This is a genomic window from Mycolicibacter sp. MU0083 (genome assembly GCF_963378075.1).
GTDB lineage: Bacteria > Actinomycetota > Actinomycetes > Mycobacteriales > Mycobacteriaceae > Mycobacterium > Mycobacterium kokjensenii.
This window is the reverse complement of sequence record NZ_OY726394.1, coordinates 2,234,351-2,349,693: the sequence shown is the minus strand read 5'-3', so window position 1 is coordinate 2,349,693 and position 115,343 is coordinate 2,234,351. Positions and strand designations below refer to the sequence as shown.

99 protein-coding genes (2 of these 99 running past the window's edge) are annotated in these 115,343 nt (G+C 69.3%); 67 read left to right on the top strand and 32 right to left on the bottom strand.

All coding sequences use genetic code 11. The annotated features are described in order from the left end of the window. The 8 genes from carB to RCP38_RS10760 all read left to right on the top strand — a co-directional run. Nucleotides 1–2,335: the 3' portion of a carbamoyl-phosphate synthase large subunit gene (carB, locus tag RCP38_RS10795; RefSeq protein WP_308472969.1), read on the top strand. The gene continues 1,007 nt to the left of window position 1, outside the view; only the last 2,335 of its 3,342 coding nucleotides appear in the window; the start codon falls outside the window, past its left edge; its stop codon occupies nt 2,333–2,335. Then, nucleotides 2,335–3,165 carry an orotidine-5'-phosphate decarboxylase gene (gene pyrF, locus RCP38_RS10790; RefSeq protein ID WP_308472968.1) on the top strand — a complete coding sequence of 277 codons (831 nt, stop codon included), beginning with the start codon at nt 2,335–2,337 and terminating at the stop codon, nt 3,163–3,165. Before carB ends, pyrF begins: the two co-directional genes overlap by 1 nt. A 414-nt stretch (nt 3,166–3,579) precedes the next feature. Continuing rightward, entirely contained in the window at nt 3,580–3,897 is a 318-nt protein-coding gene (mihF, locus tag RCP38_RS10785) for an integration host factor, actinobacterial type (protein WP_003932123.1), read from the top strand. Nucleotides 3,898–3,904: 7 nt separating this feature from the next. Continuing rightward, on the top strand, nt 3,905–4,507 hold the full coding sequence (gmk, locus tag RCP38_RS10780; protein WP_308472967.1) for a guanylate kinase: 603 nt from the start codon (nt 3,905–3,907) through the stop codon (nt 4,505–4,507). Nucleotides 4,508–4,594: 87 nt separating this feature from the next. Then, entirely contained in the window at nt 4,595–4,915 is a 321-nt protein-coding gene (gene rpoZ, locus RCP38_RS10775; protein ID WP_308472966.1) for a DNA-directed RNA polymerase subunit omega, read from the top strand. Between the two features lie 29 nt (nt 4,916–4,944). Next, on the top strand, nt 4,945–6,192 hold the full coding sequence (gene coaBC / locus RCP38_RS10770; RefSeq protein WP_308472965.1) for a bifunctional phosphopantothenoylcysteine decarboxylase/phosphopantothenate--cysteine ligase CoaBC: 1,248 nt from the start codon (nt 4,945–4,947) through the stop codon (nt 6,190–6,192). Nucleotides 6,193–6,313: 121 nt separating this feature from the next. Beyond that, on the top strand, nt 6,314–7,525 hold the full coding sequence (metK, locus tag RCP38_RS10765) for a methionine adenosyltransferase (protein ID WP_308472964.1): 1,212 nt from the start codon (nt 6,314–6,316) through the stop codon (nt 7,523–7,525). A 103-nt stretch (nt 7,526–7,628) separates the two neighbouring features. Beyond that, nucleotides 7,629–8,624 carry an LLM class flavin-dependent oxidoreductase gene (locus tag RCP38_RS10760; RefSeq protein WP_308472963.1) on the top strand — a complete coding sequence of 332 codons (996 nt, stop codon included), beginning with the start codon at nt 7,629–7,631 and terminating at the stop codon, nt 8,622–8,624. Here RCP38_RS10760 and RCP38_RS10755 read toward each other — a convergent pair. The 3 genes from RCP38_RS10755 to RCP38_RS10745 all read right to left on the bottom strand — a co-directional run bounded on the left by RCP38_RS10755 (nt 8,621) and on the right by RCP38_RS10745 (nt 11,492). Continuing rightward, nucleotides 8,621–10,105, bottom strand: coding sequence for a flavin-containing monooxygenase (locus RCP38_RS10755; RefSeq protein ID WP_308472962.1), 1,485 nt, complete (start codon nt 10,103–10,105; stop codon nt 8,621–8,623). The two genes, RCP38_RS10760 and RCP38_RS10755, sit on opposite strands and share 4 nt — an antisense overlap. A 69-nt stretch (nt 10,106–10,174) precedes the next feature. After that, the gene (locus RCP38_RS10750; RefSeq protein WP_308472961.1) at nt 10,175–10,561 is read right to left on the bottom strand and encodes a VOC family protein; all 387 of its coding nucleotides are present in this window, start codon (nt 10,559–10,561) and stop codon (nt 10,175–10,177) included. Nucleotides 10,562–10,565: 4 nt separating this feature from the next. Further along, nucleotides 10,566–11,492: an alpha/beta hydrolase gene (locus tag RCP38_RS10745; RefSeq protein ID WP_308472960.1), complete on the bottom strand. Its 927-nt coding sequence runs from the start codon at nt 11,490–11,492 to the stop codon at nt 10,566–10,568. Here RCP38_RS10745 and RCP38_RS10740 point away from each other — a divergent pair. After that, nucleotides 11,491–12,210 (top strand): lysoplasmalogenase, encoded by a 720-nt coding sequence (locus tag RCP38_RS10740; protein ID WP_308477205.1) that lies wholly within the window; start codon nt 11,491–11,493, stop codon nt 12,208–12,210. The genes RCP38_RS10745 and RCP38_RS10740 overlap by 2 nt on opposite strands. An 18-nt stretch (nt 12,211–12,228) precedes the next feature. On the opposite strand, the gene RCP38_RS10735 is transcribed toward RCP38_RS10740, so the two are convergent. Next, nucleotides 12,229–13,581 carry an alpha/beta hydrolase gene (locus tag RCP38_RS10735; protein ID WP_308472959.1) on the bottom strand — a complete coding sequence of 451 codons (1,353 nt, stop codon included), beginning with the start codon at nt 13,579–13,581 and terminating at the stop codon, nt 12,229–12,231. A 158-nt stretch (nt 13,582–13,739) separates the two neighbouring features. On the opposite strand from RCP38_RS10735, the gene RCP38_RS10730 reads away from it, so the two are divergent. After that, nucleotides 13,740–15,683: a primosomal protein N' gene (locus RCP38_RS10730; RefSeq protein WP_308477204.1), complete on the top strand. Its 1,944-nt coding sequence runs from the start codon at nt 13,740–13,742 to the stop codon at nt 15,681–15,683. Nucleotides 15,684–15,699: 16 nt separating this feature from the next. Here the strand turns inward: RCP38_RS10730 and RCP38_RS10725 are convergent, their stop codons facing one another. Beyond that, nucleotides 15,700–16,626 (bottom strand): DUF732 domain-containing protein, encoded by a 927-nt coding sequence (locus RCP38_RS10725; RefSeq protein ID WP_308472958.1) that lies wholly within the window; start codon nt 16,624–16,626, stop codon nt 15,700–15,702. Between the two features lie 308 nt (nt 16,627–16,934). On the opposite strand from RCP38_RS10725, the gene RCP38_RS10720 reads away from it, so the two are divergent. From RCP38_RS10720 to ribD, 6 genes are all read left to right on the top strand, one after another. Beyond that, nucleotides 16,935–17,813 carry a universal stress protein gene (locus RCP38_RS10720; protein ID WP_308472957.1) on the top strand — a complete coding sequence of 293 codons (879 nt, stop codon included), beginning with the start codon at nt 16,935–16,937 and terminating at the stop codon, nt 17,811–17,813. A 6-nt stretch (nt 17,814–17,819) separates the two neighbouring features. Further along, nucleotides 17,820–19,310, top strand: a complete 1,491-nt coding sequence (locus RCP38_RS10715; protein WP_308472956.1) for a bifunctional aminoglycoside phosphotransferase/ATP-binding protein — start codon at nt 17,820–17,822, stop codon at nt 19,308–19,310. Between the two features lie 62 nt (nt 19,311–19,372). Further along, nucleotides 19,373–20,308, top strand: a complete 936-nt coding sequence (gene fmt / locus RCP38_RS10710) for a methionyl-tRNA formyltransferase (RefSeq protein ID WP_308472955.1) — start codon at nt 19,373–19,375, stop codon at nt 20,306–20,308. Further along, complete coding sequence (locus tag RCP38_RS10705) at nt 20,305–21,702, top strand: RsmB/NOP family class I SAM-dependent RNA methyltransferase (RefSeq protein ID WP_308472954.1); 1,398 nt, start codon at nt 20,305–20,307, stop codon at nt 21,700–21,702. The genes fmt and RCP38_RS10705 overlap by 4 nt, the downstream gene beginning before the upstream one ends. A gap of 5 nt (nt 21,703–21,707) precedes the next feature. Next, nucleotides 21,708–22,385, top strand: coding sequence for a ribulose-phosphate 3-epimerase (gene rpe, locus RCP38_RS10700; protein WP_308472953.1), 678 nt, complete (start codon nt 21,708–21,710; stop codon nt 22,383–22,385). Then, complete coding sequence (ribD, locus tag RCP38_RS10695; protein WP_308472952.1) at nt 22,382–23,413, top strand: bifunctional diaminohydroxyphosphoribosylaminopyrimidine deaminase/5-amino-6-(5-phosphoribosylamino)uracil reductase RibD; 1,032 nt, start codon at nt 22,382–22,384, stop codon at nt 23,411–23,413. The genes rpe and ribD overlap by 4 nt, the downstream gene beginning before the upstream one ends. Before the next feature lie 45 nt (nt 23,414–23,458). Here the strand turns inward: ribD and RCP38_RS10690 are convergent, their stop codons facing one another. Both RCP38_RS10690 and RCP38_RS10685 read right to left on the bottom strand, forming a co-directional pair. Next, nucleotides 23,459–25,018 carry an MFS transporter gene (locus tag RCP38_RS10690; protein ID WP_308472951.1) on the bottom strand — a complete coding sequence of 520 codons (1,560 nt, stop codon included), beginning with the start codon at nt 25,016–25,018 and terminating at the stop codon, nt 23,459–23,461. Further along, on the bottom strand, nt 25,018–25,716 hold the full coding sequence (locus RCP38_RS10685) for an LppX_LprAFG lipoprotein (RefSeq protein WP_308472950.1): 699 nt from the start codon (nt 25,714–25,716) through the stop codon (nt 25,018–25,020). The genes RCP38_RS10690 and RCP38_RS10685 overlap by 1 nt, the downstream gene beginning before the upstream one ends. 73 nt (nt 25,717–25,789) lie before the next feature. Here RCP38_RS10685 and RCP38_RS10680 point away from each other — a divergent pair, with 73 nt between their 5' ends. The 8 genes from RCP38_RS10680 (at nt 25,790) to whiA (ending at nt 33,985) form a co-directional block, all read left to right on the top strand. Next, on the top strand, nt 25,790–26,401 hold the full coding sequence (locus tag RCP38_RS10680; RefSeq protein ID WP_308472949.1) for a riboflavin synthase: 612 nt from the start codon (nt 25,790–25,792) through the stop codon (nt 26,399–26,401). Nucleotides 26,402–26,692: 291 nt separating this feature from the next. Next, complete coding sequence (locus RCP38_RS10675; protein WP_308472948.1) at nt 26,693–27,970, top strand: bifunctional 3,4-dihydroxy-2-butanone-4-phosphate synthase/GTP cyclohydrolase II; 1,278 nt, start codon at nt 26,693–26,695, stop codon at nt 27,968–27,970. 20 nt (nt 27,971–27,990) lie between these two features. Further along, entirely contained in the window at nt 27,991–28,446 is a 456-nt protein-coding gene (ribH, locus tag RCP38_RS10670) for a 6,7-dimethyl-8-ribityllumazine synthase (RefSeq protein ID WP_308477202.1), read from the top strand. A 47-nt stretch (nt 28,447–28,493) separates the two neighbouring features. Beyond that, on the top strand, nt 28,494–28,931 hold the full coding sequence (locus tag RCP38_RS10665) for a PH domain-containing protein (protein ID WP_308477200.1): 438 nt from the start codon (nt 28,494–28,496) through the stop codon (nt 28,929–28,931). Nucleotides 28,932–28,994: 63 nt separating this feature from the next. After that, complete coding sequence (gene uvrC, locus RCP38_RS10660) at nt 28,995–30,953, top strand: excinuclease ABC subunit UvrC (RefSeq protein ID WP_308472947.1); 1,959 nt, start codon at nt 28,995–28,997, stop codon at nt 30,951–30,953. Then, nucleotides 30,950–31,882 (top strand): RNase adapter RapZ, encoded by a 933-nt coding sequence (gene rapZ / locus RCP38_RS10655; RefSeq protein WP_308472946.1) that lies wholly within the window; start codon nt 30,950–30,952, stop codon nt 31,880–31,882. The genes uvrC and rapZ overlap by 4 nt, the downstream gene beginning before the upstream one ends. Before the next feature lie 55 nt (nt 31,883–31,937). Beyond that, nucleotides 31,938–33,011, top strand: a complete 1,074-nt coding sequence (locus RCP38_RS10650; RefSeq protein ID WP_308477199.1) for a gluconeogenesis factor YvcK family protein — start codon at nt 31,938–31,940, stop codon at nt 33,009–33,011. Continuing rightward, the gene (gene whiA, locus RCP38_RS10645; RefSeq protein ID WP_308477197.1) at nt 33,008–33,985 is read left to right on the top strand and encodes a DNA-binding protein WhiA; all 978 of its coding nucleotides are present in this window, start codon (nt 33,008–33,010) and stop codon (nt 33,983–33,985) included. The genes RCP38_RS10650 and whiA overlap by 4 nt, the downstream gene beginning before the upstream one ends. Nucleotides 33,986–34,022: 37 nt before the next feature. Here whiA and RCP38_RS10640 read toward each other — a convergent pair whose 3' ends face one another. After that, nucleotides 34,023–35,498, bottom strand: coding sequence for a glycosyltransferase family 39 protein (locus RCP38_RS10640; RefSeq protein ID WP_308472945.1), 1,476 nt, complete (start codon nt 35,496–35,498; stop codon nt 34,023–34,025). Between the two features lie 219 nt (nt 35,499–35,717). On the opposite strand from RCP38_RS10640, the gene RCP38_RS10635 reads away from it, so the two are divergent. The 5 genes from RCP38_RS10635 (at nt 35,718) to secG (ending at nt 40,885) form a co-directional block, all read left to right on the top strand. Then, nucleotides 35,718–37,469 carry a DUF3556 domain-containing protein gene (locus tag RCP38_RS10635; protein WP_308472944.1) on the top strand — a complete coding sequence of 584 codons (1,752 nt, stop codon included), beginning with the start codon at nt 35,718–35,720 and terminating at the stop codon, nt 37,467–37,469. A 105-nt stretch (nt 37,470–37,574) separates the two neighbouring features. Next, nucleotides 37,575–38,597, top strand: a complete 1,023-nt coding sequence (gene gap / locus RCP38_RS10630) for a type I glyceraldehyde-3-phosphate dehydrogenase (RefSeq protein ID WP_308472943.1) — start codon at nt 37,575–37,577, stop codon at nt 38,595–38,597. Nucleotides 38,598–38,605: 8 nt separating this feature from the next. Then, a complete protein-coding gene (locus RCP38_RS10625) occupies nt 38,606–39,841 on the top strand; it encodes a phosphoglycerate kinase (RefSeq protein ID WP_308472942.1) in 1,236 nt (411 codons plus the stop codon). Next, nucleotides 39,838–40,623, top strand: a complete 786-nt coding sequence (gene tpiA, locus RCP38_RS10620; protein WP_308472941.1) for a triose-phosphate isomerase — start codon at nt 39,838–39,840, stop codon at nt 40,621–40,623. The genes RCP38_RS10625 and tpiA overlap by 4 nt, the downstream gene beginning before the upstream one ends. A 28-nt stretch (nt 40,624–40,651) precedes the next feature. Then, a complete protein-coding gene (gene secG / locus RCP38_RS10615; protein ID WP_064997117.1) occupies nt 40,652–40,885 on the top strand; it encodes a preprotein translocase subunit SecG in 234 nt (77 codons plus the stop codon). Nucleotides 40,886–40,975: 90 nt separating this feature from the next. On the opposite strand, the gene RCP38_RS10610 is transcribed toward secG, so the two are convergent. The 6 genes from RCP38_RS10610 to tkt are packed head-to-tail and all read right to left on the bottom strand — an operon-like array spanning nt 40,976 to nt 47,833. Then, nucleotides 40,976–41,371: an ATPase gene (locus RCP38_RS10610; protein WP_308472940.1), complete on the bottom strand. Its 396-nt coding sequence runs from the start codon at nt 41,369–41,371 to the stop codon at nt 40,976–40,978. Nucleotides 41,372–41,400: 29 nt separating this feature from the next. Then, nucleotides 41,401–42,138: a 6-phosphogluconolactonase gene (gene pgl / locus RCP38_RS10605; protein ID WP_308472939.1), complete on the bottom strand. Its 738-nt coding sequence runs from the start codon at nt 42,136–42,138 to the stop codon at nt 41,401–41,403. Then, nucleotides 42,135–43,043 (bottom strand): glucose-6-phosphate dehydrogenase assembly protein OpcA, encoded by a 909-nt coding sequence (gene opcA, locus RCP38_RS10600; protein ID WP_308477196.1) that lies wholly within the window; start codon nt 43,041–43,043, stop codon nt 42,135–42,137. Before opcA ends, pgl begins: the two co-directional genes overlap by 4 nt. Continuing rightward, entirely contained in the window at nt 43,040–44,596 is a 1,557-nt protein-coding gene (gene zwf, locus RCP38_RS10595) for a glucose-6-phosphate dehydrogenase (protein ID WP_308472938.1), read from the bottom strand. The genes opcA and zwf overlap by 4 nt, the downstream gene beginning before the upstream one ends. 4 nt (nt 44,597–44,600) lie before the next feature. After that, complete coding sequence (gene tal / locus RCP38_RS10590; RefSeq protein ID WP_308472937.1) at nt 44,601–45,713, bottom strand: transaldolase; 1,113 nt, start codon at nt 45,711–45,713, stop codon at nt 44,601–44,603. 29 nt (nt 45,714–45,742) lie between these two features. Then, the gene (gene tkt / locus RCP38_RS10585; RefSeq protein WP_308472936.1) at nt 45,743–47,833 is read right to left on the bottom strand and encodes a transketolase; all 2,091 of its coding nucleotides are present in this window, start codon (nt 47,831–47,833) and stop codon (nt 45,743–45,745) included. Between the two features lie 208 nt (nt 47,834–48,041). On the opposite strand from tkt, the gene RCP38_RS10580 reads away from it, so the two are divergent. Continuing rightward, complete coding sequence (locus RCP38_RS10580) at nt 48,042–48,971, top strand: heme o synthase (RefSeq protein ID WP_308472935.1); 930 nt, start codon at nt 48,042–48,044, stop codon at nt 48,969–48,971. Nucleotides 48,972–48,989: 18 nt separating this feature from the next. Here the strand turns inward: RCP38_RS10580 and RCP38_RS10575 are convergent, their stop codons facing one another. After that, nucleotides 48,990–49,469, bottom strand: coding sequence for an NUDIX hydrolase (locus RCP38_RS10575; RefSeq protein WP_308472934.1), 480 nt, complete (start codon nt 49,467–49,469; stop codon nt 48,990–48,992). Between the two features lie 168 nt (nt 49,470–49,637). Here RCP38_RS10575 and RCP38_RS10570 point away from each other — a divergent pair, with 168 nt between their 5' ends. Together RCP38_RS10570 and RCP38_RS10565 are read left to right on the top strand one after the other, a co-directional pair. Beyond that, on the top strand, nt 49,638–51,221 hold the full coding sequence (locus RCP38_RS10570) for a PPE family protein (protein ID WP_373692509.1): 1,584 nt from the start codon (nt 49,638–49,640) through the stop codon (nt 51,219–51,221). 24 nt (nt 51,222–51,245) lie between these two features. Further along, entirely contained in the window at nt 51,246–52,826 is a 1,581-nt protein-coding gene (locus RCP38_RS10565; RefSeq protein ID WP_308472932.1) for a PPE family protein, read from the top strand. Here RCP38_RS10565 and RCP38_RS10560 read toward each other — a convergent pair. Next, nucleotides 52,823–53,797: a quinone oxidoreductase family protein gene (locus RCP38_RS10560; RefSeq protein ID WP_308472931.1), complete on the bottom strand. Its 975-nt coding sequence runs from the start codon at nt 53,795–53,797 to the stop codon at nt 52,823–52,825. The genes RCP38_RS10565 and RCP38_RS10560 overlap by 4 nt on opposite strands. Before the next feature lie 31 nt (nt 53,798–53,828). On the opposite strand from RCP38_RS10560, the gene RCP38_RS10555 reads away from it, so the two are divergent. Continuing rightward, on the top strand, nt 53,829–54,551 hold the full coding sequence (locus RCP38_RS10555) for an ATP-grasp domain-containing protein (RefSeq protein ID WP_308477194.1): 723 nt from the start codon (nt 53,829–53,831) through the stop codon (nt 54,549–54,551). Here the strand turns inward: RCP38_RS10555 and RCP38_RS10550 are convergent. The 4 genes from RCP38_RS10550 to mptB are packed head-to-tail and all read right to left on the bottom strand — an operon-like array spanning nt 54,507 to nt 58,968. Continuing rightward, complete coding sequence (locus tag RCP38_RS10550) at nt 54,507–55,442, bottom strand: COX15/CtaA family protein (protein ID WP_308477192.1); 936 nt, start codon at nt 55,440–55,442, stop codon at nt 54,507–54,509. The genes RCP38_RS10555 and RCP38_RS10550 overlap by 45 nt on opposite strands. A 57-nt stretch (nt 55,443–55,499) precedes the next feature. Then, a complete protein-coding gene (locus tag RCP38_RS10545) occupies nt 55,500–56,285 on the bottom strand; it encodes an ABC transporter permease (RefSeq protein WP_308472930.1) in 786 nt (261 codons plus the stop codon). Then, complete coding sequence (locus RCP38_RS10540) at nt 56,282–57,223, bottom strand: ABC transporter ATP-binding protein (protein ID WP_308472929.1); 942 nt, start codon at nt 57,221–57,223, stop codon at nt 56,282–56,284. Before RCP38_RS10540 ends, RCP38_RS10545 begins: the two co-directional genes overlap by 4 nt. Beyond that, nucleotides 57,220–58,968 carry a polyprenol phosphomannose-dependent alpha 1,6 mannosyltransferase MptB gene (mptB, locus tag RCP38_RS10535; RefSeq protein WP_308472928.1) on the bottom strand — a complete coding sequence of 583 codons (1,749 nt, stop codon included), beginning with the start codon at nt 58,966–58,968 and terminating at the stop codon, nt 57,220–57,222. The genes RCP38_RS10540 and mptB overlap by 4 nt, the downstream gene beginning before the upstream one ends. A 195-nt stretch (nt 58,969–59,163) precedes the next feature. On the opposite strand from mptB, the gene RCP38_RS10530 reads away from it, so the two are divergent. The 9 genes from RCP38_RS10530 (at nt 59,164) to RCP38_RS10490 (ending at nt 68,177) form a co-directional block, all read left to right on the top strand. Next, nucleotides 59,164–59,910 carry a helix-turn-helix transcriptional regulator gene (locus tag RCP38_RS10530; RefSeq protein ID WP_308477191.1) on the top strand — a complete coding sequence of 249 codons (747 nt, stop codon included), beginning with the start codon at nt 59,164–59,166 and terminating at the stop codon, nt 59,908–59,910. A gap of 66 nt (nt 59,911–59,976) precedes the next feature. Continuing rightward, nucleotides 59,977–61,434: a Fe-S cluster assembly protein SufB gene (gene sufB, locus RCP38_RS10525; RefSeq protein ID WP_308472927.1), complete on the top strand. Its 1,458-nt coding sequence runs from the start codon at nt 59,977–59,979 to the stop codon at nt 61,432–61,434. Further along, nucleotides 61,434–62,600 carry a Fe-S cluster assembly protein SufD gene (gene sufD, locus RCP38_RS10520; protein ID WP_308472926.1) on the top strand — a complete coding sequence of 389 codons (1,167 nt, stop codon included), beginning with the start codon at nt 61,434–61,436 and terminating at the stop codon, nt 62,598–62,600. The genes sufB and sufD overlap by 1 nt, the downstream gene beginning before the upstream one ends. Nucleotides 62,601–62,634: 34 nt before the next feature. Beyond that, the gene (gene sufC, locus RCP38_RS10515; RefSeq protein WP_308472925.1) at nt 62,635–63,417 is read left to right on the top strand and encodes a Fe-S cluster assembly ATPase SufC; all 783 of its coding nucleotides are present in this window, start codon (nt 62,635–62,637) and stop codon (nt 63,415–63,417) included. 1 nt (nt 63,418) lies between these two features. Next, nucleotides 63,419–64,690, top strand: a complete 1,272-nt coding sequence (locus RCP38_RS10510; protein ID WP_308472924.1) for a cysteine desulfurase — start codon at nt 63,419–63,421, stop codon at nt 64,688–64,690. Next, nucleotides 64,690–65,154 (top strand): Fe-S cluster assembly sulfur transfer protein SufU, encoded by a 465-nt coding sequence (sufU, locus tag RCP38_RS10505; protein WP_308472923.1) that lies wholly within the window; start codon nt 64,690–64,692, stop codon nt 65,152–65,154. The genes RCP38_RS10510 and sufU overlap by 1 nt, the downstream gene beginning before the upstream one ends. Nucleotides 65,155–65,183: 29 nt before the next feature. Then, the gene (locus RCP38_RS10500) at nt 65,184–65,525 is read left to right on the top strand and encodes a metal-sulfur cluster assembly factor (protein WP_308472922.1); all 342 of its coding nucleotides are present in this window, start codon (nt 65,184–65,186) and stop codon (nt 65,523–65,525) included. A 2-nt stretch (nt 65,526–65,527) separates the two neighbouring features. Then, nucleotides 65,528–66,352, top strand: a complete 825-nt coding sequence (locus RCP38_RS10495; RefSeq protein ID WP_308472921.1) for an MBL fold metallo-hydrolase — start codon at nt 65,528–65,530, stop codon at nt 66,350–66,352. 91 nt (nt 66,353–66,443) lie between these two features. Beyond that, nucleotides 66,444–68,177, top strand: a complete 1,734-nt coding sequence (locus RCP38_RS10490; protein WP_308472920.1) for an amidohydrolase — start codon at nt 66,444–66,446, stop codon at nt 68,175–68,177. Between the two features lie 9 nt (nt 68,178–68,186). On the opposite strand, the gene RCP38_RS10485 is transcribed toward RCP38_RS10490, so the two are convergent. The 4 genes from RCP38_RS10485 to RCP38_RS10470 form a co-directional block, all read right to left on the bottom strand. Next, nucleotides 68,187–69,236 (bottom strand): hypothetical protein, encoded by a 1,050-nt coding sequence (locus RCP38_RS10485; protein WP_308472919.1) that lies wholly within the window; start codon nt 69,234–69,236, stop codon nt 68,187–68,189. Between the two features lie 180 nt (nt 69,237–69,416). Further along, nucleotides 69,417–69,608 (bottom strand): hypothetical protein, encoded by a 192-nt coding sequence (locus RCP38_RS10480; protein ID WP_308472918.1) that lies wholly within the window; start codon nt 69,606–69,608, stop codon nt 69,417–69,419. Beyond that, nucleotides 69,601–70,002, bottom strand: a complete 402-nt coding sequence (locus tag RCP38_RS10475) for an SAM-dependent methyltransferase (protein ID WP_308472917.1) — start codon at nt 70,000–70,002, stop codon at nt 69,601–69,603. The genes RCP38_RS10480 and RCP38_RS10475 overlap by 8 nt, the downstream gene beginning before the upstream one ends. Nucleotides 70,003–70,079: 77 nt before the next feature. Further along, on the bottom strand, nt 70,080–70,727 hold the full coding sequence (locus RCP38_RS10470) for a DUF5666 domain-containing protein (RefSeq protein WP_308472916.1): 648 nt from the start codon (nt 70,725–70,727) through the stop codon (nt 70,080–70,082). Nucleotides 70,728–70,906: 179 nt separating this feature from the next. Between RCP38_RS10470 and trxA the strand changes: the two genes are divergently transcribed. The 4 genes from trxA to RCP38_RS10450 all read left to right on the top strand — a co-directional run bounded on the left by trxA (nt 70,907) and on the right by RCP38_RS10450 (nt 74,130). Then, on the top strand, nt 70,907–71,281 hold the full coding sequence (trxA, locus tag RCP38_RS10465; protein WP_308472915.1) for a thioredoxin: 375 nt from the start codon (nt 70,907–70,909) through the stop codon (nt 71,279–71,281). Between the two features lie 26 nt (nt 71,282–71,307). Then, the gene (locus RCP38_RS10460; protein ID WP_308472914.1) at nt 71,308–72,141 is read left to right on the top strand and encodes an enoyl-CoA hydratase; all 834 of its coding nucleotides are present in this window, start codon (nt 71,308–71,310) and stop codon (nt 72,139–72,141) included. Between the two features lie 42 nt (nt 72,142–72,183). After that, a complete protein-coding gene (locus RCP38_RS10455; protein ID WP_308472913.1) occupies nt 72,184–73,821 on the top strand; it encodes an ABC-F family ATP-binding cassette domain-containing protein in 1,638 nt (545 codons plus the stop codon). 108 nt (nt 73,822–73,929) lie between these two features. After that, a complete protein-coding gene (locus tag RCP38_RS10450; protein ID WP_308472912.1) occupies nt 73,930–74,130 on the top strand; it encodes a helix-turn-helix domain-containing protein in 201 nt (66 codons plus the stop codon). A 98-nt stretch (nt 74,131–74,228) separates the two neighbouring features. Here the strand turns inward: RCP38_RS10450 and RCP38_RS10445 are convergent, their stop codons facing one another. After that, nucleotides 74,229–74,792, bottom strand: coding sequence for a TetR/AcrR family transcriptional regulator (locus tag RCP38_RS10445; RefSeq protein ID WP_308472911.1), 564 nt, complete (start codon nt 74,790–74,792; stop codon nt 74,229–74,231). A 22-nt stretch (nt 74,793–74,814) separates the two neighbouring features. After that, the gene (locus tag RCP38_RS10440; RefSeq protein WP_308472910.1) at nt 74,815–77,640 is read right to left on the bottom strand and encodes an aconitate hydratase; all 2,826 of its coding nucleotides are present in this window, start codon (nt 77,638–77,640) and stop codon (nt 74,815–74,817) included. Nucleotides 77,641–77,817: 177 nt separating this feature from the next. On the opposite strand from RCP38_RS10440, the gene RCP38_RS10435 reads away from it, so the two are divergent. The 9 genes from RCP38_RS10435 to RCP38_RS10395 all read left to right on the top strand — a co-directional run bounded on the left by RCP38_RS10435 (nt 77,818) and on the right by RCP38_RS10395 (nt 86,687). Then, nucleotides 77,818–78,324 (top strand): Rv1476 family membrane protein, encoded by a 507-nt coding sequence (locus RCP38_RS10435; RefSeq protein ID WP_308477189.1) that lies wholly within the window; start codon nt 77,818–77,820, stop codon nt 78,322–78,324. A 262-nt stretch (nt 78,325–78,586) separates the two neighbouring features. Next, on the top strand, nt 78,587–80,017 hold the full coding sequence (ripA, locus tag RCP38_RS10430) for an NlpC/P60 family peptidoglycan endopeptidase RipA (protein ID WP_308477187.1): 1,431 nt from the start codon (nt 78,587–78,589) through the stop codon (nt 80,015–80,017). Between the two features lie 10 nt (nt 80,018–80,027). After that, complete coding sequence (ripB, locus tag RCP38_RS10425) at nt 80,028–80,729, top strand: NlpC/P60 family peptidoglycan endopeptidase RipB (RefSeq protein WP_308472909.1); 702 nt, start codon at nt 80,028–80,030, stop codon at nt 80,727–80,729. 122 nt (nt 80,730–80,851) lie between these two features. Further along, nucleotides 80,852–81,970 carry a chaperone MoxR1 gene (moxR1, locus tag RCP38_RS10420; RefSeq protein ID WP_308472908.1) on the top strand — a complete coding sequence of 373 codons (1,119 nt, stop codon included), beginning with the start codon at nt 80,852–80,854 and terminating at the stop codon, nt 81,968–81,970. Between the two features lie 62 nt (nt 81,971–82,032). Beyond that, nucleotides 82,033–82,944: a DUF58 domain-containing protein gene (locus tag RCP38_RS10415; RefSeq protein WP_308477186.1), complete on the top strand. Its 912-nt coding sequence runs from the start codon at nt 82,033–82,035 to the stop codon at nt 82,942–82,944. Nucleotides 82,945–82,972: 28 nt separating this feature from the next. Continuing rightward, a complete protein-coding gene (locus RCP38_RS10410) occupies nt 82,973–83,980 on the top strand; it encodes a VWA domain-containing protein (RefSeq protein WP_308472907.1) in 1,008 nt (335 codons plus the stop codon). 92 nt (nt 83,981–84,072) lie between these two features. Further along, nucleotides 84,073–84,822, top strand: coding sequence for a 3-oxoacyl-ACP reductase FabG1 (gene fabG1, locus RCP38_RS10405; protein ID WP_373692337.1), 750 nt, complete (start codon nt 84,073–84,075; stop codon nt 84,820–84,822). A 35-nt stretch (nt 84,823–84,857) separates the two neighbouring features. Further along, nucleotides 84,858–85,667 (top strand): NADH-dependent enoyl-ACP reductase InhA, encoded by an 810-nt coding sequence (inhA, locus tag RCP38_RS10400; RefSeq protein ID WP_308472905.1) that lies wholly within the window; start codon nt 84,858–84,860, stop codon nt 85,665–85,667. Then, nucleotides 85,668–86,687, top strand: a complete 1,020-nt coding sequence (locus RCP38_RS10395) for a ferrochelatase (RefSeq protein WP_308472904.1) — start codon at nt 85,668–85,670, stop codon at nt 86,685–86,687. On the opposite strand, the gene RCP38_RS10390 is transcribed toward RCP38_RS10395, so the two are convergent. Continuing rightward, nucleotides 86,684–87,523: a hypothetical protein gene (locus RCP38_RS10390; RefSeq protein ID WP_308472903.1), complete on the bottom strand. Its 840-nt coding sequence runs from the start codon at nt 87,521–87,523 to the stop codon at nt 86,684–86,686. The genes RCP38_RS10395 and RCP38_RS10390 overlap by 4 nt on opposite strands. Nucleotides 87,524–87,602: 79 nt before the next feature. Here RCP38_RS10390 and RCP38_RS10385 point away from each other — a divergent pair, with 79 nt between their 5' ends. From RCP38_RS10385 to RCP38_RS10375, 3 genes are read left to right on the top strand one after another with little or no spacing between them, the layout of a single operon-like run. Then, nucleotides 87,603–88,037 carry an NfeD family protein gene (locus tag RCP38_RS10385; RefSeq protein ID WP_308472902.1) on the top strand — a complete coding sequence of 145 codons (435 nt, stop codon included), beginning with the start codon at nt 87,603–87,605 and terminating at the stop codon, nt 88,035–88,037. Nucleotides 88,038–88,052: 15 nt separating this feature from the next. Next, the gene (locus RCP38_RS10380; protein WP_308472901.1) at nt 88,053–89,204 is read left to right on the top strand and encodes an SPFH domain-containing protein; all 1,152 of its coding nucleotides are present in this window, start codon (nt 88,053–88,055) and stop codon (nt 89,202–89,204) included. Further along, nucleotides 89,201–89,584 (top strand): DoxX family protein, encoded by a 384-nt coding sequence (locus tag RCP38_RS10375; RefSeq protein ID WP_308472900.1) that lies wholly within the window; start codon nt 89,201–89,203, stop codon nt 89,582–89,584. The genes RCP38_RS10380 and RCP38_RS10375 overlap by 4 nt, the downstream gene beginning before the upstream one ends. Before the next feature lie 14 nt (nt 89,585–89,598). Here RCP38_RS10375 and RCP38_RS10370 read toward each other — a convergent pair whose 3' ends face one another. The 5 genes from RCP38_RS10370 to RCP38_RS10350 all read right to left on the bottom strand — a co-directional run bounded on the left by RCP38_RS10370 (nt 89,599) and on the right by RCP38_RS10350 (nt 94,050). Further along, nucleotides 89,599–90,285 (bottom strand): MIP/aquaporin family protein, encoded by a 687-nt coding sequence (locus tag RCP38_RS10370; RefSeq protein ID WP_308472899.1) that lies wholly within the window; start codon nt 90,283–90,285, stop codon nt 89,599–89,601. Between the two features lie 194 nt (nt 90,286–90,479). Then, on the bottom strand, nt 90,480–91,046 hold the full coding sequence (locus RCP38_RS10365; protein ID WP_308472898.1) for a NifU family protein: 567 nt from the start codon (nt 91,044–91,046) through the stop codon (nt 90,480–90,482). Next, the gene (gene feoB, locus RCP38_RS10360) at nt 91,043–92,956 is read right to left on the bottom strand and encodes a ferrous iron transporter B (protein WP_308472897.1); all 1,914 of its coding nucleotides are present in this window, start codon (nt 92,954–92,956) and stop codon (nt 91,043–91,045) included. Before feoB ends, RCP38_RS10365 begins: the two co-directional genes overlap by 4 nt. Further along, nucleotides 92,953–93,252, bottom strand: a complete 300-nt coding sequence (locus RCP38_RS10355; RefSeq protein ID WP_308472896.1) for a FeoA family protein — start codon at nt 93,250–93,252, stop codon at nt 92,953–92,955. Before RCP38_RS10355 ends, feoB begins: the two co-directional genes overlap by 4 nt. Before the next feature lie 24 nt (nt 93,253–93,276). Beyond that, nucleotides 93,277–94,050 (bottom strand): TVP38/TMEM64 family protein, encoded by a 774-nt coding sequence (locus RCP38_RS10350; RefSeq protein ID WP_308477184.1) that lies wholly within the window; start codon nt 94,048–94,050, stop codon nt 93,277–93,279. Between the two features lie 163 nt (nt 94,051–94,213). Here RCP38_RS10350 and mutA point away from each other — a divergent pair, with 163 nt between their 5' ends. The 9 genes from mutA to RCP38_RS10305 form a co-directional block, all read left to right on the top strand. Then, nucleotides 94,214–96,118, top strand: a complete 1,905-nt coding sequence (gene mutA / locus RCP38_RS10345) for a methylmalonyl-CoA mutase small subunit (RefSeq protein WP_373692336.1) — start codon at nt 94,214–94,216, stop codon at nt 96,116–96,118. Nucleotides 96,119–96,123: 5 nt separating this feature from the next. Continuing rightward, on the top strand, nt 96,124–98,412 hold the full coding sequence (gene scpA, locus RCP38_RS10340; protein ID WP_308472894.1) for a methylmalonyl-CoA mutase: 2,289 nt from the start codon (nt 96,124–96,126) through the stop codon (nt 98,410–98,412). Further along, nucleotides 98,413–99,402 (top strand): methylmalonyl Co-A mutase-associated GTPase MeaB, encoded by a 990-nt coding sequence (gene meaB / locus RCP38_RS10335; protein WP_308472893.1) that lies wholly within the window; start codon nt 98,413–98,415, stop codon nt 99,400–99,402. Between the two features lie 71 nt (nt 99,403–99,473). After that, the gene (gene lipL, locus RCP38_RS10330; protein WP_308472892.1) at nt 99,474–100,739 is read left to right on the top strand and encodes an esterase/beta-lactamase LipL; all 1,266 of its coding nucleotides are present in this window, start codon (nt 99,474–99,476) and stop codon (nt 100,737–100,739) included. 81 nt (nt 100,740–100,820) lie between these two features. Further along, the gene (locus RCP38_RS10325; RefSeq protein ID WP_308472891.1) at nt 100,821–101,537 is read left to right on the top strand and encodes a thioesterase II family protein; all 717 of its coding nucleotides are present in this window, start codon (nt 100,821–100,823) and stop codon (nt 101,535–101,537) included. Nucleotides 101,538–102,096: 559 nt separating this feature from the next. Then, nucleotides 102,097–103,854, top strand: coding sequence for an AMP-binding protein (locus RCP38_RS10320; protein ID WP_308472890.1), 1,758 nt, complete (start codon nt 102,097–102,099; stop codon nt 103,852–103,854). A gap of 40 nt (nt 103,855–103,894) precedes the next feature. Next, nucleotides 103,895–109,240 (top strand): type I polyketide synthase, encoded by a 5,346-nt coding sequence (locus RCP38_RS10315; protein ID WP_308472889.1) that lies wholly within the window; start codon nt 103,895–103,897, stop codon nt 109,238–109,240. A 19-nt stretch (nt 109,241–109,259) separates the two neighbouring features. Continuing rightward, nucleotides 109,260–114,035, top strand: a complete 4,776-nt coding sequence (locus RCP38_RS10310) for a type I polyketide synthase (RefSeq protein WP_308472888.1) — start codon at nt 109,260–109,262, stop codon at nt 114,033–114,035. Beyond that, on the top strand, nt 114,032–115,343 hold the 5' portion of the coding sequence (locus tag RCP38_RS10305) for a type I polyketide synthase (protein ID WP_308472887.1). The gene runs 4,139 nt beyond the window's last position; 1,312 of the gene's 5,451 nt are visible here — the first part of the coding sequence; it begins with the start codon at nt 114,032–114,034; its stop codon lies off the right edge, out of view. The genes RCP38_RS10310 and RCP38_RS10305 overlap by 4 nt, the downstream gene beginning before the upstream one ends.

The following is a 115,343-nucleotide window of genomic DNA, read 5'->3' as shown; positions in this document are numbered from 1 at the left end:
CCTCGACGAGATCGTCAACGACATCACCAAGGAGACCCCGGCCTGCTTCGAGCCGGCGCTGGACTACGTCGTGGTCAAGGCGCCGCGCTTCGCGTTCGAGAAGTTCCCCGGCGCCGACCCGCGGTTGACCACCACCATGAAGTCGGTGGGCGAGGCGATGTCGTTGGGCCGCAACTTCATCGAATCCCTCGGCAAGGTGATGCGATCACTGGAGACCGACCGCGCCGGGTTCTGGACGAAACCGGATTCCGAGGGCACCGTCGCCGATGTGCTGCAGCGGCTGCGGGTTCCCACCGAGGGCCGGCTCTACGACATCGAGCTGGCGCTGCGGTTGGGCGCGAGCGTCGAAGAAGTCGCCGAAGCCTCCGGGGTGGACCCGTGGTTCGTCGAACAGATCAACGGCCTGGTGGCGCTGCGCGCCGAGGTCGTCGACACCCCGGTGCTCGACGCCGACCTGCTGCGCCGCTGTAAGTACAGCGGTCTGTCGGATCACCAGATCGCGGTGCTACGCCCGGAACTGGCCGGCGAGGATGGGGTACGGCTGCTGCGGAACCGGCTGGGTATCCACCCGGTGTTCAAGACCGTCGACACCTGTGCGGCGGAGTTCGACTCCAAGACGCCCTATCACTACAGCACGTTCGAGCTCGATCCCGCCGCCGAGACCGAGGTGGCACCCCAGCAGGACAAACCCAAGGTGCTCATCCTGGGCTCCGGGCCCAACCGGATCGGCCAGGGCATCGAATTCGACTACAGCTGCGTGCACGCCGCGATCACGTTGAGCCAGGCCGGGTTCGAGACCGTCATGGTCAACTGCAACCCCGAGACGGTCTCCACCGACTACGACACCGCCGACCGGCTCTACTTCGAACCGCTGACGTTCGAGGACGTGCTGGAGGTGTACTACGCCGAACAGCAGTCCGGGCAGGGCGGTCCCGGCGTCGTCGGCGTCATCGTTCAGCTGGGCGGGCAGACCCCGCTGCGGCTGGCCCAGCGCCTCGCCGACGCCGGAGTCCCCATCGTCGGCACCAGCCCGGAGGCCATCGACCTGGCCGAGGACCGCGGTGCGTTCGGCGACGTGCTGACCGGCGCCGGGTTGCCGGCGCCGCGCTACGGCACCGCGACCACGTTCGAGCAGGCCCGCAAGATCGCCGCCGACATCGGCTACCCGGTCCTGGTGCGGCCCTCCTACGTGCTCGGTGGCCGCGGCATGGAGATCGTCTACGACGAGGAGACGCTGCACGGCTACATCACCCGGGCCACCGAGCTCTCACCCGAGCACCCGGTGCTGGTCGACCGGTTCCTGGAAGACGCCATCGAGATCGACGTCGACGCCCTGTGCGACGGGTCCGAGGTCTACATCGGTGGGATCATGGAGCACATCGAGGAGGCCGGCATCCACTCCGGCGACTCGGCGTGCGCCCTGCCGCCGGTGACCCTCGGCCGCAGCGACATCGAGAAGGTCCGCCGGGCCACCGAGGCCATCGCGCACGGCGTCGGCGTGGTCGGACTGCTCAACGTGCAGTTCGCCCTCAAAGACGATGTGCTCTACGTCCTGGAGGCCAACCCGCGGGCCAGCCGCACGGTCCCGTTCGTGTCCAAGGCGACCGCGGTACCGCTGGCCAAGGCGTGTGCCCGGGTCATGCTGGGCGCCAGCATCGCCGAACTGCGCGGCGAGGGCCTACTGGCGAGCACCGGGGACGGTGCGACGGTGGGCCCGCACGCGCCGATCGCCGTCAAGGAGGCGGTGCTGCCGTTCCACCGGTTCCGCCGCGCCGACGGTTCGGGCATCGATTCGCTGCTGGGTCCGGAGATGAAGTCCACCGGTGAGGTGATGGGTATCGACCGCGACTTCGGCACCGCGTTCGCCAAGAGCCAGACTGCCGCCTACGGGTCGCTGCCGACCCAGGGCACGGTTTTCGTGTCGGTGGCCAACCACGACAAGCGTTCCCTGGTGTTCCCGGTCAAACGGCTCGCCGACCTGGGTTTCCGGGTTCTGGCGACCGAGGGGACGGCGGAGATGTTGCGCCGCAACGGTATTCCGTGCGAATTGGTGCGCAAGCACTTCGAGGAACCCAGCGGAGATCAGCCGCTGCAGTCCGCGGTCGACGCGATCCGGGCCGGTGACGTCGACCTGGTGATCAACACCCCCTACGGCAACTCGGGTCCGCGGGTGGACGGCTACGAGATCCGTTCGGCGGCGGTCGGCATGAACATCCCGTGCATCACCACGGTGCAGGGTGCGGCCGCCGCGGTACAGGGCATCGAGGCCGGTATCCGCGGCGACATCGGGGTGCGGTCCCTGCAGGAGCTGCACAGCACCCTCGGCGGGCAGTAGTGACCGCCGGGTTCGGCGCTCGACTGGCCGCTGCGACGGCGGCCCGCGGGCCGCTGTGCCTGGGCATCGATCCACACCCGGAGTTGCTGGCCGCCTGGGGGCTGCCGGCAACGCCGGACGGGCTGGCCGCGTTCAGCGAGACCTGCGTGGCGGCGTTCACCGGATTCGCCGTCGTCAAACCGCAGGTGGCGTTCTTCGAGGCGTACGGATCGGCCGGTTTCGCCGTGCTGGAGCGCACCACCGCGGCGCTGCGTGACGCCGGGGTGCTGGTGCTGGCCGACGCCAAGCGCGGCGACATCGGCACCACGATGGCCGCCTACGCCGCGGCCTGGGCGGGGGAGTCCCCGCTGGTGGCCGACGCGGTCACCGCCTCGCCCTACCTGGGCTTCGGATCGTTGCAGCCACTGCTGCAGACGGCGGAGACGCACGGCCGGGGGGTGTTCGTGCTGGCCGCCACCTCCAACCCGGAAGGCGCGAGTGTGCAACGTGCCCGGGACGCCGACGGTCGCACGGTGGCACAGGCGATCGTCGACGCGGCGGCGGCGGCGAATCGGGCGGCGGGAGCCGCGCACGGCTCGGTCGGTGTGGTGGTCGGGGCCACCCTGCGCGAGGTGCCCGATCTGAGCGCTCTGGGCGGCCCGGTGCTGATTCCGGGCATCGGGGCCCAGGGCGGGCGTCCCGAGGACCTGGCGGGCCTGGGAGGGGCCGCTTCGGCCACGTTGCTGCCGGCTGTCTCCCGTGAGGTACTGCGGGCCGGCCCGGACGTCGCGGCGTTGCGGGCCGCGGCCGAACGGCTGCGTGACGCGGTGGCCTACCTGGCCGCCGGATAGCCGACCCCCGGCGCCGGTACTACGCGGCGTAGTTGTAGCCGGCGCGACACGCGCGACACGCCGTGAGGTGCGAATTCGATCGCAATGCGGACCGTCGGCGTCCGCGGTGGTGCCGATATCACCGGCCGAGACCGCCGGAATCGACCAGTTGATGAGGCAAAACCTCAGGTGAAGGGCGTTTTTTGCGGTGCGTGCGGAATGCGGCGCGGACTCGGCGACGAACCGGTGCGACGCGGCTTCGGGTGGGCCGGGCCACCGCGCGGAGACGTCACACGCTGGGCATATGTAGCCGGAAACGGGGGGTGGGGTTAGATTTCGTCAGACGGCGTGGGTACGGTCGTCGTCTCTGGTCGGAGTGCCCGACCGAGACAAGGAAAACATCGACGCTGTCGATGATGACGAGACGGAGGAATCGTGGCCCTTCCCCAGTTGACCGACGAGCAGCGCGCCGCCGCGTTGGAGAAGGCGGCGGCCGCGCGTCGGGCCCGAGCGGAGCTCAAGGACCGGCTGAAGCGTGGCGGCACCAATCTCAAGCAGGTGCTCAAGGACGCCGAGACCGACGAAGTCCTGGGCAAGATGAAGGTTTCCGCGTTGCTGGAGGCGTTGCCGAAGGTCGGCAAGGTCAAGGCGCAGGAGATCATGACCGAGCTGGAGATCGCGCCCACCCGCCGCCTGCGCGGCCTGGGCGACCGGCAGCGCAAGGCGCTGCTGGAGAAGTTCGACTTCTCCTGATCCGGCAGTGAATACCGGTGGAGGGCCGGGCAGCACGGGCGCGGGACGCGTCGTGGTGCTGTCCGGCCCGTCCGCGGTCGGTAAGTCGACGGTCGTCCGATGCCTGCGCGAGCAGGTACCGGACCTCTACTTCAGCGTCTCGGCCACCACCCGGGCCCCGCGGCCCGGGGAGGTGGACGGGGTCGACTACCGATTTGTTACGCCGGCCGAGTTCGACCGGCTGATCGAAGAAGACGCCCTGCTGGAGTGGGCCGACATCCACGGCGGCCTGCAGCGCTCGGGTACCCCGGCGGCCCCCGTGGCCGACGCCACCCGGACCGGGCGCCCCGTGCTGATCGAGGTCGACCTGGCCGGCGCCCGGGCCATCAAGAAGGCGCTGCCGGAAGCCCTCACGGTGTTTCTGGCCCCGCCGGACTGGGAGACGCTGGAGGCCCGACTGTCCGGTCGCGGCACCGAATCGGCGGAGGTCATGCAGCGCCGACTGGCCACCGCCCGCACCGAGTTGGCGGCCCAAGGCGACTTCGACGTGATCGTGGTCAACAGCCGATTGGAAAAAGCCTGCTCAGAATTGGTATCCTTGCTGGTGGATACCGTACCGGGCGCGGTCTGATCTACCCGGACGACAACCAGCAGGCGTGATCCGTCCCAACCACACGCGATCCGCTCCAGCCACATGAGCCCCAGGAGACTGTCTTAAATGAGTACCTCGCAGGCCGCTTCGGCGGTGGCGACCGACGCTGACGAGTTCGACCCGGCCTTGATCGGCGGCTACGACACGCCGCTGGGCATCACCAACCCGCCCATCGACGAACTGCTGCAGCGCGCGTCGAGCAAGTACGCCCTGGTGATCTACGCGGCCAAGCGTGCGCGGCAGATCAACGACTACTACAACCAGCTCGGCGAGGGCATCCTGGAGTACGTCGGCCCGCTCGTCGAGCCGGGCCTGCAGGAGAAGCCGCTGTCGATCGCGATGCGCGAGATCCACGGCGACCTGCTCGAATACACCGAAGGCGAGTAGCCGGAGCCGGGCAGGAGCGGGTCATACCGATGGGCCAGAAACGGGTCGTCGTCGGTGTCGCCGGAGGCATCGCCGCATACAAGGCGTGCACCCTGGTCCGGCAGCTGACCGAGGCCGGGCATTCGGTCCGAGTGGTGCCGACCGAGTCCGCACTGCGGTTCGTCGGTGCAGCCACCTTCGAGGCGCTCTCCGGCCACCCGGTGCACACCGGTGTTTTCGAGGACGTGCCCGGTGTTCCCCACGTCGCGCTCGGCCAACAGGCGGACCTGGTGGTGGTGGCACCGGCGACCGCGGACCTGTTGGCCCGCGCGGTCGCCGGCCGCGCCGATGACCTGCTGACCGCGACCCTGCTCACCGCGCGCTGCCCGGTGCTGTTCGCGCCGGCGATGCACACCGAGATGTGGCTGCACCCGGCCACCAGAGAAAATGTGTCGACGTTGCGATCCCGCGGTGCGGTGGTGCTGGAGCCCGCGTCGGGCCGGTTGACCGGCGCCGACACCGGCCCCGGTCGGCTGCCCGAGGCCGAAGAGATCAGTGCCGTCGCGTCGCTACTGCTGGAGCGCTCCGACGCCCTGCCCTACGACCTGGCGGGCCAGAAGGTGCTGGTCACCGCCGGCGGTACCCGGGAACCGATCGACCCGGTCCGTTTCATCGGTAACCGCAGTTCCGGCAAGCAGGGTTACGCCGTGGCCCGGGTGGCCGCGCAACGCGGCGCCGACGTCACCCTGATCGCGGCGCACACCGCGGGCCTGGTCGATCCGGCCGGTGTCCACATGGTCCACGTCAGCTCTGCCCAGCAACTGCACGACGCGGTGTCCAAGCACGCGCCCGAGGCGCACGTGCTGGTGATGGCCGCCGCCGTCGCGGATTTTCGTCCGACCCAGATGGCGCAGGCCAAGATCAAGAAGGGGCCCGACGAAGCGGGGGACCCGACGATCGAACTGGTCCGCAACGACGACGTGCTGGCCGGCGCGGTCCGCGCCCGCAGCGAGGGACAGCTGCCCCGGATGCGGGCCATCGTGGGCTTCGCGGCCGAGACCGGCGACGAGAACGGCGACGTACTGTTCCACGCCCGGGCGAAACTGCGCCGCAAGGGCTGTGATCTGTTGGTGGTCAACGCCGTCGGCGACGGCAAGGCGTTCGAGGTGGACCACAACGACGGGTGGCTGCTGGCCGCCGACGGCAGTGAGTCCGCCCTGGAGTCCGGGTCCAAGACATTGATGGCCAGCCGCATCGTGGATGCGATCGGGGCCTTCCTGCGCGGGCAGCGTGGATGAGGGCACTGATACGGTAGCCAACCGGGGGGTGTGCTGCAGGCTGGGCGGCGCTCAGGAGACAGACGATATATTTCCCGGTCTAACTGTTTTATGTGCCTAGGAAGCACGGAAGGGTGACATTGTGAGCGAAAAGGGTCGGCTGTTCACCAGTGAGTCGGTGACCGAGGGACACCCCGACAAGATCTGTGACGCCATCAGCGACTCGGTGCTCGACGCACTGCTCGCCGACGACCCCCGCTCGCGGGTAGCGGTCGAGACGCTGGTCACCACCGGTCAGGTGCACGTCGTCGGCGAGGTCACCACCAGCGCCCGCGAAGCGTTCGCCAACATCACCAACACCGTGCGCGAGCGCATCCTCGACATCGGCTACGACTCCTCGGTCAAGGGCTTCGACGGCGCGACCTGCGGTGTCAACATCGGCATCGGCGCGCAGTCGCCCGACATCGCCCAGGGCGTCGACACCGCCCACGAGGCGCGCGTCGAGGGTGCCGCGGACCCGCTGGACTCCCAGGGCGCCGGCGACCAGGGCCTGATGTTCGGCTACGCGATCGCCGACACCCCCGAGTTGATGCCGCTGCCGATCGCGCTGGCCCACCGGCTGTCGCGGCGGCTGACCGAGGTCCGCAAGAACGGCACGCTGGACTACCTGCGCCCGGACGGCAAGACCCAGGTCACCATCGAGTACGAAGACGACGTCCCGACCCGGCTGGACACCGTGGTGATCTCCACCCAGCACGCCGAGGGCGTCGACCTGGTGAAGACCCTCGACCCCGATCTGCGCGAACACGTGATCTCCACCGTGCTCGCCGAACTCGCCCACGAGACCCTGGACTCCTCGTCGACCCGGGTGCTGATCAACCCGACCGGCAACTTCGTCGTCGGCGGGCCGATGGGTGACGCCGGCCTGACCGGCCGCAAGATCATCGTCGACACCTACGGCGGCTGGGCCCGCCACGGCGGCGGCGCCTTCTCCGGCAAGGACCCGTCGAAGGTCGACCGCTCCGCCGCCTACGCGATGCGCTGGGTGGCCAAGAACATCGTCGCCGCGGGCCTGGCCCAGCGCGTCGAGGTCCAGGTCGCCTACGCCATCGGCAAGGCCGCCCCGGTCGGTCTGTTCATCGAGACCTTCGGCACCGCCACCGTCGACCCGGTCAAGATCGAGAAGATCGTGCCCGAGGTCTTCGACCTGCGCCCGGGTGCGATCGTGCGCGACCTGGACCTGCTGCGCCCGATCTACGCGCCGACCGCCGCCTACGGCCACTTCGGTCGTACCGACATCGACCTGCCGTGGGAGCGCCTCGACAAGGTCGAGGACCTGCAGCGCGCCATCTAGTCGCCCTCGCAAGCAGACACCAAGGCCCCCTTTTCCTCCGGGAATCGGGGGCCTTGGTGTCTGCTCAGCGGTGAGATCCGCCCGGTCCGGTAACCTGCGGGCAATGGAGATCTCCTGCGCGTTCGCGACCTCATCGGACACTCCCGCGCACACGGAATTGGCGGAAGCCCTCGGCTATCGGCGAGCCTGGCTGTACGACTCGCCGGCGCTCTACCCGGACGTGTGGATGGTGCTGGCCCGCTGCGCCGAACGGACCTCCCGGATCGGTTTGGGCCCGGGCGTGCTGGTGCCCAGTCTGCGCCATCCGATGGTCAACGCCGCCGCTATCGCCGAGCTGGCCGGCTTGGCGCCCGGGCGCGTCGCGGTGGCCATCGGATCGGGCTTCACCGGCCGGTTCACCCTCGGCAAGCGACCGATGCCCTGGCGCCAGGTCGCCGACTACGTGCGCTGCCTGCGGGCGTTGCTCGCCGGCGAAACCGCGCAGTGGGACGGCGCGACGATCCAGATGCTGCACCTGCCCGGTTTCGGGGCGCAGCGCCCGATCGAGGTGCCGATCCTGATCGGAGCCGACGGGCCCAAGGGACTGGCGGTGGCGGCCGAGCTCGGCGACGGGGTGTTCTCCGCGGCGCTGCCGCAGCCCGATGCGGTGCAGGTGGCCGATTGGCGTGCCCTGCTGTCCTCCGGCACCGTGCTCGAGGACGGCGAAGATCTGAGTGCGGAGCGGGTGATCGCGGCGGCCGGGCCGAGCGCGGTGATGCTCTATCACGCCACCTACGAACGTGCCGGCGCCGAGGTTGTCGATGCGCTGCCCGGCGGGCGGGCCTGGAGGGAGGCCATCGAGGCGTGCCCGGAGTCCGATCGGCACTTGGCCATCCACGCCGGACACGCGGTGGCGGCCAACCCGCGCGACGAGCCGCATGTGGCCGACCTGATTCCGCTGGCCAGTGCGGCGTCGCTGATCGGTACGGCCGAGCAGATCGCGGAGAAGATCGCGGGCTTCGCCGCCGCCGGGGTCACCGAGATCGCCTACCAGCCCGCGGGACCGGACATCCCGCGTGAACTGCGCGCCTTCGCCGCGGCCGCCGGCCTGTCGGCTTAGGCGCTGAACCGGTAGTCGTCGAGGTCGAAGCGCCGGCTGCGCCAGTAGGCCTCGACCGTGGTTGCGGGCCGCAGCGGGACGTCGCCGTTGCGGTCGAAGTAGTAGCTGTTGGCGTGCCGGCAGCTGTCCTGCCAGAACACCTGCCGGTGCCGTTTGCGCATCATCTCCGCGAAGTACCGGTCGTTGGCGGCTTCGGAGACCTCGATACGGGTGGCGCCGGCGCTGCGGGCGCGCTTGAGGCACCGCACGATGTGATGGGTCTGGGCTTCGACCAGCGCGAAATACGACGACCCGACGTAACCGTACGGGCCGAAAACACTGAACATGTTGGGGAACCCGGGAACACTGACGCCCTCGTAGGCCTGCAGTCGGTGTTCGTCCCAGAACCGGCTCAGCCTCTGCCCGCCGGTACCGGTGACGGCGAAGGTGGGGATGTTGTCGCTGTCCATCACCTTGAACCCGGTGGCCAGGATCAACACGTCGACGTCGTGGGCGGTTCCGTCGACGGTGACCACTCCGTCCGGGGTGATCCGGTCGATGGGATCGACCACCAGCGTCACGTAGTCGCGGTTGAACGTCGACAGGTAGGTGTTGTGAAAGCCCGGGCGTTTGCACCCGACCGCATAGCGCGGGGTGAGCCGGTCCCGCAGCACCGGATCGTGGACCTGCCGGCGCAGATACGCTCGCCCGGCCGCCTCCATCCGCTTGGCCAGCGGAAACACCGTGAAGTACTGCGCGGCGATGGGGAAGGTCGCCTCCACATAGGCCTGACTGGCCAGCCGCTGCAGGGCTTTACCGCCCGGAATCTTCATCGCCCAGCGAATCGGCGCCGGCAGCGGCACATCGAATTTCGGGAAACACCAGATCGGGGTGCGCTGAAAAACAATCAGCGAGGAGACCTTCGGCGCGATCTGTGGAATCACCTGCACCGCCGAGGCGCCGGTGCCGATCACCGCGACGCGTCTGCCGGTCAGATCCTGCGAGTGGTCCCAGCGCGCGGTGTGGATCGTCACCCCGGCGAAGGTGTCGACACCGGGGATGTCGGGCAGGTTCGGGGTGGTCAGTACGCCGCTGGCGTTGATCAGGTACCGGGCGGTGATGGCGCCCGCGGGGTCGGTCTGCACCCGCCACCAACCCCGGTCCTCGTCGAACTCCGCGGCGAGCACTTTGGTGTCGAACCGTATTCGCGGGCGCAGGCCGTACTTGTCGACGCAGTGTTCGGCGTAGTTCTTCAGCTCTCGGCCGGGCGCGTAGGTACGTGACCAGTCGGGGCTCTGCTCGAACGAGAACTGGTACGAGAACGATGGAATGTCCACGGCGATACCGGGATAGGTGTTCCAGTGCCAGGTGCCGCCGACACCGTCGCCGGCCTCGACGATCAGATAGTCGCCCATCCCGGCACGATCGAGGGCGATCGCGGCACCGATACCGGAGAAACCCGCGCCGACGATCAAGACCTCGTGGTCGGGCTGTTCGGTCACGGTCTACTCCTCGTCGCGGGTGTCGATCGAATTCGACGGTAGCGCGCTGTGCAGCCCAGCGGGGTGGCGTTACGGCGATTCCGGGGGATGCAGACGCCACGGCGGATTCTTCCGTGCGTTGCCGGCGTGAAACAGGCACAGTCGGTGGCCGTCGGGATCGAGCAACCGGGCCTCGCGCCACAACCACGGCATGTCGGTCGGCGGCCGGCTGAACTCGACAGAGCCCCGCAGCCGCCGATACTGCTCGTCGAGGTCGTCGGTCTCGAAGTAGATCGTCACCTGTTCACCGGCCGAGACACGTTCGACGCGTTCCACGGAGAAGGTGCTGTCCCCAGCGGGGCATTCGAACCGGAGGTAGTCGTCGGTCTTGACGATCAGCCGCAACCCCAGCAGCACATAGAACCGCTCGGCGCGGTCCAGGTCGGTGCTGCCGACGGTGATCTGGTTCAGCCGCATCGGCTTAGGACAGCGCCGCCTTCAGTGCGGCCAGCCCGCGGTCGGTGGCTTCGGTGGCGGCCGGGATCACCCCGGCATAGCCGAGGTAGCCGTGGACCATGGTCTCGGCGTTGTGCACCTGCACCGGAACTCCCGCCGCGGCCAGCAGTTCTCCGTAACGGATACCGTCGTCGCGCAGAGGGTCGTGGCCGGCCACCGCGATGTAGGACGGCGGCAGACCGGTCAGGTTCTCCGCGCGGGCCGGGGCCAGCATCGCCGGTGGATCGCTCAGGTCGAGGTGCCCGGCGTAGGCGACGCTCAACGCTGTGATCGCGTCGCGGTCGATGATCGGGGCGTCGGCGTTCTCGGTGAACGACGGCAGTGTGGTGTCGTAGGTGGTCGCCGGATACCACAGCAACTGGAATGCGATCGCCGGCCCGCCGCCGTCGCGTGCCAGCTGTGCCACCACCGCGGCCAGGTTGCCACCGGCCGAATCCCCGGCCACCGCCAGCCGATTCGGGTCCACACCGAGCTCGGCGGCGTGCGCGGCCACCCATTCGGTGGCCGCCAGGGCGTCCTCGACCGCCGCGGGGAACGGGTGCTCGGGGGCCAGGCGGTAATCCACCGACACCACCACGGCACCGGCGTCGACGGCGTGCATGCGCGCCGTGCCGTCGTGCGTGTCGAGGTCGCCGGCGACGAAGCCGCCGCCGTGGAAGAACACCACGACCGGGGCCGCTGTGGTGCTGACATCCGCGGGTCGGTAGATACGCACCGGCAGGGCGCCACCCGGACCGTCGATGACCCGGTCGTGACTGGGCATCTCGGGGTACACCGGTCGGCGCGGCAGGTCGCGCAGAACACGCCGGGCGGCCTCGGCGCCGTCCTCGAGTGTCAGTCGGAACGGAACGGCTTCCAGTACCTTCAGCATTATGGGGTCGATCGCGGGCATGGGAACACGGTACGCAACCAGACTGGCACCCACTGCGTGGGCTGCTGCGGGCTGGGCCGGAGTGGGTTACGGCGTCTTTCTGACGGTGGTGGCCCTGCGGTCGACGCCGGGGGAGGCGTTGACCGGGCAATGGGTCGGCCAGCCGGCGTTCAAGGCCGCGATGGCGGTGCTGCTGGCGGTCGCCGCGACCGCACACCCGGTGGTGCGTGAAGCCCGCTGGCTGGTCCCGGCGTTGGTCTTCTCGGCGATCGGTGACTGGCTGCTGGCGATCCCTTGGTGGGAACCGTCGTTCGTGGCCGGACTGGCCGCATTCCTGGTGGCGCACTTGTGCTTTCTCGGCGCACTGCTGCCGCTGGCGGTGGTGACCCGCGGCCGGTTGATCGCCGCCGGTCTGGTCGGGGTGAGCTGCCTGGTGCTGCTGGCCTGGTTCTGGCCGGGGATGGCCGCCGAGGGCATGACGGTGCCGGTGACGGTCTACGTCGCAGTATTGGGGGCGATGGTGTGTGCGGCGCTACTGGCCAAGCTGCCCACCCGCTGGACGGCGATCGGCGCGGTGTGCTTCGCGGTATCGGACGGCATGATCGGCGCCAGCCAATTCGTGCTGGGCAACGAACTGTTGGCCGTGCCGATCTGGTGGGCGTACGGGGCCGCACAGTTGCTGATCACCGCCGGCTTCTTCTTCGGCCGGACACCCGACGGCGATCCGGCGGCGGACTGAACCGGCCACGGCTCGCGGTCAATGCCGGTGGGCCCCGGTCCCGGGACGTAGGCGTTCCGGGTCGAATGCGGGCAGTCGGCGCCGGTGCAATGCGGTCATATGGTGCTCGGCGAGCGCATCGCCGTGGCCCGAGGCGATGTCACCGATGCTGAACAGTGATTCGCCGCCGGGATCGAAATAGGAGTTGTGGCCGGTGAACGGCGCCGCGATCCCCGGGAGCTCGGCTTTGAAGCGGGTGGAGCCGTAACCGTCGGCGGCCGGATCACCGCCGAGGCCGATGGTTGTCGAGCCTCCGGGCATGCGCAGTTGCGGGTCGCCGGCGAGGCCGGTGATCGGATCCGACGACGCCGCACCGACATAGACATGCCCACCGGCCGGCAGGTGAAAGGCCGTGGCGTCACGGGCCAGATCGGTTCCCGGTGAACCGACCAGCACCACGTCGTCGACTGCCATCCCGAATCCGGCGGCGGCGTCGGCCACCGTCGTCGAACCGTAGGAATGCCCGATCACCGTCAGGTGCGACCGGCCCCGGTGGGTGCCGGCCAGCGTATTGACGTCGGCGGCGAGCAGCCGTGCCCCGGCGCGGGCGGCGGCCGGTCGCATCACCGCCGGATCCAGCAGCCCGTCCGGGGCGCGGTACCCCATCCAGACGATCACCGAATCGGTGCGGCCCGGATCGGCGTCGACCGCCTCGCGATACAGGTGCAACGCGTCCGGGTGCGACAGATAGCCGTCGCGGACGCTACTGCCGGCGCCGGGCACCAACACGGTGGTGTTGTCGGCGACGTCGGGATCGCCGATCGCGATGACGGCCCGGCCCCGGCCGTCGAAAGCCTCCGGGTCGTAACCGAGCAACAACACCGGGCCGGCGCCGGAAGCGGCCGCCAGCCCGTCACGCACCTGCAGCGCGTTGTGGTAGCGGGCCATCTCGGCGGCACCCACCGCGGTGCGGGCACCGGTCACCCGGTCGATGTCGTCGGCCAGTGCCCGCCGGTTGATCCGGTCCCGTTCCCGGGCCGGGATCCCGTAGCCCGAGCCCACCGATCGCAGCCGGACCGTCAGCGCGCGATCATCGGCGACCGCCGCGCTGACCACCCGGTGGATGTCGCGGGCCGTAGCGGCCAGGAAACGCTGGAAATGACGCGCCCCGGTCGGGGTGTCGCGGGCCGGTGCCCGGTGCGCGACGGCCGCTTCGAGCAGCTCGGCGTGCAGGGCATCGAGACGTCGCCGGCCGCTTCGGGCGTGTCCGACCGCGGCACCCAGGGTCGCCGACAGCAGCCGGTCGCTGCGGACCGATTCCGGCAACCGCGACGCCAGTCGCGTTTCAGCCGCCGGCATCGCGTTGCGGTGCACGCCACGTTCCTCGGGCATACCGCAGCAAAGTAATTCGGCGCGGTGCAAGGCGAGTGCATCCATGCACAGGCCCGCCGGACTGTTAGCCACCGGCTACCGCGGTCGGCCGAGTCTGCTACACCTGCGGGGTGAGTGTCGACGGCGAACCCAGCGAGCCGATAGCCCGGGTGCTGCCGATGCTGTCCGTGCCGCACCTCGACCGCGAGTTCGACTATCTGGTGACTCCCGAACAGGCCGCGGCCGCTCAACCCGGGGCGCGGGTCCGGGTGCGTTTCCACGGTCGGCTGGTCGATGCGTTCATCTGGGAACGGCGCGCCGACACCGACCACGTCGGACGGCTCGGCCGGTTGGAGCGGGTGATCTCCGCGGAACCGGTGCTGACACCGGAAGTCCGTCGGCTGGTGGAGGCGGTCGCCGCCCGCTATGCCGGCACCCGGCCCGATGTCCTGCGATTGGCCGTGCCGCCGCGGCATGCCGGCGCGGAGCGTGCCGCCGCCACGTCGGTCCCGCCGCCCGTACTCGACCCGGCCGACCCGACGGGCTGGCAGCGGTACCGGGCGGGCGGACCGTTCCTGGCCGCCCTCGGCGAAGGCCGGGCCGCACGCGCGGTGTGGCAGGCGCTGCCCGGGGATTCCTGGACCGAACGGTACGTCGACGCCGCATCGGAGACGATCCGTGCCGGGCGCACCGTGCTGGCGATCGTGCCCGATCAGCGCGACGTCGACGCCCTGCTCGGGGTCGCGACCGAGCGGATCGGCGAGTCGGCGGTGGTGGCGTTGTCCGCGGGGCTGGGCCCGTCCACCCGCTACCGGCGGTGGTTGTCGGTGCTGCGCGGCGGGGCCCGGTTGGTGATCGGTACCCGCAGTGCGGTGTTCGCGCCGCTGGCCGACCTGGGGCTGGTACTGGTCTGGGACGACGGCGACGACTCGCTGGCCGAACCGCGGGCGCCCTATCCGCACGCCCGTGACGTGGCCATGCTGCGGGCGCACCTGGCGGGTTGCGCCGCTGTGATCGGCGGGTACTCGCGCACCGCCGAAGCGCACGCTCTGGTCGGCAGTGGGTGGGCCCGTGAGGTGGTGGCACCGCGGACGGTACTCCGGTCGGCGGCCCCGCGGGTGGTCGCGCTCGACGACACCGGCTACGCCGAACAGCGTGACGCCGCAGCGCGGACCGCACGGCTGCCGACCGTCGCGCTGCAAAGCGCCCGCAGCGCCCTGGCGGCGGACGCACCGGTGCTGGTGCAGGTCCCGCGACGCGGATACGTCCCGTCGCTGGCGTGCGGGCGGTGCCGCGCGATCGCCCGTTGCCGGCATTGCACCGGGCCGTTGTCGCTGCCCGAACGTGGCGGAGCCGCCCAGTGCCGGTGGTGCGGCCGGGCCGATCCGACGCTGCGCTGCGCCCGCTGCGGTTCGGACTCGGTCCGTGCCGTGGTCATCGGTGCCCGCCGCACCGCCGAAGAACTCGGCCGCGCCTTCTCCGGGACCCCGGTGATCACCTCCGCCGGCGACACCATCGTCGACCACATCGCGGAGGGCCCGGCCCTGGTGATCGCCACCCCGGGTGCCGAGCCACGCGCTCCGCACGGCTACGGCGCGGCACTGCTGCTCGACAGTTGGGCATTGCTGGGCCGGCAGGACCTGCGTGCCGCCGAGGACACGCTACGACGCTGGATGTCGGCGTCGGCCCTGGTCCGCGGCCGGGATGCCGGCGGCGTGGTCACCGTGGTCGCGGAATCCTCGATTCCCACCGTGCAGGCCCTGATCCGGTGGGATCCGGTCGGGCACGCCGACGCCGAGCTGGCGACCCGCGGCGAGGTCGGGTTGCCGCCGGCGGTCCACATGGCCGCGCTCGACGGGGACCCGGAGTCGGTGACGGCCCTGCTGGACCAGGCACGACTGCCCGACGACGCCGAGCAACTCGGTCCGGTGCCGCTGCCCGCGGGGGTACGGCGCCCGGCCGGTGTTCCCGACGAACTGAACGTGATCCGGATGCTGGTGCGGGTGCGCCGCGAGCACGGCCCGGCGCTGGCCGCCGCACTGCGGCACGGCACGGGGGTGCTCAGTGCGCGCGGATCGCATCATCCGGTGCGGGTCCAGATCGACCCGTTGCATATCGGTTAGCACCGGCCGGCGGGGCTCACCACGGTACGAGCTGGATCATGCCGGGCGGCCTCGGTTGTTCCGGCGGAGGTGGTGGTGCCGGCGGTGCTGCGTCACCGATCCCGTTGCCGCCGTTGCCGTTTCCGTTTCCATTCCCACTGCCCCCTTCGGCGATGCCGCCCGGCTGCGGACCTGCACCGGGAGACGGCGGAGCCTGCTGGGGCGGTGGAGGGGGAGCCTGCTGGGGCGGTGGCGGTGGCGGGGGAGCCTGCTGCAGTGGTGGCGGTGGCGGGGGAGCCTGCTGCGGTGGTGGCGGCGGTTGTTGCGGGCGCGCAGGTGTGGCCTGCGGCGGGGGCGGTGGAACTTGCCGTGGGCGCGGCTTCGTCACGGCTCCCGGTCGCCGGGGAATCTTGGCCTCCGGTGCCTTGGGCGGCGGAATCTTCGGCGGTCCGGGCTGTGACGCGTCGCCGGTGGCGATGGTGCCGACCGGCGAGCCCAGCGTCGCGCCCATCGCCGCGGGTGTCGTACCGGAATTCGAGACGAGGACCACGCGGAGGGCCTCGCGCGGCCGGTCCGGCACGCTGGACTGCAGCGAGGCGATCTTGCCCTGCTCGGCCGGGCAGTAGACCTCGACCGCCGCCGAGATGAATCGGCTCATGGTCACCGCCAACCGGGCGGCCTCCTGATTCAGTTCCGGATTCATCTGGAAGGCATCGTTTTCCAACCCATCGAGCACATCACCCGCCGGTATGCCGTCGTCGAGTTTCCGGCACACGGTCTGCCCGGCGTCGATGACGGTCGCCGCGTTGTACATGACGGGAATCTGATCGCGTTGCAGCACTGCGAGGAATTGGTCGTCCTGGCCCGGATCAGCGGTGGCTATGCCACCGGATAGCAGTGCCGCGGCCATCGCCGCCGCGGCGGTGATCGCGGTGCCCGGGTGCGAGAAGGTGTGGATGAACATGGCCCGGATCTCCGTTCTGTGCAGACCGTATCCGTCTCAGGCTGTCTCGGGTGCGATGTCCGGCGCCGTCGCGAACAGCGGTCTCTATCGAATCGGCAGGTTCTAAATTAAATCGTAGTCCGATATATCTTTGAGGGGAATGGTGTCTTCGCGCAGCCGTTCCGGGTGCCGTAGGCCGGTGATGGGGCCGAATGGCCCTATCCTCGGGTCCCAACGGCTCCTGCGGAATCCGATCAGGCGCAGTAGGATTCGTAATCGAGTCGACCGTTCGGCCGGCCAGTCGGTCAATACTTTTGGAGGGCCGGACCATGTCACAGGTCGGGACGACACGCGGAATCGTGGTGGGTGTCGATGGATCGGCCGAATCGGAGGCGGCCGTCACATGGGCGACGCATGAGGCGATCATGCGCAACCTGCCGATCACGCTGTTGCACGTGGTGACACCGGTGGTGACCGGTTGGCCGCCGGTGCCGATGGACGAGGGCATGCCCCGATGGCAGGAAGAGGCCGCGCGCAAGGTGCTGGCCCGGGCCGGCGCCTTGGTCGACGCCGCACGAGGCGGGGGGCGGGCCCCCGAGGTCCACACCGAGTTGGTCTATTCCCAGGTCGTACCGTCGCTGGTCGCGGCGAGCAAAGACGCCTGGATGACCGTCGTGGGCTCGGTCGGATTGGGCGCGATCGGCCGACTGCTGCTGGGCTCGGTGAGCACCAGCGTGATTCACCACGCGCACGGCCCCGTCGCGGTCATCCGCACCGACCGCGGCATCGCCGACGATGCACCCGTGGTGGTGGGAATCGACGGATCGCCGGCGTCGGAGACGGCCACCGCGCTGGCATTCGATGAAGCGTCCCGACGCGGTGTACCGCTGGTGGCGGTGCACGCCTGGAGCGACATCGGCGTCATGCCGATCTTGAACACCGATCCCGGCGATTACGAACGCCAGGGGCAGGAGGTGCTCGCCGAACGGCTCGCCGGCTATCAAGAGCAGTACCCCGACGTGTCCGTCGAACGGCGGGTGGCGTGTGACCAGCCCGCCCACCGACTGGTGCAGGCCGCCGAGCATGCGCAACTGGTGGTGGTCGGCAGTCGCGGGCGTGGCGGATTCGCCAGTCAACTCCTGGGTTCGGTCAGTTCCGCGGTCACCCACGCCGCCGGGATTCCGGTGATCGTGGTCCGCCCGCGGTAGGCCGGGATGGCGAACGTCGAAACCGGTGATCCAGACGACGCGTCCCCCTACCTGACGGCGCACGAAACCCACTCCGGTGTGGTCGTGCTGGTCGGCGACCGGGCCTACAAGGCCAAAAAGCCGGTGCAGACCGATTTTCTCGACTTCCGCACCGTCGAACAGCGTGCGCAGGCGTGTGCGCGCGAGGTCCGGCTCAACAGTCGCCTCGCCCCGGACAGCTATCTCGGTGTCGCCGAGTTTCGCGGCCCGGACTCCTCGACCGCCGAACCGGTCATCGTCATGCGCCGCTACCGGGATCGCGACCGGCTGACCTCGATCGTCCGGCGCGGCGAGGACGTGACGCGGGTGCTGGACGGCATCGCCGCCCTACTGGCCGATTTCCATCACAGCTCCGAGCGCACCGCGCTCATCGACGAGCAGGGCCGACCCGCCGCGATCCGCCGGCGCTGGGACGACCATTTCCCCACCCTGGACCGCCACGCCGGCGTCGAGCTGTCCGCGCCGTCGGTGCGACGGGTACAGCACCTGGCCGCCGAATACCTGGCCGGCCGGGCTGCGCTGTTCGCCCGACGCATCGAGCAGGGTTGCCTGGTCGACGGCCATGCCGATCTGCTCACCGACGACATCTTCTGGGTCGACGACCGGCCGGTGCTGCTGGACTGCCTGGAGTTCAGCGACGAACTGCGCTACCTCGATCGCATCGACGACGCCGCATTCCTGGCGATGGATCTGGAATTTTTGGGCCGCAAGGACCTCGCCGACTACTTCCTGGATCGCTATACGGCCTGCAGCGCAGACACCGCCCCGGCATCGCTGCGCGACTTCTACATCGCCTACCGCGCCGCGGTCCGCGCCAAGACCGACTGCGTGCAACTGACGCAGGGCAGAACCGAGGCGGGTGCGGCAGCGGCACGTCACCTGGCCATCGCCCTGGAACACCTGGAGGCCGGTGCCGTGCGGCTGGCGCTCGTCGGCGGCGGTCCCGGCACCGGGAAGTCGACCCTGGCGCGCAAGCTCGCCGAACAGGTCGGCGCGACGGTGGTGTCCACCGACGACGTCCGCAAGGACATGCGGGAATCCGGGCGGCTCAGCGGAGCGCCCGGTGCCCTCGGTGCCGGTCTCTACAGCCCGGCCAACGTCAACGCCGTCTATTCGGCACTGTTGGAGCGCGCCGCGCCGCTGCTGGCGCACGGGCAGTCGGTCATCCTCGACGGCACCTGGCGCGACGCGCAGACCCGCGCCGCGGCCGGCCGGCTGGCCGCCGACCGGCACGCGATGATCACCGAGATCCGCTGCGTCGTCGATCTGCAGGTAGCGGCCGACCGGATCAGAACCCGGGCGCCGGGCAACTCCGACGCGACACCCCAGATCGCCGAGGCGTTGGCCGCCCAGGACTTCGCATGGGACTCCGCGCACCCGGTGGACACCGCGCAACCCCTCGACGACTGTGTGCGTCGGGCGGTCGAACTATGGCGCGCCGCGACCGAGGCACACTAGACCCGGTGGGCCCACCGGACCGCAGCGGTCGTCGCGGCCCGTGACTTCCCTAAACTGTCCGGGTGCGCATCGTCTTCGCCGGCACCCCGGACACCGCGTTGCCGTCGTTGCAACGGCTGATCGACTCGCCGCGCCACGAGGTGGTCGCGGTGCTCACCCGGCCCGACGCGGCCTCCGGCCGGCGAGGCACCCCGCAGCCGTCCCCGGTGGCGCGTCTGGCACTCGACCACAGCATCCCGGTGCTGCGGCCGGCGGCGCCCAACGCGCCCGAGGCGGTGGCCGAACTCGCCGAATTCGCGCCGGAATGCTGCCCGGTGGTGGCCTACGGGGCGTTGCTGCGTGACGAGTTGCTGGCCGTGCCGCCCCGCGGTTGGGTCAATCTGCACTTCTCGCTGCTGCCGGCCTGGCGCGGCGCGGGCCCGGTCCAGGCGGCCATCGCCGCCGGTGACGAGGTCACCGGCGCGACGACGTTCCTGATCGAACCCGAACTGGATTCCGGACCGGTGTACGGCGTTGCGACCGAAACGATCCGGCCGTCGGACACCGCGGGTGAGCTACTGGCGCGGCTGGCGGTCTCGGGGGCCGAACTACTGGCGGCCACCCTCGACGGTATCGCCGACGGCGCCCTGCAGGCGGTGCCGCAGCCGCTCGACGGCATCAGCTATGCGCCGAAGATCAGCGTCGACGACGCGCGGGTGAACTGGACGTTGCCGGCTGCGGTCATCGATCGGCGCATCCGCGCCGTGACGCCGCATCCGGGCGCCTGGACCGTGATCGGGGACCTGCGTGTCAAAGTCGGTCCGGTCACCGTCGCAGACGCCGAAGGGCCGACGGGGTTGGCGCCCGGTGAGATTCAAGTCAGCCGCCGCGACGTCTGGGTGGGTACCGGATCGGATGCGGTCCGGTTGGGGCAGATCCAGCCGCCCGGAAAGAAGTTGATGGACGCCGCCGATTGGGCGCGCGGAGCCCGCATCGACGCGGAGGTGCGGGCATCATGACCGGACCCGCGCGCCGCCCGCAGCGTGCCCAGAGCGGCCCCCGCAAACCCCGACGCAAGCCCCTGGATCCGGCACGCCGCGCCGCATTCGATGTGCTGCAAGCGGTTTCGCAGCGCGACGCCTACGCCAACCTGGCGTTGCCCGCGCTGCTCGCCGAACGGGGGATCACCGGACGCGACGCCGCGTTCGCCACCGAACTGACCTACGGCACCTGCCGGGTCCGCGGGCTGCTCGACGCGATCATCGGGGCGGCGGCCCAACGCTCACCGGAGACCATCGACCCGGTCTTGCTGGATCTGCTGCGGTTGGGCAGTTACCAGCTGCTGCGCACCCGGGTGGAACCGCACGCCGCCGTCTCCACCACCGTCGACCAGGCTGCCATCGAATTCGATTCGGCCCGCGGGGGTTTCGTCAACGGTGTGCTGCGGACCATCAGCGCTCGCGACGAACAGGCCTGGACCGCGGAGCTGGCGCCGGACGCCGAGACCGATCCGATCGGGCACGCCGCGTTCGTGCGCGCTCATCCGCGCTGGATCGCCCAGGCGTTCACCGATGCGCTCGGAGGCGCCGCAGGCGAACTCGATGCGCTGCTGGCCGGTGACGACGAACGGCCCCGCGTACATCTGGCGGCCCGTCCCGGGGTCTTGGCCGCCGCCGAGTTGGCCGCCGCCGTCGACGGCGAGGTCGGCCGGTACTCCCCGTACGCGGTCTACCTGCCCGGCGGCGACCCCGGGCGGGTAGCGGCGGTGCGTGCCGGGCAGGCCCTGGTCCAGGACGAGGGCAGCCAGCTGGTGGCACGTGCGCTGACTCTCGCCCCGGTCGAGGACGACACCGGGCGGTGGCTGGACCTGTGCGCCGGCCCGGGCGGCAAGACCGCACTGCTGGCGGCGCTGGGCGCCGAGGTCGGCGCGCGGGTCACCGCGGTCGAACAGGCGCCGCACCGGGCGGAGCTGGTCGCGGCGAACACCCGCGGGCTGGGTGTGGAGGTGCTGACCGCCGACGGACGCGATCCCGGCGTGGAACCCGGGTTCGACCGGGTGCTCGTCGATGCGCCCTGCACCGGCCTCGGTGCGCTGCGCCGGCGGCCCGAAGCCCGCTGGCGTCGCCAGCCCTCCGACATACCGGTGCTGGCGAAGCTTCAACGGGAACTGCTGGCATCGGCGATCGCGCTGACCAGGCCCGGCGGAGTGGTGCTGTACGCGACCTGCTCGCCGCACCTGTCCGAAACCGTCGGCGTGGTGGCCGACGCGCTTCGGCGTTATCCGGTGCGCGCGTTGGACACCCGGGAACTGTTCGCCCCCGCCGAGGGGCTCGGCGACGGGCCGTACGTCCAGCTGTGGCCACACCGGCACGGCACCGACGCCATGTTCGCCGCAGCCCTACAAGTAATCTAAAACCCATGTCACGACCCATGATCGCGCCGTCGATCCTGTCGGCTGATTTTGCCCGTCTCGCCGAGGAGGCGGCCGCCGTCAAAGGCGCGGACTGGTTGCACGTCGATGTGATGGACGCGCATTTCGTTCCGAACCTGACATTGGGGCTGCCGGTGGTGCAGAGCCTGCTGGCGGCCACCGACATCCCGATGGACTGCCACCTGATGATCGAGGATCCCGGCCGCTGGGCACCGCCCTACGCCGAGGCCGGCGCCCACAACGTCACGTTTCACGCCGAAGCCACCGACGATCCGGTCGCGGTCGCGAAGGACATCCGCGCCGCCGGTGCCAAAGCCGGACTCAGCATCAAACCCGGTACCGCGCTGGAGCCCTACCTGGAGATCCTGCGGGACTTCGACACCCTGCTGGTGATGTCGGTGGAACCCGGCTTCGGGGGCCAGTCCTTCATCCCCGAGGTGCTGAGCAAAGTCCGTACGGTGCGCAACCTGGTCGATGCGGGGGAGTTGAGCATCCTGGTCGAGATCGACGGCGGCATCAACGCCGACACCGTCGAACAGGCCGCCGCCGCCGGGGTGGACTGCTTCGTCGCCGGCTCGGCCGTCTACGGCGCCACCGACCCCGGCGCCGCCGTGGAAGCGCTGCGCCGCCAAGCCCTGGCCGCGTCACCGCACCTGCGCGCATGAGTCACCGGCACGCCGTGGAGCACGCCCTCGACCACGACGCCGCGATGCTGCTGGCGATCGAACGGTCGCAGCAGGTCAAGGGCAACACCTACCCGAATCCGCCGGTGGGCGCGGTCATCTTGGACCGGGACGGGCGGGTGGCCGGGGTCGGCGGAACCCGCCCCGCCGGTGAGGCCCACGCCGAGATCGCGGCGCTGCGCCGCGCCGGCGAGTTGGCCGCCGGCGGCACCGCGGTGGTCACCCTGGAACCCTGCAACCATCACGGCCGGACACCGCCGTGCGTCGACGCGTTGCTGGCGGCCGGGGTGGCCGAAGTGGTCTATGCGGTCGACGACCCGCACCCCGAAGCCGGTGGCGGGGCGGCCCGCCTGGCCGCGGCGGGCGTTCGGGTGCGCTCCGGGGTGCAGGCCGACGCGGTGGTCGCCGGACCCTTGCGCGAGTGGCTGCACAAGCAGCGCACCGGCCGGCCGCACGTCACCTGGAAGTACGCCACCAGCATCGACGGCCGCAGCGCCGCCGCCGACGGTTCGAGTCAATGGATCACCAGCGAGGCGGCCCGGGCAGACCTGCACCGCCGCCGGGCGGCGGCCGACGCGATCGTCGTCGGCACCGGCACCGTGCTCGTCGACGATCCGACGCTGACCGCGCGCCTCCCCGACGGCAGCCTGGCCGATCGGCAACCGCTGCGGGTGGTGGTGGGGGAGCGGGAGATCTCCGCGGATGCCCGGGTGTTCAACGAGGATTCGCACACCATGGTGATCCGCACCCACGATCCCGCCGAGGTGCTGCGGGCCCTGTCGGACCGCACCGACGTGCTGATCGAGGGCGGTCCCACCCTGGCGGGGGCGTTCCTGCGCGCCGGGGCGATCGACCGGATCCTGGCCTACGTGGCGCCGATCCTGCTGGGTGGCCCGATCACCGCCGTCGACGACGTCGGGGTGGCCAACATCGCCCGCGCACTGCGCTGGCGATTCGACGCCACCGAGCAGATCGGCCCCGACCTGCTGCTGTCGCTGGTCCCGCACTGACGCCTGCTAGCCGAGCAGACGTCCGGGCCCCCGATGGGGGTCGCCTCAGGGGGCTTTTACGTCTGCTCGCGCGGGGGCGGCGACCGCGTCGAGATCCTCCGCGGAGTCACTGTTGCGGCCGATGAACAACCCCAGCACCGCCCCCACCACGCAGACCACCGCGGTGATCGCGAAGATCTCGCCGTACATCATCGCGAACGCCAGCTTGGAGTTGGCGGCGGTGGCGGCGATCTTCTCCGCCAGGCTACCGCCGGGCGCCTTGGGCAGTCCCACCAGGATCTGGTTGAACCGGTACAGGCCCCACGCCGACAGTGCCGCCATCCCGATCAGCATTCCCGTCATGCGGGCCACCACGACCCCGGACGCGGCGATCCCGTGCTCGCGCGGCGGCACCGCCCGCATCACCGCGGAGGTCAGCGGGCCGATCACCAATCCCAACCCGAAACCGGCCAGCATCTGGTCGGTGTCCAGGGCGGGCAGCGAGATCAGGCCGAACACGTCGTGCCGGTAGCTCAGCAGGTCCACCGGCCACTTCGAGATCAGCAGGTAGCCGCCGGCCGCGATCAGCAGACCCGCGAACGTCACCACCCGGTCGCCGATGCGGGTGGCCACCCAGCCGCCGATCAACGCACCGACCGGCAGTGCGACCAGGAACCGCAACAGCAGGCCCGCCGCCTCGTTCTGGGTCATCCCGAGCACGCCCTGACCGAACAGTTCGACGTCGACCAGGGTCACCATCAGCGCCGCGCCGGCACACATCGACGCGCCCAGGGCAGCCAGGAACGGGCCGAATCGGGCCCCGGTGGGGTCGATCAGCTTGGTCGACGACTTGATCTCCCAGACCGTGAACGCCACCAGTGCGATCGCGGCGCACAACAGATACGTCGAACCGTGGTCGGGCAGCGCCTGTTTGGCGCTGGGATCGGGGTTGTAGAGACCGATCGTCAACAGGCTCAGGATCGCCGCCAGCAGCAGCCCGCCGACCACGTCGACGCGCTCGGCGGGCGCCCCCTCCTCGGCATCGGCACGCGACGGCAGGCTGAAGTGGATCATCAGCATCGCCAGCAGGGTCAGCGGAACGTTGATCCAGAACACGTCGCGCCAGTCGTGCAACAGCCAGACCACGAAGATGCCGTACAGCGGACCGAGCACACTGCCCAGTTCCTGGGCGGCCCCGATGCCGCCGAGCACACCGGCCCGGTTGCGCTGCGACCACAGGTCCGCGCCGAGGGCCAGGGTCACCGGCAGCAGGGCACCGCTGGCGACACCCTGGATGGTGCGCCCCACCACCAACATCGTCAGATCGGTCGACAGCGCGGTCACCACCGAACCGACCACGAAGGTGGCCAGGCTGACCTGCAGCAGCAGTTTGCGGCCGAACCGGTCGGAGGCACGGCCCAGCAACGGCATCGCGGCGATGTAACCGAGCAGATAGCAGGTGATGATCGGGGTGAGCTGCTGGATCTTGTTGATCGGAATCCCGACACCGGCCGGTGGCGGGGCCATGATGTCGCGCATGATCGTGACCACGACATAGGTGTCGAGGGCACCGAGGAGGACCGCGAGGCTACCTGCGCTGATCGCGAGTCTGCGGTTGACCCGCATTACTCTCCCGCCGGCTTCTCAACCGTGACCGGGGCGTTCCAGTTCGACAGGGTCATCTGGATGGAGTTGCCCGCACTGGGCTCGAGCTGAGCCTGAACCAGCTGGTGGTCACCGTCCTCCTGGATCCAGACCGTGGCCGGCGTCGGCGCGGTGGCCTTCAGCTGCGGGGCGAGTGCGTTGACCGCGTCGGCCGGCGCATTGCCGGTCACCCGGATCGTCTGCTGGCCGTTGATCTTGTCGCGGCCGTCCGCTTTGGGGTCGGTCAGGGTGGTCAGCATGTTCGCCAACCCCTTCTCCGGGCTCAGGATCGCCGCGACGTCGTAGATGGTCTCGGCGGGGCCGTACTTGATGTAGTCGTCGCCGGTGATCGCGGCGTAGAGATCACCGTCGATCACGATGAACTTGGCGTCGACCGGCGAGTTCAGCATCAGGATCGTCGCGTTGCCCTTGGCCGCGGTGGTCGGCTTGTTGGTCAGGTCGCCTTCGAGGGTCTTGACCGGGAGGCTCTTGATCTGACCGGTCACCGACAGCGCCAGGTGTGCGCTCTCCAGACTCGCGGTGGTGGTCGCGGCCTCCTTGACCAGCGGCGCTGCTTCCGGCAGCGGCCCGCCGGCGTCCTTGGACGAACAGCCGGCGAGCAATGCGGCCGCGGTGGTCGCAGTGGCCAGGGCGATGAGAAGTCTGCGCATGGGTGTCATCGTATATACAGCCGGTCGGCTGCAGGCGGTGCAGCGTGCAGAACGGTCCCCGCCGACTCGCTAGCCTGATGGCATGTTCACCGGAATCGTCGAGGAACTGGGCGAGTTGGTCAGCCGTGAAGAGTTGACCGACGCCGCACGCCTGGTCATCCACGGGCCCACCGTCACCTCCGACGCCCGTCACGGCGACTCGATCGCCGTCAACGGCGTGTGTCTGACGGTCGTCGACGTGCTGCCCGGCGGCCGGTTCTCCGCCGACGTCATGCTCGAGACCCTGGACCGGTCCAGCCTGGGGGCCCTGGAGGTCGGTGGCCCGGTGAACCTGGAGCGGGCGGCCGCGCTGAACAGTCGCCTGGGTGGCCACATCGTGCAGGGCCACGTCGACGGCACCGGCCGGGTGCTGGCCCGCACCCCGGGGCAGCATTGGGAAGTGGTGCGGATCGGGTTGCCGGCCGCGTTGGCGCGCTATGTCGTGGAGAAGGGCTCGATCACCGTCGACGGCACCTCGCTGACCGTGTCCGCGGTGGGAGCGGACCCTGGGGATGGCAGCGACTTCTTCGAGGTCTCCCTGATCCCGACCACACTGGAACTGACCACGCTGGGCCGGGCGCCGGTCGGCACGCCGGTCAACCTCGAAGTGGATGTCATCGCGAAATACGTCGAGCGACTGCTGGCCCGCGGCTAGCGGCCGGGCGGGACCGTCGGCATATCGCAGATGTGATCAAGGCAACGTCGGCCGTCGTCCGTAACCGGGACAGATCCCGGCGAGGGGCGCCGTCCACCGCCACTGCCTGGCAATATTTCCGCAGGTGGTGACTAAAATCGGGTCACGCCGACCATCCCGGGCCGGTCCGATCGCCGCCGCGAGAACCCACTCGACGAGTCGTGGGGAAACGCGGCATCCGGGGTGGTTCATACTGGACGGGCGGGTTGCGCCGACGGGGCGCTCTCCGATGGCGAACTCAAGGTGGGACAGATGACGAAGTTGGACACCGTCGAGCGGGCGGTTGCCGACATCGCGGCCGGCAAGGCCGTCGTGGTCATCGACGACGAGGACCGTGAGAACGAGGGCGACCTGATCTTCGCCGCGGAGAAGGCCACCCCCGAACTGGTGGCGTTCATGGTCCGCTACACGTCGGGGTATCTGTGCGTGCCGCTGGACGGCGCCATCTGCGACCGGCTGGGCCTGCTGCCGATGTACGCGGTGAACCAGGACAAGCACGGCACCGCCTACACCGTCACCGTCGACGCCAAGAAGAACGTGGGCACCGGTATCTCGGCGTCCGACCGGGCGACCACCATGCGCCTGCTGGCCGACCCGGCCAGTGCCGCCGACGAGTTCACCCGCCCCGGCCACGTGGTGCCGCTGCGGGCCAAGGACGGCGGGGTGCTGCGCCGGCCCGGCCACACCGAAGCCGCGGTCGACCTGGCCCGGATGGCGGGCCTGCAACCGGCCGGTGCGATCTGCGAGATCGTCAGCCAAAAAGACGAGGGCGCCATGGCCCAGACCGACGAACTGCGGGTCTTCGCCGACGAGCACGGCCTGGCGATGATCTCCATCGCCGACATGATCGAGTGGCGGCGCAAGCACGAGAAGCACATCGAGCGCGTCGCCGAAGCCCGCATCCCGACCCGCCACGGCGAGTTCCGGGCGGTGGGCTACACCAGCGTCTACGAAGACGTCGAGCATGTCGCGCTGGTCCGCGGCGACATCACCGGACCGGACAACGACGGCGAGGACGTCCTGGTCCGGGTCCACTCCGAATGCCTGACCGGCGATGTGTTCGGCTCGCGCCGCTGCGACTGCGGGCCCCAGCTGGATGCCGCGCTGGCGATGGTCGCCCAGGAAGGCCGCGGGGTGGTGCTCTACATGCGCGGTCACGAAGGCCGCGGTATCGGACTGCTGCACAAACTGCAGGCCTACCAATTGCAGGACGCCGGTGAGGACACCGTCGACGCCAACCTCAAGCTGGGCCTGCCGGCCGACGCACGCGACTACGGCATCGGTGCGCAGATCCTCGGGGACCTGGGGGTGCGGTCGATGCGACTGCTGACCAACAACCCGGCCAAACGAGTCGGCCTGGACGGCTACGGACTGCACATCATCGAGCGGGTGCCGTTGCCGGTGCGCGCCAACGCCGAGAACATCCGCTACCTGCTGACCAAGCGCGACCGGATGGGGCACGACCTGTCCGGGTTGGAAGACTTCGACGACGCGCCCCAGCTGCCCGACGAGTTCGGCGGCGCGCTGTGAGCGGCGTCGGCGTGCCGGACATGCCGGCGCTGGACGCCTCCGATGTGCGGCTGGCGATCGTGGCCAGCACCTGGCACGCCCAGATCTGTGACGCGCTGCTGGCCGGTGCCCGCAAGGTAGCGGCCGAGGCGGGGGCCCCCGAGCCGACCGTGGTGCGGGTGCTCGGCGCCATCGAGATCCCGGTGGTGGCCCAGGAAGTCGCCCGCAGCCATGACGCCGTGGTCGCCCTGGGGGTTGTGATCCGCGGCGCCACACCACATTTCGACTACGTGTGCGACGCGGTGACCCAGGGCCTGACCCGGGTGTCGTTGGATGCGGCGACCCCGGTGGCCAACGGTGTGCTCACCGTCAACGACGAACAGCAGGCACTGGATCGAGCCGGTCTGCCGGGCTCGGCCGAGGACAAGGGCGCTCAGGCGGCGGCTGCCGCGCTCAGCACCGCGTTGACCCTGCGCGAGCTTCGCGCCGCGCTGTGACGGGCCCGTCGAACTCCCCGCGCTGGGAGCTGCAGATCCGCCCACGCATGATGCGCATCGGCCTGTGGAGCGCGGCCGTGCTGATCGTGGCGATCCACGTGATGGTCAGCTTCCTGCTGACGATCCGCGCCAGCGGCGTGATCTTCCGCACCTATGACCGGGTGGCGGTCGTGGTGCTGGGCGTGATCGTGGCGAGCTCCCTGCTGCTGTTCGCCCGCGCCCGGGTGCGGGCCGGGGAATCCGGGGTGTCGGTGCGCAATGCGCTCGGCGACCGACTGATCCCGTGGTCGGACGTGGTCGGGGTGTCCTTCCCGCCGGGCAAACGCTGGGCCCGACTGGAGTTGCCCGACGACGAGTACATCCCGCTGGTGGCGATCCAACTCGCCGACAAGGAGCGGGCCGTGGCGGCCATGCGGGAGCTACGCGCACTGGACGCGCGCTACCGCCCGACACCCCCGCGAGCAGACCCAGAACCGCACACCTGAGGCCCGTCGAGTGCGACGCAATGTCTGCTCGGCGGGGCGAACCCGCACGCTAGCCTGGTAGCCGTGGCAGACCCCGCGACCTACCGTCCGGCGCCCGGGTCCATCCCCGTCGCGCCCGGTGTCTACCGGTTCGTCGATCCGCACGACCGGGTCATCTACGTGGGTAAGGCGAAAAGCCTGCGGTCACGGCTGACGTCGTACTTCGCCGACATCGCCGGCCTGCACCCGCGGACCCGCCAGATGGTGACCACCGCCGCCAAGGTGGAGTGGACGGTGGTCAACACCGAGGTCGAAGCGCTGCAACTCGAGTACAATTGGATCAAGGAGTTCGATCCGCGGTTCAACGTCCGCTACCGCGACGACAAGACCTATCCGGTGCTGGCCGTCACGATGAACGAGGACTACCCGCGGCTGATGGTCTATCGGGGGCCGCGCCGCAAGGGAGTGCGCTACTTCGGGCCGTATTCGCATGCCTGGGCGATCCGCGAAACCCTCGACCTGCTGCTGCGGGTCTTCCCGGCCCGCACCTGTTCGGCGGGAGTGTTCAAGCGCCACCAGCAGATCGACCGGCCCTGCCTGCTGGGCTACATCGGCAAATGCTCCGCGCCGTGTGTCGGACGGGTCAGCGCCGAGGAACACCGACGGATCGTCGACGACTTCTGCGACTTTCTGGCCGGCAAGACCGACCGGCTGGTCCGCAGCCTCGAACAGCAGATGCTGGCCGCCTCCGAGGAACTGGATTTCGAACGGGCGGCACGCCTGCGCGACGACGTCGCCGCGCTCAAACGGGCGCTGGAGAAACAGGCCGTGGTGCTCGGCGACGGCACCGACGCCGACGTGGTGGCCTTCGCCGACGACGATCTCGAGGCCGCGGTGCAGGTGTTCCATGTGCGCGGCGGCCGGGTGCGCGGGCAGCGCGGCTGGATCGTCGAGAAGCCCGGCGATCCCGGGGACGGCGACAACGCGCTGGAACGACTGGTCGAGCAGTTCGTGAGCCAGTTCTACGGCGAGCAGGCCGAGTTGGGCGGCGCCGCCGACGAACCGACCAACCCGGTGCCGCGCGAGGTGCTGGTGCCCTGCCTGCCGGCCAACGCCGACGAACTGACCAGCTGGCTGTCGGGCCTGCGGGGTTCGCGGGTTTCGCTGCGGGTGCCGTTGCGCGGTGACAAGCGGGTGCTGGCCGAGACCGTCGAACGCAATGCCAAAGAGGCGCTGCAGCAGCACAAGCTGAAGAGGGCCGGGGACTTCACCGCCAGATCCGCTGCGCTGCAGAACATTCAGGAATCGTTGGGGCTTCCCGACGCCCCGCTGCGCATCGAATGCGTCGACATCAGCCACGTGCAGGGCACCGATGTGGTGGGGTCGCTGGTGGTGTTCGAGGACGGGCTGCCGCGCAAGTCGGACTACCGCCACTTCGCGATCCGAGAGGCCGCCGGCGACGGCCGCTCCGATGATGTGGCCTCCATCGCCGAAGTGACCCGACGCCGATTCCGTCACCACCTTGATCCGGAAGTCCTTGCCCCGGAAGGGAAATCCCGAAAATTCGCCTATCCGCCCAACCTGTACGTGGTGGACGGCGGCGCTCCGCAGGTCAACGCCGCAGCACAGGTGCTGGACAAACTGGGCATCACCGACGTGGCGATCATCGGGCTGGCGAAGAGGCTGGAAGAGGTGTGGGTGCCGTCGGAACCCGACCCGATCATCCTGCCGCGGCAGAGCGAAGGGCTCTACCTGCTGCAGCGGATCCGCGACGAAGCGCACCGCTTCGCCATCACCTACCACCGCAGCGAGCGATCCAAGCGGATGACGGCGTCGGCGCTGGACGCGGTACCGGGACTCGGGGAGCATCGGCGCAAGGTGTTGATCTCGCATTTCGGTTCGGTGGCGCGGCTGAAACGGGCTACCGTCGAGGAGCTCACCTCGATCCCGGGGATCGGCACGGCGACCGCCGCCGCCGTTCTCGAGGCGTTGGGAGCCGACGGTGCGGCCGGTGCCGCTGAACAGCAACGGATGTCGGGATGACGGATTCTTCGAAGGGCGTACGGGAGCGCGATGTCGCCGGTCCCGGCGACGGCGCCGGTATCGACGTCGTCCTGGTGACCGGCCTGTCCGGTGCGGGGCGCGGCACCGCCGCCAAGGTGCTCGAGGATCTGGGCTGGTACGTGGCCGACAACCTGCCGCCGGACCTGATCACCCGGATGGTGGACCTGGGGTTGGCGGCCGGCTCCCGGATCACCCAGCTCGCGGTGGTGATGGACGTGCGTTCGGCGGGATTCACCGGCGACCTGGACTCGGTGCGCACCGAGTTGGCGACCCGCGGTATCAACCCGCGGGTGCTGTTCATGGAGGCCGGCGACGACGTGCTGGTGCGCCGGTACGAGCACAACCGGCGCAGTCATCCCCTGCAGGGCCAGCAGACGCTGATCGAGGGCATCGCCGCGGAGCGGATCATGCTGGCGCCGGTGCGGGCGGTGGCCGATCTGGTGATCGACACGTCGGTGCTCAGCGTCCGCGAGTTGCGCGAGAGCATCGAGGAGATGTTCGGCGGTGACGCCGCCACCGCACCGACATCCATCACCGTGGAGTCCTTCGGCTTCAAGTACGGGTTGCCGATGGATGCCGACATGGTGTTGGACGTCCGCTTCCTGCCCAACCCGCACTGGATCGACGAACTGCGACCGCACACCGGTCAGCATCCGGCGGTCCGCGACTACGTGCTGAGCCGCCCGGGCGCCGACGAGTTCCTCACCGGCTACCACCGACTGTTGTCGCTGGTGGTCGGCGGCTATCGACGAGAGGGAAAGCGCTACATGACTTTGGCCGTCGGGTGCACCGGAGGCAAACACCGCAGCGTTGCCATCGCCGAGGCGCTGGCCCGGCTGCTGGACACCGAGGACCGCCACGACGAACTGTCGGTACGGGTGTTGCACCGGGATCTGGGCCGCGAATGAGGTGCGCCGGCGACGATGCAGAGCGGAGCGATGAGGAGGAGCGGCGCCAGTGAGTATTGAACCGGCGCACGGCAATCCGAGCATCGTCGCGCTCGGCGGCGGGCACGGTCTGTATGCGACGCTGTCGGCCGCACGCCGGCTGACACCGCACGTCACCGCGGTGGTCACCGTCGCCGACGACGGCGGTTCCTCCGGTCGGCTGCGCGGGGAACTGGACGTGGTGCCGCCCGGAGACCTGCGGATGGCCTTGGCGGCGCTGGCCTCCGACACCCCGACGGGCCGGCTGTGGGCGACCATCCTGCAGCACCGGTTCGGCGGCACCGGGGCACTGGCCGGGCATCCGATCGGCAACCTGATGCTGGCCGGCCTCAACGAGGTGCTCGCCGACCCGGTGGCCGCGCTCGACGAACTCGGCCGGATGCTCGGCGTCAAGGGGCGGGTATTGCCGATGTGCCCGATCGCCCTGCAGATCGAGGCCGATGTGTCCGGCCTGGACGCCGACCCCCGACTGTTCCGGCTGATCCGGGGACAGGTGGCCGTCGCGACCACGCCGGGAAAGGTCCGCCGGGTGCGCTTGCTGCCGGGCGACCCACCGGCCACCCGCCAGGCCGTGGACGCCATCATGGCCGCGGATCTGGTGGTGCTGGGCCCGGGATCGTGGTTCACCAGCGTCATCCCGCACCTGCTGGTGCCGGGCCTGGCGACGGCGCTGCAGCAGACCACGGCGCGGCGTGCACTGGTGCTCAACCTGGTGGCCGAACCGGGGGAGACCGCAGGCTTCTCCGTGGAGCGCCACCTGCATGTGCTCGCCCAACACGCACCGGGCTTCACCGTCGACCACATCATCATCGACGCCGGTCGGGTGCCCAGCGAGCGCGAACGCGAGCAGCTTCGGCGGGCCGCCACCCTGTTCGCGGCCGAGGTTCAATTCGTCGACGTGTCCCGACCTGGTACACCTTTACATGACCCAGGAAAGTTGGCGGCGGCGTTGGACGAGGTTCGGAACAGCGACGCGGCGTCGATGACGGTTCCGACACCGCTCACGACGCCGGCCGAAGGCGGGGGCCGGCAAACCGGCGTGAGTGGGCCGAGTGGACTCGGGCCGGGAGGTGACAAGTCGTGGCGATGACGGCCGAAGTCAAGGACGAGCTGAGCCGTCTCGTGGTCAGTTCGGTGAGCGCACGCCGGGCCGAGGTCGCGGCGCTGCTGCGCTTCGCCGGCGGACTGCACATCGTGGCCGGCCGGGTCGTGGTCGAAGCCGAGGTCGACCTGGGCGTCATCGCGCGCCGGCTGCGCAAGGACATTTTCGACCTGTACGGCTACAACGCGATCGTGCACGTGCTCTCGGCCAGCGGCATGCGCAAGAACACCCGGTACGTGCTGCGGGTGACCAAAGACGGGGAAGCGCTGGCTCGCCAGACCGGCCTGTTGGACCTGCGCGGCCGCCCGGTGCGGGGGCTGCCGGCCCAGGTCGTCGGCGGCAGCGTCGCCGACTCCGAAGCGGCCTGGCGCGGCGCATTTCTGGCGCACGGTTCGCTCACCGAACCCGGCCGCTCCTCGGCGCTGGAGATCGGCTGCCCGGGCCCGGAGGCGGCCCTGGCGCTGGTGGGTGCGGCCCGCCGGCTCGGGGTCAGCGCGAAGGCCCGCGAGGTGCGCGGCGCCGATCGGGTGGTGGTACGCGACGGCGAGGCGATCGGTGCGCTGCTGACCCGGATGGGCGCCCAGGACACCCGGCTGGTCTGGGAGGAGCGCCGGATCCGCCGCGAGGTACGGGCCACCGCCAACCGGCTGGCCAACTTCGACGACGCCAACCTGCGCCGCTCGGCACGCGCCGCGGTGGCCGCAGCGGCCCGGGTGGAACGCGCCCTGGCGATTCTGGGCGACACCGTGCCCGACCACCTGGCCACCGCGGGCCGGCTGCGCGTCGAACACCGGCAGGCGTCCCTGGAGGAACTGGGGCGGTTGGCCGACCCGCCGATGACCAAGGACGCGGTGGCCGGGCGGATCCGCCGATTGCTGTCGATGGCCGACCGCAAGGCCAAGCAGGACGGTATCCCCGACACCGAGTCCGCGGTCACCCCGGAACTGCTCGAAGACGCCTGACGAGGCAGCTCTGGCAGTGCCCGCTCGGAGGTCGTCGTCAGTGGAAATGACTCAACGACGGCCACATCTGGGCCCACGTGCCGCGCGGCTGCTGACACAGATAGATTGTGCGGTCGGATTCCCAGCTGTGTTCGCCGTCGTCGGCGATCACCGTCGCCAGAGGTGTTACCTGCGACCAGAAGTCCAGTAGGTAACTGCGTGGGAAGTCGCCAACGCAGATCACGCTGTCCGGGCGGCCCTTCGGTGGACCCCACAGGGTGTAGTTGTTATGTGCGCTGTAAACCGGGTTCCGAAGGCCGACAGCCGGCCCGAGAATAGTCAATGCCCCGGCTTCGGTGTAGTAGCCGGTGAAGATCGGTACGGCGGAGGGGAAGGGCGCCGCTGCAGCCGCCACCTGTTCGGTGAACTGCGGCCAGCCGTAGGTGGAGGCGAGCCACGGGTTGATGTGGCGTAACGCCTGGGCAGTAGAGACCGGCAGCACCGGCAGGCAGACGAGCACGGTGCCCACGAACGACGCCGCGAGTGCCGCCGTCCAGCGTAGCGACGGCCAGGCGCTGTCAACCGGTCCGTCGCGACGTGAGCGGCTCATACGGGCGGATTCGACCTGCACGGCCCCGGCCGCGAACAGCAGGGCGAACACCGGGGCGGCGTAGTAGGGCCGGCCGCTCGTGCAGGTGAAGACGGCCAGGGCCACCGCGACCACGCTCAACGCCCACCGATGTTCCCGCTGGCCGGCCGCGATCAACCATCGGATTCCCACCACCCACAGCACCACCAGTAGCGGGCCGGCAAGCGCGACGGTCAGCAGCGGCAGTTGAACCAGCGAATCGAGTGTGTCGCGTGAGTGCTGTGAGATCATCTGTGCGAACTGCAGATTCGGCCATCCGTGGGTCGCCATCCACCACAGGTTCGGGGCCGCCAGCGCCAGCGCGACGCCGAGGGCGAGCCACGGGCCCGGTGTACGCAGCGACGGGCGTCGGGATATCACCAGGCCCGCGGCGATTGCGACGATCAGTACGGCTGCGGTGTGCTTGTTCTCCAGCCCGAGCCCGGCCGTCGTCCCGGCGAACAGCCAGGACGTCGTGGTGCCCAGGCGCAGGGCACGTGCGACCAGTGCGAGAGTGGCCAGCCAGAACAATTGATCGGTGACCGTCGGGCCGAAATACATCGACAGGCCGACGAATGCCGGACAGGCGGCGACAGCGGCGCCGGCGATAACCTGGGCCAGACGCCGGCCCCCGAACTCCGCTGTCAGCGCGGCCGCGGACACGATGCAACCGACGTGTGCGGCGACGGCGAACAACCGCAGCATCAGGAGGCCACCACCGGGCAGCGTCTCGGCCAGATGCGCCAGTAGCGGCACCAGCGGGGGCTGATCGACATAACCCCAAGCCGGGTGCCGACCGCAGATGACGAAATAGAACTCATCGGGAAACCAGCCGTACCTGGTCGCCACCGCCATGTGCACCGCGGCTGCGACAGCCGCGACGACCGCCACGGGCAGGCGCGCCATACCCGTCGCCGGCCGCGAGGCTGCCGTCTTCGAATCCGCACTCATTGAATCGCTCAAGAACTTGCCGCCATCGACTGATGTCGCGCACATCGGGCGATGTCCGCGGCTGGAGGAAACTACCGGAGCCAGATCCTAAGCCGGGCGCGGACCGAAACGCCCATTCCGGGCCCGCCCAGACCGCTATAACTGAACGCGGTACACGGCAGGAAGCGAGGCAGCATGGGGTTCATCAAACCGTCGTTACCCGACGTCGACCCCGAAACCTGGCGCGGTATGCCGTGGCCGGACCGGGTCCGGGTCTGCAGTCGGCACTGGGCGGAGCATGGTTTCGGCACCCCGTCGGGGGTCTACCTGATCTACCTGATCAAGATCGCGGCGTACGCGGTCGGGGCGGCGGCGGTCATCGCGCTGACCCCGGGGCTGGGCGGATTGGGGTGCGTCGGCGAATGGTGGACGCAGCCCATCGTCTATCAGAAACTCGTCGTGTTCAGCCTGCTCTTCGAGATCCTGGGCTTGGGCTGCGGATCGGGTCCGCTGACCGCCCGGTTCTGGCCACCCATCGGCGGCGTGTTGTATTGGTTGCGGCCCAACACGATCCGATTGCCGCCGTGGCCGGGCAAGGTTCCGTTGACCGGCGGGGACACCCGGACCGTCATCGACGTCGCGCTGTATGCCGCGGTGCTGGGCACCGGCTGCCGGGCGTTATTGTCATCGGGACAGGGCGATCCGGGTCCGGCCGGCCTGCTCGACCCGATGCTGGTCGCGCCGATGATCGTCGCCCTGGCCCTGCTGGGACTGCGGGACAAGACGATCTTTCTGGCCGCCCGTGCCGAACACTACGGGCTGACCCTGCTCGTCTTCTTCTTTCCCTACGTCGACCAGATGGCCGCGTTCAAGCTGATCCTGCTCGGATTGTGGTGGGGCGCCGCCACATCCAAACTCAACCACCACTTTCCCTATGTGGTCGCGGTGATGACCAGCAACAACGCCCTACTGCGCTCGAAAATCTTCCTCGGCATCAAGCACCTGATGTACCGGGACCATGTCAACGACCTGCGCCCCACCCGGATCCCGCAGCTGATGGCGCACGTCGGCGGTACCACCGCCGAATTCGTGGTTCCGGCGCTGCTGGTCCTGGTCGCCGGAGATCACCCGTGGCGGTGGTTCCTGATCGCATTCATGGTGATCTTCCACCTCAACATCTTGTCCAACCTCCCGATGGGCGTGCCGCTGGAATGGAACGTGTTCTTTCTGTTCTCCCTGTTCTTCCTGTTCGGCCGGCACCCCGAGATCAGCGTCTACGACCTGCGCTCCCCGCTGCTGGCGGCGATCCTGTTCGTCGGGCTGCTCGTCATACCGGTCGCCGGAAACATGTTCCCGAAACAGATCTCCTTCCTCCCGGCGATGCGGTACTACGCCGGTAACTGGGCGGCCAGTTTCTGGTGCTTCCGGACCGGAACCGAGGAGATCGTGGAGGACCGCGTCGTCAAGAGCTCGGCGTTGGTCATCAGCCAGCTGGCGAAGTTCTACGACCAGTCCACCGCCGACATCGTCGCCGACAAGGTTCCCGGCGCGTTCCGCGCTATGCACCTACAGGGCCGGGCCCTCAACGGTCTGCTGCCCCGAGCGGTCGACGACATCGCCGACTACAACGTCCGCGACGGCGAGATCATCGCCGGCCCGCTGATCGGCTGGAACTTCGGCGAAGGCCACCTACACAACGAGCAACTACTGGCCGCGGTACAGCGCCGCTGCCGATTCGCCGACGGCGACCTGCGGGTGATCGTGCTGGAAGGCCAGCCCATCCATCGCCGAGAGCAGGCCTACCGGATCGTCGATGCCAAATCCGGGCTGATCGAAGCCGGTTATGTGGCGGTGGCCGACCTGCTCAGCCGTCAGCCGTGGCCCGAACCCGGCGATGAGTTGCCGGTACGCCGTACCGAGGGGCCTGTGGGCCGCATCACGCATTAGTTTGATTGGCGGGGATCTGCTTCACCCGGCTTCGCCGCGTTCGCAATCCCCGCTAGGCTGACGGCCGAATACACCAGCTGATTGAGCAACACAGAGGAGAGACCAGTGACGGTCCGGGTAGGCGTGAACGGCTTCGGTCGCATCGGGCGCAACTTCTTCAGGGCATTGGACGCGCAGAAGGCGCAGGGTGCCAACACCGACATCGAGATCGTCGCGGTCAACGACCTGACCGACAACGCCAGTCTGGCGCACCTGCTGAAGTTCGACTCCATCCTGGGCCGGCTGCCCCACGACGTCAGCCTCGAAGGCGACGACACCATCGTCGTCGGCAACACCAAGATCAAGGCCCTCGAAGTCAAGGAAGGCCCCGCCGCGCTGCCCTGGGGTGACCTGGGTGTCGACGTCGTCGTCGAGTCCACCGGTATCTTCACCAACGCCGCCAAGGCCAAGGGCCACCTGGACGCCGGCGCCAAGAAGGTCATCATCTCCGCGCCGGCCACCGACGAGGACATCACCATCGTGCTCGGCGTCAACGACGACAAGTACGACGGCAGCCAGAACATCATCTCCAACGCCTCGTGCACCACGAACTGCCTCGGCCCGCTGGCCAAGGTGCTCAACGACGAGTTCGGCATCGTCAAGGGCCTGATGACCACCATCCACGCCTACACCCAGGACCAGAACCTGCAGGACGGCCCGCACTCCGACCTGCGTCGCGCCCGCGCCGCCGCGGTCAACATCGTGCCCACCGGCACCGGCGCCGCCAAGGCCATCGGCCTGGTGCTGCCCGAGCTGAAGGGCAAGCTGGACGGCTACGCCCTGCGGGTGCCGATCCCCACCGGTTCGGTCACCGACCTGACCGCCGAGCTCGCCAAGTCGGCGTCGGTCGAAGACATCAACGCCGCCATGAAGGCCGCCGCCGAAGGCCCGATGAAGGGCATCCTGAAGTACTACGACGCCCCGATCGTCTCGTCCGACATCGTCACCGACCCGCACTCGTCGCTGTACGACTCGGGCCTGACCAAGGTCATCGACAACCAGGCCAAGGTCGTCTCCTGGTACGACAACGAGTGGGGCTACTCCAACCGGCTGGTCGACCTGATCGCCCTCGTCGGCAAGTCGCTCTAACCGCGATCGTGGCAGTCAAGTCAGTCCAAGACCTGATCGCCGAGGGTGTTGCAGGTCGGGGCGTGCTGGTGCGCTCCGACCTCAACGTCCCCCTCGACGACGGCAAGATCACCGACGCGGGCCGGATCACCGCCTCGGTGCCCACGCTGCGGGCACTGGTGGAGGCCGGCGCCAAGGTCGTGGTGACCGCGCACCTGGGCCGCCCCAAGGACGGCCCGGACCCCAAGCTGTCACTGGCGCCGGTCGCGGCCGCGCTCGGCGAGCAGCTGGGCCGCCATGTCCAGCTCGCCGGTGACGTGGTCGGCACCGACGCCCTGGCCCGCGCCGAAGGCCTGACCGACGGCGACGTGCTGCTGCTGGAGAACATCCGCTTCGACCCGCGCGAGACCAGCAAGGACGACGGCGAGCGCCTCGCGCTGGCCCGGGCACTGGCCGAGCTGGTCGCCGCACCGGACGGCACCCCGGGGGCGTTCGTCTCCGACGGGTTCGGGGTGGTGCACCGCAAGCAGGCCTCGGTCTACGACGTGGCCACCCTGCTGCCGTCGTACGCCGGCACTCTGGTCGACGCCGAGATCAAGGTGCTGGCGCAACTGACCGAGTCCAGCGAGCGGCCCTACGCCGTGGTGCTGGGCGGGTCGAAGGTCTCCGACAAGCTCGGCGTGATCAAGTCGCTGGCGACCAAGGCCGACTCCATCGTGATCGGCGGCGGCATGTGCTTCACCTTCCTAGCCGCCCAGGGCTTGCCGGTCGGCACCTCGCTGCTGGAGGCCGACATGGTGGACACCTGCCGGCAGTTGCTCGACGAGTACGGCGACGTGCTGCGGCTTCCGGTGGACATCGTCGTCGCCGACAAGTTCGACGCCGCGGCCACCGGCGAGCTGGTCGCGGCCGACGCCATTCCCGAGGGCAAGATGGGCTTGGACGTCGGCCCGGGTTCGGTGGAGCGGTTCGCCGCGCTGCTGGGCAACGCCAAGACCATCTTCTGGAACGGCCCGATGGGCGTGTTCGAGTTCCCGGCGTTCGCGGCCGGTACCCGCGGAGTGGCCGAGGCCATCGCGGCGGCCACCACCAAGGGCGCCTTCAGCGTGGTCGGCGGCGGCGATTCGGCCGCCGCGGTCCGGGCACTGGGGCTGCCCGAGGACGGCTTCTCGCACATCTCCACCGGTGGCGGGGCGTCGCTGGAATACCTTGAAGGCAAAGCACTGCCGGGCCTGCAGGTCCTGGAAGACGGAGGGGCGCGATGAGTCGCAAGCCGTTGATCGCCGGCAACTGGAAGATGAACCTCAACCACTTCGAGGCCATCGCGCTGGTGCAGAAGGTGGCGTTCGCGCTGCCGGACAAGTACTTCGACCACGTCGATGTGACGGTGCTGCCGCCGTTCACCGACCTGCGCAGCGTGCAGACCCTGGTCGACGGGGACAAGCTGCGGCTGACCTTCGGTGCGCAGGACATCTCCCAGCACGACTCGGGTGCCTACACCGGTGAGGTCAGCGGGGCCTTCCTGGCCAAGCTGGGCTGCACCTACGTCGTCGTGGGCCACTCCGAGCGGCGAAGCTACCACGGTGAGGACGACGCCCTGGTCGCCAAGAAGGCGGCCGCGGCACTGAAGCACGGCCTGACCCCGATCATCTGCGTCGGCGAACACCTGGAGATCCGGGAAGCCGGCGGACACGTCGAGTACTGCGTGGAGCAGGTGCGCGGCTCGCTGGCCGGGCTCAGCGCCGAACAGATCGGTGCGAGCGTCATCGCCTACGAACCGGTGTGGGCCATCGGCACCGGCCGGGTGGCCGGGGCCGCCGACGCCCAGGAGGTGTGCGCGGCGATCCGCGTCGAGTTGGGCAAGCTCGCCTCGCCCAAGATCGCCGACACCGTCCGGGTGCTCTACGGCGGTTCGGTCAACGCCAAGAACGTCGCCGAACTCATCGGCCAGCCCGATGTGGACGGTGGCCTGGTGGGTGGGGCGTCGCTGGACGGCGAACAGTTCGCCACTCTGGCGGCGCTGGCCGCCGGCGGTCCGCTGCCGTGACGCGAGTGGCGAACGGTAGGGTAGCGGCATGATCTTGACGCTGCAGATTCTCTTGGTGATCACCAGCTTGCTGGTGATACTGCTGGTGCTGCTGCACCGCGCCAAGGGCGGCGGCCTGTCGACCCTGTTCGGCGGCGGCGTGCAGTCCAGCCTGTCCGGCTCGACTGTGGTGGAGAAGAACCTCGACCGGCTGACCTACTTCGTGATCGCGATCTGGCTGATCTCGATCGTCGCGGTCGGCCTGCTCATCAAGTACGCCTGAGCACAGCCCGCGAGATCCCGCTCACGCAGGTCGCTACTCGACCTTTCTCTGCGGCATTGGGATCTCGCGGGTGGGTGCGGCGGACGCGCGTCAGCGCGCCCGGTTCCGCATGGCGTTGAACAACCCGCGCACCGCGTTCTCGGTCGCCGTCAGCGGCGCCATCGCCGTCTCGCCGACCTCGACCAGGTAGTCGATGCGGTTGACGATCGCCTCCACCGGTTCGATCAGGGTGACCAGGCGGCGCGCCAGATCGTCCAGCCCGGCCATGGTCTCCTCGAGATGATCCAGACCTCCGCCCAGACGTTCGACGGTGGCGTTGAGGTTGGCCAGCGAACTGTTGAGTTCGACCATCGTGTTGCCCAGGCCGCCGAGGACGTCCTCGAGCTGTCCGACCGTCACATCGGCGTTCAGCGCCGCCTGCGCCAAGGTCTTGAGCCGCTTGCGTTCCGTGCCGGTCCCCGGGGTTCTGTCAGCCATGGTGCCCATTATGACGGGGCGGACGCGAGCGCCGCGGACTATCCCGGCAGTTGCGCGGCCGCGGCCGCATCGAGCAGCCACACGGTCTGCTCACGGCCGACGGCCCCGGCGGCGGGCACCTCGACCGGGTCGGCACCGCCGATCGCGGCGGCGACCGCCTCGGCTTTGGCGTCGCCGGCCACCACCAGCCACACCTCGCGCGAACGCCGGACCGCCGGCAGCGTCAGCGTGATCCGGCGCGGCGGCGGCTTGGGGGAGTCGGGCACACCGACCACCAACCGGGTCGTCTCGCGGACCGCATCGGTGTCGGGGAACAGCGAGTTGACGTGCCCCTCGCCGCCCATCCCCATCAGGTGCACATCGAAATCCGGTGCGGGATGGCCCGGTTCGGCGTTGGCGGCCAACACCTCCTGGTAGGCCAGCGCCGCGGCGTCGAGGTCGTCGCCGTAGGCGCCGTCGCTGGCCGGCATCGCGTGCACGTTGGCGGCCGGGATGTCGACCCGGCCGGCCAGCGCCTCCCGGGCCTGCTTGTCGTTGCGGTCGGGGTCGGCGGCCGGAACGAATCGGTCGTCACCGAAGAACAGCTGCACGCATCCCCAATCGATCCGCGCGGCGTGCTCCCCGAGGCGATGCAGCAGTGCGATACCGGTACCGCCGCCGGTCAGCACGATCAGCGCCCGGCCCCGCGCGGCGATCGCCGATTCGATGGCGTCCGCCAGCCGGTCGCCGGCCGCGGCGACCAGGGCATCGGAATCGGGGTAGGTCGCAACGATCACAGATACTCCACCTTTTCGAGGCCGCTCAACGCGGCACCGTAGACGACGTCGGGATCCAGTCGGCGCAGGTCTTCCGCCAGGCAATCGGCGGTCACCCGGCGGGGCAGCGGAACCAGCGCATCGGGCTTGCCGGTGCAGCTCAACGTACCGGTGACGCCGTCCTGCGGGCGACTCAGGGTCACCGTCTGACTGTCGCGCACCAACTCGATCTTCAGTTCGCCGACCGCGCGTCGCACCGGTCCCTCGATGCGGCTGGCCAGCCAGCCGGCCAGGATGTCCAGGGCCGGCTCCGTCGCCAGCCCGGAGACCACCGCCGAGCGGATCGGCTCGTACGGCGGCTGATCCAGTGCGGAGGCCAGCAGCGCCCGCCAGTAGGTGATGCGACTCCACGACAGGTCGGTGTCGCCGGCACGGTAGCCGCTGCGGCGACTCTGGATGGCCGCCAGCGGGTCCGGGGCGTTGGTGGCATCGGTGATCCGTCGTACCGCCAACGCGCCCAACGGATCCCGGGACGGCGCCGCGGGTGCCACCTCGGGCCACCAGGCCACCACCGGGATGTCGGGCAGCAGGAACGGCACCACGACCGCGTCGGCGTGCTCGGCCAGCGGGCCGCACAGTCGCAGCACCACCACCTCGCCGGCACCGGCGTCGCCGAACATCCGCAGCTGGGCGTCCAACCGGGCCTCGCCGGTCCCGGTGTCGCCGGTGACCACCACGATCACCCGGCTCGGGTGTTCCTGGCCGGCCAGGGTGGCCGCGGCGATGGACTCATCCAGCATGGCGTCGCTGCCCAGCGCGATGATCAGGCTCAACACCCGGCCGGTCGCCGCCCCGACCTGTTCACGCAGCTCGTTGAGCTTCTTGTTGATCGCCTTGGTGGAGGTCCCGGGCAGGTCGATGATCACGGGCGCCGCCATTCCCGGCCGGAACGCGTCAGCATCTCGAACGACGACGGCGGCCCCCAGCTGCCCGCCACATACGGCTCCGGTCTGCCGTGCGCGGCCCAGTTCTGCAGTACCGGATCGAGTATCTGCCAAGACAATTCGACTTCGGCGTTGACCGGGAACAGGGACGGTTCGCCCAGCAGCACATCGAGGATCAGCCGCTCGTAGGCCTCCGGCGAGTCTTCGGAGAACGTCGACCCGTAGGAGAAGTCCATGTTGACGTCGCGGACCTCCATCAGATGACCGGGCACCTTGGAACCGAACCGCAGCGTGATCCCCTCGTCGGGCTGCACCCGGATCACCAGTGCGTTCTTGCCCAGCTCGTCGGTCATGGTGTCGTCGAACGGCAGATGCGGCGCCCGCTTGAACACCAGGGCGATCTCGGTGACCCGCCGGCCCAGGCGTTTGCCGGTGCGCAGGTAGAACGGCACGCCCGCCCAGCGCCGGGTGTCGACCTCCAGCGTGATCGCCGCATAGGTCTCGGTGCTCGAATCGCCGGCGAAGCCGTCCTCGCCGAGCAGTCCGACCACCTGTTCGCCGCCCTGCCAGCCCGCCGTGTACTGGCCACGTGCGGTGGTCTCATCCAGCGGTTCGGCCAGCCGGGTGGCGGACAGCACCTTGATCTTCTCCGCCTGCAGTTCGGCGGGGGAGAAGCTCACCGGCTCCTCCATCGCGGTCAACGCCAGCAACTGCAGCAGGTGGTTCTGGATGACGTCGCGGGCCGCACCGATGCCGTCGTAGTAGCCGGCCCGGCCGCCCAAGCCGATGTCTTCGGCCATGGTGATCTGCACGTGGTCGACGTAGTGGGCGTTCCAGATCGGGTCGAAAAGCTGGTTGGCGAAGCGCAACGCCAGAATGTTCTGAACCGTCTCCTTGCCCAGGTAGTGGTCGATCCGGAACACCGACTCCTCGGGGAAGACGCTGTTGACGACGGCGTTGAGTTCGCGGGCGCTGTCCAGGTCGTGCCCGAACGGCTTCTCGATCACCACCCGGCTCCAGCGGCCGTCGCGGGGGCGGGCCAGACCCGTCGCATGCAGCTTCTCGCACACCACCGGGAAGGCGCCCGGCGGAATCGACAGGTAGAACGCATGATTGCCGCCGGTCCCGCGCTCGGCATCGAGCTCCTCGAGAGTCCGGGTCAGCCGGGCGAAGGCTTCGTCGTCGTCGAACGTGCCGGCCACGAACCGGAATCCGGCGGCGAGCCGGTCCCACACCACCTGACGGAACGGGGTGCGGGCGTGCTCCTTGACGGCCTGGTAGACCACGTCGGCGAAATCCTCGTCGGCCCAGTCTCGCCGGGCGAACCCGACCAGCGCGAACGTCGGCGGCAACAGTCCGCGGTTGGCCAGGTCGTAGATGGCCGGCATCAGCTTCTTGCGGGCCAGGTCCCCGGTGACCCCGAAGATCACCGCGGCGCACGGGCCGGCGATGCGGGGCAGGCGTTTGTCGCGCTTGTCGCGCAACGGGTTCTGCCACCGCTCAGCGGTGTTACGCGCAACCCCGGCGCCGGCCATCAGATCACTTGGCCGCTTGCAGCTGCGCCGATGTCGCGTCCAACAGTTCGCCCCAGGACGCCTCGAACTTCTCCACGCCCTCGGACTCCAGCACCGCGAACACATCCGCCAGGTCGATGCCGACCGCCGCGAGCCGGTCGAAGATCTGCTGGGATGCCGCCGCGGTGCCGGCGATGGTGTCGCCGGTGACCGTCCCGTGGTCGGCGACCGCCTCCATGGTGGGCTCGGGCATGGTGTTGACGGTGTTGGCCGCCACCAGTTCGGTCACGTAGAGGGTGTCGGGGTAGTCGGGGTTCTTCACCCCGGTCGACGCCCACAGCGGTCGCTGGACCCGGGCGCCGTGTCCGGCCAGGGCAGCGAAGCGTTCGCCGCCGAAGACCTCCTCGTAGGCGGCGTAGGCCAGTCGCGCGTTGGCGAGTCCGGCCTGGCCGCGCAACGCCGACGCATCGGCGGTACCGAGCTTCTCCAGTCGGGCGTCGATCTCGGTGTCCACCCGCGAGACGAAGAACGATGCCACCGAATGGATCTTGGACAGGTCGTGCCCGGCGGCCCGGGCGGCCTCCAGGCCGGCCAGATAGGCGTCCATCACCTCACGGTGCCGTTCCACGGAGAAGATCAGCGTCACGTTGACCGAGATCCCCTCGGCCAGCACGGCGGTGATGGCCGGCAGGCCGGCTTTGGTGGCCGGAATCTTGATGTAGAGGTTGGGCCGGTCGACGATCTTCCACAGCTCCACGGCTTGGGCGACGGTCTTCTCGGTCTCGTGGGCCAGGCGCGGATCGACCTCGATCGAGACCCGCCCGTCGACGCCGTCGGAGGCCTCCCAGGCCGCCGTGAAGAGATCGCAGGCGTTGCGCACGTCGTCGGTGGTGACGGTGCGGATCACCGCGTCCACGTCGGCGCCGCGGCCGGCCAGCTCACGCAGTTGCGCGTCGTAGGCATGCCCCTTTTCCAGGGCCTTCTGGAAGATGGTCGGGTTGGTGGTCACTCCCACCACGCTGCGGGTGGCGATCAGCTCGGCCAGGTTGCCGGAGGTGAGCCGGTCCCGGGACAGGTCGTCGAGCCACACCGATACGCCGGCGGCGCTCAGAGCGGCAAGCTGGGAATTCTGAGTCATGTTGCGCTCCTTAGTGAATCGAGAGTCGTTCAGTTGTCCAGGGTGCGTTCGGCCGCGGCGGCGACGGCTTCTGCGGTCAGACCGAACTCCCGGAACAGGGTCTGGTAGTCGGCGGATTCCCCGTATCGCTCGATCGAAACGATCTCGCCGGTGTCGCCGACGATCTTGTGCCAGCACTGCGCGATACCGGCTTCGACGGCCACCCGCGCCGAGACCGCCGGCGGCAGCACCGAGTCGCGGTAGTCGGCCGGCTGCGCCTCGAACCACTCCAGGCACGGCATCGACACCACCCGGGCGTCGATATCCTTGGCGGCCAACATCTTCTGCGCTTCGACCGCCAACTGCACCTCGGAGCCGGTCGCGATCAGCACCACATCGGGCTCGTCGCCGGCCGAAGCGCTCAACACGTACCCGCCGCGGGCGACGCCGTCGGCGTCGGTGCCCTCCAGGATCGGCACGTTCTGCCGGGTCAGGATCAGCCCGACCGGGCCGCTGGTCGCGCCGCGGGCCAGCACGGTGCGCCACGCGTAGGAGGTCTCGTTGGCGTCGGCCGGACGCACCACCGCCAGACGGGGGATGGCGCGCAGTGCCGACAGATGCTCGATGGGCTGGTGGGTGGGACCATCCTCGCCGAGCCCGATCGAGTCATGCGTCCACACGTAGATCGGGTCGATGTCCATCAGCGCCGCCAGCCGTACCGCGGGACGCATGTAGTCGGAGAACTGCAGGAAGGTGCCGCCGTAGGCGCGGGTGGGTCCGTGCAGGGCGATGCCGGACAGGATCGAACCCATGGCGTGCTCGCGGATCCCGAAGTGCAGGGTGCGGCCGTAGGGGTCGGCGGTGTACTCGCCGGTGGAGATCGAGGCCGGGCCGAACGACTTGACGCCGTCCATGGTGGTGTTGTTGCTGCCCGCGAGATCGGCTGAGCCACCCCACAATTCCGGCAGCTTCGCGCCGACCGCGTTGAGCACCTTGCCGGAGGCGGCGCGGGTGGCCACCGCCTTGGAGCCGGGCTCCCAGGACGGCAGGTCGGCGTCCCAGCCGGTGGGCAGCTCGCCGGCCAGCAGCCGGTCCAGCAGCGCCTTGCGCTCGGGCTCGCGTGCCGCCCACGCATCGAAGTCGGCCTGCCAGGCGTCGTGGGCCTGCTTGCCACGGGCCACCAGGGCGCGGGTGTGGGCGATCACGTCGTCGCGGACGTCGAAGGACTTGTCCGGGTCGAAACCGAGCGCGGACTTGGTGGCGGCCACCTCGTCGGCGCCCAACGCCGAGCCGTGGATGGCGCCGGTGTTCATCTTGCTCGGCGACGGGTAGCCGATGATCGTGCGCAGGGAGATGAACGACGGCTTGTCGGTGACGGCCTTCGCCGCCGCGATCGCCTCCTCGATGCCGGCCACGTTCTCGCCGCCCTCGACCTCCTGGACGTGCCAGCCGTAGGCGCGGTAGCGGGCCGCGGTGTCCTCGCTGAACGCGATCGCGGTGTCGTCCTCGATGGAGATCTTGTTGTGGTCGTAGAAGACGATCAGGTTGCCCAGCTGCTGAACGCCGGCCAGCGACGACGCCTCGGATGTGACACCTTCCTGGATGTCACCGTCGGAGGCGATCACGTAGACGTAGTGGTCGAACGGGCTCTCGCCGGGCGCGGCGTCCGGGTCGAACAGGCCGCGCTCGTAGCGGGCCGCCATCGCCATGCCGACCGCGGAGGCCAGGCCCTGGCCGAGCGGGCCGGTGGTGATCTCCACGCCCTTGGTGTGGCCGAACTCCGGATGCCCGGGCGTCTTGGCGCCCCAGGTGCGCAGCGCTTCGATGTCGGCCAGCTCCAGACCGAAACCGCCCAGGTAGAGCTGGATGTACAGGGTCAGGCTGGAGTGCCCGCAGGACAGCACGAACCGGTCGCGGCCCAGCCATCCGGTGTCCGACGGGTCGTGCCGCATCACCCGCTGGAACAGCGTGTAGGCCAGCGGGGCCAGGCTCATCGCGGTGCCGGGGTGGCCGTTACCGACCTTCTGCACCGCGTCGGCGGCCAGCACCCGGGCGGTGTCCACGGCGACGGAGTCGATCTCGGCCCAGTCTGCGGGGTGGTGCGGGGTGGTGAGAGCGGAGATCTCTGCAGCAGTGGTCACGAACGTCAGGTCCTCATCTTCGAGAATTTAGGTCGGGGCGGGCCGGTCTTCACCCGTAACACTAGCGGCGTGGGGACCGGTGTCGCAGGTCCGGTGGTGGTGTGGATTCGCCGTGAATCGACCCTGCGATTCGGCTGACCTGCCCGGGCGGTCTACCATCGTCCGTAGTAGAGGCTGTGGTCGCAGCTGCCATCCAAGGAGTCATCACGTGAGTATTCGCGAGCGCGCGCAGCCGCGCCGAATACGCGCTATCCGCAGCACGTTGTTGGCGTACCTGTCGCTGACCAAGCCGCGGATCATCGAGTTGTTGCTGGTCACAACCATCCCCGCGATGCTGTTGGCCGACCGCGGTCATCCGAATCCGCTGCTGATCTTCAACACGATGATCGGTGGAATGCTCGCCGCAGCCGGCGCACACGCGCTGAACTGCGTGGTCGACGCCGACATCGACAAAGTGATGAAACGCACCGCGCGGCGACCGCTGGCCCGTGACGCGGTGCCGACGCGAAACGCTCTGATCTTCGGTCTGGTGCTCGGCGCGGTGTCCTTCGTCTGGCTGTGGCGCACCGCCAACCTGATGTCGGGTGTGCTGGCCGTGGCCACCATCGCCTTCTATGTCTTGGTCTACTCCATGCTGCTCAAGCGGCAGACCTCGCAGAACGTCGTGTGGGGCGGGGCGGCCGGCTGCATGCCGGTGGTGATCGGCTGGTCGGCGGTGACGGGCACCGTCGGTTGGCCGGCGCTGGTGATGTTCCTGGTGATCTTCTTCTGGACTCCGCCGCACACCTGGGCGCTGGCGATGCGCTACAAGGAGGACTACGCGGCCGCGGGCGTGCCGATGCTGCCGGTGGTCGCCAGCGAGCGCGTCGTGACGCACCGGATCGTGGTCTACACCTGGGCGACCGTCATCGCCACGCTGGCGCTGATCCCCGCCGCCGGCTGGCTCTACGCGGCCGTCGCGGTGCTGGCCGGCGCATGGTTCCTGGCCATGGCCCACCAGCTCTACGCCGGGGTACGGCGCGGTGAGCCGGTGAAGCCGCTGCGGTTGTTCCTGCAGTCCAACAACTACCTGGCGGCGGTGTTCTGCGCGCTGGCGGTGGATTCCGCGCTCGGCCTGCCCACCCTGCTGCCGTTCTAAAACCCCGGTACCGCCGCGCTACCGGCGCCCGGTCCATTCGAACCGGGTCGCTGTACCGGAGTCCAGTGCCGCGGTGATGCGGCGTCGCATCCGCTCGGGCATGTCCGGCAGCCCGCCCAACGGGCACCAGCGCGCGGCCGTGCTCTCGTCGTCGGCCGGATAGGGTTCCCCGGCCACCCAGCTCATGGCGAAGACGTGATCGAGGTACTGCGCACGGTCACCGTTGGCATGGGTGACCGGCTCGGTGACGTGGACCCAGGCCAGCCGCTGCGGCACGGCGGTGACACCGGTCTCTTCGGCCACTTCGCGTACCGCGGCGTCGGCGGGCTCTTCGCCCGGATCGACGATCCCCGTCACGGGCGCCCAGATGCCGTTGTCGGCGCGCTCGACCAGCAGGACCTCCTCGCCACGGATCACCACCGCCGTGACGCCGATCAGCCACAGCGGGTCATGCCCGATGTGAGCGCGGAGGTCGACGATGAACTGCGGGGTCGGCATGTCCCCGATGGTGCCAGCGACACGGCGTAATTCACAGCGTTACCGCAGGTGACACGGAGGAGATCTGTCTTGTCGCGCGACCACCGCCGGTATCCAATCAAAGATAATGAAAATCATATTCATCGCGATGGCGGGTGCCCGGCCGTGACGGCTCCGGCGCCGGTGTGGATGGCATCACCGCCGGAGGTGCACTCGGCGCTGCTGCACTCCGGGGCCGGTCCGGGACCGCTGCTGGCCGGCGCGTCGGCATGGTCGGCCTTGAGCGCCGAATACGCCGATATCGCCGGGGAACTCGACGCGGTGCTGGCGACGGTCCGGGCCGGGGCGTGGTCGGGTCCGAGCGCCGAGTCGTATGCGGCGGCGCACGGTCCCTACCTGGCCTGGCTGGTCCGGGCCGGCTCGGACAGTGCGGTCACCGCCGCCCGGTACCAGACGGCCGCCGGGGCGTTCGCCGCAGCGCTGGCCGCGATGCCCACTCAGGCGGAACTGGCCGCCAACCATGCCGTGCATGCGGTGCTGGTGGCGACGAACTTCTTCGGGATCAACACGATTCCGATCACGCTCAACGAGACCGATTACGTGCGGATGTGGGTGCAGGCCGCCGTGACCATGTCCGGCTACGCCGCGGTGAGCGGCGCGGCGCTGGCCACGCTGCCGCGCACCGCGGCGGCGCCCCCGATCGTCAAGGCCGACACCCGGCCCGCGGATGCCGGCGGCCACCCGGGCACCGATCCCACCGTCGACGATCCACTGGATCAACTGATCGCCCGACTGCTGCACACCGCCAGCAACGGACAGGTCAACTGGGATCCGGCGCACGCGATGGTGAACGGGATCCCCTACGACCAGTACACCGATCCCAGCCGGCCGATGTTCTGGCTGGTCCGTGCCCTGGAACTGCTCGAGGATTTTCAGCAGCTCGGCGTGAACTTCCAGCAGAACCCCGCAGTGGCGTTCCAATATCTGGTCCAGCTCGCCGAGTTCGACTGGCCGACGCATATCGCCGAGATCGCCTCGGGGATCGGCCAGTCGCCGGCGTTGTTCGCCGCCGCGGTCGGCGTCCTGGTCGCCCCGGTCGGCGGGCTGGCGGGGTTGGCGGGCCTGTCCGGGCCGCCACCGCCTGTCGTCGCGGCACCGGTGGCCGGTGCGCCCATGGTCCTGCCCGGTGGCGGTGCGGTTTCGGCGGGCCCGGCCGCATCGGCCATGCCACCGGCTCCGACACCGACACCGGCCCCGGCCCCGGTGCCGGTGTCGGGGGCGGCCGGTGTCGGGGCCGGAGTTCCCCCGGGGCCGCCTCCGCCGGGTGCGGCCCCGGGGTTCCCGCCGTATCTGATCGGCCCGCCCGGTACCGGGGCCGCAGTCGGGTGGCCCGCCCGTTCCGGTGTGTCCCGCAGCGCTTCCGAACCCCGCGGTGCGGCCGCGGTGGATGCCGCGGCCGCCGCGGCGCGCGACGAGGCACGGGCCCGACGCCGCCGACGCGCACGCAGGCGTCGCCCGGCCGACGCGGCGATGGACATCGGTGTTCGCGTGGAGCCGGACCGGGACACCTCGCCGGCCGCGTCCGGCATCGTGACGATGTCGGCGCGCAGCGCGATCCACACCGGATTCGCCGGCACGCAGGCGCGCGAGGTCGCCGCGGCCGCGGGGATGACGACGGCGGTCGGAGGGAGCCTCGGCGACGGCCCGCGGGCACCGTTGTTGCCGACCGGTTGGAGTGCCGCGCCACACCAAGAGTTCGGGGAGCCGAAATAAGAAGTTCGCCTATAGTGACACCTTGTGTTCGGTCCGGTCTGGATGGCGGTCGCGCCCGAGGTGCATTCGGCGCTGCTGAACTGCGGTCCGGGCCCCGGGCCGATGCTTGCCGCCGCCGACGCCTGGACCGCGCTGAGCGCCGCCTACCAGGCGACGGCCGACGAGCTGACGGCCGTGCTGACAACGGTGGCGGCCGGGCTGTGGCAGGGCGTCGCCGCTGAGCAATATCTTGCGGCACACCAGCCCTATCTGGCGTGGCTGCACCGGTCGAGCGCGGACAGCGCACAGCTGGCGGCCGGACACCGGACATCGGCTGCGGCCTATGGCGCCGCGCAGGCGGCGATGCCGACGCTCGCGGAACTGGCCGCGAACCATGCGGTCCACGCGGGCTTGGTGGCCACCAACTTCTTCGGGATCAACACCATCCCGATCGCGCTCAACGAGGCCGACTACGCCCGCATGTGGTGGCAGGCCGCCACGGTCATGGCGACCTATCAGGGCACCTGTGCGGCGGTGGTGGCCGCGGCCCCCGCCGGTGCCACGCCGCCGCCGATTCATCGACCGGCCGCGGGCACCGCGGCGGACTCCTCGGAGAACCCGCTGCAAGGTCTGCTGGACCTGCTCCAGCCGATCCTGAAAAGCCTGGGCATCCAAGACGGCGTGACCGCACACGACCCGATGATCTCCAATGGCGTGACCACCGCCGTCGCCCATTTCCTGGAGAATTTCGGGATCCACTGGAATCCTGCCGCCGGGACGCTCAACGGGCAGGTTTACGACTACTACTCGAATGCGGCGCAACCGATCTGGTACCTGGCCAGGTCGCTGGAGCTGTTCGAGGACTTCCTCAACGTGACCCAGGATCCCAGTCGGCTCATCCCGGCGCTGCAATACATCGCGGCGCTGATGCTGTTCGACTGGCCGACCCATATCGCCCAATTCGCCACCGCGGTCAGCCAGTCGCCGGCCCTGTTCGCCGCCGCCGGTGCGGTGCTGGCCCCGGCCGGCGCCCTCGGCGGCCTCTCCGGACTCGCGGGGCTCGGGTCGCCGGCCGCGGCGGGAGTGCCCCCGGTGCCGACGACGCCGTTGCCCGCGGTGGAGATACCGACTGCCGCCGCCGGTCCGGCCGTGATGACGCCGCCCGCGGGCCCTCCCACGGCGCCACCGGCCACCGTGCCGGCCGGCGCGAGCCCCGCGGCGCCGCCGTCCGCGCCGGCGGCCGCACCGACGGGTCCGGCTCTGGTCCCGTATCTGATCGGCGGCGGTCCCGGCATCGACACCGGTTCGGGACTCGGGGCCCACGCCGGCATCCCGGCGACCGCCACGCGCAGGACGCACACCCCGGCCGTCGACCCGATTGCGGCCGTGACGCCCGCCCGCCGGACCGACCGTCGCCGAAGGCGCAGGAGCAGGCCGGGACACCAGGACGCGGTGTTGGATATGACGGTCGGAGTCCGCCCGGACTGGGCGCCGACGTCGGCGTCGGATCACGGCGGCGGGGAACTGGGCCGTGCCGGTGCGGTGTCGCCCGACGGCCCGCGGGCGGCCGGACTCACCGCCCGACTGCAGCTGCCGCTACTGCCGGAGACCTGGCAGCACCGTTAAGGATCGAGCACGATCGAGCCCACCGTGCGCCGGCCCTGCAGGTCCCGGTGCGCCTGTGCGGCATCGGCCAGCGGGTAATGCCGGCTCACCGTCACCGTGAGCGTGCCGTCGGCGATCGCCTCGAACAACTCACCCGAACGCCAACCGAACTCCGCGGCGGTACGGGTGAAATGAACCAGATTGGGGCGGGTCAGCATGACCGAGCCGGCCGCGTTGAGCCGCTGCGGATCCACCGGCGGCACCGGCCCGCTGGCCGCACCGAACAGTGCCAGCGTCCCACGCACCGACAGGCTGGCCAGGCTGGCGTCGAACGTCGTCGCACCCACCCCGTCGTAGACCACGGCCACACCGCCGTCACTCAATTCGCGCACCCGGGCACCGAACGCCGCGGCGTCCTCGCCGGGGTAGTCCAGCACCTCGACGGCGCCGGCTTGCCGGGACAACTCGGCTTTGGCCGGACTCGACGCCGTGGTGATCACCCGGGCGCCCAGGGCGGTGGCCCACTGGGTCAGCAGCAGGCCCACCCCGCCGGCGCCGGCGTGCAGCAGCACGGTGTCGCCGGGCTGCACCGGATACACCGATTTCACCAGATAGTGCGCCGTCACCCCCTTCAACAGTGCGGCGGCGGCCACATCGGAGCCGATCCCCGCGGGGAGGACAGCGGTCAAAGCCGCAGGCGCCGTGCAGTATTCGGCATAGGCGCCGCGGGCGGCAGCCGTCACCACCCGGTCGCCCACTTGCGGTGATCCCACGCCGGAACCGACCTCGACCACCGTTCCCGCGGCCTCGTTGCCGACCACGAACGGCAACGCGGCGGGGTAGATCCCGGACCGGAAATAGGTGTCGATGTAGTTGACCCCGATCGACTCGGTGCGGATCACCACCTCGTCGGCGGCGGGCGAGGGCCGAGGCCGGTCGACGTAGCTCAAAACCTCGGGTCCACCGGTCGCGGCGACTTCAACGGCGTGCATGGTGACTATCATCTCCGAACGTGAGGTCTGCATGAAGCTGGCCCGGCCCGACATCTTCCATCCGCGCATCGTGTTGGCGGTCGATTCGCGGCGCGGCCACCCCGGCGCCGTTGTGACATCGGAGGCTGCCGGCGGCGCCGACGACACCGGCGACGCCGGTCTGATCGATGCGCTGCGCCGCCGCGGGCTCCAGGCCCGGCGCCTGCCCTGGGACGACCCCGACACGCTCGAAGCGGACCTGGTCGTGCTGCGCACGGCCGGCGCGGACCGGCCGGCCGAATTCGCGGCGTGGACCACCCGGGTGCGCAATCTGCTGAACCCGCCCGAAGTCGTGGCGTGGAACGCCGAGGCCCGTTACCTGGCCGATCTGCAGTGCGACGGGGTGCCGATGGCGGTGGGCCGCGCGTCCTCGGAGGTCACGTCGCTGGTGTTCTTCGGTGCGGGCCGGTCGCACGCGTTCGGTGCCGCGGGCCCCGACCCGGACTTCGAACTGTGGGACGTGGGGCGGTGGGCGCTGCGCTCGGCCGCCGAACGGCTGAGCATCCGTATCGAAGAACTGCTGTACGCGCGCATCGAGGTGGCGGGGACCGCCGCCGACTCCGGTCTGGTGAGCCTGGATCTGATCGCCCCGGACCTGGGCTGGGCGGCACTTGTCCGCGAGCAGCGCGAGTCGGCTCAGCGGCGATTCGCGGTGGCGGTCGGCGCGGCCCTAGAGCGTCTGGGGCTGGGTCCGCTCGCGCAGCGACGCCCATAGCGCCGCGGTCGCCCCGGTGACCAGCACCGCGCCCGCGACGTGCAGGATCACCAGCACCGCCGGTACGCCGGTGAAGTATTGGACGACGCCGATCACGCCCTGGGCGAACGTCAGGGCGATCACCAGCGCCAGTCGGCGGATCACGACCTTGGCCGCCCGGACGGCAGCCAGGGCGAAGCACAGGCCCACCAGCAGCCCCAGGAAGGCGATCAGCAGGGACTCGTGCAGGTGGGCGAGTGTGGCGACTTCCACCTTGAGCCGGGCCACCGTGCGGGTCGCGCTCTTGTCTCCGGCATGCGGGCCGGCGCCGGTCACCAGGGTGCCGGTCACCAGCACCGCGGCCAGGGTGGCCGCACACAGCGCGGTCAACCCGCGCAGCGGCGCAGGCACCCGGTCGATCACCACGGCCGATTCGTCGTCGGGTTCACCGACTTTCGCGTGGAACTGCACCGCCAGCCACACCATCAGCATGGACACCAGCAGGTGCACCGCCACGGTCCACCACGCCAGCCCGGTGCGCACCGTGATACCGCCGATCACCGCCTGCAGCACCGTGGAACCGGGCATCAGCCAGGCGTAGACCAGCACCTCGGTGCGTCGCCGGGCCCGGATCACCGCGAGTACGGCGCAGGCCGCGGTGATGACCACCGCGAAGGTGACCATCCGGTTGCCGAATTCGATGGCCTGATGGATCCGCGGGACTTCGGAGACGGCCACCGGGACGTAGCTGCCCGGGAAGCACTGCGGCCAGGTCGGACACCCCAACCCCGATGCGGTGACCCGGACGATCGCCCCGGTGACCGAGATGAATCCCTGGGTGAACACGACCGCGGCCGCCAGCCAGCGCTGGGTGCGCAGACCCGGCTCGGGCAGCAGGTCGACCAGGCGCATCAGGAACCGTCCCACGCGCCTGATCGTAGAGGATCGGTAACTACGTCCTGTAGTAGGTCAACTGAAGCGGAACCACCGCACCGCACCGACCGCAGCCAAGACGCCCCACACCACCAGTACCGCGATGCCGAACCAATCGACCGAGACACTCAGGGCCTGGGCCAGTGCTTCGGTGAGTGCGCCGGAGGGGGTCAGCCGGGCGAGCCAGCGGATCGCGCCCGGTACCAGGTCGGTCTCCACCGTCAGCGCCGAGAAGCCGCCGAAGACGAACCACAGCAGGTTCGCGCCGGCCAGCACGATCTCGGCTCGCAGGCTGCCGCCGAGCAGCAGGCCCAGCGCCGCGAAGCACGCGGTACCCAGCGCGATGGCCACCGCTCCCAGCATCAGCCCGGCCACCGGCGGCCGCCAACCCAGTGCGAGTCCGATGGACCCGAGCAGCACCGACTGCAGCAGCACCACGGTGGCCACCGACAGCGATTTACCGGCGATCACCCCCCACACCGGCAGTGCGGTGGCGCCCAGCCGTTTCAGTGCCCCGTAGCGCCGGTCGAACGCCACCGCGATGGCCTGACCGGTGAACGCGGTGGCGATCACCGCCAGGGACATGATCACCGGCAGCACCGTGGTGGCACGCTCGGTATGCCCGTCGCCGAACGGCCCCAGGGGCAGCAACGTCAACCCGATCAACAGGGTGATCGGGATGAACATCGTCAACAACAGTTGTTCGCCGTTGCGCAGCAGCAGCGCCAGCTCCAGCCGGTACTGCGCCGCCAGCATCGCCGGCACCCCGGCCGGCCGCGGATCCGGGGTGAAGGTGCCCGGCGCGAAAGTCCGCTGCGTCATGGCCGAAGCTCCCGTCCGGTCAGCTCCAAGAACACGTCCTCGAGGCTGCGCTGCTCCACCCGAAGCTGCGTGGCCAGCACATCCATCCGCGCGCACCACGCCGTGACGGTGGACAGCACCTGCGGGTCGATGGTCCCGCCTTCGACCAGATACTCGCCGGGCTGCAGTTCATCGACTCGATACCCCTCCGGCAGCGCGGCGACCAGCAGGGTCGGGTCCAGCCGCGGGGGAGCGGTGAAGCGCAGCTGCCCCTGGGCACCCCGGCGGGTCAGCTCCGTCGGCGTTCCCGCGGCGACGACCGTGCCGTGGTCGATGATCAGCAGCCGATCGGCCAGCTCTTCGGCTTCGCGCAGATGGTGGGTGGTGAGCACCACGGTCACGCCGTCGCGGCGCAACGCGTCGATCAACTCCCAGACCAGCAGCCGGGCGTGGGCGTCCATGCCGGCGGTCGGTTCGTCGAGGAAGACCAACTCCGGGCGGCCGACCAGTGCACAGGCCAGCGCCAGGCGCTGCTGCTGCCCGCCGGAGAGCCGACGGTAGGTGGTGCGTGCGGCATCGGTCAGGCCGAGGGTGTCCAGCAGCCACTGCGGGTCCAGCGGGTTCGCCGAATACGACGCCACCAGCTTCAGCATCTCGCCGGCCCGCGCGGCCGGGTAACCGCCGCCGCCCTGCAACATCACCCCGATGCGTTCCCGCAGCCGGTCGTTGTCGGCGATCGGGTCCAGGCCGAGGACTTCGATGGTTCCGGCGTCCGGGCGCACGAAGCCCTCGCACATCTCCACCGTCGTCGTCTTGCCGGCGCCGTTGGGGCCGAGCAGGGCGAACACTTCGGCGGTCTGGACCTCGAGATCGAGGCCGGCGACCGCCTCGACCGCGGTCGGACCGGCCCCGTAGCGTTTGCGCACCCCGCGCAAGCGCACCGCGACACCTGAGTTCACGGAGAATCAGCGTAAGCGTCGGTGGCCGAGGCCGGCCGGGGGGTGGGCTGCTGCGGCGACTCCTGCTTCGGTTCGGCGCCGTCGGGGCCCGCCGATCCGCCCGGTTCGGGCGGCCCGGCCGGCAGCTCCCGCCACGGCAGCCGCCGATAGGTGAGCAGGAACAAGCCGAGCACCACCACCGCGCTGGCCAGGGTGGCGTCGACGATCTGGAACAGCGCGAATCGGTCGCCGTTGGCCGTGGGGCCGAAGATCCCCACCAGCAGGGTCACGCTGATCACCGCGATCCGAAAGCTCGCCCGCGTCGCCCAGGCCGCCAGCGGGATGATCGCCCACACCAGGTACCACGGCTGGACCACCGGGAACAGCAACACGGTGATACCCAGCGCGACGCCGAGCCCGCCGACCGGGTGCAAGCGGCCGCGGAAGACCACCAGCAGCAGCCATGCGACCAGCACCGCGATGATCAGCACGCCGATGGTGCGGGTCAGCGACAGCACGGCGGTGGTGTGATCGCCCAGCCCCAACAGAATCCCGACCTGACCGGTGCCCAGCGCGATCAGGGTCGGCGGTGACATCCAACTGCGGACCACGTTGGCGGTGCCCAGGGTGAAGACCCAGCCGAATCCGAGGTCGCTGGCCCAGCCGATCAGTCCGGTGACCGCGACGGCCAGCGCGCTCATGCCCGTACCGGCCAGCACGAACGCCCGCAGGTCGCCGCCCATCCGCCAGCCCAGCGCCATGGTCACGAAGCCCAGCGCCAGCAGCGACGGCAATTTGACCTGCGACGACAGGGTGATCAGCACCGCTCCGGCCACCAGTTCGGCCAGCGGCACCCAGTCGTGCGGGTCCGGGCGTTGCCACAGTCGCGGCAGCAACGGCCGGGCGGCGGTGATCCCGCGCAGCGCGAATTCGGTGCCGGTCAGCATCAGCCCGAGCATCAGGGCTTCGTTGTGGATGCCGGCCACCAGATGCATCAGCAGCAGCGGGTTGGCGGCCCCGAGCCACAGGGCGCTGACCTCGGCGACTCCGCAGCGCGCCGCCAGCCGCGGCACCGCCCACACGATCATCCCGACGCCGATGAGCACCACCACCCGGTGGCACAGCACAGCGGTGACGATGTTCTCCCCGGTCAGCGCCGAGATGCCGCGACCGATCCACAAGAACAGCGGCCCGTAGGGGGCCGGGGTCTCGCGCCAGAGACTGGGCACCGACAGGGTGAATACATGGTCGAGTCCCAGGGCCGGGGCCGGGCCGATCCGGTACGGGTCCAGGCCCAGCCGGGAGATCTGGCTCTGTGCCAGATAGGAGTAGACGTCCTTGCTGTACATCGGCGGGGCCACCAGCAGCGGCAGCATCCACAGCAGCAGGGTGCGGTCGAGTTGGCTGCGTGACATTCGCCGGGCCGGACCGCCGGCGGGTTTCGACGGCGACGTCAGCGCGAAGCGACCCAACATCAGCCAGGCCAGCGCCATCATCACCGCGCCGGTGGTGGTCATGGTCAGGGCCACCGTCTGCAGGCGCGACGGCAGGTTCAGCAGCCGGACTCCGAAGGTCGGGTCCTGCACCACCGGCCGTGCGCCGGCACCGAGCGCTCCGATCGCCATCAGCACCGTGCCGGTGGCGCCGAACAGTCGGGTCCTGCGCAGTGCGACCAGTTCGACGGCATCGAGGGGGGCGGCGACGGTGCGCTCGTCGCCGTGCAGATGCGCGATCGACGTGCTCAACGACTGCCGGCGGGGTGCCATCCCAGGAGCGTAACGGCCGATCCCGTTCCGCCGGCGCGCACATGATGTGACGAGCGCAACGCTGAATCAGGGCCTGAACTGAGGTAACCCTTTCTAGACCGAGTCCCCGAATTGCGTCACACTGGTGTTGTGAAATTCGAGGCCGAGGTGAAGGCCAGCACCGAAACCGCCGGGCAGCGCCCCGGCGGCGCGGTTATGGCAGACACCCAGCCGGCGGGCGACCTCGCCGGCGGTCACGACACCCGGCACGCGGTGGTGCGGTTGCTGATGGAATCCGGATCGATCACCGCCGGGGAGATAGGCGCCAGGCTGGGGCTGTCGGCGGCCGGGGTGCGACGACACCTCGACGCCCTGATCGAGATGGGGGACGCCGAGGCACATGCGGCGGCCTCCTGGCAGCAGGTCGGCCGCGGTCGGCCGGCGAAACGGTTCCAACTCACCGACGCGGGCCGGAGCAAGCTGGGCCACCGCTACGACGACCTCGCGGTGGCGGCCATGCGCCAACTCCGCGAGATCGGCGGCGAGGACGCGGTCGTCGCGTTCGCCCGCAAGCGCATCGACACCATCCTGGCCAAGGTGGCGCAGGCCGCCACCGTGACCGATGACGATGCAGACCTCGAGGCCACCGCCGAGCGCATCGCCGGTGCGCTGTCGGAGGCCGGCTACGCCGCCACCACCGCCCGGGTCGACGGCGGTGTACCGGGAGTGCAGATCCTGCAGCATCACTGCCCGGTCGCCAACGTCGCCAAGGAGTTTCCGGAACTGTGCCGGGCCGAACGCCAGGCGATGGCCGAGGTCCTGGGCACCCACGTGCAGCGCCTGGCCACCATCGCCGACGGCGGCTACGTCTGCACCACCCATGTGCCGCTGACCAACCGGAGCATCAAGGCCGCCAAGGCCGGTAAATCCGCCGCGGTCGGAGCCGTCAAAAAACAGCAATAGCAGCACCGATCGACCTTCGCGCAGACCCTGCGCCGAAGCCATCACGAGCACCGAAGGAGCGTCACCATGACACTCACGCCGGAGGCCACAGCGCCCGCTTCGGCGGCCGTCGAGCCGTCGACCCAGGAAGAGACGATCGCGTCGCTGGGACGGTACGAATACGGTTGGGCCGACACCGATGCCGCCGGCGCCGCCGCCCAGCGCGGCCTGTCCGAGGCCGTGGTCCGCGACATCTCCGCGAAGAAGAACGAACCGGAATGGATGCTGGAAGCCCGACTGCGGGCCTACCGGACGTTTCTGAAGAAGCCGATGCCCAACTGGGGTTCGGATCTGTCCGGCATCGACTTCGACAACATCAAGTACTTCGTGCGGTCCACCGAGAAGCAGGCCCAGACCTGGGACGACCTGCCCGAGGACATCCGCAACACCTACGACCGCCTGGGCATCCCGGAGGCCGAGAAGCAGCGCTACATCGGCGGCGTTGCGGCGCAATACGAATCCGAGGTGGTCTACCACAAGATCCGCGAGGATCTGGAAGCCCAGGGCGTCATCTTCCTCGACACCGACACCGCGCTCAAGGAGCACGAAGACCTGTTCCGGGAGAACTTCGCCACGGTGATCCCCGCCGGCGACAACAAGTTCTCCGCCCTCAACACCGCGGTGTGGAGCGGTGGGTCGTTCATCTACGTGCCCAAGGGCGTGCACGTCGACATCCCGCTGCAGGCCTACTTCCGGATCAACACCGAGAACATGGGCCAGTTCGAGCGCACCCTGATCATCGTCGACGAAGACGCCTACGTGCACTACATCGAGGGCTGCACCGCGCCGGTGTACTCCAGTGACTCGCTGCACTCGGCGGTGGTGGAGATCGTCGTCAAGCCCGGTGGCCGGTGCCGCTACACCACCATCCAGAACTGGTCGGTCAACGTCTACAACCTGGTCACCAAGCGGGCCCGCGCCGAGGCCGGCGCCACCATGGAGTGGGTCGACGGCAACATCGGCTCCAAGGTCACCATGAAGTACCCCGCGGTGTGGATGACCGGCGAGCACGCCAAGGGCGAGGTGCTCTCGGTGGCCTTCGCCGGCGAGGACCAGCACCAGGACACCGGCGCCAAGATGCTGCACCTGGCGCCGAACACCTCGTCCAACATCGTCTCCAAGTCGGTAGCGCGCAGCGGCGGCCGGTCCTCCTACCGGGGCCTGGTGGAGATCCACAAGGGCGCCAACGGATCGAAGTCCAGCGTCAAGTGCGACGCCCTTCTGGTCGACGACGTCTCCCGCAGTGACACCTACCCCTACGTCGACATCCGCGAGGACGACGTGACCGTCGGCCACGAGGCCACGGTCTCCAAGGTCAGCGAGAACCAGCTGTTCTACCTGATGAGCCGCGGCCTCACCGAGGACGAGGCCATGGCGATGGTGGTGCGCGGCTTCGTCGAGCCCATCGCCAAGGAACTGCCGATGGAGTACGCCCTGGAACTCAACAAGCTGATCCAGCTGCAGATGGAAGGCTCGGTGGGCTAGTGACGAGTTCTCTGACCGAAGCGGTCGAAGGCGTCAACAAGGGAGCCCAGTTCACCTCGTTCGACGTCGACGCCTTCGAGGTTCCGCACGGTCGTGACGAGGCCTGGCGGTTCACCCCGCTACGCCGGCTGCGCGGCCTGCACGACGGGTCCGCGGTCGCCGATGCGGCCGCGACCATCGAGGTCGACGGCTCGGGGTCCGTACGCACCGAGACCGTCGCGCGCGGCGACGAGCGCCTGGGTGCCGCCGGTGTTCCCGCCGACCGTGTTGCCGCCCAAGCCTTCTCGGCGTTCCGCGATGCCACGGTGGTGACCGTGCCCAAGGGCGTCGAGATCGCCGAACCGGTCACCGTCACCGTCACCGGCCCCGGTGCGGGCACGACGGCCTACGGCCATCTGCAGTTACGCGCCGAGGAACTGTCGCGGGCAACGGTGGTGATCGATGTGCGCGGCAGCGGAACCTACGCCGACAACGTCGAATTCGTGGTCGGTGACGGCGCACAGCTGACCGTGGTGTGGATCGGCGACGGCGCGCAGGACCTGGTCCACGTCACCATGCACCACGCCGCGCTGGGCAAGGACGCGGTGTTGCGCCACACCGCGGTACAGCTCGGCGGTGAACTCGTCCGGCTGACCGGGCGGGTCCGGTTCGACAGTTCCGGCGGCGACGCGGAACTGCTCGGCCTGTACTTCGCCGACGACGGCCAGCACCTGGAGTCGCGACTGCTGGTCGACCACGCCCAGCCCAACTGCCGCTCGAACGTGCTCTACAAGGGCGCGTTGCAAGGCGACCCGGATTCGGCGCTGCCGGATGCGCACACCGTCTGGGTCGGCGACGTGCTGATCCGGGCGACCGGCGTGGCCACCGACACCTTCGAGGTGAACCGCAACCTGGTGCTCGCCGACGGCGCCCGGGCCGACTCGATCCCGAACCTGGAGATCGAGACCGGTGAGATCGTCCAGGCCGGGCACGCCAGCGCCACCGGACGATTCGACGACCTGCAGCTGTTCTACCTGCAGGCCCGCGGCATCCCCGAAGACCAGGCCCGGCGGCTGATCGTGCGTGGCTTCTTCGGCGAGATCATCGCCCAGATCCCCGTGCCGGAGATCCGGGAACGCCTCACCGAAGCCATCGAGCGTGAACTCGCGGTCACCGAGAACCGATAACCCCGCAGACATCGACTAAGGACACGAATCAGCAATGAGCACACTGGAAATCAAGGGACTGCACGTGAGTGTGTCGCCGGGCGGCGCCGGTGCCGACGGCGCGGAGTCCATCCCGATCCTGCACGGCGTCGACCTGACGGTGAAATCCGGCGAGACGCACGCCCTGATGGGGCCGAACGGATCGGGCAAGTCCACCCTGTCGTACGCGATCGCCGGTCACCCCAAATACACGGTGACGTCCGGCTCGATCACCCTCGACGGCCAGGACGTACTGGAGATGAGTATCGACGAACGGGCCCGGGCCGGGCTATTCCTGGCGATGCAGTACCCGGTCGAGGTGCCGGGGGTGTCGATGTCGAACTTCCTGCGGACCGCGGTGACCGCCGTGCGCGGCGAGGCGCCGAAACTGCGGACGTGGATCAAGGAGCAGCGCGCGGCGTTCGCCGACTTGGGGATCGACTCCGGCTTCGGCGAGCGCAACGTCAACGAGGGCTTCTCCGGCGGCGAGAAGAAGCGCCACGAGATCTTGCAACTGAGCCTGCTCAAGCCCAAGATCGCCATCCTCGACGAGACCGACTCCGGTCTGGACGTCGACGCGCTGCGGGTGGTCAGCGAAGGCGTGAACCGCTACCAGCAGGCCGAAAACGGCGGCGTGTTGGTGATCACCCACTACACCCGCATCCTGCGCTACATCAAGCCGCAGTTCGTGCACGTGTTCGCCGGCGGGCGGATCGTCGAGTCGGCCGGGCCGGAACTGGCCGACGAACTCGAGGCCAACGGCTACGAGCGCTTCACCGGGGCCGCAGCGGGGGCGTGACATGACGGTGTCAGACACGAAGTCGTCGGTGCAGCTGGACGTGGACGCGATCCGGGCAGACTTCCCGATCCTGAGCCGGGTGATGCGCGGTGGCAGCCGGCTGGCCTACCTGGATTCCGGGGCCACCTCGCAGCGGCCGTTGCCGGTGCTCGACGCCGAACGGGACTTCCTGCTCAACTCCAACGGCGCGGTACACCGCGGCGCACACCAGTTGATGGAGGAGGCCACCGACGCCTACGAGGACGGTCGCTCGGCGATCGCGGGCTTCGTCGGCGCGGACGCCGACGAGCTGGTGTTCACCAAGAACGCCACCGAATCGCTGAACCTGGTCTCCTACGTCCTCGGCGACAACCGTTTTGCGGCCGCGGTCGGCCCGGGCGACGTGATCGTCACCACCGAACTGGAACACCACGCGAACCTGATTCCCTGGCAGGAACTCGCGCGTCGTACCGGTGCCACGCTGCGCTGGTATGAGGCGACCCCGGACGGGCGTATCGACCTGGATTCGCTGGAACTCGACGAGCGGGTGAAGGTCGTCGCCTTCACCCACCAGTCCAACGTCACCGGCGCGCTGGCGCCGGTCGGCGAACTGGTGTCCCGGGCGCGGGCGGTGGGCGCGTTCACGGTGCTCGACGCCTGCCAGTCGGTGCCACACCAGCCGGTCGACTTCCACGCCCTAGGCGTCGATTTCGCGGCGTTCTCCGGTCATAAAATGTTGGGCCCCAACGGTATCGGGGTGCTCTACGGGCGTCGTGAGTTGCTGGGGGAGCTGCCGCCGTTCTTGACCGGCGGATCGATGATCGAGACGGTCACCATGGCGTCGAGCACCTATGCGCCGCCCCCGCAACGCTTCGAGGCCGGCACCCCGATGACCTCCCAGGTGGTCGGGCTGGCCGCGGCCGCCCGCTACCTGGATGCGATCGGGATGGAGGCGGTGGCGGCCCACGAACGCGAACTGGTGGCCGCCGCACTCGAGGGACTCGCCGAGATCCCCGGCGTGCGCATCGTCGGGCCGACCAGCATGGTCGACCGCGCCTCACCGGTGGCGTTCGTGATCGACAGCGTGCACGCCCACGATGTGGGGCAGGTACTCGACGACGACGGTGTCGCGGTCCGGGTGGGCCACCACTGCGCGATGCCGTTGCACCGCAAGTTCAACGTGGCCGCGACCGCACGGGCGTCGTTCGCCGTCTACAACACCCACGAGGAGGTGGAGCGCTTGCTGGCGGGTGTTCGCCGGGCCGTGGACTTCTTCGCTGGGAGCGTGGCGTAGTGCGTCTGGAGCAGTTCTACCAAGAGGTGATCCTCGATCACTACAAACACCCGCAGCATCGCGGGCTCCGGGAGCCCTACGGCGCCGAGGTACACCACGTCAACCCCACCTGCGGCGACGAATTGACGCTGCGGGTGGCGCTGTCGCCCGACGGCGAGCAGATCGCCGACGTGTCCTATGACGGCCAGGGCTGCTCGATCTCGCAGGCGGCCACCTCAGTGCTGGCCGACCAGGTGATCGGCACCACGGTGGAGCAGGCGTTGACGACCTTCGACGCGTTCCACGAGATGGTCTCGTCGCGGGGCGCGGTGGAAGGCGACGAAGACGTGCTCGGCGACGGCGTCGCATTCGCCGGGGTCGCCAAATACCCGGCGCGGGTCAAATGCGCACTGCTGGGCTGGATGGCGTTCAAAGATGCACTGGCACAGGCACTGGCCAAGACGGAACAAAACACACTGGCGTGAGTCAGTCCGACAATCCAGGAGATGAAGCGATGAGCGAAACCGGAACCGACGAACTGCTCGCCGAGGTCGAGGAATCGATGCACGACGTCATCGACCCCGAGATCGGCATCAACGTCGTCGACCTGGGGCTGATGTACGGCCTGGACGTCCGCCAGGATGAAGACGGCCCGACCGCGGTCGTCACCATGACGCTCACCTCGCCGGCCTGCCCGCTGCAGGACATGATCGCCGAGCAGATCGAGAACGCCACCGTCGGCGCCGGATTGGTCAAGAAGGTCGACCTCACCTGGGTCTGGGAGCCCGCCTGGGGCCCGGACAAGATCACCGACGAGGGCCGCGAGATGATGCGCGCGGTCGGGTTCACGGTCTAGGCGTGCCGGCCGGCGAGTTCTGGCTCTGCCGGACCTGCGGCGTCGAGCACGCCGCGACACCCCGGGTCTGCGCGATCTGCGCCGATGATCGGCAATGGGTGCCCGCCGACGGCCAGCACTGGGCGACGCTGGACGCGCTGGCCGCCGAGGGGATGTCCTGCTACACCGTCGAGTTGGAGCCCGGGCTGATCGGCGTCGGTAACAACCCGCCCCTGGGCATCGGCCAGTTGGGCAAGCTGGTGTGCACACCGCGCGGCAACGTGTTGTGGGATCCGCCGGGTTTCCTCGACGACGCCGCGGTGGCGGCCGTGCACGAACGGGGACCGGTCCTGGGCGTCGTCACCAGCCATCCGCACATGTTCGGCGCCCAGACCGAATGGAGCCGCCGACTCGGCGGAGTACCGGTGTATGTCAACGCCGCCGACAGGGAATGGGTGATGCGGCCGGACCCGGCGATCAGCTACTGGTCGGGTCGGCTGGACCTCGCGCCGGGGCTGGCCGTATGCCAGGTCGGTGGTCACTTCCCGGGCAGTTCCGCCCTGTGCTGGGCGGCCGGGGCCGAGGGGCGCGGTGTGCTGCTGGTCGGCGACACCATTTTTCCCAACCCGGACCGGCGCACCGTGGCGTTCCTGCGCAGCTACCCGAACCGCATTCCGTTGTCGGCGGCCGTGGTGCTGCGGATGGCCGACACGTTGGAGCGGCTGCGGTTCGACCGCATCTACGGGCTGCACACCAACACCATCGACACCGATGCCGCAGCGGCGGTCCGCTTCTCGGCGGACCGGCACGCTGCCTGGGCACGCGGCGATCACGACGACCTCACCTGACCCGTGGGTACCGGTCGCTGCCATACTCGTCGCGTGAACCGCGTAAGGCCTCTGGCGGCGGTCGACTCCAAGTGAGGAAGATGCGGACACGGTGACGACGAGCAGACGACGGTTCCTGACCGGGATGGCCGCCGCCGCGGCGGGGACCGCGGTCGGCGGTCTGGCTGCGTGTGGTTCGCCGCGCCCCGGGGTCGACACCATCTTCGTCGGCGGCCCGGTGGTGACCGTCGCCCCCGGCGCACCCGAAGCCGAGGCGCTCGCGGTGACCGGCGGAAAGATCGCCCGTGTCGGCACGGCCGACGAGGTGATGCAGCTACGGGGATCGGCCACCACGGTCATCGACCTGCGGGGGCGCGCGCTGCTGCCGGCGTTCGTGGAACCGCACGGTCATCCCTTCGAGATGGGCTCCACCCTGGCGCCGCCGGCCATCGACGTGCGGCCCTTCACGGTGCCGACCGCGGGCGGGGTGTTCACCAAGCTCGCCGAGGCGGTGGCCGACACCCCCAAGGGACAGCCGATCCTGCTCAACGGGGTGGACCCGCTGCTGCAGACCGGCCTGCAGCCCTTCACCCGCACCGAGCTGTCCCGGCTGGCGCCCAACAATCCGGTCGTGATCGTCGCCAACAGCGGCCATGCCGCCTACGGCAACACCGCGGCGTTCAACGCCGCCGGAATCACCAAGACCACCCCGAACCCGGTCGGGGCGCAGTTCCTGCACTCGCGTGACGGGCAGCTCACCGGTGAGGTGCGCGAAGCCGCTGCGGTGATGGCACTGCTGGCACCGTTCTCCGGAGCCATCCTGGCCAACGTCGGAGACAATCTGCGCTGGGCCTACTCCCAACTGGCACGGGCCGGGATCGCCACGGCCACCGAGCACTCCTACGACTCGCGGGCCCAGGGTGAGGTGTTCGGCAAACTCGCCCAACAGGACGACTGCGCGGTGCGGATCCGCGCCTATGAGATCGGCACCCCGGAGTTGGCGGCGGACTCGGAGAACATCCGGGGCAGGCGGGCCCACGCCGACGTGCTGTTCGACAAGATCGGGATGAAGATCTGGGCCGACGGATCGCCCTGGCAGGGAAACATCTTCACCACGTTCCCGTACCTGACCAATGCCACCACCGCGGGCATGGGGCTCGGACCGAACCATCGCGGCGGGTTGAACTACACCCCGGAACAGATCCGGGAACTGACGCAGGCGTTCGTGGATCAACGGTGGCAGGTGTCCTGCCACGTGCACGGCGACGCCGCGGTGGACGTGGTGCTGGATGCTTTCGAGCAGGCGCGCACCTCCCCGGCGCTGCGGCCCCGGATCGAACACGTCGGTGCCATGCGGCCGGACCAGTTCGGCCGGGCCGCCCAGCTGGGCATCACCCCGAGCATGTTCATCGAACACATCTACTTCTGGGGAGATGTGCTGGTGGACAAGCTGTTCGGCCCCGAACACGGTTCTCGTTGGATGTCGGCCCGCTCGGCGCTGGACGCCGGGCTGCGGCTGTCGTTCCACAACGACGGCACCGTCACCCCGCCGAACCCGATCGGCAACATCGCCACCGCGGTGAACCGGATCGCCAAGGGCAGCGGCCGGGTGCTGGCACCCGAGCAGTGCATCGGGATCGACGCGGCGATCCGGGCCCAGACCATCAACGCCGCCTGGCAGGTGCACCTGGATCGCGAGGTCGGCAGCCTGGAGGCCGGCAAGTACGCCGATCTGGTGGTGCTGTCGCACAATCCGCGCAGCGTGCCGCCCGAGGAACTGCGCGACGTCGCGGTGGAGGCCACCTTCCTGATGGGTCGGCAGACCTACGGGAAGCTGCTGGGGTAGCGGTAACCGCTAGCCGAAGGCCCAGTGCCAGGCGCGGTTGAGCGGGGTGAGCACCCCCCATGACGACGAATCGTCGGTGGGTTCGGCCGCATCCTCGTCGGGTTTCTGGCTACGGTCGACCTCCAGGCTGCCCTTGATCTCCTGGTAGGCGGCGACCATGGCCAGTACCTTGTCGGCGCTGTCCGACGGCGGGCTGTCCGGTGTGGCGGCGACACCGTACAGTGCCGCATCCAACCGGCTGATCACGTCGTCACGTCGTTCGGCGATCAACGCACGCTGGCGTTCCTGCTCGAGAGATTCGTCGATCAGGCGGGCCCGATTCGCGCATTCTTCCAGGAGTTTGGCTCGCGCATTCGCCTTCCGCCACAACGCCTCCGCGCTGCGTTTGGCGTCGGCGAGTCGCGTGCGGTCTTCGTCGGTGTGGTCGGGTATTGCCTTCAGTTCATCGGCGAGCCGGCGCAACTGCGCACCGGCCTCCACGCTCGCGGTGATCATCGCCAGATCGGGGGTGAAATCCAGATCATCGGGATCACCGAGCCAACCCAGGCGGGCCGCCTCGGTTGCGCAGACCCGTGCCGCCGCAGCGTCCGCCCGCTCGATCAGCTTGACGGCGGACTCGCCGATCTCCGCGATCCGCGCCTTGCGGTCGGCCTTCCGTCGTTCGATCGCCCGCCGCTCCCGTTCCTCGGCCTCCTTGCGGGCCGCCTCTCGCTTGCGGTCCTCGACTCGCTTGCGGGCCGCGGCACGTTCCTGCGCTTCGGCCTTCTCGCGGGCGGTTTGCTTCTCCGCGGTCCGGCGGGCCAACGCCGCTGCGGTGCGTTGCCGCTGTTCTTCGGCCTCCACCGCGGCTTGTCGCTGCCGCTGGAAATACTCCACACCAGCCACCACACCCGCCAAGGCGGCCATGATCAGTAACGGGATCCAGAACTGGCCGATAGCGACGACGAACGCGCCGCCCACTTTGGCGATAACGGCGCCGATCCCGCCCAGCACAGCGGAGACGACGAGAAACAGCAGGCCTATGGTCGCGTTGTCCCAGGAATCTCGGCGTTGCCCCACTGAAGTGCACCTTTCTGGACTATTCGCCGAAGAGGCTAGCGCAGGGCTGCGACAGATCCGATGGTCGGTCTCTACGCGGAAAGTCGATACCCCGAGGTCGGCGGCCCCGAGGCCGGCAACTACGCCGATCTGGTGGTGCTGTCGCGCCATCCGCGCGGCGTCCAGTCCCGCCCGCGGGCTTCAGTCCCGCTTGGTCCCGCTCATCATGAGAAAGGGCGTTCCCGGGATCCGCTGCACGGCCGTATCGGTGAGCGGACGGTCGGACAGCGCGGCACGCGCCTCATCGAGATCGAGTCCCTGCCCGGCGACATAGGTCCGAAACATCCACAAGTAGGGGATCCGCAGCGGTGCCGGCAGACCGACGTCACGCACGAACCGTTTCGCATCGGGAAGACGACAACCACGGTCGACCTCGGCGATCAGCAGGCGGCCGTCGTTCTTCAGGCACCGAAGCATCTCGTCGATGCCCCGGTCGCGGTCGGGCCTCGCTTGTGGGCAGGGTGTTGACGCGCGCGTTCGCCCGTGCCGTTTGTTCGGCGGACAGGTCGATGCCGGTCACGCTGACACCGGCATGACGTTTCACGAGATGGAGAGCGAATTGTCCGCCCCCGGAACCGATTTCGAGAATCGATGCGGTCGCGCCAGGGGTGGGCACCGCCCGGGTCAGGAGCGGTGACACCGATTCGTGCACGGCGTCGGCGACGAACCTGTCGTAGAACCACGACATCGACGGCGAGTACTTCGCGGTGATGTCCGTCGTTGCCACGGCGTGCCCTCCTCGGGGCCCGGAGACGACCGCGGGCCGCCGAGGAATCGGCGGCCCGCGCATCGTCTGCTGGTCGACTACATCGGGGGCTCGGGGCAGGCCTGGCCGTCGCCGGGCGCCCACACGGTGATCCGCTTGGCCTGCAGCACGCCGTCGTCGTCGTTGGCGCCGCGGGCGGCGACACACTTACCGGTGCTGATCGACGGCCCGCTGACGGTGACCAGGCGGTGCACATGCGTGTTGTCGTCGATCGTCACGGTGGTGGGGCCGTTCGCGCCGGCCACGGTCACGGTGTCACCGGACACCGACTCCACCACACCGCGGACCCCGCGGTGCGATTTTGCCGGCTTGGCGGGGTCGGCGGGGCGCTGCTCGCAGTTACCGTCGGTCTTGATCGCCACGAACTTCGCGGTGATCGCACCGCTCTCGGCGGGCGCGCTGTCTTTACCGGCGCCGGCCTTGATGCAGGTGCCGACGGTGATCTCGGCGCGCTGGGCGGGCACGGACTCGAAGATCTTGGTGGCGTCGGTGTAGGCGACCACGGCGGTGCCGGCGGGACGCGCGACCTCGAAGGTGTTGCCGGATGTCGACGAGACGGGGCCGATGACCCGGTCACCGTCGGCGTGGGCCAGTGCCGGAACGAACAGTGCGCCGGCGGCGAACAGTGCGGCGGCGCCGGTGAGTGTGCGGATCGCCGGGGCGGTGGTGCTGGGGCGGGCGGACATCAGCGTTTTTCTCCGTTCGTCGGTGCCCGGCGGCGTGGTGTCGCCGGGCAGTGCTTCCACCGTCGATGGTCGACTTAGCGACCAGCTAGCTCTGTGCTGTGAGCCCGCTGTGTAGGTCGATCCGGGTCTGGACGGAGCCGACCGGGAACACCGCGGGGCAGACGGGCGTTAGGTCCATCATGGCAACCCAAGACCTCACCTCAGCGCAATTCGAAGAAACCATCGCCGGCAACGACATCGTGCTCGTCGATTTCTGGGCTTCCTGGTGCGGGCCGTGCAAGGCGTTCGCGCCGACGTTCGCGGCCGTCTCCGAGAAGCACCCCGACGTGGTGTTCGCCAAGGTCGACACTGAGGCCGAACAGCAGCTGGCCGCTGCCGCCCAGATCCGGTCCATCCCCACCCTGATGGCGTTCAAGAAGGGCACCCTGGTGTTCAACCAGGCCGGCGCCCTGCCCGCGGCGGCACTGGAGAATCTGGTCCAGCAGGTCAAGGACCTCGACCTGGAGGCGGCCCTGGCCGAACAGGCGTCGCAGGGCAAGCCCGAACAGGTCTGAGGTGCCGCACGCGATAGCGTGCATCCGTGCCCACCGCATCCCAGTCCGGCTCCGAGTTCGTCCTCGTCGAGCGCCCGCGCCCGCATGTCGCACTGATCACGCTCAACCGCCCGGAGCGGATGAACTCGATGGCGTTCGACGTGATGGTGCCGCTGCGCGATGTGCTGGCCGAGGTCGGCTACGACAACGACGTGCGGGTGGTGGTGCTGACCGGGGCCGGCCGGGGATTCTCCTCCGGCGCCGACCACAAGTCGGCCGGGTCGGTGCCGCACGTGGCCGGCCTGACCCGGCCCACCTTCGGGCTGCGGTCGATGGAGTTGCTCGATGACATCATCCTGGCGTTGCGGCGGCTGCATCAGCCGGTGATCGCCGCGGTCAACGGTGCGGCGATCGGCGGCGGGTTGTGCCTGGCGTTGGCGGCCGATATCCGGGTCGCCGCATCGGGGGCCTACTTCCGGGCTGCCGGCATCAACAACGGGCTGACCGCCAGCGAGCTGGGCCTGAGCTATCTGTTGCCGCGGGCGATCGGGGCGTCGCGGGCGTTCGAGATCATGCTCACCGGCCGCGACGTCGACGCGGGCGAAGCCGAGCGGATCGGCTTGGTCTCGCAGGTGGTGGAACAGCCGGATCTGCTCGAAACCTGCTATGCGATGGCCGAGCGGATCGCCGGTTTCTCCCGGCCGGGGGCCGAGTTGACCAAGCGGACGCTCTGGAGCGGACTCGACGCCGGTAGTCTGGAGGGGCACATGCAGGCCGAGGGACTCGGACAACTCTATGTGCGCCTGCTGACCAGCAACTTCGAGGAAGCCGTCGCTGCGCGCGCCGAGAAGCGCCCACCGGTCTTCACCGACGACAAGTAGTCGGTACCGACGACACCTAGCTCACGACAGGAGTACGCGCGCGTGATTACCGCAACGGGCCTGGAGGTCCGCGCCGGAGCGCGCACCCTGCTCGACTCGATTGATTCGGTGCTGCGCGTGCAGCCCGGCGACCGGATCGGCCTGGTCGGCCGCAACGGTGCCGGCAAGACCACCACGATGCGCATCCTCGCCGGCGAGGGTGAGCCCTACGCCGGCACCATCACCCGCACCGGTGAGGTCGGCTACCTGCCGCAGGACCCCCGGGAGGGCAACCTCGACGTGCTGGCCCGCGACCGGGTGCTCTCGGCGCGTGGCCTCGACACGATCCTGGCCGACCTGGAGAAGCAGCAGGTGCTGATGGCCGAGGTCGTCGACGACACCGAGCGCGACCGGGCCATCCGCCGCTACGGCCAGCTCGAGGAGCGGTTCTCCGCACTGGGCGGCTACGCCGCCGAGAGCGAGGCGGGCCGGATCTGCACCAGCCTGGGCCTGCCGGACCGGGTGTTGACCCAGCCGCTGCGCACGCTCTCCGGCGGTCAGCGCCGACGGGTGGAGTTGGCCCGCATCCTGTTCGCCGCCGGCGAGGGAGGTGCCGGAGGTGCGGGATCGGGCACCACGCTGCTGCTCGACGAGCCGACCAACCACCTCGACGCCGACTCGATCGGCTGGCTGCGCGACTTCCTCAAGAACCACAGCGGGGGACTGGTGCTGATCAGCCACGACGTGGACCTGCTGGCCGATGTGGTCAACCGGGTGTGGTTCCTCGACGCGGTACGCGGTGAGGCCGACGTCTACAACATGGGCTGGCAGAAGTACCTCGACGCCCGCGCGACCGATGAACAGCGTCGCCGCCGGGAGCGGGCCAACGCCGAGCGCAAGGTCGCCGCGCTGCGCAGCCAGGCGGCCAAGCTGGGCGCCAAGGCGACCAAAGCCGTTGCCGCACAGAACATGTTGCGTCGAGCCGACCGGATGCTGGCCGCACTCGATGAGGAACGGGTCGCCGACAAGGTCGCCCGCATCAAATTCCCCACGCCGGCCGCCTGCGGAAAGACCCCGCTGATGGCCAGCGGGCTGACCAAGATGTACGGCTCGCTGGAGGTGTTCAGCGGCGTGGACCTGGCCATCGACCGGGGATCGCGGGTGGTGGTGCTGGGGCTCAACGGTGCCGGCAAGACCACCCTCCTGCGGGTGCTGGCCGGCGCGGAGATCCCCGACGCAGGCCGGCTCGAACCCGGCCACGGTTGCAAGATCGGCTATTTCGCCCAGGAACACGACACCATCGACAACGCCGCCACGGTGTGGGAGAACATCCGCCACGCGGCCCCCGACACCTCCGAGCAGGATCTGCGCGGACTGTTGGGTGCGTTCATGTTCACCGGGCCGCAACTGGAGCAGGCGGCCGGCACCCTGTCCGGCGGTGAGAAGACCCGGTTGGCGCTGGCCGGGTTGGTGGCCTCCACCGCGAACGTGCTGCTGCTCGATGAGCCGACCAACAACCTCGACCCGGCATCACGGGAGCAGGTGCTCGACGCGCTGCGCAGCTATGCCGGTGCGGTGGTGTTGGTGACCCACGACCCGGGCGCGGCGGAAGCGCTGGACCCGCAGCGGGTGGTGCTGCTGCCCGACGGCACCGAGGATCACTGGTCGGCGGACTACCGCGACCTGATCGAACTGGCCTAGAAGCCCCCGCCGTTCGGCGCCCCGATAATTCGCCGAAAGTCGCCCGACGGCGTCGTCGCGTTCATACGCTGAAGCCGTCCAATGGCGGGCGAGGGATGGTGAGGCGACGTGGCGACGACGACAAAACCCAACAAGCAGCGCGATCGGCAACTGGTCGAGCTTCGCAACGCCTACGAGAGGGGAGCGAGCATCCGAACCCTGGCGGCCACCACCGGGCGATCGTACGGGTCGGTGCACAGCATGCTGCGGGAGGCGGGTGTGGCGATGCGCAGTCGCGGTGGCCCCAACCACCGCTCCCGCCCGCGCTAGCCCCACACATACATGCGCGAGCGTGCGTGTCTGTACACGACACGCCGCTTGTAGACGGCAGTCTGCGCACGCTCGCGCAGCGCCATGCCGAGCCGAAATCAGCTCTGCCGCACCGAATCCTCGACCAGATCGAGGACGGCCGACAGCCGGCCGGGATCTTCGCCGGAGGCCAGTCGTGCCACCAGTCCGTCGAGCACCAGATCCAGGTAGCAGTGCAACACGTCGCCGGGCACATCGTCGCGCAACCGACCGGCCTGCTTCTGCCGATGCAGCCGATCCGTTGTCGCAGCGGACAATTCGGCTGACCGTTCCGCCCAGCCGCGACTGAACTCCGGATCGTGCCGCAGTTTACGGGCGATCTCCAGCCGGGTGGCCAGCCAGTCGAACTGCTCCGGCGCCGCGAGCATCTCACGCATCACACCGATCAGGCCCTCCCGCGAGACGAGATCGGCCATCCGCTGGGCGTCCTCGCGGGCCAGCTCGAAGAACAGGGTGTCCTTGTCGCGGAAGTGATGGAAGATCGCCCCCCGCGACAAGCCCACCGTCTGCTCCAACCGTCGCACCGTCGCCTGGTCGTAGCCGTAGGCGGCGAAGCACCGGCGTGCGCCATCGAGGATCTGGCGGCGCCGCGCCGCCAGATGGTCCTCGCTGACCCTGGGCATCAGCTGATCGCTGCTTGCCGGGCTACTTCGACTTGAGCATGTTGCGCAGTACGTACTGCAGGATGCCGCCGTTGCGGTAGTAGTCGGCCTCGCCGGGGGTGTCGATACGCACCACCGCGTCGAACTCGATCTTGTCGCCGTCTTCTTTGGTGGCGGTGACGTGCACGGTCTTGGGCGTCTTGCCGGCGTTGAGCTCCTCGATACCGACGATGTCGAAGGTCTCGGTGCCGTCCAGGCCCAGCGACTTGGCGCTCTCACCGGCCGGGAACTGCAGCGGGATCACGCCCATACCGATCAGGTTCGACCGGTGGATGCGCTCGAAGGACTCGGTGATGACCGCCTTGACGCCCAGCAGCGTGGTGCCCTTGGCCGCCCAGTCACGCGACGAGCCGGAGCCGTACTCCTTGCCGCCCAACACCACCAGCGGGATACCGGCCTTCTGGTAGTTCATGCACGCGTTGTAGATGAACTCCTTCGGGCCACCCTCCTGGGTGAAGTCACGGGTGTAACCGCCCTGGGTGCCCTCCAGGCCGATGGTGTCCAGGATCCGGTTCTGCAGGCGGATGTTGGCGAAGGTGCCGCGGACCATCACCTCGTGGTTGCCGCGTCGGCTGCCCAGCGAGTTGTAGTCCTTGCGTGCGACCCCGTGGGCGTCGAGGTAGTCCGCCGCCGGGGTGCCGGGCTTGATCGGGCCGGCCGGGCTGATGTGGTCGGTGGTCACCGAGTCGCCCAGCAGTGCCATCACGCGGGCGCCGCTGATGTCGGAGACCGGCGAGGGCTCCAGGCCCATCCCGTCGAAGTAGGGCGCCTTGCGCACGTAGGTCGACGAGTCGTCCCAGGCGAAGGTGTCACCGTCGGGGGTGGGCAGGTTGCGCCAGTTCTCGTCGCCCTTGAACACGTCGGCGTAGGACTTGCGGAACATGTCCTGGCTGATCGCGGACTTGATGGTGTCGTCGATCTCCTGGGCCGACGGCCAGATGTCGCGCAGGAAGACGTCGTTGCCTTGCGGGTCCTTGCCCAGCGCATCGGTCTCGAAGTCGAAGTCCATGGTGCCGGCCAGCGCGTAGGCGATCACCAGCGGCGGCGACGCCAGGTAGTTCATCTTGACGTCGGGGGAGATGCGGCCCTCGAAGTTGCGGTTACCCGAGAGCACCGCGGTGACCGTGAGGTCCTGTTCGTTGACCGCCTTGGAGATCTCCTCGGGCAGCGGGCCGGTGTTACCGATACAGGTGGTGCAGCCGTAGCCGCCCAGGTAGAAGCCGAGCTTCTCCAGGTAGGGCCACAGGCCGGCCTTCTCGTAGTAGTCGGTGACGACCTGCGAACCCGGCGCCATGTTGGTCTTGACCCACGGCTTGGTGCTCAGGCCCTTCTCGACGGCGTTGCGGGCCAGCAGGGCGGCGCCGATCATCACCGACGGGTTGGAGGTGTTGGTGCACGACGTGATGCCGGCGACGGCGACCGCGCCGTGGTCGAGGATGAACTCACCCCGGTCGCAGCTGACCCGGACCGGCTTGCTCGGCCGGCCCTCGCAGCCGGCCGCGGCCGACGGCAGGGCCACCGCGTCGTCGTCGGCGAAGCTCAGCTTGACCGGGTCGGACGCCGGGAAGGTGTCCTCGAGGGCATCGTCGAGCTTGGTGTGCGGTGCCGGCAGGTCCTCGCCCACGTAGTTGTGGATGTCCTTGCGGAAGGCGATCTTGCTCTCCGACAACAGGATCCGGTCCTGCGGGCGCTTCGGGCCTGCGATCGAGGGAACCACGGTCGACAGGTCCAGCTCCAGGTACTCGGAGAAGGCCGGCTCGTGGTCGGGGTCGTGCCACATGCCCTGGGCCTTGGCGTAGGCCTCGACCAGCGCGAGCTGCTCGTCGGTGCGGCCGGTCAGCCGCAGGTAGTTGATGGTCTCGCCGTCGATCGGGAAGATCGCGCAGGTGGAGCCGAACTCCGGGCTCATGTTGCCCAGCGTGGCGCGGTTGGCCAGCGGCACCTCGGCCACGCCCTTGCCGTAGAACTCGACGAACTTGCCGACCACACCGTGGCGACGCAGCATGTCGGTGACGGTCAGCACCACGTCGGTGGCGGTGACGCCGGGCTGGATCTCACCGGTCAGCTTGAAGCCGACGACGCGGGGGATCAGCATCGACACCGGCTGGCCCAGCATGGCGGCCTCGGCCTCGATACCGCCGACGCCCCAGCCCAGCACACCCAGGCCGTTCTCCATGGTGGTGTGGCTGTCGGTGCCCACGCAGGTGTCCGGGTAGGCCTGACCGTTGCGGACCATGACGGTGCGGGCCAGGTATTCGATGTTGACCTGGTGCACGATGCCGGTGCCCGGCGGGACGACCTTGAAGTCGTCGAAGGCGCCCTGGCCCCAGCGCAGGAACTGGTAGCGCTCGGCGTTGCGCTCGTATTCGAGGGCGACGTTGCGCTCGAAGGCGTCGGCGGTGCCGAAGACGTCGAGGATCACGGAGTGGTCGATGACCATCTCGGCCGGCGAGAGCGGGTTGACCTTGTTCGGGTCGCCGCCCAGGGCGGTGACGGCCTCACGCATGGTGGCCAGGTCGACCACGCAGGGCACGCCGGTGAAGTCCTGCATGATCACCCGGGCGGGGGTGAACTGGATCTCGATGCTCGGCTCGGCGTTCGGGTCCCAGTTCGCGATGGCGTTGATGTGCTCTTTGGTGATGTTGGCGCCGTCTTCGGTGCGCAGCAGGTTCTCCGCGAGCACCTTGAGGCTGTACGGGAGTTTCTCGGTGCCCGGCACGGCATCGAGGCGGTAGATCTCATAGCTCTGGTCACCCACGGTCAGGGTGTTACGGGCTCCGAACGAATTCACCGATTCTGTGTTGGTCACTTCAACTCCCCGGGATCGAGTCCTGATTCATCGACGGGTCCGCGCCGACGAGCGCACTAACCGTAACAGTACGTTTGTCCTGTATAAAGTAAGGTTCACCTCACCTGGGCGGGATTGATACCGTCATCAACCGTGACGATCCAGCACCCGCCGGCCTACATTCCCGGCGAGCTCTGCATCACCGTCGGCCTCGATCCGGCCACGCCGCCCGACGACTGCATGGCACTGGTCAAGGTGGCCGTCGCCGCCGACGGGGTCAGCGCCCCGGCGGCCGACGTCCCGGCGCTGCGCGAAGTGGTGGCCGACGCGGCACGCGACGGCATCGACCTGAAGATCGTCGAGGTGGCCCGCAATCCGGGGATGGACACCGCACTGCGCGACGTGGCCACCGTGGTGGGCTACGACTATCCCGACGCCACCGTCCTGGTGCTCAGCACCAATTTCGTCGGCAGCTACAGCGGGCGGTTTCACCGATCCAAGCTCGAGGTCGCCGAGGATCACGCCAAAACCGGTGACCCGGTGGTCTCGGCGCAGAATTTCCTCCATGAATTGACCACCCCGGATCTGCCCTGGACGGGAATCACGGTGGTGTTATTGGCGGGGGTGGCGGCAGCGGCCGTCGGAACCCGGTTCCTGCAGCGGCGCAGCAAACGCATCGCCGACGGTGCGGATTCCTCCGAATAGGAATATTCACCAGTTCAGATTGGCTTTTTGGCGGTCGATGATGGCCGTCGGGTGATTCGTGGCAAATATGTAGGTCACGTAATGGTCACAACCAGCTCAATAACAACGATGTAGTTTGTTACGAACGTTTCTCCAGTGACTCATGTGACGTATGGTCGCTAATGGCGCAGTTGTTGCATGTGATGTTTCTGTGCTTTTGCCACCGGCCGAAGTGCGGCGCCGCCTGCCCCCAGTCCGAGGAGATCCCAGCCGAATGACACGCATCCGTCGTGGCGCCGATGGCTCTGCTTTCCGTCGGTCGGCCCGGTTCGCCCAGCCGGTGACGGCCTCGGTCCTGAGCGCCGCGCTGCTGCTGGGCACCCCCGGCCTGGCAGTGGCCGCCCCCACGGCGGACCCCGACGGCATCGCGGCGCTGATCGCCGACGTCGCCGAGGCCAACCAGCAGTTGCAGAACCTGGGTGCACAGATCGCCGAAGAGAAGGAAAGCGTCAACAAGGCGCTGGTGGACCTGCAGACCGCACGTGAAGAAGCCGACGCGGCCCAGCACGAGGTGGAGGCGGGCCGGCAGGCGATCGCCGACGCCGACGCCGCGATCGTCGCCGCCCAGAAGCGGTTCAACACCTTCGCCGCATCGACCTACATGAACGGCCCCTCGGACAGCTACCTCACCGCGACGAACCCGTCGGAGATGATCGCGACGGCGGCGGCCGGGCAGGCCCTGGCGCTCAGCTCACAGCAGGTGCTGGACAACCTCAAACGGGCCCGCATCGAGCAGGTGAACAAGGAATCGGCGGCCCGGCTGGCCAAGGAGCGGGCCGACCGAGCGGTCGCCGACGCCCAGTCGAGCCAGGACGCCGCGGTCGCGGCGCTCACCGACACCCAGCGCAAGTTCGGTGAACAACAGGTCGAAATCGACCGGCTCGCCGCCCAACGCAGTCAGGCCCAGGCCAAACTCGTCGCGGCCCGCGGCCACCGCCAGCCCCAGGCCGCACCGGCCCCGTCCGGCGCACCCGATGGCGATCGGTGGGGCAACCCCGTCGGCCCCGACGCCGGGCCGGCAGCCGGCGCCGGACCCGAACAGTGGGACGGCCCCTGGGACCCGACCCTGCCGATGGTTCCCAGCGCCGACATCCCCGGCGATCCGATCGCCGTCATCAACCAGGTTCTCGGGATCTCCCAGACCTCGGCGCAGGTGACCGCGAATCTGGGGCAGAAGTTCCTGCAGTCGATCGGCCTGGCCAAGCCCGACGACACCGGGATCAACAACGGCAAGATCCCGCGGGTCTACGGCCGGCAGGCCTCCGAGTACGTGATCCGTCGCGCCATGTCGCAACGCGGGGTGCCCTACTCGTGGGGTGGGGGCACCGCCGCGGGACCGGGCCGCGGCATCGGCTCCGGTGCGGGCACCGTCGGCTTCGACTGCTCCGGGCTGATCCTCTACGCCTTCGCCGGGGTCGGCATCAAACTGCCGCACTACTCGGGTTCGCAGTACAAGATGGGCCGCCAGATCCCGACCGCGCTGGCGCGTCGCGGCGACGTCATCTTCTACGGGCCCGGCGGCAGCCAGCACGTGACGCTCTACCTCGGCAACGGCCAGATGCTGGAGGCGCCCGACGTCGGCCAGGTGGTGAAGGTGTCGCCGGTACGCAAGAGCGGGATGACGCCCTTCGTAGTCCGATACATCGAATACTGACGGCGGAGTGATGCAACAGATTTTCAGGCGCTTTATCCACGTCACCGCGTCGCTGCTCGCGGCGACGACGGTGATGCTCGGCCTGGCCGGTCCGGCCGAAGCCGAACCGGGCTGGGACCCCACGCTGCCGGCGACCATCAGCGCCGGTGCCCCCGGCGACCCGCTGGCGATCGCCAACGCATCGCTGCAGGCCACCGCGCAGGCCACCCAGACCACCATGGACCTGGGCCGCAAGTTCCTGTCCGGCCTGGGCATCAACATCGGTGACGACTCGGCCGGAAACGTCGCACCCGGCCAGCGGGTGCACGGCAAGCAGGCGATCGAGTACGTCATCCGCCGCGCCGGTTCGCAGATGGGGGTGCCCTACTCGTGGGGCGGCGGATCGTTGACCGGCCCCAGCAAGGGCATCGACTCCGGTGCCGGAACGGTCGGCTTCGACTGCTCGGGGCTGATGCGGTACGCGTTCGCCGGGGTCGGGGTGCTGATCCCGAGGTTCTCCGGCGACCAGTACAACGCCGGCCGGCACATCCCGCGCAACCAGGCCCGGCGCGGTGACCTGATCCTGTACGGGCCCGGCGGCGGCCAGCACGTCGCGATGTTCCTGGGCGGCGGCAAGATGCTGGAGGCCTCCGGGAGCGCCGGCAAGGTCGTCATCAGCCCGGTGCGCACCGCCGGGATGACGCCATACCTGACCCGGATCATCGAGTACTGACGGGCCTTACGTCGACGGATGTCGCGAACCCTGGAATAGTGAAACGCGGACCCCATGGGGCCCGTCGGCCCTGTGCCGTGCAAGCAGTGAGAGTCTGACCGACCTTTGTGGAGGATTTGTCGATGACGTCATCGGAAGGGACGCCCGCGGGCGCCAGCGGTTTCCCGACTTCGGCGGGGGCCGAGGCAGGCGCGTCCGGCGGAGGCGGACTCGCTGCCGAGGTGCACGCGCTGGAGCGGGCCATCTTCGAGGTCAAGCGTGTCATCGTCGGCCAGGACCAGCTGGTCGAGCGCATCCTGGTCGGCCTGCTCGCCAAGGGGCACGTGCTGCTCGAAGGCGTTCCCGGTGTCGCCAAGACCCTGGCCGTGGAGACCTTCGCCCGGGTGGTCGGCGGATCCTTCGCCCGCATCCAGTTCACTCCGGATCTGGTGCCGACCGACATCATCGGTACCCGCATCTACCGGCAGGGCCGGGAGGAGTTCGACACCGAACTGGGCCCGGTGATGACCAACTTCCTGCTCGCCGACGAGATCAACCGCGCACCGGCCAAGGTGCAGTCGGCGTTGCTGGAGGTCATGCAGGAACGCAAGGTCTCCATCGGCGGGAAGAGCTTCGCGCTGCCCAACCCGTTCCTGGTCATGGCCACCCAGAACCCGATCGAGCACGAGGGCGTCTACCCGCTGCCCGAGGCGCAGCGCGACCGCTTCCTGTTCAAGATCAACGTCAGCTACCCGTCGCCGGAAGAAGAGCGGGAGATCATCTACCGGATGGGCGTCGCCCCGCCGGAGCCCAAGCAGATCCTCAGCACCGCCGACCTGGTGCGGCTGCAGAACCTGGCCGCCAACAACTTCGTGCATCACGCGCTGGTGGACTACGTGGTGCGGGTCATCACCGCGACGCGCCAGCCCGAGCAGTTCGGCATGCCCGACGTGAAGAACTGGCTGTCGTTCGGTGCCTCGCCGCGTGCCTCGTTGGGCATCATCAGCGCTTCGCGGGCGCTGGCCCTGGTGCGCGGGCGCGACTACGTGATCCCGCAGGACGTCATCGAGGTCATCCCCGACGTGCTGCGGCACCGGCTGGTGCTGTCCTACGACGCGCTCGCCGACGAGATCACTCCGGAGATCGTCATCAACCGGGTCCTGCAGACGGTTCCGCTGCCGCAGGTGAACGCCGTTCCGCAGCAGCAGCCCTCGCCGGCCGCGGGTGCCCCGACCGTGGCGGCTGTGGCCGGCGGTCGGTGAGCGACGCCGCGCCCGGGGCTGGATCGACTCAGCAACCCGGGACCGCCACCACGCCGCCGTCGATGCTGCGCGGCGGAATCCGCGACCCGAAACTGGCCGCCGCGCTGCGCACCCTCGAGCTGACCGTCAAACGCAAGCTCGACGGGGTGTTGCACGGCGACCACCTCGGCCTGATCCCGGGACCGGGCTCCGAGCCCGGTGAGTCCCGCCTTTATCAGCCTGGCGACGACGTCCGGCGGATGGACTGGTCGGTGACCGCGCGCACCACCCATCCCCACGTCCGCCAGATGATCGCCGACCGCGAACTGGAGACCTGGCTGGTGGTCGACATGTCGGCCAGCATGGATTTCGGCACCGCGAACTGCGAGAAGCGTGACCTGGCGATGGCCGCGGCCTCGGCCATCGTCTACCTCAACAGCGGCGGCGGGAACCGGTTGGGCGCCCTGGTGGCCAACGGCGAGCGGGTGGTGCGGGTGCCGGCCCGTACCGGGCGCAACCACGAGCAGTCGCTGCTGCGCACCATCGCCACCACGCCGCGGGCTCCCGCGGGGGTGCGCGGTGATCTGGCGGCGGCCATCGACGCCCTGCGCCGCCCGGAACGGCGGCGCGGCATGGCCGTCATCATCAGCGACTTCCTCGGACCGATCAACTGGATGCGCCCGCTGCGGGCGATCGCGGCCCGGCACGAGGTACTGGGCATCGAGGTGCTCGATCCGCGTGACGTCGAGTTGCCCGACGTCGGCGACGTGGTGCTGCAGGACACCGAATCCGGGGTGACCCGCGAATTCACCATCGACGCGAAACTGCAGGACGATTTCGCCCGGGCGGCCGAAGCACACCGCACCGACGTCGCGCGCGCACTGCGCAGTTGCGGTGCACCGGTGCTGAGCCTGCGCACCGACCGGGACTGGATCGCCGACATCGTTCGATTCGTCGAGTCACGCCGGCGCGGCGCGCTGGCGGGGATGCCGTGAACTCGACTCGTACAAAGACAGGTCTGCTATGACATTGCCGCTCCTCGGGCCGATGACGCTGGGTGGGTTCGCGCACCCGTGGTTCTTCCTGTTCGTACTGGTCATCCTGGGGCTGATCGGGCTGTACATCCTGATGCAGGTGGCCCGGCACCGGCGGATCCTGCGGTTCGCCAACATGGAGTTGCTGGAGAGCGTGGCGCCGAAGTCGCCGACCCGCTGGCGGCACCTGTCGGCGATCCTGCTGATCAGCTCACTGCTGCTGTTCACCGTGGCGATGGCCGGACCCACCCACGACATCCGTATCCCGCGCAACCGCGCGGTGGTGATGCTGGTGATCGACGTGTCGCAGTCGATGCGCGCCACCGACGTCGCCCCCAGCCGGCTGGCCGCCGCGCAGGAAGCCGGCAAGCAGTTCGCCGACGAGCTGACCGCGGGTATCAACCTGGGGCTGATCGCCTACGCCGGCACGGCGACCGTGCTGACCTCGCCGACCACCAACCGCGAGGCCACCAAAGCCGCGATCGACAAACTGCAGCTGGCCGACCGCACCGCCACCGGGGAGGGCATCTTCACCGCGTTGCAGGCGATCGCGACGGTGGGCGCCGTGATCGGCGGCGGGGACACCCCGCCGCCGGCCCGTATCGTGCTGCTCTCCGACGGCAAGGAGACGGTGCCGTCCAACCCGGATAACCCCAAGGGGGCCTACACCGCGGCGCGCACCGCCAAGGACCAGGGGGTGCCGGTCTCGACGATCTCGTTCGGCACCGCCTACGGCTACGTCGAGATCAACGAGCAGCGGCAGCCGGTTCCGGTCGACGACGACTCGCTGAAGAAGATCGCCGACCTGTCCGGCGGCACCGCCTACACCGCCTCCAGCCTGCAACAGCTCAAAGAGGTCTACGCGACCCTGCAGGACCAGATCGGGTTCGAGACCATTCGCGGCGACGCCAGCACCGGCTGGCTGCGGTTGGGAGCGTTCGTGCTGGCGGCCGCGGCATTCGCGGCGCTCCTGCTCAACCGGCGGTTGCCCGCCTAGACCTGACGGCGGCGTTGACTCTGCGCTCCGGGCGCAGAAGTGCGAGTAGAGCGCGCCCTCAACGCAGAGTCAACGGATTCGTCCGATAAGTTATGTCGGTGACTGACAGCGAAACGCCTGGCGGTAAACCGCCCTTCGTGTCCCGTTCCGTCCTGGTCACCGGTGGCAACCGGGGGATCGGCCTGGCGATTGCGCAGCGGCTCGCCGCCGACGGCCACAAGGTCGCGGTGACCCACCGCGGTTCCGGCGCCCCGGAGGGGCTGTTCGGGGTCGTGTGCGATGTCACCGACAACGACGCCGTGGACCGCGCATTCAAAGAGGTCGAGGAGCACCAGGGCCCGGTCGAGGTGCTGGTGGCCAACGCCGGCATCTCCAAGGACGCATTCCTGATGCGGATGACCGAGGAGCGCTTCGAAGAGGTCATCAACGCCAACCTCACCGGCGCCTTCCGGGTCACCCAGCGGGCGTCGCGCAGCATGCAGCGCAAGCGCTTCGGCCGGATCATCTACATCGGATCGGTCTCGGGCATGTGGGGCATCGGCAACCAGGCGAACTACGCCGCGGCCAAGGCGGGGTTGATCGGCATGGCCCGCTCGATCTCACGCGAGCTGTCCAAGGCCGGCGTCACCGCCAACGTGGTGGCCCCCGGCTACATCGACACCGAAATGACCCGCGCCCTCGATGAGCGGATCCAGGAGGGTGCGTTGGAGTTCATCCCGGCTAAGCGGGTCGGCACCGCCGAGGAGGTGGCCGGGGCGGTCAGCTTCCTGGCGTCGGAGGACGCCGGTTACATCGCCGGGGCGGTCATTCCCGTCGACGGCGGCATGGGCATGGGCCACTAGCGGCAACGTTTCGACAGACGACGATAGGGAACTTCATGGCAGGCATTCTCGAAGGCAAGCGCATCCTGGTCACCGGGATCATCACCGACTCCTCGATCGCATTCCACATCGCCAAGGTCGCCCAGGAAGCCGGCGCCCAGCTGGTGTGCACCGGTTTCGACCGGCTGCGGCTGATCCAGCGCATCATCGACCGGCTGCCCGAGCCGGCGCCGCTGCTGGAACTCGACGTGCAGAACGAGGAGCACCTGGGCACGCTGGCGCAGCGCGTCACCGAGGTGATCGGCGAGGGCAACAAGCTCGACGGTGTGGTGCACTCGATCGGTTTCATGCCGCAGACCGGCATGGGCGTGAACCCGTTCTTCGACGCCCCCTACGAGGACGTCTCCAAGGGCATCCACATCTCGGCGTACTCCTACGCCTCGCTGGCCAAGGCGGTGCTGCCGATCATGAACCCGGGCGGCTCCATCGTCGGCATGGACTTCGACCCGACCCGGGCGATGCCGGCCTACAACTGGATGACGGTGGCCAAGAGCGCACTGGAGTCGGTGAACCGGTTCGTGGCCCGGGAAGCCGGTCAGGTCGGCGTCCGCTCGAATCTCGTTGCCGCCGGGCCGATCCGGACCCTGGCGATGAGCGCGATCGTGGGTGGGGCACTCGGTGAGGGCGCCGGTGAGCAGATCCGGTTGCTCGAAGAGGGCTGGGACCAGCGGGCGCCCATCGGCTGGGACATGAAGGACCCGACGCCGGTGGCCAAGACCGTCTGTGCGCTGATGTCCGACTGGCTGCCGGCCACCACCGGAACCATCGTCTACGCCGACGGCGGCGCCCACACCCAGCTGCTCTAAATGGCTGTCGACGCCGTCCTGCTGCTGTCGTTCGGCGGGCCCGAAGGGCCCGAGCAGGTGCGGCCGTTCCTGGAGAACGTCACCCGCGGGCGCAACATCCCCGCGGCACGACTGGACGCCGTCGCCGAGCACTACCACCATTTCGGTGGAGTCTCACCGATCAACGGGATCAACCGAGCCCTGGTCGAGGCGTTGCGTGCCGAACTGCCCTCGCTGCCGGTCTATTTCGGCAACCGGAACTGGGAACCCTACGTCGAGGACGTCGTCGCGCAGATGGCGGCGGACGGCGTGCGCCGCGCCGCGGTGTTCCCGACGTCGGCGTGGGGCGGCTATTCGGGGTGTCACCAGTACGCCGAGGACATCGCCCGGGCACGCCAGGCCACCGGTCCCGGCGCCCCGGAACTGGTGAAACTGCGCCAGTTCTTCGATCACCCGTTGTTCGTGGCGATGTTCGCCGAGGCGATCGCCGTCGCCGCCGAGAGCCTGCCCGCCGAGCTGCGCGCCGAGGCCCGACTGGTGTTCACCGCGCATTCCATCCCGGTGGCCGCCGACGAACGCTACGGCCCGCGGCTCTACAGCCGCCAGGTCGCCCACGCGACCGGACTGGTCGCGGCGGCCGCGGGCTACACCGACTACGACCAGGTGTGGCAGTCGCGTTCCGGGCCGCCGCAGGTGCCCTGGCTGGACCCCGACGTCGAAACGCACCTCGCCGAACTGGCCGAGACCGGGGTGCGGGCGGTGATCGTCTGCCCGATCGGCTTCCTCAGCGACAACATCGAAGTGGTCTGGGACCTCGACAGCGAGGTACGGGAACAGGCACTGGCCGCCGGAATCGCCTATGCCCGCGCCGCCACCCCCAACTCGGATATCCGGCTGGCCCGGCTGGTACGCGGTCTCGTCGAGGAACTGCAGGGCGATCTTCCCGCCGAACGCGCGACCGGCGGTCCGGTGCTGGGCTGCGGATTCGGCGTCGACGGCGCCCCGTGCGGATCGGCGCACTGCATCGCCGAGGTGAGCTAGCCCCGCCAGGCGGAGTGCAGAATCGCCGTCACCGCAGCGCTGCGCGCCGAGCGCACCACCGCACTCAGCGGTTGCACCGCATCGACCGCACGCTGCACCGCCGCCGCGGACTGCGCGCCGGCGGTCAGCAGGTCCGCGCTGACTGTGATGATCGCCTCGACGTGTGCGGCACTCTCCAGCACCCGCACGGCACGATTCGGCGCATGATCCGGGATGCGGTGCAGCGCAAAGGCTTCCATCATCTGCTCGACGCGCAGGCGGGGATCCTCGACGCCGTAGTCGGCCCACCGCGAACCGGTCGACCCCAACGCCTCGGCCGCCGTGCGCACCGCCGCCCGCAACGAGTACTCGGCCTCGCCGAGGTCATGCTGCTCGGCCACCGGCAGGCCCGTCAACGGGAATGCGGTCCAGGACAATTCACTCGTCGGACCCTCCGGGGAGTCGGTGTCCTCGAAGTAGGCGGGCACCAGGCCGATCGGGGCCTGCGACATCGGCGACCCGATCAGCACCGCCTCGCCGGCAAGAATCGCATCGTGCTGAAACGCCGTTCCCGGCGGCAGCCCCCGCACATCGCCGGGAATCGGGAACACCGGCTGGATGCCGGCACCGCCGTCGGGTGGGGCGGCCCCGCGCACCAACTGCAGCAGTGCGGTGGCCCCACCGTCGTAGCCGCCCACCCCCGAGGCGCCGGCCTCACCGATGCTGATCGCCTCGTAGGCGGCCACCGATTGCACCGGTGCCCAGGCCGACAGTGCGTCCAAAACATCGTCGGGGGCGGCCAGGCCGGCCAGCCAGGCGTTGGCCCACACCGACAGCGAAGTACTCGGGCACCACATGATGCAACGCAGTGTAGTTGGCGGCACGCTCTCGCCCGGTCCGCAGAGCTACCGGGTGCTGTCGAGCTATTCTGGCCGCATGCCGCCCGCCCTGATCTGGTTGGTCTTCGCACTCGGGCTCGCGGGAGCCGAAGCCCTCACCGGCGACATGTTCCTGCTGATGCTCTCCGGTGGTGCGCTGTCGGCGGCCCTGAGCAGTTGGCTGATGGGCTGGGCCGCCTGGGCCGACGGTGTGGTGTTCCTGGCGGTGTCGATCCTGCTGCTGGTGCTGGTGCGGCCCGCCCTGCGGCGCCGGTTGTGGTCTGCGACCGGCACCGAGACCGGAGTCGCCGCCCTGACGGGCAAGAGCGCCCTGGTGCTCGACCGGGTCGAGCAGCACGGCGGCCGGGTGAAGCTGGACGGGGAGGTGTGGACCGCCCGCGCGCTCACCGACGGCGAGGTCTTCGAACCGGGCGAGCACGTCACCGTGCTGCACATCGACGGAGCGACCGCGGTCGTCGGCAAGATCCTGTAAGAGAGGGGAACCTTCATGGAGGGCGTCACAACCGGGCTGGTGCTGTTGGCGGTGCTGGTGCTGTTCGCGGCCATCGTGGTGGCCAAGTCCGTCGCGCTGATCCCGCAGGCCGAGGCGGCGGTGATCGAACGACTCGGCCGCTACAGCCGCACCGCGAGCGGTCAGCTCACCCTGCTGGTGCCGTTCATCGACCGGGTACGCGCCCGCATCGACCTACGGGAGCGGGTGGTGTCGTTCCCCCCGCAGCCGGTGATCACCGAGGACAACCTCACGCTCAACATCGACACCGTGGTCTACTTCCAGGTCACCAACCCCAAAGCCGCGGTGTATGAGATCAGCAACTACATCGTCGGCGTCGAGCAGTTGACCACCACCACCCTGCGCAACGTGGTCGGCGGGATGACCCTGGAGCAGACGCTGACGTCGCGTGAGGTGATCAACAGTCAGCTGCGCGGCGTGCTCGACGAGGCGACCGGACGCTGGGGCCTGCGGGTGGCCCGGGTGGAGCTGCGCAGCATCGACCCGCCTCCGTCGATCCAGGCCTCCATGGAGAAGCAGATGAAGGCCGACCGCGAGAAGCGGGCGATGATCCTGACCGCCGAGGGGCAGCGGGAGGCCGCCATCAAGCAGGCCGAGGGGGAGAAGCAGGCCGAGATCCTGACCGCCGAGGGCGCCAAGCAGGCCGCGATCCTGGCCGCCGAAGCCGACCGGCAGTCCCGGATGCTGCGTGCGCAAGGTGAGCGGGCCGCCGCGTACCTGCAGGCCCAGGGGCAGGCCAAGGCGATCGAGAAGACGTTCGCGGCGATCAAGGCCGGCCGGCCCACCCCCGAACTGTTGGCCTACCAATACCTGCAGGTGCTGCCGGAGATGGCCAAGGGCGAGGCCAACAAGGTGTGGGTGGTGCCCAGCGACTTCGGCAGTGCACTGCAGGGCTTCACCAAGCTGCTCGGGGCACCCGGCGAGGACGGCGTGTTCCGGTACGAGCCGTCGCCGGTCGACGAGGGCGGTCAGCACCGGGCCGCCGACGACAGCGACGAGGTCGCCGACTGGTTCACCACCCACACCGACCCGGCGATCGCCGAGGCGGTCGCCAAAGCCGAGGCCGACGCCCGCAGGCCGGTCGAAGGCATCATGCTGCCCCCGCAGTTGGATCCGGGCCCGGCGTGAGGGCACTGACCGCACCGCCGACGTATGCCGCCCTGGCGGCGTTTCTGGCCGGTGACGCGGTGGCATCGGCGATCCCGGTGCCCTACGTGGCCAAGAACATGGATGCGATGCGGATTCCGCAGCAGGTGCGTTGGGCGGTTCCGGTGGCCAAGGCCGCCACCGCGCTCGGGCTGGCCTCGGTGTTCCGGTTTCCCGGCGTCGCCCGGGTCACCACCGGGCTGCTGACCCTGTACTTCGCCGGGGCACTCGGAATCCATCTGCGGGTCCGCAATCGGATCGCCAACATCGTGCCCGCGGTGGTGCTGCTGATGGTGTTCGGGGCGATGACGGCCCAGGGCCCGCGCACCGCCGGCGGCGGCACCCGGGCCCTGGAGTCGTAGTCGTCGAAGGGGAGCTATCCGCGGCGGGCGGCGGCGGTGTGCTCGTCGAGGCTGGTGGCCTTGTAGGCGTAGGCGGCCACCGCCGCGCCGATGACCTGGGCCAGCAGATACACCCACAGGAACTTCCAGGCGAAGTTGCCCGACAGCATCAGCCCGAAGGTGATGGCCGGGTTGAACGCACCGCCGGAGATACCACCGACGGCGACCACGCCGACGGTCACCACGAATCCGATCGCCAGACCGTAGAAGCTGTTGCCGGCACTGTCTTTGCTGGTCGCGGTGTGCAGAACGACATAACACAATGCGAAAGTGAAGACCAATTCGGCCAGGAATGCCGGCCAGACGTTACCGCTGAGATCGAGCGCAGTGGTGGGGTATTTGGCCGAGTCGTGCCATAAACCGATTCCCACTCCGAATGCGGCCAGGGCGCCGACCAACTGCGCGACGATGTAGGGCCCCAGATCGCCCGCCGGCAGGGCCCCGCGCAAATACGCGGCGATCGACACCGCCGGGTTCAGGTGACCGCCCGAGATGTGTCCGCTGGCGTACACCATCACCATCAGCACCGACCCGATACCCAGTGCGATGGCGGCCACGCACTCCGTACCCGATTTGACGATGCCCAGCACGGCGAACATGAAAACAAACGTGCCGATCATTTCAGTCAGATATTTACGCACTGCGGCGTTCTGATCAGCCATTGATCCGATCCCTTCTATCCGTCGAACACTGGTTGAATTTGTGCTGTGCCAGCACGGAAGGCACTGCAAAATACTCTATCGGCGGGCGTCACCCGCGGCGGATATCGCAAGACGGTTGTGCACCGAATCGTTGCCGGATTGGGTAGACCTTCGTGTCGTTTGCCCGCATGGGCCCGGGCCGCGGCGCGACGCGGTCAGCGGACGAACAACGTCAACAACCGCCTACCCACCGACAGCGCGGCGACGGAGTGTTGCGCCGACACCGTCACGGCGTCCCCGAACCGCCTGCGCAGTTCTCGTTGCAGCCGGTCGTGCAGCGTCGAACTGGACGCCGAACACCCGCGGCAGGCGCCGTGCAGCTGTACCCGCACCCGGTCACCGGTGACCTCGAGCAGTTCGATCGCACCGCCGTGCGACGCCGCGAGCGCACCGATCGGGCCGTCGAGCAGTTCGGCGCTCACCCGCGCGATCTCGCCACTGCGGTCGGACGCGTCGACCTCCCAGTCACCCGGACGGCGCAGCGCCTCATCGAGGGCGACCCGGATCTGCTCACCGCAGGCCCGCCAACCGTGCCGCGGGTCCAGCGTGATCACGATGCCGGAACCGTCCACCGTCATCTCCTCGATCACCCCGTCGGCCTGCAAGCGGCCCAACCGGTCCGGTGCGTGTCGCACCCGGCCGTGGGCGGGCAAGCGCGCCCCGGTGATCACCCAGCGGACCCGCCGCGGGTCTCCGGTATCGGTGGCGTGCATCGGGATCATCCGCCCACACCGATCGCGATCATCCGCGCCGCGAAGGCCATCAGCCAGGCCAGCACGAACATGTAGCCGAACGCGAAAGCCGGCCACCGCCACGAGTTGGTCTCCCGGCGCATCACCGCGACGGTGGACATGCACTGCAACGCGAACATGAAATAGACCAGCAGTGCGATCACCGTGGGTGCGGTGAAGACCCGACGCCCCTGCTCATCGGTGAGCGACGCCAACGTCTGATGCGGGGCCGTCGGATTGGTGGCCGCCGACACCTGCCCGAGCGTGGAGACGAAGACCTCGCGGGCGGCCAGCGACCCCACCAACGCGACATCGGTGCGCCAGTCGAAACCCAGGGGAGCGAACACCGGCTCGATGGCCCGGCCGATGCCGGCGGCGTAACTGTGGTCCAGCACGTAGGTGTTCGCCTCGGCCGGAGTCAACTGTGCGGTCTCGGATTCGCGGGCCGGCAGATTCATCAGCGCCCACAGCACCAGCGACGTGGCCAGGATGACGGTTCCGGCCTTGCGCAAGAAGATCTTCGCCGCATTCCAGACCGCGACCAGCACCGCCTTCGGCGCGGGAAACCGGTAGGGCGGCAACTCCATGGTGAACGGCAACAGGTCCCCGCGCAGGATCGTCGACTTGAACACCCACGCGGCGAGCAGCGCCGCGACGCCCCCGCCGAGGTACAGCACGAACATGGTGACGCCCTGCGCGCTGAAGCCCCACCACCGGGTCTGCGGTGCCACCAGCAGCCCCACCAGCAGGGTGTACACCGGAAGCCGCGCCGAACAGGTCATCAGCGGTGCACTGATGATGGTGGCGATCCGGTCGCGTGAGGACGGCAGGGTGCGCGTCGACATGATCCCCGGGATCGCGCAGGCGAACGAGGAGAGCATCGCCACGAAGGCGCGGCCCTCCAGTCCGGTCCGGGCCATCACCCGGTCCATCAGGAACGCCGCCCGCGACATGTAGCCGACGTTCTCCAGCAGGGCGATCATCAAGAACAGCAACACGATCTGCGGAATGAACTGCAGCACCGTGCCGACCCCGCCGATCACGCCCTGACCGAGCACACCGCCGAGCACCGTGCCGCCGAGCTGGTGATCGACCCAGGAAGCCAGCCGATCCAGGCCCGCGGCGATCCGGTCCTGCAACGGCGCGGCGACGGTGAAGATGACCTGGAAGAACGCGAACATCACCGCGAAGAACACCACGAGTCCCCACACCGGGTGCAGGATCAGCCGATCTATCCGGTTGGTCCGCAGATCCCGTTGCGGTGCAACATAGTCCGCGGCGGCAAGCACCGACGTTCCCCAGGACGCCAACGCGTCGGGATCGGTCGGCGGCAGCACCGCGGGACCCGGCCGGTCGGCACCGGAGGCCAGCAACGCGCGCAGCCGCTCGACGCCGGTGCCGCGATTGGCGACCACGGCGACCACCGGTATGCCGATGGCGGTCGAGAGCGCGGCGACGTCCACCCGACCGCCGCGGGACGTGAGCTCGTCGGTCATGGTCAGCACCAGCAGTGCCGGCAGCTCCCGGTGCAGCAGCTGCCCCACCAGCGTGATCGACCGACGCAAGGTGGTGGCATCGGCGACCAGGACGACCGCATCCGGGGCGCCCATCCCGTCGACGGCCCCGGCCAGCACATCGCAGACGATCTGTTCGTCCGGGCTGATCGGATCCAGGCTGTAGGTTCCGGGCAGGTCCTCGAGCAGTACGTCGACGTCACCGACGCGGACTCGGCCGACGCTGCGGCCGACCGTGACACCCGGATAGTTGCCGGTTTTGGCGCGCAGGCCGGTCAACTGATTGAAGACGCTGGTCTTGCCGGCGTTCGGGCTGCCCACCAACGCGATTCGCCGAGTCTGGGTCAGGTCGACCGGCCGGGAGGGGGAGTCGTGACAGCTCGTCATGGCTGTCCCGGGGCCGGCCGGACCGGTTCCGCGTCGACCTCGATGAGCCGGGCCTCCCGGCGGCGAAGGCAGAACTCGGTGTCCTGCACCCGGTAGACCGTCGGGTCGCCCAGCGGCGCCCGGCGGATCACCTCGACAACGCTGTCCGCACGGAATCCCAGTTGCTGCAACCGGTTCGCCACCACCTCGGGGGCATGCGGCACGGCGCCGGTGATGACCGCCCGGCTACCGGGAGCGATATCGGCCAGCACGGTCGCCGGCCCGGATCGAGGCGATGATCGCCGTCGTCTGCGCATCGGACGCCCTCATGTCGGTTGCACTTACCTGTTGCAAGGTACGCCTGATGCCGCGGGCGTGTCGGGGACGTCGCGGTGCGAACTACCGGCGGCACGTCGGTCACGGCGGTGCACCCGAACCTCGTAGGCCAACAACGCCACCCCGACGGTCGCGGTGCACGCCGAGACGACGAACAACAGCGGGCTCACCGTGCCGGTCATGGCGTCGCCGAGCACCACCACCGCGATGGTGCCGGGCAGCAGTCCCACCAGCGTCGCCACCGTGTAGGGCAGTAGCCGCACCGCCGAAGCCCCGGCGGCATAGTTGATCACCGAGAACGGGATCGCCGGGATCAGCCGCAGCGAGATCACCGCCGGCCAACCGCGCTCGCGCAACCGGGCGTCGAGCGCTTCGAGCTTCGGATGCCGCATCACCCGGCTCAACTGCCAACCGAACACCCGCATCAGCACCAGGACGGCGATCGCGCTGAGGGCGCTGGCCCCCACGGCCAGCGCGACACCCAGCCAGGGCCCGAACAGCAGACCGGCCGCCAGGGTGAATGCGGTCCGCGGAAACGGGAACACCGTCACCAGCGTGTGCGCGACCAGAAACGCCGGCGGGAACCACGGCCCCAACGCCTGGGCCCAGTCCCGCAACTGCACGGCGGTCGGCACCGGTACCAGCAGGGCCACCCCGATCAGAAGCAGTACCGCCGCGGTCGTCGCCGCCAGACGCCACAGCGGCACCTGGCGCGCGCCGGCCGCGAACGCGATCCCGGTGTCGCGCAGCAGCTGCGGAATACGGGTCGCATCGGGCATCACGGGTTTCAAGACTACGGGCCCCGGGTTAACGCCTCACGTCGTTCCGATGGCGTTTCCCCGCTCGGCGCACCTGCGCCGCAACACGCGACCGCCATCATTTAGCCTGGTTAACACACGTCGAGTAGCGCGGTATCCGCTACTCATGAGTAACAATCAGGAGTTGCCGGTGTCAGTAGAGGTATCCGCCGAACTCGAGCAGGCCCGCGCCCGCTGGCGTTCCGGGGTGGCCGGGGTGCTGGCGAAGAGTTCGCGACGTGAGCCGGCCGACATTGAGAACGAGACCGGCGGCGAACCGGAGCGGCTGCTGGACACCCCGGTCGGCGGGCCGGACGGATTCGCCATCCACGCGCTCTACACCGCCATCGACGGGCTGCCCGAGCAGCCGCTGCCGGGGCAGTGGCCCTACGTGCGCGGCGCCGACGCGCTGCGGGACGTCAACAGCGGCTGGAAGGTCGCCGAGGTATTCCCGGCGGGCGGGCCGGGTTCGGGCGCCGACACCAATGCCGCGGTACTGGCCGGCATGCTCGACGGCGCCAGCGCCCTGACGCTGCGGGTGGGCGACGCCGGGGTTCCCGCGGCCGAGTTGGGCCGGGTCTTCGACGGGGTCTACCTGGACCTGGTGCCGGTGCTGCTGGACGGTGCGGGCGCCGGCGACTACACCGCCGCGGCCGACACCCTGCTGACGCTGGTCGACGGACTGGCCCCCGAGAACCGCACCAATCTCTCGGTCGACCTCGGCGCCGACCCGCTGACCGCGGCGCTGGCCGGGCTGGCCGCCCCGTCGGTCGACGAGGTGGTCGCGGTGGCCGTCCGGATCGCCGGTCGGCGCGGGGTGCGTTCGATCGCGGTCAACGGCCCGGCGCTGCACAACCTCGGCGCCGGTGCGGCGGGAGAGCTCTCCGGCGCGCTCGCCGCGGCGGTGGCCTATCTGCGACTGCTCACCGAGGCCGGGATGTCGGTCGCCGATGCGGCGGGCCAGATCAGCTTCCGGGTGGCCGCCGACGACGACCAGTTCGGCACGATCGCCAAAGTGCGTGCGCTACGGCAGTTGTGGGCGCGGGTCGCCGAGGTGGCCGGGGCACCGGACGCCGGCGCCGCGATCGTGCACGCCGAGACGTCGCTGGCGATGATGACGCAGCGTGACCCGTGGGTGAATATGCTGCGCACCACGCTGGCCGCCTTCGGCGCCGGTGTCGGTGGCGCCGACACCGTGCTGGTGTGGCCGTTCGACACGGTGATCGAGGGAGGCCAGCCCGGCACCGCGGCGACCTTCTCCCGCCGGATCGCACGCAACACCCAACTGTTGCTGCTCGAGGAGTCGCACCTGGGCCGGGTGCTCGACCCCGGCGGCGGATCCTGGTTCATCGAGGACCTCACCGAGAAACTGGCGCAGCAGGCGTGGCGGCAGTTCCAGGAGCTCGAGAAGATCGCCGCGCTCGGCGGATTCGACGCCGCCCGGACGCACATCGGCGAGCGCATCGCCGAGTTCGCCGCCGCCCGCGCCGCCGACATCGCCCATCGGCGCACCGCGATCACCGGCGTCAACGAGTTCCCGAACCTCGACGAGGCACCGCTGCCGCCGTCGGCCACTGCAACACCCGCGACCGGCCTGCACCGTTACGCCGCGGCGTTCGAGGCACTGCGCGACCGTTCGGACGCCTTCCTGGCCCGCACCGGTGCCCGGCCGCAGGTGTTGCTGCTGCCGCTGGGGCCGATGGCCGAGCACAACATCCGGACCACCTTCGCCGCCAACCTGTTGGCCTCGGGCGGTATCGCCGTGATCAACCCCGGCACGGTGGACGCCGAGCGGGTCGCGGCCGTGATCGCCGAGGCCGGCACACCCGAGGTGGCGGTGCTGTGTGGCAGCGACGCCCGCTACGGTGCCGAAGCGGCTGCGGTCATCGGCGCCGCCCGCACCGCGGGCGTCGGCCGGATCTATCTGGCCGGACCGGCTGCTGCGCTGAGCGGCAACGCCGAGACCGATCCACGACCGGACGACTACCTGACCATGAAAATCGATGCGGTGCAGGCTTTGTCGGACTTACTGACCCGATTGGGGGCCTGAGAACCATGACCACCAGTACCTCACCCGGCACCCTCGGCAGCTTCGCCGAAGTACCCCTGCACGGCGACCGCAGCGGCGCCCCGGTCACCGAGAGCGCGGTCGCCGAGCATGTTGCGGCGGCCGCGGCCGCCCACGGCTACACGCCCGAGCAGTTGGACTGGCACACTCCCGAAGGCATCGCGGTCAAGCCGGTCTACACCGCCGCCGATCGCGACTCTGTGGTGGCCGACGGCTATCCGCTGGACAGTTTCCCCGGCGAGGCCCCGTTCGTGCGCGGGCCGTACCCGACCATGTACGTCAACCAGCCGTGGACGATCCGCCAGTACGCGGGATTCTCCACCGCGGCGGACTCCAACGCCTTCTACCGCCGCAACCTCGCGGCCGGTCAGAAGGGTCTGTCGGTGGCGTTCGACCTGGCCACGCACCGCGGCTATGACTCCGACCATCCCCGTGTGCAGGGTGACGTCGGAATGGCCGGAGTCGCAATCGATTCCATCCTGGACATGCGTCAGCTGTTCGACGGGATCGACCTGAGCGCGGTCAGCGTGTCGATGACCATGAACGGTGCGGTGCTGCCGATCCTGGCGTTGTACGTGGTGGCGGCCGAGGAGCAGGGGGTGCCGCCGGAGAAGCTGGCCGGGACCATCCAGAACGACATCCTCAAAGAGTTCATGGTCCGCAACACCTACATCTACCCGCCGAAGCCGTCGATGCGGATCATCTCCGACATCTTCGCCTACACCAGCGCCAAGATGCCGAAGTTCAACTCCATCTCGATCTCCGGGTATCACATCCAAGAGGCCGGTGCCACAGCGGATCTGGAGTTGGCCTACACGCTGGCCGACGGGGTGGACTACATCAAGGCGGGCCTGGAGGCGGGCCTGGACATCGATAAGTTCGCGCCCCGGCTGTCGTTCTTCTGGGGTATCGGGATGAACTTCTTCATGGAGGTCGCCAAGCTGCGTGCCGGCCGCCTGCTGTGGAGTGAGCTCGTCGCGGGGTTCAACCCGAAGAGCTCGAAATCGCTGTCCCTGCGCACACATTCGCAGACATCCGGATGGTCGCTGACCGCCCAGGACGTCTTCAACAACGTGGCGCGCACCTGCATCGAGGCGATGGCCGCCACCCAGGGGCACACCCAGTCGTTGCACACCAACGCCCTGGACGAGGCGTTGGCGCTGCCCACCGACTTCTCCGCGCGCATCGCCCGCAACACCCAGCTGCTGCTGCAGCAGGAATCGGGCACCACCCGGCCGATCGACCCCTGGGGCGGCTCCTATTACGTGGAATGGCTGACCCATCAGCTGGTGCTGCGTGCCCGCGCCCACATCGAAGAGGTGCAGGCGCACGGCGGCATGGCGCAGGCGATCAGCGAGGGCATTCCCAAACTGCGCATCGAGGAGGCCGCGGCACGTACCCAGGCCCGTATCGACTCCGGCCGGCAGCCGTTGATCGGCGTCAACAAGTACCAGGTCGCCGAGGACCAGGAGATCGAGGTCCTCAAGGTCGAGAACAGCCGGGTGCGTGCCGAGCAGCTGGCCAAACTCGAGCGGTTGCGTGCCGAGCGTGACGAGGCGGCCTGCCAGGCCGCGCTGGCCGAACTGACCCGGGCGGCCGGCGCGACCGGTCCCGCCGGTGCCGACGGTCTGGGCAACAACCTGATGGCGCTGGCCATCGACGCCGCCCGCGCACACGCCACCCTCGGGGAGATCTCCGACGCGCTGGAGAAGGTCTACGGGCGCCACCAGGCCGAGATCCGTACCATCGCCGGCGTGTACCGCGACGAAGTCGGCGCAGGCAGCAACATCGCCGGCGCGACAACCCTGGTTCAGCAGTTCGCCGAGGCCGATGGCCGCCGGCCGCGCATCTTGGTCGCCAAGATGGGCCAGGACGGCCATGACCGCGGCCAGAAGGTGATCGCCACCGCGTTCGCCGACATCGGTTTCGACGTCGACGTCGGTGCGCTGTTCTCCACCCCCGACGAGGTGGCGCGGCAGGCCGCGGACAACGACGTGCACGTCGTCGGCGTCTCGTCGTTGGCCGCCGGACACCTGACCCTGGTCCCGGCGCTGCGCGCCGCGCTGGCCGAAGTGGGTCGGCCCGACATCATGATCGTGGTCGGGGGAGTGATCCCGCCCGGTGACTTCGACGAGCTCTACGCCGCCGGGGCGACCGCGATCTACCCGCCGGGCACGGTGATCGCCGACGCCGCGGTGGACCTGCTGCGCGAGCTGGCGTCCGGGCGAGGTTACGAGCTCGCCGGCCTGACCGGACCGGCCACCGCCCCCGAATAGATGGCCGACAACGTGTCCGACGCCGTAGTCCAGTTGGCCGCGGCGGTGCGCTCCGGTGACCGTGCCGCACTGCCCCGCGCGATCACGCTGGTGGAGTCCACCCGCGCCGACCACCGGCGGCAGGCCCAAGAGCTGCTGTTGGCACTGTTGCCCGATGCCGGCGGCGCCCGCCGGGTGGGCATCACCGGTGTTCCCGGTGTGGGCAAGTCGACCACCATCGAAGCCCTCGGAATGCACCTGATCGAACAGGGCTACCGGGTGGCGGTGCTCGCGGTCGATCCGTCGTCGACGCGCACCGGGGGTTCCATCCTCGGTGACAAGACCCGGATGCAGCGGTTGGGCACCCATGAGCGGGCCTACATCCGGCCGTCGCCGACCTCGGGGACCCTGGGCGGGGTCGCCAAGGCCACCCGCGAGACCGTGGTGCTGCTGGAGGCCGCCGGGTTCGATGTGATCCTGATCGAGACCGTCGGCGTCGGCCAATCCGAGGTCACGGTGGCCAACATGGTGGACACCTTCGTCTTCCTGACGTTGGCCCGCACCGGCGACCAACTGCAGGGCATCAAGAAGGGTGTCCTCGAACTAGCCGACCTGGTGGTGGTCAACAAGGCCGACGGTAATCACCTCGCCGAGGCGCGGCTGGCGGCACGGGAGCTGACGACCGCGCTGCGCCTCATCTATCCGCGTGAAACGCTCTGGCGGCCACCGGTTTTGACGATGAGCGCCCTTGAAGGGACCGGCCTGGCGGAAGTCTGGGAGACGGTGGAACGGCATCGGCAGACACTGATCGACGCCGGTCAGTTCGAGGCCCGCCGCCGGGCGCAGCAGGTGGACTGGACCCGGCAACTGGTCCAGGACGCGATCCTGGAGCGCGCGTTCGCCGATTCGGCGGTGCGCGAGGTGCGCGCCGAGGTGGAGCGGCAGGTGCTCGACGGGGAGTTGACCCCGGCGCTGGCGTCGCAGCGAATCCTCGAAACGATCTGGGACTGAAGCGGTGCCGACCGTCTCGATTCGGTAAGCCGACTTACGGGCGCAGTTCCGGCCCCGGTAGATTGTGAGCCATGACACAGCCTGTCGACGTTCGCGAGACCGGACTCCCGGCACATGTGCACGGCGCCGCCGACCCGCATTTCGCCTGCGCGGTGCGAGCGTTCGCCGCCGCGTTCCCGGGCCGCCGCTTCGGCGGCGGGGCATTGGCGGTCTACCTCCACGGTGAGCCGGTGGTGGACGTGTGGACCGGGTGGTCGGACCGGGCGGGGCAGGTGCCCTGGTCGGCGGATACCGGCGCCATGGTGTTCTCGGCCACCAAGGGCGCGGCCTCGACGGTGATCCATCGCCTGGTCGACCGCGGCCTGCTCGACTACGACACACCGGTGGCTCGGTACTGGCCGGAGTTCGCGGCGAACGGCAAAGCGGGGATCACGGTGCGTGAGCTGCTGGGACACCGCGCCGGGCTGACCCACCTCAACGGCGCCGGCAGGTCCGATCTGCTGGACCACACGACGATGGAAGCCCGGATGGCGGCCGCCGCGCCGGGACCCGAGCGCGGCAAACCCGCCTATCACGCGCTGACCTACGGCTGGCTGGTCTCCGGCCTGGCCCGGTCGGTGACCGGACTGGGCATGCGCGAACTGTTCCGCACCGAACTGGCCGGGCCGCTGAACACCGACGGCCTGCACCTGGGCCGCCCGCCCGCCGATGCACCGACCGTCGCCGCCGAGATCATCATGCCGCAGCGCGGCCGGCGCAATCCGGTCGTCGACCTGGTGGCGCCGCGGGTCGCCGCGATGCGCCGATCCGGGGGAGTCGGGGCCTTCTACTTCCCCGGGGTGATGGGCACCGTCCGCGGCGACATCCCCTTCCTGGACACCGAGGCGGCCTCGCTCAACGGGGTGGCCACCGCCCGCGGACTGGCCCGCCTCTACGGGGCGCTGGCCAACGGCGGCCGACTCGACGGAGTGCAACTGCTGTCGCAGCGGCTGGTGTCCGGCCTGACCGGTAAGCCCTCACTGGAATTGGACCGCACCGTCGGTATCCCGCTGGCGTTCCATCTGGGCTATCACTCCATCCCGTTCGGCCCGGTACTGCCGGGTTTCGGGCACGTCGGACTGGGCGGCTCGATGGGGTGGGCGGATCCGGCCTCCGGCCTGGCCATCGGCTTCGTGCACAACCGGCTGCTGACCCCGTTCGTGGCCATCGACCACGCCGGCTTCGTCGGGACCGCGGCACTGATCCGACGCGGCGTCGCCAAGGCGGGCCGGCGCGGGTACACCCCGGTGCCGCGGCTGGGGGCGCCGTTCGCCGAGCGCGAGGCCGCCACCGGCTAGCACTCCCACGCGGGCGGCGGGTGGCGTCGCCGGTGCTGCTACCGGGGATCTGCTTCGCCCGGCTCCGCTAGGGTTTTCCGGGTGACTGACCGTACGCCGAAGCTCTACATCTTCCCGCACGCCGGCGGATCGCCGCAGTACTACGTTCCGTTCTCGAAAACGTTCACCACCGACGTCAAACGAATCGGGGTGCAATACCCCGGCAAGGGCGGCACCCACGACCTCGGTGCCTTCACCAGCATCGAAGACCTCGCGGATCAGGTCTGTAAGACGGTGGCCGCGCCGACCGAGGCCGACGGCCCCGTCGCGTTCTTCGGTCACAGCATGGGTGCCCTGCTGGCCTTCGAGGTGGCACGCCGATTCGAGGCCGACGGGCATCGGATCGCGGCGTTGTTCATCTCGGCGGCCGGAGCGCCGGGGCGGGCGGGCTACGACAACATTCCCGAGTCCGATCGCGGCCTGTTGGACGCCGTGAGCACCATGACCGGCGTCAACCCCGAGTTCTTGGAGAACGAGGAGTTCGCCGCGAAGATTCTGCCGACGCTGCGCGGCCTGAAGGCGATCGCAAACTACGACTGCCCGCCCGAGGCGCGCGTGTCGTGCCCGATTTTCGCCTACCGCGGTGACGAGGACGACGTCGCGACCGAGGAGAAGGTCGGGCCGTGGGCCCAACGCACCACCGGCGCGTTCGGGGTGCGGGTGTTCTCCGCGCCCGGGCATCACTTCTACCTCACCGATCACCTGCCGGAACTGGTCGGCGACATCGAGCAGAAGATCGCCGAATACTGCCCCCGGTGACACCGGTTCGCCGCGGCCGTAGCTGTGAATTACCTGTTGGTACCTATGTTACTTCTGGTGCAGGAATGACTCCTCCACTACGATGACGGGTCTGCTGCGTTCCTGCTGTACGGAGGCCATAAATTGCCTGTCAACAGCGCGTCCGTGGTAGCCTCCGCGGGAGGGAAACACCTGGGATGTCGGGGTCCAAGGAGTTTTGAGAAAGGTTCCATCCATTCCAGAAGGGGTACCCGTGTCGTTGGTCGAATCATCCGCTCTGGCCGTATCGGCCGGGCGATCTCGGCGCCTTGCAGACCCCGCCCCCGCCATGGACCGGCAGGGTGACAAGCCCGCATGCGGTGAGGCTGACGTCTTCAGCTGAGCAGGTCCGGTGCCGCAAGGCCTGATCCCGCAGGGGCACATCCCAAATGTCGCTAATCCAATTCCACACCTCCGTTGCGCAGCGGATACGCGCAATCGAATCGTCAGCCCAGACAGCACGAACCACGACTCTCGACGGAGCCGAAGCACTCAGCCGGTGAGGTCCGCGGACCTGACAGCACAAGGAGAAGACACCGTTATGTCGGTAACCGAAACGCACATCCCGACTCTGTTGGCGAACCTGGAGCGGGACCGGCCGGACGAGCCTGCCTACACCTTCATCGACTTCGACGTCGACCCCGCCGGCTACCGCGAGACCCTCTCCTGGTCGCAGCTGCGCAACCGGGTTCGGGTGGTGGCGGCCGAACTGGCGACCTGCGCCTCGCCCGGCGACCGGGTGGCGATCCTGGCCCCGCAGAGCCTGGAATACGTGGTCGGCTTCTACGGTGCGCTGGAGGCCGGCATGATCGCCGTGCCGCTGCCGGTCCCGATGTTCGGGGTCCACGACGAGCGGGTCTCGGCGGCGCTGCGCGACAGCACCCCGGCCGCCATCCTGACCACCTCGGCGGCGGTCGGTGACATCGCCACCTCGATCAAGGACCTCGGCGGCAAGCCGCCGGTGGTCATCGAGGTCGACGCGCTCGACCTCGACTCCGAGCCGCTGGACGCACCCACCGCCACCGCGCAGACCAAGGTCGCGTTCCTGCAGTACACCTCCGGTTCCACCCGGACCCCGGCCGGCGTCATGGTCACCCACGCCAACGCCGTGTCGAACATGCGCCAGATGGCCGCGGACACCTTCGCGCTGACCGACGGGCTCCCGCCGGCCGGTCTCACCGTGGTGTCGTGGATGCCCTTCTACCACGACCTGGGCCTGCTGGGCACCGTCATCTATCCGCTGGTCGTGGGTGTTCCGACCATCCACATGAGCCCGATGGCGTTCCTGGCCAAGCCCGCCCGCTGGATGCAGGAAGTCGCCAAGGTTCCGGTGGGCTTCACCGGCGGCCCGAACTTCGCCTACGAGCTGGCCGTGCGGCGCACCTCCGATGAGGACATGGCCGGACTCAGCCTGCGCAACGTGCATACCTACTGCATGGGTGCCGAGCGTATCCATGCCGCCACGCTGCGGCGCTTCATCGACCGCTTCAGCAAGTTCGATGTCGACCCGGCCGCCCTGCGTCCCGGCTACGGTCTGGCCGAGGCCAGCGTCTACCTCACGTCGAACACCCCCGGCATGCGGCCGCCGACCCCGCGATTCGACTACACCAAGCTGGCGGCCGGCACGGCCGAGCCGGGCGGCCCCGAAGGTGGCGTCGAGCTGGTCAGCTGCGGCGTTCCCCGTGCCTGCACCCTGCGCATCGTGGATCCCGAGACCTGCACCGAGAACCCCGACGGCACCGTCGGCGAGATCTGGACGCACGGCCCCAACGTCGCCGCCGGCTACTGGCACAACCAGCAGGCCACCGAGGCCACCTTCAGCGGCAAGCTGGTCGACCCGTCGCCCGGAACCCCGCAGGGGCCGTGGCTGAAGACCGGTGACCTCGGTGTCATCTCCGACGGTGAGCTCTACATCGTCGGACGGATCAAGGACCTGCTGATCGTCGACGGCCGTAATCACTACCCGGACGACATCGAGGCCACCGTTCAGGAGATCACCGGCGGCCGCGTCGCCGCGGTTTCCATCCCGAACGGCGAATCCGAGCAACTTGTTACGATCGCCGAGTTCAAGAACAAGGGGGGCACCGATGAGGAGGTCGCCGACCGGCTGACCGAGGTTCGACGCAAGGTGACCACCGCGCTGTCCAAGGCCCATGGCCTGGTCAACGGTGATCTGGTCCTGGTGTCGCCCGGAGCCATCCCGATCACTACCAGTGGCAAGATCCGCCGTTCCAGCTGCGTGGAGGTCTACCAGCGGAACGGATTCGACCGGCTGGATGCGTCCGCTCGGTCTGTATGAGCCATGACGAGCTGCTCGCGCGGCTCTCGGGGAGGTTGAGTTGAGCGAGAAGAGTGCAACACCGGCTGGGGGGCCGGACCGCCGGGCGATCGTCGCCGAGGCGCTGCGCAAGATCGATGATCTGACGGCGCGGTTGGCGGTGGCCGAGGCCGGTGACAGCGAGCCGATCGCGGTTGTCGGTATGGGTTGCCGGTTGCCGGGTGGGGTGAATGATCCCGGCGCGTTGTGGCGGTTGTTGTGCGATGAGGGTTCCGGGATCGTTCGGGTGCCCGCGGATCGCTGGGACGCGGATGCGTTCTATTCCTCGGATCACTCGGTGCCGGGCACGATCTGCTCGCGTGACGGTGGGTTTTTGACGTCGTGGCAGCCGGCGGAGTTCGATGCGGAGTTCTTCGGTATCTCGCCGCGTGAGGCCGATGCGATGGATCCTCAGCAGCGGTTGTTGATGGAGGTGGCCTGGGAGGCGTTGGAGAACGCCGGGATCACCAAGGAGGCGATCCGGGGTACCCAGACCGGTGTCTTCGTCGGCCTGACCACCAACGACTACACCCTCAACATCATCGGCAAGATTCGCCAAGAAGAGATCGATCCCTACGTTCCCTTCGGGAATGCGCCGAATTTCGCGGCGGGTCGGCTCTCGTATTTCTTGGGTGTGCATGGTCCGGCGTTGATGGTGGATACGGCGTGTTCGTCGTCGTTGGTGACGATTCATCTGGCGTGTGCGAGTTTGCGGCGTCGGGAGTCGGATGCGGCGTTGGCTGCCGGGGTGAATCTGATTTTGACTCCGCAGAACAGTATTGCGACGTCGCGGTGGGGGATGTTGGCGCCGGATGGGCAGTGCAAGACGTTTGATGCGGCTGCTGATGGTTATGTGCGGTCTGAGGGTGCCGGTGTGGTGGTGCTCAAGCGGCTTTCGGATGCGCAGCGTGATGGTGACCGGATTTTGGCGGTGGTGGCTGGTTCGGCGGTGAATCAGGATGGGCCGTCGTCGGGTCAGACGGTGCCGTCGGGGCCGGCGCAGCAGAAGGTGGTGCGGGCGGCGTTGGCGTCGGCGCGGTTGTCTCCGGGTGATATCGATTATGTGGAGGCGCACGGGACCGGGACGGCGTTGGGTGATCCGATCGAGTTGGATGCGCTGTCGGCGGTGTTCGGTGATCGTGGTTCCTCGGCGCCGTTGGTGTTGGGGTCGGTGAAGACCAATCTGGGGCATTTGGAGTCGGCGTCGGGTGTTGCGGGTTTCATCAAGACGGTGTTGTCGGTGCAGCATGGTTTTGTTCCGCGGCATCTGAATTTCTCGCAGCTGACCCCCAACGCGGGCCCGGGTGCCTGGAATTTCGTGGTGGCATCGCAGGCGATGGAGTGGCCGGCGGTGTCGCGGCCGCGTCGTGCGGGGGTGTCGTCGTTCGGGGTGTCGGGGACCAATGCGCATGTGATCGTCGAGCAGGCTCCGGTGGTGGCGGCGGCCGAGGTCTCGGGTGCTGCGCCGGTGGTGTCGACGTTGGTGGTGTCGGGGAAGTCGGCGGCGCGGATCGCGGCGACGGCGGGGATGCTGGCGGACTGGATGGACGGCGACGGCGCCGACACCGACCTGGCCGACATCGCGCACGCCCTCAACCACCACCGCACCCGCCACCAGAAGTTCGCCACCATCGCCGCCCGCGATCGGAACCAGGCCCGCGCCGGACTGGCCGCATTGGCCGCCGGCGAATCGGCGCCCGGCGTGGTGCCGGTCGCACCGGTGCTGCCCGGACCCGGAACCGTGTTCGTGTTCTCCGGGCAGGGTTCGCATTGGGTGGGGATGGGTCGTCGGTTGTTGGCCGAGGAGCCGGTGTTTGCTGCGGCGGTTGCGGAGTTGGAGCCGGTTTTTGTTGCGCAGGTGGGTTTTTCGCTGCGTGAGGTGATCGAGTCCGGGCGTGAGATTTCTGGTGATGCGCAGGTGCAGCCGGTGATCATGGGGTTGCAGTTGGCGTTGGCTGAGTTGTGGCGGTCCTATGGGGTGGTTCCGGATGCGGTGATCGGGCATTCGATGGGGGAGGTGTCTGCGGCGGTGGTGGCCGGGGCGCTGACGCCGGAGCAGGGTTTGCGGGTGATCGGGGTGCGGTCGCGGTTGATGTCGCGGCAGGCCGGTGCGGGTGCGGTGGCGTTGTTGGAGCTTGATGCCGGGGCGACGCAGGAGTTGTTGGCGGGTTATCCCGGTGTCGAGGTGGCGGGGTTCTTGTCGCCGCGGCAGACGGTGGTGGCGGGTTCGCCGGCGGATGTGGATGCGGTGATCGCTGCGGTGGCGGCGTCGGAGCGGTTTGCCCGGCGGGTGAATATGGAGGTGGCGTCGCATACGGCGTTCATGGATCCGATCCTGGCCGAACTGCGCACCGAACTCGCGGACCTCACCCCGCAGATGCCGCAGATCCCCTTCATCTCGACCGTGGTCGATGCGACCGGCCCGACACCGACGCTGGACGCCGACTACTGGGTGGCCAACGTGCGCAAGCCGGCACTGGTCCACCAGGCCGTGGCCGCCGCCGGCGACAAGTACGGCACGTTCATCGAGATCAGCCCGCACCCGATCCTGACGCACACCATCGACGAGGTGCTGGAATCGGTTCCGCACGTCAGCGTCGCCACGCTGGTCCGCGACGGCGACGACACCGTCGTCTTCCAGCAGAACCTCAACGGTGCGCACCCGATCAGTCCTCGCGAGCTGCCGCACCGGTGCGGCCCCTACCCGGTGTTGCCCGCCACGCCGTGGCGGCACACCCGGCACTGGCTCGACGTCGAGAACTCGATCACCGCAGCCGAATCCGCGCCGCGACCGGGTGTCCTGCTGGGTACCCACATCAAGATCGGCAGCACGCCGACGGTTCACCTGTGGCAGGCCCGGCTCGCACCGGAGAGCAAGCCCTATCCGGGTGGTCACCGCAACAACGGGGTAGAACTGGTTCCGGCATCCGTTCTGCTGCAAACACTTTCAGATGCCGCACTGGAAGTCTGCGGGCACTCCGGCGTCAGCGAGATCCGTTTCGAGCATCCGATCGTCGTCGACCGGCCCCGAACCGTTCAGGTGGTCGCCGACGCCGAGTCGGTCACCGTCCTGTCGAAGGCCGTGCCGTCCGCCGACGCGGGCGAACAACCCGGCACACGGTGGGTCAAACACCTCAGCGCCCGCATCGGCGCGCCGGACGAATCCGATCCGGCCGGCGACGCGCCCACCAACGGCCACAGCGGAACCGTCTTCGACGACGACGCGGTGACCTCGCTGTGGCAGACCTGGGGCAGCGAAGGACGACCCTTCGAGTGGTCGCTGACCACCGGCCGCCACACGACCAAGCAACTGCGGGCCGACGTCGTGACCGCGCAGTCGGGCACCGTGGCGTTGCTCGACGCCGCCCTGCACGTCGCCCGACTGGTGGATGACGCCAACCCCGCGTTGATGGTTCCCGCAACGGTCGACAGCATCCGCTTCGGAGCCGCACCCGGCGACGGAAAGGCCGGCGTCACCGTGCACCGGCACGCCGGCGGGGACGGTGAGTTGATCCTCGACATCGCCGTCACGACCTCCGAGGGCGCCCCGAGCGTGGACCTCCGCGGCGTGCGCTACACCGCGCTGGACGTCGCCGCGACCGCGGCCGACCCGAGCTCGATCGTGCACGCCATCGATTGGCAGCCGTGGGACGGCGCACCGCAGGACCCGGCCAAGCCCGGCACGGTCGCCGTGATCGGTTCCGGTGCCGCCGCCGAGCGCCTGCGCGCCGGACTGGGCACGGCCGGCCATCGCCCGGCCGGAGTCGGCGAAGCCCACGCCGTCGTCTACGTCGCAGACCCGGGGCCCGCCGACGAATCCGACCTGGACTGCGCGGCCCGGCTGGCCGGCGAGGTCGCCGGCCTGGTCGCCGAGCTGGCCGAGCGGGACAGCCACCCGCCCGCGTTGTGGATCATCACCCACGGTGTCCACGAAGCCGCCTCGGAGGTGGCGGTGCGCCAGAGCTGCCTGTGGGGCATGGCCGGCGTGATCCGGGCCGAACAACCCCAGCTCTGCGGCGGTCTGGTCGACCTCCCCGCCGACGACCAGACCGACGGCGAGACCGATCGGGCGATCGCAACGCTGTCCGGTGTGCTGCGTACCCCCGCCAAGTCGATCCTGGTACTGCGCGAGGGCCGGTTCCTGGCTCCGGTGTTCACCGCGGTCTCCGGTCCGGCGGACCGGGAACCGACGGTCTGCCAACCCGACGGCACCTACCTGATCACCGGTGGCATGGGTGCGCTGGGCCTGCTGATGGCCGGCTGGCTGGCCGACCGCGGTGCACGGCGGCTGGTGCTGGCCGGGCGCAGCGGACTGCCGCCGCGGCGCGACTGGGACGACGCGCAGCTCGACGCGGGAATCCGACACAAGATCACCGCGATCCGGGCACTGGAACGACGCGGGGTCACCGTCGACGTGGCCGCCCTCGACGTCGGCTCCCGCCAGGCGGTGGCCGACCTGCTGGCCCGCCGGGACGAGGCCGGCGCCCCGCCGATCCGCGGCATCATCCACGCCGCCGGTATCACCGAGGGCCAGCTGCTCACCGAGGTCGACGCCGACCGGCTCCGCGACACCATGTGGCCGAAGGTGGCCGGCGCCCAGGTCCTCGACGAACTGTTCCCGCCGGGCAGCATCGACTTCTTCTTCATGACCGCGGCCGCCGGTGCGGTCTTCGGGGTGCCCGGCCAGGGTGCCTATGCCAGCGCCAACGCCTACCTGGACGGGTTGGCCCGCGCCCGGCACCGCCGCGGCTGCCACAGCGTCAGCCTGGACTGGGTGGCCTGGAAGGGTCTCGGATTCGGGGCCGAGGCGCACGTCGTACTGCATGAGCTCGAGCGGATGGGTTCGCGGCCGATCGCCCCGGCCGAGGCGTTCGCCGCGTGGGACCACCTCGAGCACTACGACATCGCGCAGGCCGTGATGGTGCCGCTGCCGTCGTCGGGAGCCGCCGACGCCGACACCGGCGCGGCCGGCGCGGCCCGAGACTGGGCGCAACTGCCCGCCGATGAGATACTCAGCGAGCTGGAAATCGGGTTACGCAGCATCCTGGCCCGTGAGCTTCGCATGTCGGAGGCAGAACTCCAGCTGGATCGACCGTTCGCCGAACTCGGACTCAACTCCGTGATGGCGATGGCGGTCCGGCGGGACATCGAAGCACTGGTCGGCCTGGAGCTGTCGGCGACGATGTTGTGGAACCACCCGACGACTGCGGCACTGGCGGCCCACCTGACCGGCAAGCTGCTGCCGCAGGAGGACCCCGGCGACGACTCGGCGGCTGCGGCCGGTGACCTGCCCGAGTCGGACGACAGTGTGTTGAATGAGCTGTTCGACAGCGTGGAATCGGCCTCGGCCGGATGGGACGGGATCTAGTGGGAATTGAGTTCCCCGCATGACCGCAGCATTTGACGAAGAAGCACTGCGCCACTGGCTGGCCGACTACCTGGTTACCACGATCGGGTGCAGCCCCGAAGAAATCGATTTCGACTCATCGCTCAGCGACCTGGGTGTCGGATCCCGCGATGCCGTGGTGCTCTGCGGGGAGCTGTCCGAGCTGCTCGGCCGCAAGGTCTCGCCGGTGGAACTCTGGCAGCACCCATCGGTGACGGAGCTGGCCCGCTTCCTGATCGAACCCGAATCCGCCGACGACGACGCGGTTCCCGAACCCGGCCGGTTCGGCACCGACGAGCCCATCGCGGTGATCGGACTCGGATGCCGGTTCCCCGGCGACATCAACTCCCCGGACGCGTTCTGGCAGTTTCTGCTCGACGGCGGCAACGCGGTCAGCGAGGTTCCCGCCGATCGCTGGGCGCCGTTCGACGACGGGTCACCCGAGACCGGCAACGCGATCGCCCGCACCACCCGCTGGGGCTCGTTCCTCAACGACATCGCGGCCTTCGACGCCGAGTTCTTCGACATCTCCAGCCGTGAAGCCGTCAAGATGGACCCCCAGCAGCGGCTGCTGCTGGAAGTCGCCTGGGAGGCGTTGGAGAACGCCGGTATTCCGGCGACGTCGCTGCGGCGGTCACAGACCGGCGTGTACGTCGGGGCCAGCATCACCGAATACGGCTGCCACGCATCGGCGGATCTGGACAAGGTGGACGCCTGGAGTAACGCCGGCGGTGCCCTGAGCATCATCGCCAACCGGCTGTCGTACTTCCTGGACCTGCGCGGTCCCTCGGTGACCGTCGACACCGCCTGCTCGTCGTCGCTGGTCGCCCTGCACCTGGCCTGCCGCAGTCTGCGGACCGGGGAGTGCGAGACGGCGATCGCCGGCGGGGTGAACCTGCTGATGTCGCCGGCGGTCTTCCGGGGCTTCGACCAGAGCGGCGCCCTGTCGACGACCGGAGCCTGCCACGCGTTCGACGCCGACGCCGACGGATTCGTCCGCGGCGAGGGCTGCGGTGCGGTGGTGCTCAAGCGGCTGTCGGACGCCCGGCGCGACGGCGACCGGGTCCTGGCGGTGGTACGCGGCTCGGCGATCAACCAGGACGGTCACTCCAACGGACTGCTGGCGCCCAACCCGGCCGCCCAGATGGCGGTGCTGCGGTCGGCCTACGCCGACGCCGGCATCGCGCCGCAGGAAGTCGACTACGTCGAGACCCACGGAACCGGCACCCTGCTGGGCGATCCGATCGAGGCCAAAGCACTGGGCACGGTGCTGGGCCGGGGCCGTGCCGCCGACGCACCGCTGCTGCTCGGCGCGGCGAAGTCCAATCTCGGGCACCTCGAGGCGGCCGCGGGCATGGTCGGCTTCATCAAGGCGGTGCTGGCCGTGCAGCGCGGCCGTATTCCGCGCAACCTGCACTTCAACACCCCGAACCCGCACATCACCTTCGACCAGATGCGGTTGAAGGTCGTTGCCGAACACCAGGACTGGCCCTCGACGGATCACCCGCGCCGGGCCGGCATCTCCTCGTTCGGCTTCGGTGGCACCAACGCGCACGTGGTGATCGAGCAGGCACCGCCGGCCAAGGTCACCGCACGTGAGGTCGACCCGGCGGTCACCACCCTGGTGATCTCCGGCCGGACCCCGGAACGGATCGCGGCGACCGCCCTCGACCTCGCCGACTGGATCGACGGAGACGGTGCCGAGGTCGAACTCGCCGACATCGCGCACACCCTCAACCACCACCGGGCCCGCCAGCCCCAGTTCGGCACCGTGTGTGCTCGTGACCGTGCCGACGCGGTACGGGGCCTGCGGGCGCTGGCCGCCGGTAACACCGCCGACGAACCCGGATACGGCATCGTCGGCCCGCATGACGGGCCGTGCGGACCGGGCACCGTGTTCGTCTACTCCGGCCAGGGCTCGCACTGGGTCGGTATGGGCCGTCAACTGCTCACCGACGAACCGGCATTCGCCCGGGCGCTGGCGGTGCTGGAACCGGCGTTCGTCGAGCACGTCGGCTTCTCGCTGTGGCAGATCATCGCCGGCGGGGAAGCGATCAGCGGCGACGCGCAGGTACAGCCGGTGCTGATGGGACTGCAGCTGGCGCTGACCGAACTGTGGCGGTCCTACGGCGTGCATCCGGACGCCGTCATCGGCCACTCGATGGGCGAGGTCACCGCCGCGGTGGTGGCCGGGGCGCTGAGCCCGGCCGACGGTTTCCGCGTCATCGCCGCCCGTTCGCAGCTGATGTCACGGCAGGCCGGTGAGGGTGCGGTGGCGTTGCTGAACCTGGACGCCGCGGCCACCGAAGCACTCATCGCCGACTATCCCGATGTCGGGGTGGCCGGTTATCTCTCGCCGAAGCAGACCGTCGTCGCCGGTCCGGTGGCCCCCGTCGACGCGATCATCGCGACGGTCAGCGGCCAGAACCGGTTCGCCCGGCGCGTCAACATGGAAGTGGCGTCGCACACCGCGTTGATGGACCCGATCCTGCCCGAGTTGCGGGCCGCGCTGGCGGACCTGACGCCCGAAGTCGCCACCATCCCGTTCTACTCGACGGTGAGCGAATCGGCGATGCCAGCCGGCGGAATGCCGTTGCTGGATGCCGAATACTGGGCGAACAACGTCCGCCAACCGGCGCTGCTGACCCAGGCGGTCGCCGCGGCAGCCGGCGAATACACCACGTTCGTCGAGGTCAGCGCCCATCCGATTCTGACCCACGCCATCGCGGACACGGTGGAGGCGCTGGGCGGGCACCACCACGGCGTCGGAACCCTGGTGCGCGACGGCGACGACGCGGTCAGCTTCCACACCAATCTCAACCGCACCCACACCACCCAGCCCCCACAGACGCCGCACCCGCCGGAACCGCACCCGGTACTGCCCGCCACCCCGTGGCAGCACAGCAGCTACTGGATCGAGGCGGCGCCGCTGCGGCGTGCCGCCGGCCCGGTGGCCGGTGGCGCCGAGCGAGCCGTCGGCAGCCCGGGCACGGTGCCCGAGAATTGGTGGTGCGAACTGACGTGGCCCACGGCGGAAGCGCCGGCCGCTGCCGACGTCGTCGCCGACACCGAGGAGTCCTGGCTGGTCATCGGTGATACCGAGGTAGCCGAAGAACTCAGCGCGAAGCGTCGCGGTGCGGTGGTCCGACTGGCCGCCGATGCCGATGACGCGGCATGGAAGGCGGCGTTGGGAACCGTCACCCATGTCGTGTACGCGCCCCCGGCGGCCGCCGCGGACCTCAGCGCGAAGCCGGCATACGACGCGTTCAACATCGCGCGGAAACTCGCCACGGCCATGCTGGACCACACATCGACACCGGCGAAGCTGTACCTGTTGACCCGCAACGCCCAACCCGTCGGTGACGGCGACCGGGCCAACCCCGCGCACGCGGTGCTGTGGGGGCTGGGCCGCAGCCTCGCCCTGGAGCACCCGGAGATCTGGGGCCGGGTCGTCGACGTCGACGAGTCGGTGCCCGCAGCCCTGGTCGCCGGCTACCTGCTGGCCGAGGCCGGCGCGGACGACACCGAAGACCAGATCGTCTACCGGGCGGGTATCCGCCGGGTGCCGCGGCTGCTGGGGAACCGGCCCAGCGGCGCCACCCCGGTGGAATTCGACGCCGACACCTGCCATCTGGTGGTGGGAGCGACCGGCAACATCGGACCGCAACTGGTGCGGCAGCTGGCTGCCGACGGCGCCCGGACCATCGTGGCGGTATCCCGGCGGCCCGGTTCCCGGCTCGACGCGTTGACCGCCGAATTGGCTTCCGCGGGAACCACCCTGGTGTCGGTGGCCGCCGATGCCGCCGACGAGGCCGCGATGAGCGCCCTGTTCGACCGGTTCGGTGCGGATCTGCCGCCGTTGGCCGGTATCCACGTGGCCGCGTTCGCCGGTGGACCGGTGACGCTGCGCGACATGACCGACGACGACGTCACCACCATGTTCCGGCCGAAACTCGACGTGGTAGCCGTACTGCACAAGCTGTCGCTACGCCACCCGGTGCGCTATTTCGTGCTGTTCTCCTCGATTTCGGGGATCACCGGATCCCGGTGGCTGGCGCATTACACCGCGACCACCACCTATCTGGACACCTTCGCCTACGCCCGCCGTGCCGCCGGTCTGCCGGCCACCGCGATCAACTGGGGATTGTGGAAGTCGTTGACCGACACCCAATCCGACGTGGAGCGCCAGGTGACCGTCGAATCCGGGCTGGAGCCGATGACCGACGAGGTGGCGATCGGTGCGCTGCCGCTGGTGATCGGAGCACACAACGCGGTGCGGCACACCGTGGTGGCGGCCGACTGGCCGCGGTTGGCCGCGGCCTACCGCACCCGTGCGGCGCTGCGCATCGTCGACGACCTGCTGGTCGTCACCGCACCGGCCGACGGGTCGAGCCCGGTACTCACCGAGTTCCGCAGCAGTCTGGCCGACGCGGAACCGGAGCAACGTCTGGAACTGTTGCGCGAGCACGTCATCGGGCAGGTCGTCGCCGCGATGGGCCTGGCCTCGCGGCACGCGCTCGATCCCACCGCCGGATTCTTCGCCTCCGGGATGGACTCGCTGATGAGCGTCACCTTGCAGCGTGCGCTCTCCGACGCGCTGGGCGAGACCCTGCCCGCCGCAGTGGTCTTCGACTATCCGACCGTGGAGGCGTTGACCGGCTACCTCGCCTCGATCTTGCCGGAGCTGGTGGAGGCCGCCGAGCAGGATGACACCGACGCCTATGACGACATGAGCGATGACGAGCTGCTCGCGCAGCTGTCGGAGAGGTTGAGTTGAGCGAGAAGCGTGCTGCACCGGCTGGGTCGGCCGGGTCGGCTGGGGGGCCGGATCGTCGTTCACTTGTTGCCGAGGCGCTGCGCAAGATCGATGATCTGACGGCGCGGTTGGCGGTGGCCGAGGCCGGTGACAGCGAGCCGATCGCGGTCGTCGGTATGGGTTGCCGGTTGCCGGGTGGGGTCAATGATCCCGGCGCGTTGTGGCGGTTGTTGTGCGATGGGGGTTCCGGGATCGTTCGGGTTCCCGCGGATCGCTGGGACGCCGACGAATACTTCTCGCCCGACCATTCGGTGCCGGGCACCATCAGTTCGCGTGACGGTGGGTTTTTGACGTCGTGGCAGCCGGCGGAGTTCGATGCGGAGTTCTTCGGTATCTCGCCGCGTGAGGCCGATGCGATGGATCCTCAGCAGCGGTTGTTGATGGAGGTGGCCTGGGAGGCGTTGGAGAACGCCGGGATCACCAAAGAGGCGATCCGGGGCACCCAGACCGGCGTCTTCGTCGGCCTGACCACCAGCGACTACACCCTGGCCGCTGCCGAGAACCTCGGCCCGCGTGACGCGGATCCCTATCTGTCCTTCGGGAATGCGCCGAATTTCGCGGCGGGTCGGCTCTCGTATTTCTTGGGTGTGCATGGTCCGGCGTTGATGGTGGATACGGCGTGTTCGTCGTCGTTGGTGACGATTCATCTGGCGTGTGCGAGTTTGCGGCGTCGGGAGTCGGATGCGGCGTTGGCTGCCGGGGTGAATCTGATTTTGACTCCGCAGAACAGTATTGCGACGTCGCGGTGGGGGATGTTGGCGCCGGATGGGCAGTGCAAGACGTTTGATGCGGCTGCTGATGGTTATGTGCGGTCTGAGGGTGCCGGTGTGGTGGTGCTCAAGCGGCTTTCGGATGCGCAGCGTGATGGTGACCGGATTTTGGCGGTGGTGGCTGGTTCGGCGGTGAATCAGGATGGGCCGTCGTCGGGTCAGACGGTGCCGTCGGGGCCGGCGCAGCAGAAGGTGGTGCGGGCGGCGTTGGCGTCGGCGCGGTTGTCTCCGGGTGATATCGATTATGTGGAGGCGCACGGGACCGGGACGGCGTTGGGTGATCCGATCGAGTTGGATGCGCTGTCGGCGGTGTTCGGTGATCGTGGTTCCTCGGCGCCGTTGGTGTTGGGGTCGGTGAAGACCAATCTGGGGCATTTGGAGTCGGCGTCGGGTGTTGCGGGTTTCATCAAGACGGTGTTGTCGGTGCAGCATGGTTTTGTTCCGCGGCATCTGAATTTCTCCCAGCTGACACCCAACGCGGGCCCGGGTGCCTGGAATT

What these genes read in the sequence shown, in the direction of transcription:
- scpA (WP_308472894.1), top strand. Translation starts at nt 96,124, where the DNA reads ATGACCACCAGTACCTCACCCGGCACCCTCGGCAGCTTCGCCGAAGTA.
- RCP38_RS10500 (WP_308472922.1), top strand. Translation starts at nt 65,184, where the DNA reads ATGAGCGAAACCGGAACCGACGAACTGCTCGCCGAGGTCGAGGAATCG.
- moxR1 (WP_308472908.1), top strand. Translation starts at nt 80,852, where the DNA reads ATGACGTCATCGGAAGGGACGCCCGCGGGCGCCAGCGGTTTCCCGACT.
- RCP38_RS10350 (WP_308477184.1), bottom strand. Translation starts at nt 94,050, where the DNA reads ATGCCCGATGCGACCCGTATTCCGCAGCTGCTGCGCGACACCGGGATC.
- RCP38_RS10745 (WP_308472960.1), bottom strand. Translation starts at nt 11,492, where the DNA reads ATGCCCGCGATCGACCCCATAATGCTGAAGGTACTGGAAGCCGTTCCG.
- RCP38_RS10390 (WP_308472903.1), bottom strand. Translation starts at nt 87,523, where the DNA reads ATGTGGTGCCCGAGTACTTCGCTGTCGGTGTGGGCCAACGCCTGGCTG.
- feoB (WP_308472897.1), bottom strand. Translation starts at nt 92,956, where the DNA reads ATGACGAGCTGTCACGACTCCCCCTCCCGGCCGGTCGACCTGACCCAG.
- RCP38_RS10665 (WP_308477200.1), top strand. Translation starts at nt 28,494, where the DNA reads ATGATGCGCATCGGCCTGTGGAGCGCGGCCGTGCTGATCGTGGCGATC.
- inhA (WP_308472905.1), top strand. Translation starts at nt 84,858, where the DNA reads ATGGCAGGCATTCTCGAAGGCAAGCGCATCCTGGTCACCGGGATCATC.
- RCP38_RS10415 (WP_308477186.1), top strand. Translation starts at nt 82,033, where the DNA reads ATGCTGCGCGGCGGAATCCGCGACCCGAAACTGGCCGCCGCGCTGCGC.
- sufB (WP_308472927.1), top strand. Translation starts at nt 59,977, where the DNA reads ATGACACTCACGCCGGAGGCCACAGCGCCCGCTTCGGCGGCCGTCGAG.
- RCP38_RS10570 (WP_373692509.1), top strand. Translation starts at nt 49,638, where the DNA reads ATGGCATCACCGCCGGAGGTGCACTCGGCGCTGCTGCACTCCGGGGCC.
- ribD (WP_308472952.1), top strand. Translation starts at nt 22,382, where the DNA reads ATGAGTCACCGGCACGCCGTGGAGCACGCCCTCGACCACGACGCCGCG.
- RCP38_RS10740 (WP_308477205.1), top strand. Translation starts at nt 11,491, where the DNA reads ATGGGAACACGGTACGCAACCAGACTGGCACCCACTGCGTGGGCTGCT.
- RCP38_RS10550 (WP_308477192.1), bottom strand. Translation starts at nt 55,442, where the DNA reads ATGCGCCTGGTCGACCTGCTGCCCGAGCCGGGTCTGCGCACCCAGCGC.
- RCP38_RS10715 (WP_308472956.1), top strand. Translation starts at nt 17,820, where the DNA reads ATGGCGAACGTCGAAACCGGTGATCCAGACGACGCGTCCCCCTACCTG.
- secG (WP_064997117.1), top strand. Translation starts at nt 40,652, where the DNA reads ATGATCTTGACGCTGCAGATTCTCTTGGTGATCACCAGCTTGCTGGTG.
- RCP38_RS10720 (WP_308472957.1), top strand. Translation starts at nt 16,935, where the DNA reads ATGTCACAGGTCGGGACGACACGCGGAATCGTGGTGGGTGTCGATGGA.
- RCP38_RS10560 (WP_308472931.1), bottom strand. Translation starts at nt 53,797, where the DNA reads ATGCACGCCGTTGAAGTCGCCGCGACCGGTGGACCCGAGGTTTTGAGC.
- RCP38_RS10635 (WP_308472944.1), top strand. Translation starts at nt 35,718, where the DNA reads ATGGGGTTCATCAAACCGTCGTTACCCGACGTCGACCCCGAAACCTGG.
- ripB (WP_308472909.1), top strand. Translation starts at nt 80,028, where the DNA reads ATGCAACAGATTTTCAGGCGCTTTATCCACGTCACCGCGTCGCTGCTC.
- mptB (WP_308472928.1), bottom strand. Translation starts at nt 58,968, where the DNA reads ATGGCACCCCGCCGGCAGTCGTTGAGCACGTCGATCGCGCATCTGCAC.
- tal (WP_308472937.1), bottom strand. Translation starts at nt 45,713, where the DNA reads ATGACTCAGAATTCCCAGCTTGCCGCTCTGAGCGCCGCCGGCGTATCG.
- rpoZ (WP_308472966.1), top strand. Translation starts at nt 4,595, where the DNA reads ATGAGTACCTCGCAGGCCGCTTCGGCGGTGGCGACCGACGCTGACGAG.
- tpiA (WP_308472941.1), top strand. Translation starts at nt 39,838, where the DNA reads ATGAGTCGCAAGCCGTTGATCGCCGGCAACTGGAAGATGAACCTCAAC.
- fabG1 (WP_373692337.1), top strand. Translation starts at nt 84,073, where the DNA reads ATGTCGGTGACTGACAGCGAAACGCCTGGCGGTAAACCGCCCTTCGTG.
- RCP38_RS10385 (WP_308472902.1), top strand. Translation starts at nt 87,603, where the DNA reads ATGCCGCCCGCCCTGATCTGGTTGGTCTTCGCACTCGGGCTCGCGGGA.
- zwf (WP_308472938.1), bottom strand. Translation starts at nt 44,596, where the DNA reads ATGGCCGGCGCCGGGGTTGCGCGTAACACCGCTGAGCGGTGGCAGAAC.
- RCP38_RS10445 (WP_308472911.1), bottom strand. Translation starts at nt 74,792, where the DNA reads ATGCCCAGGGTCAGCGAGGACCATCTGGCGGCGCGGCGCCGCCAGATC.
- RCP38_RS10320 (WP_308472890.1), top strand. Translation starts at nt 102,097, where the DNA reads ATGTCGGTAACCGAAACGCACATCCCGACTCTGTTGGCGAACCTGGAG.
- whiA (WP_308477197.1), top strand. Translation starts at nt 33,008, where the DNA reads ATGACGGCCGAAGTCAAGGACGAGCTGAGCCGTCTCGTGGTCAGTTCG.
- RCP38_RS10730 (WP_308477204.1), top strand. Translation starts at nt 13,740, where the DNA reads ATGCTGTCCGTGCCGCACCTCGACCGCGAGTTCGACTATCTGGTGACT.
- RCP38_RS10610 (WP_308472940.1), bottom strand. Translation starts at nt 41,371, where the DNA reads ATGGGCACCATGGCTGACAGAACCCCGGGGACCGGCACGGAACGCAAG.
- RCP38_RS10575 (WP_308472934.1), bottom strand. Translation starts at nt 49,469, where the DNA reads ATGCCGACCCCGCAGTTCATCGTCGACCTCCGCGCTCACATCGGGCAT.
- lipL (WP_308472892.1), top strand. Translation starts at nt 99,474, where the DNA reads ATGACACAGCCTGTCGACGTTCGCGAGACCGGACTCCCGGCACATGTG.
- RCP38_RS10470 (WP_308472916.1), bottom strand. Translation starts at nt 70,727, where the DNA reads ATGTCCGCCCGCCCCAGCACCACCGCCCCGGCGATCCGCACACTCACC.
- meaB (WP_308472893.1), top strand. Translation starts at nt 98,413, where the DNA reads ATGGCCGACAACGTGTCCGACGCCGTAGTCCAGTTGGCCGCGGCGGTG.
- ribH (WP_308477202.1), top strand. Translation starts at nt 27,991, where the DNA reads ATGCCGGCGCTGGACGCCTCCGATGTGCGGCTGGCGATCGTGGCCAGC.
- RCP38_RS10355 (WP_308472896.1), bottom strand. Translation starts at nt 93,252, where the DNA reads ATGCGCAGACGACGGCGATCATCGCCTCGATCCGGGCCGGCGACCGTG.
- RCP38_RS10410 (WP_308472907.1), top strand. Translation starts at nt 82,973, where the DNA reads ATGACATTGCCGCTCCTCGGGCCGATGACGCTGGGTGGGTTCGCGCAC.
- RCP38_RS10760 (WP_308472963.1), top strand. Translation starts at nt 7,629, where the DNA reads ATGGAGATCTCCTGCGCGTTCGCGACCTCATCGGACACTCCCGCGCAC.
- RCP38_RS10530 (WP_308477191.1), top strand. Translation starts at nt 59,164, where the DNA reads ATGGCAGACACCCAGCCGGCGGGCGACCTCGCCGGCGGTCACGACACC.
- RCP38_RS10395 (WP_308472904.1), top strand. Translation starts at nt 85,668, where the DNA reads ATGGCTGTCGACGCCGTCCTGCTGCTGTCGTTCGGCGGGCCCGAAGGG.
- sufC (WP_308472925.1), top strand. Translation starts at nt 62,635, where the DNA reads ATGAGCACACTGGAAATCAAGGGACTGCACGTGAGTGTGTCGCCGGGC.
- RCP38_RS10705 (WP_308472954.1), top strand. Translation starts at nt 20,305, where the DNA reads ATGACCGGACCCGCGCGCCGCCCGCAGCGTGCCCAGAGCGGCCCCCGC.
- trxA (WP_308472915.1), top strand. Translation starts at nt 70,907, where the DNA reads ATGGCAACCCAAGACCTCACCTCAGCGCAATTCGAAGAAACCATCGCC.
- RCP38_RS10510 (WP_308472924.1), top strand. Translation starts at nt 63,419, where the DNA reads ATGACGGTGTCAGACACGAAGTCGTCGGTGCAGCTGGACGTGGACGCG.
- RCP38_RS10310 (WP_308472888.1), top strand. Translation starts at nt 109,260, where the DNA reads ATGACCGCAGCATTTGACGAAGAAGCACTGCGCCACTGGCTGGCCGAC.
- RCP38_RS10545 (WP_308472930.1), bottom strand. Translation starts at nt 56,285, where the DNA reads ATGACGCAGCGGACTTTCGCGCCGGGCACCTTCACCCCGGATCCGCGG.
- RCP38_RS10685 (WP_308472950.1), bottom strand. Translation starts at nt 25,716, where the DNA reads ATGACACCCATGCGCAGACTTCTCATCGCCCTGGCCACTGCGACCACC.
- RCP38_RS10750 (WP_308472961.1), bottom strand. Translation starts at nt 10,561, where the DNA reads ATGCGGCTGAACCAGATCACCGTCGGCAGCACCGACCTGGACCGCGCC.
- coaBC (WP_308472965.1), top strand. Translation starts at nt 4,945, where the DNA reads ATGGGCCAGAAACGGGTCGTCGTCGGTGTCGCCGGAGGCATCGCCGCA.
- rapZ (WP_308472946.1), top strand. Translation starts at nt 30,950, where the DNA reads ATGACGGATTCTTCGAAGGGCGTACGGGAGCGCGATGTCGCCGGTCCC.
- RCP38_RS10640 (WP_308472945.1), bottom strand. Translation starts at nt 35,498, where the DNA reads ATGGCGCGCCTGCCCGTGGCGGTCGTCGCGGCTGTCGCAGCCGCGGTG.
- RCP38_RS10555 (WP_308477194.1), top strand. Translation starts at nt 53,829, where the DNA reads ATGAAGCTGGCCCGGCCCGACATCTTCCATCCGCGCATCGTGTTGGCG.
- RCP38_RS10735 (WP_308472959.1), bottom strand. Translation starts at nt 13,581, where the DNA reads ATGCCCGAGGAACGTGGCGTGCACCGCAACGCGATGCCGGCGGCTGAA.
- RCP38_RS10370 (WP_308472899.1), bottom strand. Translation starts at nt 90,285, where the DNA reads ATGGCTGATCAGAACGCCGCAGTGCGTAAATATCTGACTGAAATGATC.
- rpe (WP_308472953.1), top strand. Translation starts at nt 21,708, where the DNA reads ATGTCACGACCCATGATCGCGCCGTCGATCCTGTCGGCTGATTTTGCC.
- RCP38_RS10365 (WP_308472898.1), bottom strand. Translation starts at nt 91,046, where the DNA reads ATGATCCCGATGCACGCCACCGATACCGGAGACCCGCGGCGGGTCCGC.
- RCP38_RS10675 (WP_308472948.1), top strand. Translation starts at nt 26,693, where the DNA reads ATGACGAAGTTGGACACCGTCGAGCGGGCGGTTGCCGACATCGCGGCC.
- RCP38_RS10380 (WP_308472901.1), top strand. Translation starts at nt 88,053, where the DNA reads ATGGAGGGCGTCACAACCGGGCTGGTGCTGTTGGCGGTGCTGGTGCTG.
- RCP38_RS10680 (WP_308472949.1), top strand. Translation starts at nt 25,790, where the DNA reads ATGTTCACCGGAATCGTCGAGGAACTGGGCGAGTTGGTCAGCCGTGAA.
- RCP38_RS10725 (WP_308472958.1), bottom strand. Translation starts at nt 16,626, where the DNA reads ATGTTCATCCACACCTTCTCGCACCCGGGCACCGCGATCACCGCCGCG.
- RCP38_RS10690 (WP_308472951.1), bottom strand. Translation starts at nt 25,018, where the DNA reads ATGCGGGTCAACCGCAGACTCGCGATCAGCGCAGGTAGCCTCGCGGTC.